This is a genomic window from Pseudoalteromonas sp. OF7H-1 (assembly GCF_022347825.1).
GTDB classification, from domain to species: Bacteria; Pseudomonadota; Gammaproteobacteria; order Enterobacterales; family Alteromonadaceae; genus Pseudoalteromonas; species Pseudoalteromonas maricaloris.
This window is the reverse complement of sequence record NZ_JAKRFX010000015.1, coordinates 57,672-140,753: the sequence shown is the minus strand read 5'-3', so window position 1 is coordinate 140,753 and position 83,082 is coordinate 57,672. Positions and strand designations below refer to the sequence as shown.

General features: G+C 45.2%; 49 protein-coding genes (1 of these 49 cut by a window edge). 30 read left to right on the top strand and 19 right to left on the bottom strand.

Annotation, left to right across the window (positions count from 1 at the left end; all coding sequences use genetic code 11):
* Nucleotides 1–232 precede the first annotated feature (232 nt).
* A complete protein-coding gene (locus MHN30_RS17675; protein WP_239360596.1) occupies nucleotides 233–1,045 on the bottom strand; it encodes a helix-turn-helix transcriptional regulator in 813 nt (270 codons plus the stop codon).
* A gap of 80 nt (nucleotides 1,046–1,125) precedes the next feature.
* On the opposite strand from MHN30_RS17675, the gene MHN30_RS17670 reads away from it, so the two are divergent.
* Nucleotides 1,126–2,298: an MFS transporter gene (locus MHN30_RS17670; protein WP_239360594.1), complete on the top strand. Its 1,173-nt coding sequence runs from the start codon at nucleotides 1,126–1,128 to the stop codon at nucleotides 2,296–2,298.
* A 34-nt stretch (nucleotides 2,299–2,332) separates the two neighbouring features.
* Here MHN30_RS17670 and MHN30_RS17665 read toward each other — a convergent pair whose 3' ends face one another.
* A complete protein-coding gene (locus MHN30_RS17665; RefSeq protein ID WP_010604302.1) occupies nucleotides 2,333–2,986 on the bottom strand; it encodes a S24 family peptidase in 654 nt (217 codons plus the stop codon).
* 282 nt (nucleotides 2,987–3,268) lie between these two features.
* Between MHN30_RS17665 and MHN30_RS17660 the strand changes: the two genes are divergently transcribed.
* A complete protein-coding gene (locus MHN30_RS17660; protein WP_239360592.1) occupies nucleotides 3,269–4,681 on the top strand; it encodes a glycosyl hydrolase family 18 protein in 1,413 nt (470 codons plus the stop codon).
* A gap of 325 nt (nucleotides 4,682–5,006) precedes the next feature.
* On the opposite strand, the gene MHN30_RS17655 is transcribed toward MHN30_RS17660, so the two are convergent.
* Nucleotides 5,007–5,207 carry a hypothetical protein gene (locus MHN30_RS17655; RefSeq protein ID WP_010604304.1) on the bottom strand — a complete coding sequence of 67 codons (201 nt, stop codon included), beginning with the start codon at nucleotides 5,205–5,207 and terminating at the stop codon, nucleotides 5,007–5,009.
* Nucleotides 5,208–5,322: 115 nt separating this feature from the next.
* Entirely contained in the window at nucleotides 5,323–7,356 is a 2,034-nt protein-coding gene (locus MHN30_RS17650) for a glycoside hydrolase family 97 protein (RefSeq protein ID WP_239360600.1), read from the bottom strand.
* A 201-nt stretch (nucleotides 7,357–7,557) separates the two neighbouring features.
* Between MHN30_RS17650 and MHN30_RS17645 the strand changes: the two genes are divergently transcribed.
* Together MHN30_RS17645 and MHN30_RS17640 are read left to right on the top strand one after the other, a co-directional pair.
* Complete coding sequence (locus MHN30_RS17645) at nucleotides 7,558–8,205, top strand: methylamine utilization protein (protein WP_239360590.1); 648 nt, start codon at nucleotides 7,558–7,560, stop codon at nucleotides 8,203–8,205.
* Complete coding sequence (locus tag MHN30_RS17640; protein ID WP_239360588.1) at nucleotides 8,186–9,427, top strand: hypothetical protein; 1,242 nt, start codon at nucleotides 8,186–8,188, stop codon at nucleotides 9,425–9,427. The genes MHN30_RS17645 and MHN30_RS17640 overlap by 20 nt, the downstream gene beginning before the upstream one ends.
* 50 nt (nucleotides 9,428–9,477) lie before the next feature.
* Here MHN30_RS17640 and sthA read toward each other — a convergent pair whose 3' ends face one another.
* Complete coding sequence (gene sthA / locus MHN30_RS17635) at nucleotides 9,478–10,914, bottom strand: Si-specific NAD(P)(+) transhydrogenase (protein ID WP_102055852.1); 1,437 nt, start codon at nucleotides 10,912–10,914, stop codon at nucleotides 9,478–9,480.
* A 35-nt stretch (nucleotides 10,915–10,949) separates the two neighbouring features.
* A complete protein-coding gene (locus tag MHN30_RS17630) occupies nucleotides 10,950–12,077 on the bottom strand; it encodes a fatty acid desaturase (RefSeq protein WP_010374369.1) in 1,128 nt (375 codons plus the stop codon).
* Nucleotides 12,078–12,202: 125 nt separating this feature from the next.
* Here MHN30_RS17630 and fabR point away from each other — a divergent pair, with 125 nt between their 5' ends.
* From fabR to MHN30_RS17600, 6 genes are all read left to right on the top strand, one after another.
* On the top strand, nucleotides 12,203–12,826 hold the full coding sequence (fabR, locus tag MHN30_RS17625; protein ID WP_010374371.1) for an HTH-type transcriptional repressor FabR: 624 nt from the start codon (nucleotides 12,203–12,205) through the stop codon (nucleotides 12,824–12,826).
* Nucleotides 12,827–13,202: 376 nt separating this feature from the next.
* Complete coding sequence (gene leuA, locus MHN30_RS17620) at nucleotides 13,203–14,750, top strand: 2-isopropylmalate synthase (protein WP_239360586.1); 1,548 nt, start codon at nucleotides 13,203–13,205, stop codon at nucleotides 14,748–14,750.
* Entirely contained in the window at nucleotides 14,747–15,823 is a 1,077-nt protein-coding gene (gene leuB / locus MHN30_RS17615; protein WP_239360583.1) for a 3-isopropylmalate dehydrogenase, read from the top strand. Before leuA ends, leuB begins: the two co-directional genes overlap by 4 nt.
* A gap of 15 nt (nucleotides 15,824–15,838) precedes the next feature.
* A complete protein-coding gene (gene leuC, locus MHN30_RS17610; RefSeq protein WP_239360580.1) occupies nucleotides 15,839–17,242 on the top strand; it encodes a 3-isopropylmalate dehydratase large subunit in 1,404 nt (467 codons plus the stop codon).
* On the top strand, nucleotides 17,239–17,838 hold the full coding sequence (gene leuD / locus MHN30_RS17605) for a 3-isopropylmalate dehydratase small subunit (RefSeq protein WP_239360577.1): 600 nt from the start codon (nucleotides 17,239–17,241) through the stop codon (nucleotides 17,836–17,838). The genes leuC and leuD overlap by 4 nt, the downstream gene beginning before the upstream one ends.
* Nucleotides 17,839–17,925: 87 nt before the next feature.
* The gene (locus MHN30_RS17600; RefSeq protein ID WP_239360574.1) at nucleotides 17,926–18,519 is read left to right on the top strand and encodes a hypothetical protein; all 594 of its coding nucleotides are present in this window, start codon (nucleotides 17,926–17,928) and stop codon (nucleotides 18,517–18,519) included.
* Nucleotides 18,520–18,730: 211 nt separating this feature from the next.
* On the opposite strand, the gene MHN30_RS17595 is transcribed toward MHN30_RS17600, so the two are convergent.
* Nucleotides 18,731–19,105 (bottom strand): hypothetical protein, encoded by a 375-nt coding sequence (locus MHN30_RS17595; RefSeq protein ID WP_039494777.1) that lies wholly within the window; start codon nucleotides 19,103–19,105, stop codon nucleotides 18,731–18,733.
* A 54-nt stretch (nucleotides 19,106–19,159) separates the two neighbouring features.
* Between MHN30_RS17595 and MHN30_RS17590 the strand changes: the two genes are divergently transcribed.
* Nucleotides 19,160–19,600, top strand: a complete 441-nt coding sequence (locus MHN30_RS17590; RefSeq protein ID WP_239360572.1) for a TerB family tellurite resistance protein — start codon at nucleotides 19,160–19,162, stop codon at nucleotides 19,598–19,600.
* A gap of 29 nt (nucleotides 19,601–19,629) precedes the next feature.
* Here the strand turns inward: MHN30_RS17590 and MHN30_RS17585 are convergent, their stop codons facing one another.
* Complete coding sequence (locus MHN30_RS17585; protein WP_099031307.1) at nucleotides 19,630–20,142, bottom strand: sigma-70 family RNA polymerase sigma factor; 513 nt, start codon at nucleotides 20,140–20,142, stop codon at nucleotides 19,630–19,632.
* A 284-nt stretch (nucleotides 20,143–20,426) separates the two neighbouring features.
* On the opposite strand from MHN30_RS17585, the gene MHN30_RS17580 reads away from it, so the two are divergent.
* The 4 genes from MHN30_RS17580 (at nucleotide 20,427) to MHN30_RS17565 (ending at nucleotide 32,944) form a co-directional block, all read left to right on the top strand.
* Entirely contained in the window at nucleotides 20,427–20,630 is a 204-nt protein-coding gene (locus MHN30_RS17580) for an MbtH family protein (protein WP_099031308.1), read from the top strand.
* 148 nt (nucleotides 20,631–20,778) lie between these two features.
* Entirely contained in the window at nucleotides 20,779–26,004 is a 5,226-nt protein-coding gene (locus MHN30_RS17575) for a non-ribosomal peptide synthetase (RefSeq protein ID WP_239360568.1), read from the top strand.
* Nucleotides 26,005–26,007: 3 nt separating this feature from the next.
* Nucleotides 26,008–30,399, top strand: coding sequence for a type I polyketide synthase (locus tag MHN30_RS17570; RefSeq protein WP_239360566.1), 4,392 nt, complete (start codon nucleotides 26,008–26,010; stop codon nucleotides 30,397–30,399).
* Between the two features lie 124 nt (nucleotides 30,400–30,523).
* On the top strand, nucleotides 30,524–32,944 hold the full coding sequence (locus tag MHN30_RS17565) for a penicillin acylase family protein (protein WP_130163284.1): 2,421 nt from the start codon (nucleotides 30,524–30,526) through the stop codon (nucleotides 32,942–32,944).
* Nucleotides 32,945–33,009: 65 nt separating this feature from the next.
* Here MHN30_RS17565 and MHN30_RS17560 read toward each other — a convergent pair whose 3' ends face one another.
* Entirely contained in the window at nucleotides 33,010–35,175 is a 2,166-nt protein-coding gene (locus MHN30_RS17560) for a TonB-dependent siderophore receptor (protein WP_130163285.1), read from the bottom strand.
* Nucleotides 35,176–35,369: 194 nt separating this feature from the next.
* On the opposite strand from MHN30_RS17560, the gene MHN30_RS17555 reads away from it, so the two are divergent.
* The 7 genes from MHN30_RS17555 (at nucleotide 35,370) to MHN30_RS17525 (ending at nucleotide 61,214) form a co-directional block, all read left to right on the top strand.
* On the top strand, nucleotides 35,370–39,986 hold the full coding sequence (locus MHN30_RS17555) for a non-ribosomal peptide synthetase (RefSeq protein ID WP_239360564.1): 4,617 nt from the start codon (nucleotides 35,370–35,372) through the stop codon (nucleotides 39,984–39,986).
* Between the two features lie 143 nt (nucleotides 39,987–40,129).
* The gene (locus MHN30_RS17550; protein ID WP_239360562.1) at nucleotides 40,130–49,210 is read left to right on the top strand and encodes a non-ribosomal peptide synthetase; all 9,081 of its coding nucleotides are present in this window, start codon (nucleotides 40,130–40,132) and stop codon (nucleotides 49,208–49,210) included.
* Between the two features lie 226 nt (nucleotides 49,211–49,436).
* A complete protein-coding gene (locus MHN30_RS17545; protein ID WP_222242047.1) occupies nucleotides 49,437–50,498 on the top strand; it encodes a TauD/TfdA family dioxygenase in 1,062 nt (353 codons plus the stop codon).
* Between the two features lie 15 nt (nucleotides 50,499–50,513).
* Entirely contained in the window at nucleotides 50,514–53,624 is a 3,111-nt protein-coding gene (locus MHN30_RS17540) for an amino acid adenylation domain-containing protein (protein ID WP_239360560.1), read from the top strand.
* Nucleotides 53,625–53,712: 88 nt separating this feature from the next.
* The gene (locus tag MHN30_RS17535; RefSeq protein WP_239360558.1) at nucleotides 53,713–57,669 is read left to right on the top strand and encodes an amino acid adenylation domain-containing protein; all 3,957 of its coding nucleotides are present in this window, start codon (nucleotides 53,713–53,715) and stop codon (nucleotides 57,667–57,669) included.
* 81 nt (nucleotides 57,670–57,750) lie between these two features.
* Nucleotides 57,751–59,832 (top strand): TonB-dependent receptor, encoded by a 2,082-nt coding sequence (locus tag MHN30_RS17530; protein ID WP_130163291.1) that lies wholly within the window; start codon nucleotides 57,751–57,753, stop codon nucleotides 59,830–59,832.
* 53 nt (nucleotides 59,833–59,885) lie between these two features.
* Nucleotides 59,886–61,214, top strand: coding sequence for a PepSY-associated TM helix domain-containing protein (locus tag MHN30_RS17525; RefSeq protein WP_130163292.1), 1,329 nt, complete (start codon nucleotides 59,886–59,888; stop codon nucleotides 61,212–61,214).
* Nucleotides 61,215–61,403: 189 nt separating this feature from the next.
* Here the strand turns inward: MHN30_RS17525 and dhbA are convergent, their stop codons facing one another.
* The 6 genes from dhbA to MHN30_RS17495 all read right to left on the bottom strand — a co-directional run bounded on the left by dhbA (nucleotide 61,404) and on the right by MHN30_RS17495 (nucleotide 67,990).
* A complete protein-coding gene (gene dhbA, locus MHN30_RS17520) occupies nucleotides 61,404–62,168 on the bottom strand; it encodes a 2,3-dihydro-2,3-dihydroxybenzoate dehydrogenase (protein ID WP_239360556.1) in 765 nt (254 codons plus the stop codon).
* Nucleotides 62,155–63,462: a condensation domain-containing protein gene (locus tag MHN30_RS17515; RefSeq protein ID WP_130163294.1), complete on the bottom strand. Its 1,308-nt coding sequence runs from the start codon at nucleotides 63,460–63,462 to the stop codon at nucleotides 62,155–62,157. Before MHN30_RS17515 ends, dhbA begins: the two co-directional genes overlap by 14 nt.
* A complete protein-coding gene (locus tag MHN30_RS17510) occupies nucleotides 63,462–64,328 on the bottom strand; it encodes an isochorismatase family protein (RefSeq protein WP_239360554.1) in 867 nt (288 codons plus the stop codon). Before MHN30_RS17510 ends, MHN30_RS17515 begins: the two co-directional genes overlap by 1 nt.
* A 9-nt stretch (nucleotides 64,329–64,337) precedes the next feature.
* Nucleotides 64,338–65,954, bottom strand: a complete 1,617-nt coding sequence (locus MHN30_RS17505; protein ID WP_130163296.1) for a (2,3-dihydroxybenzoyl)adenylate synthase — start codon at nucleotides 65,952–65,954, stop codon at nucleotides 64,338–64,340.
* Nucleotides 65,941–67,155, bottom strand: a complete 1,215-nt coding sequence (locus MHN30_RS17500) for an isochorismate synthase (RefSeq protein ID WP_130163297.1) — start codon at nucleotides 67,153–67,155, stop codon at nucleotides 65,941–65,943. Before MHN30_RS17500 ends, MHN30_RS17505 begins: the two co-directional genes overlap by 14 nt.
* Nucleotides 67,156–67,234: 79 nt before the next feature.
* Nucleotides 67,235–67,990, bottom strand: a complete 756-nt coding sequence (locus MHN30_RS17495; RefSeq protein ID WP_130163298.1) for a (2Fe-2S)-binding protein — start codon at nucleotides 67,988–67,990, stop codon at nucleotides 67,235–67,237.
* A 99-nt stretch (nucleotides 67,991–68,089) separates the two neighbouring features.
* Here MHN30_RS17495 and MHN30_RS17490 point away from each other — a divergent pair, with 99 nt between their 5' ends.
* From MHN30_RS17490 to MHN30_RS17455, 8 genes are all read left to right on the top strand, one after another.
* Nucleotides 68,090–69,724: a cyclic peptide export ABC transporter gene (locus MHN30_RS17490; protein WP_130163299.1), complete on the top strand. Its 1,635-nt coding sequence runs from the start codon at nucleotides 68,090–68,092 to the stop codon at nucleotides 69,722–69,724.
* A 212-nt stretch (nucleotides 69,725–69,936) separates the two neighbouring features.
* On the top strand, nucleotides 69,937–70,617 hold the full coding sequence (locus MHN30_RS17485) for a DNA-3-methyladenine glycosylase I (RefSeq protein WP_130163300.1): 681 nt from the start codon (nucleotides 69,937–69,939) through the stop codon (nucleotides 70,615–70,617).
* Nucleotides 70,618–70,633: 16 nt separating this feature from the next.
* Nucleotides 70,634–72,055, top strand: a complete 1,422-nt coding sequence (locus MHN30_RS17480) for a YdiU family protein (RefSeq protein WP_239360552.1) — start codon at nucleotides 70,634–70,636, stop codon at nucleotides 72,053–72,055.
* Nucleotides 72,056–73,834, top strand: a complete 1,779-nt coding sequence (locus tag MHN30_RS17475) for an ABC transporter ATP-binding protein (protein WP_119230620.1) — start codon at nucleotides 72,056–72,058, stop codon at nucleotides 73,832–73,834.
* A gap of 151 nt (nucleotides 73,835–73,985) precedes the next feature.
* Nucleotides 73,986–75,035 carry an OmpA family protein gene (locus MHN30_RS17470; protein ID WP_010604320.1) on the top strand — a complete coding sequence of 350 codons (1,050 nt, stop codon included), beginning with the start codon at nucleotides 73,986–73,988 and terminating at the stop codon, nucleotides 75,033–75,035.
* A gap of 311 nt (nucleotides 75,036–75,346) precedes the next feature.
* Nucleotides 75,347–77,944: a bifunctional aconitate hydratase 2/2-methylisocitrate dehydratase gene (gene acnB, locus MHN30_RS17465; RefSeq protein ID WP_010374439.1), complete on the top strand. Its 2,598-nt coding sequence runs from the start codon at nucleotides 75,347–75,349 to the stop codon at nucleotides 77,942–77,944.
* A gap of 245 nt (nucleotides 77,945–78,189) precedes the next feature.
* The gene (locus MHN30_RS17460; protein ID WP_010374441.1) at nucleotides 78,190–78,822 is read left to right on the top strand and encodes a 2OG-Fe dioxygenase family protein; all 633 of its coding nucleotides are present in this window, start codon (nucleotides 78,190–78,192) and stop codon (nucleotides 78,820–78,822) included.
* A 9-nt stretch (nucleotides 78,823–78,831) separates the two neighbouring features.
* Nucleotides 78,832–80,067 carry a cysteine desulfurase-like protein gene (locus MHN30_RS17455; RefSeq protein ID WP_239360549.1) on the top strand — a complete coding sequence of 412 codons (1,236 nt, stop codon included), beginning with the start codon at nucleotides 78,832–78,834 and terminating at the stop codon, nucleotides 80,065–80,067.
* Between the two features lie 33 nt (nucleotides 80,068–80,100).
* On the opposite strand, the gene MHN30_RS17450 is transcribed toward MHN30_RS17455, so the two are convergent.
* The 4 genes from MHN30_RS17450 to glnL all read right to left on the bottom strand — a co-directional run.
* Nucleotides 80,101–80,562: a cyclic nucleotide-binding domain-containing protein gene (locus MHN30_RS17450; protein WP_010374445.1), complete on the bottom strand. Its 462-nt coding sequence runs from the start codon at nucleotides 80,560–80,562 to the stop codon at nucleotides 80,101–80,103.
* Nucleotides 80,563–80,722: 160 nt separating this feature from the next.
* A complete protein-coding gene (locus MHN30_RS17445) occupies nucleotides 80,723–80,899 on the bottom strand; it encodes a hypothetical protein (protein ID WP_157757218.1) in 177 nt (58 codons plus the stop codon).
* Between the two features lie 153 nt (nucleotides 80,900–81,052).
* Nucleotides 81,053–82,450, bottom strand: coding sequence for a nitrogen regulation protein NR(I) (gene ntrC, locus MHN30_RS17440; RefSeq protein ID WP_045989408.1), 1,398 nt, complete (start codon nucleotides 82,448–82,450; stop codon nucleotides 81,053–81,055).
* Nucleotides 82,447–83,082, bottom strand: the 3' portion of a protein-coding gene (gene glnL, locus MHN30_RS17435; RefSeq protein WP_039494750.1) for a nitrogen regulation protein NR(II). Its footprint extends 447 nt past the window's final position; the window shows 636 of its 1,083 coding nt (coding positions 448–1,083); its start codon lies beyond the right edge, outside the window; its stop codon occupies nucleotides 82,447–82,449. Before glnL ends, ntrC begins: the two co-directional genes overlap by 4 nt.

The following is an 83,082-nucleotide window of genomic DNA, read 5'->3' as shown; positions in this document are numbered from 1 at the left end:
TTTGCCAAGTCGATAGCAATTAAATTAGACTGTGTCATGTATGGACTCCTTATTTGGTAAAAGTGTTTTGCAATATCTTTATACCGTACTCTCCCGTTAAGGGGGAGGAGTCCATACATCTCCCACTCCCACCACAGTATAAGCACAGTGCAACATGCTGGGAGGCGGTTCACCCGCCGATTTGTGCATTTATAATATTTAGTGGGAAAGTATTTATTGATCCCAAATTACCTTACTTTTTAATGTACTGTCCCGGTGGTTTGCCAAAGACTTTTTTAAACGCATTGCTAAATGCGGCGGTAGATTCAAAACCCAAATATTCAGCTGCTTGTTGCTGAGAATATCCATCTTTCAACAGCTCAATTGCTTTGATAGCTCTTAATTTCTGGCGCCAATCACTGAACCCCATCATAAAGCATTTGTGGAATAAGCGGTTGAGTGTCCGGGTTGATGCACCGACTTGATCACTCCAGGCCTCCAAGCTTATTTTGCATCCTGGATTTGTATGTAGCTCGGTCACAATGGGTAAGATCCGAGCATCCTGTGCACTTGGAATAAAAAAGTGGCACGTTGTAGCCGACGTTAGCCTATCAATAAAGACCGTAATAAATCGCTCTGTTTTTTCATCTAAGTGGTATTCTTCCGGCCAAGTACAGATCTCCAGTATAAATTGCTTCAGTAGTTCATCTACCGCAATTAGCTTCGCTTTATTCCCTAGCAACTCGGTGTATTTATTGTCGATATAGACACTACGAAAATCTCCACCGTAGCGACAGTACGTCTCATGCGGAAGGCCCGGAGGTAGCCACAAAGCTTGGTCGGGAGGGATCACGAATGTGCCTTCAGGAGTTACAATTGTGATGACTCCATTGCTTGTATATGCAAGCTGCCCCCACTCATGTTGGTGCCGTTGAACATGCTCCCACTCCGCTTTTTTTACCGCTCTTGGCAGAATTGGTCGGCCAAGGGCTGGCTTTAAGAAGCGCTTATATTTGGGCTGAATACGCCAAGGAGAAGTTGTCTGTTTTGATAAAGAACTTGGCATAATTATGTATATCAGAAATTAACGTGTGGCCATATTATAGCCATAACTTTTTAATAGTTGTGCTTTATGTGGAGATAATCATGAAGAATGCTTCTCAAGGATGGCAAAGTCCTTTTAATTTCTTAGTGCTCGCTACCGTAGTTATGGCCGTTACGTTTGCAGGCTGGATGGCCATGCTCAATAACTTTGCGATCGAAGCCGCAAGCTTCAATGGCGCTAATATGGGAATGTTGCAATCCCTGCGTGAGATCCCCGGGTTTTTAGCGTTTACAGCGGTATTTGTTTTATTGGTGTTAAAGGAGCAAACCTTCGCACTGATCAGTTTATGTTTGCTGTCGCTTGGCGTCGCCATTACCGGCTTGTTACCTACTATTTATGGTTTGTATGCAACTACAGTGTTAATGTCGATAGGTTTTCACTATTTCGAGACGCTGAATCAATCTCTCAGTTTACAATGGTTCAATAAAGATGAGGCACCGGCCAAACTAGGTATCTTGCTCTCTATTAAATCCATCGCTTCTCTGATCACCTATGCGGTAATATGGCTGGGTTTTAGCTACTTCTCCGCAGACTATCAGTGGATGTATCTGCTTATTGGAGGGGTTGGCTTTATCATTGCGCTATTTATGTTTATCGGCTTTCCAACCTTTGAAATGCATACTACGCAGCATAAAAAGCTCATTTTGAGAAAAGAGTACAGCCTATATTACGCCTTGATTTTCTTCTCGGGCGCGAGAAGACAAATATTTATGGTGTTTGCGGGTTTCTTAATGGTGGAAAAATTTGGTTTTGATGTTGCACAGATCACCGCGCTTTATATGTTGAATCATTTGATAAACATATTTATCGCCCCCAAAATTGGTCAAATGATTGGGCATATTGGTGAGCGTAAAACACTGACAATCGAATATGTGGGACTCATTTTTGTATTTATTGGTTATGCATTGGTAGAGTCAGCAAGCTTTGCAGCAGCGCTTTATGTCATCGACCATCTGTTTTTTGCGATGGCCATTGCACTCAAAACTTATTTTCAAAAAATTGCTCGGCCAGAAGATATCGCAGCAACAGCTGGGGTTAGCTTTACTATTAACCATATTGCAGCAGTAGTGATCCCAGCAAGCTTTGGCTTAGTATGGTTATACGATCAATCCTTAGTGTTTTACTTTGGTGCTGCACTTGCGGTGTGCTCATTGGTGTTGAGTCAATTTGTGAATACAGCCAATGTGCAGGAAAAGCTGGCTAAATCCGTGTGATGCTCCAGCATCACACGAATAGTGACATTGCAGTTTAGATACTGCGACCACACCAAACAACACGCCCTGCAATGCCGTGACTGTCGGCATTATCAGCGGTGATCTCCCAGCTCGGGTAATCAGGGTTATCACTGATCACTTTGAGCTGAGAGTGCTTTTGTTGCACTCGCTTAGCCATGAGACCCTCTTCTGTTTGAATGATATAAACCGCATCTTTACTGGGTTGATTCTGTGAAAGGTCAACGAGTACCATGTCGCCGTCTAGCAACGTGGGCTGCATACTATCACCACGGATAGAGACAAAGGCGAGCTTCTCTGAATACACGCCAAGATGGGAGTTTAGCCAACGACGGTTGAGTGCAAACTGCTCGGTAACTTCTTCATGACCAATTACACTGCCCATACCTGCACTGGCCTCAATATCAAGTTTAGGTATGAGGGTAAGTTCATCTTTAAGCTGACCTTGTGGTTTATCTAAGGGTTGTTCACCGGTGAGTAACCAGTTCAGATCAACGGCAAATAGGCTATAAAGGTGCTCAAGATATATCATTGAAGGGCGACTTAAGCCGCGACAAATACGGTAAATATGGGAAGGGGATTTACCTGTTAACTGGGCAAATTGGCGCTTATTGCCGCCTGCAAATTGCTCGACTAAGGTTACAAATCGTCTTGAAAATGCCGTACTCATCTCTTAATTATTCTCTTTATAGCGCCTAAACCCGCAAGCATACTGAGCTAAGCCTTATCTGTACAGTCTCGCTGCACTAGTTGGACATTTTATAAACGAGCATAATCACGGATGAATAAATGACGTAAAGAGGAGAAGTATTTTCTATTTTCATTAGACTAAGGTCGTAGTGAGTTGCGTTGTACGAAATTTGTCCATGCTGGTAGGCTAAGAATCGCAAGTTAACATTTATTTAAACTCGGCACGACTTGCTTTAGCCGACATACAACATGGAAAAAGGTAATGAAATATACAAATTTATTAATTGCACTTCCGCTCTTGGGCGCGATGGAAGTTGCACTGGCGGTAGACTGTAGTAACTTAACGCAATGGCAATCACAGCAGGTATATACAGGTGGCGACGCAGTCACCTATCAGTCAGCTAAATACACCGCGAAATGGTGGACACAAAACCAAAACCCAGCGCAAAATTCCAATACTTATGATGTCTGGGAAGCCAATGGCAGTTGTGATCCTGTAACGCCATTGCCCCAAGTTTCGGTTACTTCCCCAAGCAGTAACGCTCGAGTGTTAGTGGGCTCATCAGTTAGCCTAGCGGCGGCGGTAAGCCATCCGCAAAACACAGCAATCGACAGTGTTGAATTCTATCTCGATGGCACGCTGGTCGCCTCTGACAACAGTGCACCTTATGAGGTGATGTGGCAAGCGCAGGGGCTAGGTAATCGCACATTAACTGTTTTTGCAACTGATGTGTCTGGGGCACGAGGTGAATCGAGTGCGGTGAACTTCAGTGTCGTGTCTGACGAGGTTCCTCCTGGCGATCCTAATTTTAAAATTGTCGGCTATTTCCCAAGTTGGCAAGGTGCAGTGAATGATATTCAGTTTGATAAACTCACCCATATCAATTACTCATTTATACTACCCAATGCAGATGGCACACTGAGACCGCTTGAAAATTTAAGCAAAATGACAGCGCTAGTAAATTCGGCTCACGCCAACAATGTAAAAGTGGGGATTGCCATTGGTGGCTGGAACGGGGGCGACGATAGTGCATTTGAGACATTCGCTAGTTCACAGCAAGGCAGAGCCCGTTTCGTGCAAGAGGTCATTGCGTTTGTAGAGCAGCATAATCTAGATGGCGTTGATATGGATTGGGAATATCCAGATCCCGGTGCTTCGGCAAATAACTATGCATTACTGATGAAGGAACTAAGCGTTGAGTTACGCGCCAGAGGTAAATTCTTGACGGCAGCTGTGGTGGCGCTTGGCTATACCGGTGGTGGCGTGTTGGAATCTGTATTCCAAGATATCGACTTTTTAAATTTGATGGCGTACGACGCGAACAATACTGATCATGCTTCTATGCAATACGCCAAAGACTCAATAGCTTACTGGCAAGGTCGTGGGCTCAGTAAAGAAAAAACCGTATTAGGCGTACCATTTTATGCAAGACCTACTTGGAAAGCGTATCGCACCTTACTACAAGAGAACCCTGCCAATGCCTGTCGCGATAGTGATGGTAGCAGCTACTACAATGGTATCCCGACGATCCGCGCAAAAACGCAGTACGCTAAGCTCAATGCCGGTGGCATTATGAATTGGGAGCTATCCCATGACAGTAATGGCCCTGCGTCGCTATTAACGGCGAAATGGGAAGTTGCTAATGGTGTAACACCAAGCTATCAATGTCAGTAAATTATTACTTAACCTGAGGTTTGGATAAGGAATGTTCCAACTCATTGTTGCTAAAGCACAACTTAGTTTTCTCCTTGTCTAGCCAGAGAGTTTTAGGGAAAACAAGGCGAATTTACGCACCAATAGCTGGCTATTGGAAGTGAATTCAACGCAGTTAGCGCTAAAACTGGCTGCTAGAAAGGCATTAATTATCCGCAGCTCAGGTTACTTATAACTCAGCTCGGCGGCGAGTGAAAGCTGGCTGTTGAGCATATAGAGAGTTCGACTGAGAAATAGGCTAACTACATATTTTTATAATATCTAGCCTATATATGGTGGGAAATGCTTATAAACAGCGCTCCATTACGCTGCAGGTAACAGCCGGTGAACTTGGACGTTGACACCAGTAATCGTTATTAGTCGTTTCGCACATAACGCCAGTTTCTGGTCCTCTGCCACCGGCTGCTTGCGGTGTGAGCTTTGCGGCTAGTTGACTTTGTTGATAGTCTAATTGTTTTAGTTTTTTCTTTGCTAGGGTAAGTTTCATATTATTTTCCTTTGAATTAAGAATGTCTTAATAGACTATTTCACCCTACTGCATAGTTTATTAAATGTACAGATCAAAGCGGTGACTATCCAGCTGTTGGGTAGTCACCTGATGTTTAAAGCGCTTTAAAACGAATAGCAACGCCGCCGCCGGCAGCCAGTTTTAATGTCAGCTTGTCGGCACTTGTTACCTTTTTACGGTAAATATTCATTTCATACGGGTTTTGTTTCCATTCGGCTTTATTACCGTCCGCGTAGATTTGCGCTTCAAAGGTTTTACCTGACTCAAGGAAATCTAAAGTAATAGGAATTTCTCTCGCTTCCTCATCAGTTACTGCGCCTAAGAACCAATCGTTACCACTATATTGTTTATGCTTGCGCTCCTTTCTGGCAAAGACAACATAATCACCCACTTCTCCTGCAAGTGCGATACTGTGTTCCCAGTCGGTTGGTACGTCTTTAATAAACTGAAAAGCATCTGGCTTTGCTAAGTAATTTTCTGGCAAATCGGCCGCCATTTGAATTGGACTATAAAGCACAACATAAAGCGCTAATTGTTTGGCGAGGGTGGTTTGTGGGCGGTTGGTTTTATCGCCAAGGCCGTTGAAGCCCATGTCAAAAATACCCGGAGTAAAGTCCATTGGGCCTGCTAACATGCGGGTAAAGGCAAGCATTGGCACATGCTCTGGTGGGTTTGGTGGCGTGCCCCATGCGTTGAACTCTTGTCCTCTAGCCCCTTCTCTCGCAATCCAGTTTGGATAGGTACGACGCAGGCCGGTATCTTTGATTGGTTCATGCGTGTTAATACTGATCTTGTGTTTAGCCGCGAGTTTGACGTTGTCTAAGTACTCATTTGCCATAAATTGACCGTCGTGCCATTCGAATCTGGCATTGCCCTTGGCATCAATGCGTTTGATGTTGCCGCCATCGGCTACGTAACCGGTTTTAACTTGGCGAACGCCTGCTTTTTCGTAGAGTGCGAAGGCCGCCTCCATTTGATTGCGATAGTTGCTGACGTTACCAGACGTCTCGTGATGACCAATTAGGCGTGCACCTACTTTTTCTCCGTGCTTTGCTATTTCGTCAATATTAAAGTCAGCATAGGCGTCGGTAAAGCTAAAGACATCACCGTTGAAGAACCAGTCGCCATCCCAGCCGATGTTCCAACCTTCAACCAACACGCCATCAAAGCCGTTGTCAGCGGCAAAGCTCAAATATTCTTTAGTGCGCGCCGTAGTGGCTCCATGTTTATCGCCGCTGCCCCAAGTATTTTTGTTGATGTGCATGCCCCACCAAATGCCGATGTATTTACCCGGCTCAACCCAAGATACATCACCGAGCTTATTTGGCTCGTTGAGGTTTAAAATAAGGTGAGAGTTCAACAAGTCGGTGGCTTCATCGCCTATTTGCAGGGTGCGCCAAGGTGTATTGAACTTACCATTGGTTTTTACTGCAACGCCATCTGACCAAGGTGTTAGATCAGCAACAAATGTTCCCGGGCGACGCTGGTTTAAGGTCATGCCCGCATAGTCAATTAGGGCCGCTTCATGCACACTGATATGAACCCCGTCTTGATTCTTTAAAGTAAATGGGGTGTGCACATGTGGGGCATCGTGCAGTGGTGTGGTGTTGTATACATATTCATAGCGATTCCAGCCACGAGCAGGGATCCACCACGCGGTACTTTTATCACTTTGTGCAAAGGCGAATTCGGTTAATTCTCTGGTGATATAAAGCGCTTGATTTTGAGCAACCTCATAGCGAAAGCCGACACCGTCATCAAATACTTTTACACGCACAGTATATTGCGGCGATTTGTCTGTCTGCTTAGCAAAGGTGACAGCAAGCTCATTGTGCTTATCTTGGATCACTCGGGCTTCTCCCCAAGGCTGTTGCCAACTGCTATCGACGCTATTACGCTGATGTGTGGTGATACTTAAGCCATCGCGCATCGATGCAGCTGTTGCGAAATCAAAACCAAGTTTAGACGGTTGAATAATGGTTTTGTCGTTAAAGCTGACTTGGTAGGTCGGCTGGCTATTATCATCACTCAAGGTAAAAGTGATTTTGCCATCTGGCGAACTCACAGCTAAAGATGCGGCAAAGCTCGTAGTCGTAAACAAGCTTAATCCGATCAGGGAAAGTGACATGGGGCGCATAGTTTTTCCTTCTTGTTGTCGGCACGAAAATTCGTGTTCTTTTGCACATCAGCTAAGCTTACTGTTGTATGCTAACGTTCACGTAAAAGTTGCATACGTATTCATGCTGTAAATGCGATGAATGTAATAATTATTCCGCTCGGTCTAGTGTAGACAAGCTAAGAAAAATAATAAGGATAGGTTGAACTGCTTATGCTAAACCTAACAATTTTTGGGCGTATTGCTGTTGTGATGGCAATGCTACAAGCCGGTCTAGTCAATGCCCTTGAAGTGCAAATAGTCGATGCTGATAAACAGCCACTCGCGAATGCCGCGGTGTGGTTGCAAGGAGCTGGCTTTGATAACAAAAGAACGACGCTAGATTATAAAATGGAGCAAAAGGACAAAGCGTTTGTGCCACATATTTTGATGGTGCAAGCAGGCACCCAAGTCTCGTTTCCAAATTTAGATCCCATTCTCCATCACGTCTATTCGTTCTCTGCTGCAAAGCCATTCGAGCTTAAGCTGTATCGCGATGACCCGAAACAAGTATTATTTGATCAAACCGGTGTGGTTGAGCTTGGCTGCAATATTCACGATTGGATGCTGGGTTATATCGTGGTTGTAGATAGCCCATTATTTGCGGTAACGGATAGCAGCGGCAAAGTATCAATCGACCTAGGTGCTCAGCAAGCCAGCGCACTAAAGCTGAATGTATGGCATGAAAGATTTGAAAATATAGACAAAATAGAACAGCATCCGCTCTCTGCTGTGAACAACACTCAAGCAATTACCTATCAAATTAAGCAAACGTTGGTTGCTCCACTTCAGGATTTCTCCGATGGCTTCGATGATTACTAAGCTAAGCGCCGCTTTGGCATTATTCGCCATAGGGCAAGCAGGTGCCGTTGAGATTTCTGGACAAGGGCAACTGCAAACGACCTGGCAGCATGATGATAATCGTAAAGCTTGGTATCAGCCTGGGTGGGGCGTTACGCGTTTTGGGAAAGGGGAGTCAGACATTACGCTTAGTCGAGGAGCTATTGATTGGCGCGTAGATTTTGCTAGCGCTTGGTCTTTGCACGGGGTAACACAGTATGTGCCAGACCCAGATGACAAGCTTGGTTTTACAGAACTGTATTTGCAATATCGAACACTACCCAAAAATGGTCGCCGTTTTATTATGCGAGCTGGTGGCTTTTATCCGAAGTTTTCTATTGAGAACCCAGATATTGGTTGGTCGTCACCCTATACATACCAGTATTCGGCTATCAACGCTTGGATAGGTGAGGAAGTGCGGGTATTTGGCAGTGAAGTCGCGATTGAGCAGCCGCAAACGCGTCGTAGCCGAGGTCAGGGATTCAAAGGTGTGTTTGGTGTTTTTAAGGGGAATGATCCGGCTGGCACTTTACTCGCATGGCGAGGCTTTACCGTGCATGATAGGCAGTCGGTGTTTAACGAAAGTCTCCCCTTTGCTGCGGTAGAGTCGTTGAGCACACCGCAGTTACAACATCAAGCACAGCATGTTGAACCGTTTTCTGAAGTAGATGGCCGATTTGGTTATTATGTTGGGTATCATCGCGACTTTTCAAACCGTAGTGAGATCAATGTCTATTGGTACGATAATAATGGCGATCCAAGTAAGATCAATTACCGAACTGGGCAGTATGCGTGGGACACTAAATTTATTAGTGCAGCTTGGCGTTACAAGTTAACACCGCAGACCCATATACTCGCACAAGGCATGCTGGGTAATACCGCCATGGGTGTCAATCGCGGCGTTGATAATGACTTTAATAGTTGGTTTTTGCTACTCACACATCAGCGCGATGAGTGGCGCTTTTCCATGCGGGGGGAACAGTTCAAAGTCATCGATAAAGATGATTGGCAGTTCGACCCAAACCAAAGTGATGGTCATGCACTGACCGCTACAGTGAAGTATCAAATTAATAGCAATTGGCTGGTGGGCGGTGAGTTTTTGAGTCTGACAACCACAGTTGCAAATCGCGAGGCCTTTAACGGCAAGCCTAAGCAAAGCGATAATGTGTGGCGACTCAGCGCGGAGTATCGTTTTAATTTATAACAATAAGCGTGACGCCCAAGGTGTCACGCTTATTCATGCCATACGATGTGCTAATCCAGCAGACGATTAATGCCGTTTAATGCTGCAACGCGATAGGCTTCGGCCATTGTTGGGTAGTTAAAGGTCGTATTGATAAAGTACTCGATATTATTACCCGTTCCTTTTTGTTCCATAATGGCTTGGCCGATATGAATGATCTCGGATGCACGTTCACCAAAGCAGTGAATACCTAATATCTCTTTGGTTTCTGCATGGAATAAAATTTTCAAGCTACCGACTTCAGTGCCGGTGATCTGTGCACGAGCCAAATGTTTAAACTGGGCGCGGCCCACCTCATAGGGAATGCGCGCAGCGGTAAGCTCTTGCTCAGTTTTACCAACAGAGCTCATTTCTGGAATGGTGTAAATGCCGGTTGGGATATCGGTTATCAAACGATCATCACAGGCACCATGCACAATTGCATTGGCCGCAATACGCCCTTGATCGAACGCTGCACTGGCTAGGCTTGGATAGCCAATCACATCTCCTACTGCGAAAATATTATCTACTTCAGTTTGGTAGTGTTCGTTGACTTTAAGCTGGCCGCGGCTATCAGCCTTTAGACCTACGCTTGCAAGGTTGAGTGTTTCGGTATTACCGGAGCGGCCATTGGCCCATAAAATGCAGTCAGCACGTACTTTTTTGCCAGACTGTAGATGCACAATAACCCCTTTGTCATGGGTCTCTACTTTCGCAAACTCTTCGTTATGGCGAATAACAATACCATTATTCCAAAAATGGTAACTGAGTGCGTCAGAGATCTCGGCATCCATAAAGGCCAATAAGCGGTCGCGGGTGTTGATGAGGTCTACCTTTGCGCCCAGTCCTTTAAAGATTGAGGCATATTCACAGCCTATGACCCCCGCGCCGTATATCAATACGCGCTGAGGATTATGCTCAAGGCTTAAAATAGTGTCGCTGTCGTAGACGCGAGGGTGGTTAAAATCAACGCCTGGTGGGCGGTATGGGCGCGAGCCTGTGGCTATTACAATGGTTTTAGCGGTGAGTAACTCTTGCGAACCATCTTGGTGAATGACTTGTACTGTATGCGCGTCAACAAAGCTGGCATCGCCTTGAAATAAGTGAATGCGGTTACGACCATAAAAGCTAGAACGCAATGTTGACTGTTTTGAGATCACATCACTGGCATGGTGCAAAATATCTTGAAAGGTATGGCGCTGCGGGCGCTCAGTAAAACGATAAAGTGGATTCGCTTTATACTCAATTAAACGACTGACAGAATGGCGAAGCGCTTTTGAGGGAATGGTGCCCCAGTGAACGCAGCCACCGCCAACCGCATGTTGGCGTTCGATAACCGCGACTTTTTTACCACTTTTAGAGAGGTTCATGGCGGCGCCTTCGCCGCCAGGTCCGGTGCCTATAATAATGGCATCGTATTGATAGGATTGTGGAACAGTTTCGGTTTTTTCTGCAGCTTTTTTGCTCACGGCCTCACCCCTTTAGTTATTGAGGCCGCTGAACATTATGCCGTTTTCAGTAGCCTCGAATTTAGTGCAATCCAAGCTTGTTTTTGGCTTTCCCAAGCTTGTTCTAGCTCTTTATATTGTTGCATCAGTGCGGAATGTTCGCACTGTGCAAGTACTGCTTCTTTCTTCGCTTCGAGTACCTGTTTTTGCACAGTACAGTAGTTTTGAAGCTTTTTAAGAAGTAAATCATACTCTTGTTGTAACAATGTAAGCTTATCTTGCGCCAAAGGCAATTTTGCGAGACTGACTTTAGTCTTATTCAACAAGGTCTCCGCCTTGGCTTTTTCAATGCGTTCAACCGGAGTGCGTTTTAGCTTACTGGCAAGGCCTAGTGCTGCAAAAGTACGGATCAGCCATTTAGTTGGGTCATAGTGATACCAGCGAATGCCATTACGGTAGTCGCTGGCAAAAATATGATGAAAGTTATGGTAGCCTTCACCATAAGTGAATAAAGCTAGCAAACCATTGTCTCGCGCGGTATTTTTTTCGGTATAAGGACGACTACCCCAAATGTGCGCCAGTGAATTGATAAAGAAAGTAAAATGTTGACTGAGTACGAGTCTGAGTACACCCGCAAGTAACAACATGCCAAACACATTACCGAGTAATAAACCTAGCACTAACGGGATGCCGATATTCGTAAGTAACACCAATTTCATATAGTGCTTGTGTTGCCACATCACAATAGGGTTACGTTGTAAGTCTCTGGCGTTATTATAATCACCGTAAGTCTCGCCTTGATAATCTCTCAGCATCCAACCGATATGGCTATACCAGAAGCCTCGTGTTGCGGCGTACGGATCTTTTACTGGGTCGTCGACTTGGCCGTGGTGCACACGGTGATCGCTACTCCAATGTAATATACTGTTTTGTAACGCGAATGCGCCACCCAACGCAAAAATAACTTGAATCACAGGATGGGCGTCATAGGCTTTATGCGCCCATAAGCGGTGATACCCAGCGGTGATCGACAGACCGGCGTAAAACATACAGGCAACAAAAGCTACCCAATGGCTGGTGGTATAGCCGTATTCAAAGCCATACCAAGGCACCAAAGTGATCGCAGCTAAAAACGATAAGCTAAAGAACAGCACATTGGTCCATAAAATGGGTGGTTTTTTCATCAATTAATCTCAAAATTTAATTTCAGCGTACAACTGTACGCTAAAATAGTATTTCATTCTTGCTGCGTCAAGGTTTAGACTGCGGTTTATTGTTCTTATTTTTCGAAGCGAATTGGGGAAAGTCCATGGCTGGTGTACGCGCCCAACAAAAACAGAAGACCCGTCAAGCGCTTATCGAAGCGGCATTTAATCAACTAAGTGCTGAGCATAGTTTCTCGAATTTAAGCCTGCGTGAAGTCGCACGAGAGGCGGGTATCGCACCTACTTCGTTTTATCGTCATTTTAAGGATATGAACGAGCTCGGGCTGACTATGGTAGATGAAGCGGGTTTAACCTTGCGACAATTAATGCGCCAAGCAAGACGTCGCATCGCTAAAGGTGGTAGCGTGATTAATACTTCTGTGCACACCTTCATGGAATTTATTGAGCAGTCGAGCAACCAGTTTCGTTTATTACTGCGTGAACGTTCGGGTACGTCACCTGCGTTTCGTGCCGCCGTGGCTAGAGAAATCAAACATTTTATCTTAGAGCTTGCTCATTACCTTGAAACAGAAACGGGAGTAGATACCCATCACGCCCACATGCAAGCTGAAGCAATGGTCACCTTGGTATTTAGCTCTGGTGCTGAGGCTTTGGATCAAGACCCCCCTCAACGCGCTGAACTGACCGAGCGTTTGAAGTGGCAGTTGCGGTATATCGCAAAAGGTGCCTCTGGTTATGCAAAACATCCAGAACCAATAAAAAAATAGCCTAAATTGGCTATTTTTTTATTGGTAATTAAAATTCAAAATTACCCTGCTCACTTCATATCCTATCTGTGCTCACTCCTATTCTTGAAATATATTTTCTAAAGTTGGCATTTTTTTAATTTAAATTACCAATAAATTGAGGTTTAAACTCTATTTTTGGGATAATTTATGCTTGATTGTCACTTTTGAAGCATGTTAAAACATAACCAATTCATCAACAGGAACACTTAGCTCAATGAAAATGACTGCGCGTATTTCACTCCTTCTTAACCTCCTACTGGTAAACCAGAGGGGTGGGGTGTAATTGCGCGAATTGAGCGACATTTACTGTAGACACCCCGCACTTGCGGGGTTTTTTTTGGCTGAGGATAAGGGTATGCAAGATAAAGTCTGGATTTTTGATACAACATTAAGGGACGGTGAGCAGGCGTTAAAAGCCAGCTTAACAGAAGAAGATAAAATACAACTGGCGCATACCATTAGTCGTCTCAATGTGGATGTTATGGAAGTGGGTTTTCCAGTATCAAGTCCGGCTGATTTTCGTGCGGTACAACGCATTGCTGCTGAGGTAAAAGGTCCAGCGATTTGTGGCCTTGCGCGTGCGGTTAGTAAAGATATCGACGCGTGTGGTGAAGCCCTTAAAGGCGCTGAACAGCGCCGCATTCACACCTTTATCGCAACCAGCCCTCTGCACCTAGAACATAAGTTAAGAATGAGTCTAGATGATGCGACTAACATGGCGATTAAGGCCATTACTCAAGCCAGAAAGTACACTGATGATGTTGAGTTTTCATGTGAAGACGCCGGCCGTACGCCTCACTCTGATCTGTGTCGTATTGTTGAAGCGGCGATTAATGCCGGTGCATCTACGATTAACTTGCCTGATACCGTAGGTTACGTCACACCAGACGAGTATGCAGCGATGATTTATCATATTCGAAATAATGTACCTAACATCGACAAAGCCAGACTAAGTGTCCATTGTCACAATGATTTAGGACTTGCGGTGGCAAATTCAATCGCGGCGGTACAAGCCGGTGCAAGACAAGTCGAATGTACCATCAATGGTATTGGTGAGCGCGCTGGTAACTGCTCACTAGAAGAAGTGGCGATGATCATGAAGATGCGCCAAGACCACCTAAAAGTGCACACCGATATTCGTAGCGAAGAGATTTATCGCGCGTCGCGCCAAGTTGCTAAAATCTGCAATATGCCGGTGCAGCCAAACAAGGCAATTGTAGGTGAAAATGCCTTTGCACATAGCTCGGGTATTCACCAAGACGGCGTCTTAAAAGCACAAAACACCTATGAAATCATGGCACCAGAAACCGTGGGTGTGCCGAGTAACCAGTTAAATATGACTTCACGCTCTGGTCGACATGTTATCGAGCATCGTCTTACCGAGCTTGGCTATCAGAAATCGGATTATGATATGGATAGCCTGTATGAAAGCTTCTTGGCGTTAGCCGATCAAAAGGGAACGGTTTACGACTATGACCTTGAAGCGATGATTTATTTCAACCAAATCAAAGATAAAGACGAGCGCTACCAATTACAGTTCGTCAATGCATCTTCTAACTCTCAATCCATCGCGAGCGCGACCGTGGGGATTGCCTTGAATGGTGAGCTTAAGCAAGAAGCGGCAACCGGCAACGGTCCTGTAGAAGCTGCGTTTTTAGCTATCGAGCGTATTACTGGCATGGCGGTGGAAGTGGTGGAATATAACCTTGATGCGACGGGTAAGGGGGCAAGCTCACTGGGCCAAGTCGATATTATTGCCAAATTTGATGGTAAGCAATATCACGGTGTGGGACTTGCAGCCGACATTGTTGAAGCGTCAGTGAGAGCCATGATCCGAGTATATAACCTAATTGATAGAGCACAAAAAGTGTCTAGCCTAAAACAACAAAGGAAAGCAGGATGAGTCAAGTAAACTACAAAATCGCAGTACTAGCTGGAGATGGAATTGGTCCAGAAGTGATGCAAGCCGCTGAGCTGGTATTAGATAAAGTGGCGACTAAGTTCAACTTTGCTTTAGAAAAATCACCACAAGCGATTGGTGGTGCGGCCATAGATCAATTTGGCGAAGCCTTACCCGCAGCGACATTGGCCGCGTGTGAGGCCGCTGATGCGATTCTGTTTGGCTCTGTGGGTGGGCCTAAGTGGGAGCACTTACCACCAAATGAGCAACCAGAGCGGGCATCCTTATTACCGCTTAGAAAGCACTTTCAGCTATTTTGTAATCTGCGTCCTGCGCAGCTATTGCCCGCATTGAGCGCCGCCTCTCCACTACGCAGTGACATTAGCCAGCAAGGTTTTGATATTTTATGCGTCCGTGAGCTTACTGGCGGGATTTATTTTGGCGAGAAAGGTCGCCAAGGTGAGGGCGAAAGCGAGTCGGCGTTTGATACGCAAACCTATTCGCGTAAAGAAATCGAACGCATCGCCCGTTTTGCTTTTGATGCGGCGAGACTTAGAAGCAATCATGTGACGTCTGTAGATAAAGCCAACGTGCTGGCAACCAGTGTACTGTGGCGTGAAGTGGTCAATGAAGTCGCAAAAGAATACCCAGATGTGACGCTTGATCACATCTATATCGACAACGCTGCGATGCAGTTGGTAAAGCAACCAAGCCAGTTTGATGTGCTACTGTGCGACAACCTGTTCGGTGACATCCTTTCTGATGAATGTGCAATGATCACGGGTTCCATGGGGTTATTACCATCGGCAAGTCTAAACCAATCGGGCTTTGGCTTATATGAGCCAGCGGGCGGCTCAGCACCAGATATCGCCGGTAAAGGGGTGGCAAACCCAATCGCACAAATCTTAAGTGCCGCGCTGATGCTACGTTATTCATTGGGGCAGGATGAAGCGGCACGCGCAATTGAAAAGGCAGTAGCAGAGGCGGTGAAAGATGGTGTAGGTACACCGGATATCTATCCTCAAGCAGGATTTACTACTATGGATGTCGCGCAAGCGATCGTCGACAGGGTTTAATAAAGGTAAGAGCAAGTGGCAAAAACATTATACGATAAAATTTGGCAATCCCATGTGGTTGCTAAATTAAACGAGCAAACCGATCTCTTGTACATTGACCGTCATCTAGTACACGAAGTCACTTCACCGCAGGCATTTGCGGGCTTAAGAGAGCAGAATCGTCCGGTAAGATGTCCAGAAAAAACCTTTGCGACAATGGATCATAATGTCTCGACCAAGAGCCGTTCGATTGATGCTGCCAGTGAGGTGAGCAAAAACCAGCTACAAGCGTTGGCACAAAACTGTGAAGAGTTCGGCATTGTACTTTACGATTTGAATTCGATTAACCAAGGTATAGTGCACGTAATGGGACCTGAGCAAGGGATCACTTTGCCAGGTACAACGATTGTATGTGGCGATAGCCATACCTCAACGCATGGTGCATTTGGTGCGCTGGCTCACGGTATTGGTACATCAGAGGTTGAACATGTGCTGGCCACGCAAACATTGCAGCAGAAAAAAGCCAAATCGTTAAAAATTCAGGTGAATGGCATCTTGCGTCCGACCGTGACTGCAAAAGACTTGATCCTCGCTGTGATTGGGCAATTAGGCACAGCTGGTGGCACTGGCTATGTGGCTGAGTTTTGTGGGACGGGGATCGAAGCGCTGTCGATGGAAGCGCGGATGACGCTCTGTAATATGAGTATTGAAATGGGGGCGAAAGCTGGCTTGATCGCACCTGACGAGAAAACCTTTGCGTATTTACGTGGTCGCCCATTTGCACCTCAAGGCGAAGACTTTGATGCTGCGGTGCGCTATTGGCAAACCTTGCATAGCGACCCGGATGCTGAATTTGATCGTGTCGTGAAGCTGGATGCTGATAGTGTGCAACCTCAAGTAACCTGGGGGACAAGTCCAGAGCAAGTCATTGGTATTAATGACTTAGTACCTAACCCTGACGATGAACCTAATTTAGTCAAAGCAGATGCGATGCGCGGCGCGCTGAAATATATGGGCCTCACAGCAGGGCAAAGGCTAAGTGATGCCAAAGTTGACACCGTATTTATTGGCTCTTGCACTAATAGCCGTATTGAAGATTTGCGTGCCGCGGCACAAGTGGTGGTGGGCAAGCACGTAGCGGCAGGCGTTGAAGCGCTAATCGTCCCGGGATCTGGATTAGTAAAACAGCAAGCCGAACAAGAAGGCTTAGCCGATATTTTCAAAGCTGCGGGATTTGAGTGGCGTGAACCGGGCTGCTCTATGTGCTTGGCGATGAACGATGATCGTCTTGGCGCAGAAAAACGCTGTGCATCGACCTCAAATCGGAACTTTGAAGGGCGCCAAGGGCGAGGTGGTCGTACGCATTTGGTGAGTCCCGCAATGGCAGCGGCGGCAGCAATTGCAGGTCACTTTACTGATATTCGAGGAGAGGCGTCATGAGCGTGTTTCATCAAGGCCTAGTTGCGCCATTAGACAAAAACAATGTTGATACAGACCAAATTATTCCCAAGCAGTTTTTAACTTCAACCAGCCGCGATGGGTTTGATAAAGCGCTGTTTTATGATTGGCGTTATCTTGAAGATGGCCAGCCAGATCCGAACTTTGTGCTTAATTATCGACAATATCAGGGCGCGTCAATCTTGTTAACGCGTGACAACTTTGGTTGTGGTTCGTCTCGTGAGCATGCTCCTTGGGCGTTAAAACAATATGGTTTTACCGTGATCTTGGCCGAGAGCTTTGCCGATATCTTTTTTAACAATTGTGGTAATAACCAAATGCTTTGCATTGCGTTGCCAGCCAGCACGTTAGATACGCTTTTCGACGCATGTGAGCAACAACCACAAGTGCATTTGAGTATTGACCTAGAAGCACAGCAGATAAGCGGATCGGGTATTACGCCAATTGACTTTGAGGTGCGAGAAGACATCAAAGCACGCCTCTTGAGTGGCCTTGATTTTATCGGTGAGACCGAATTATTAAATGCCCAAATTGATGCTTTTGAGCAGCAGCTTGCTACGATAAGACCTTGGCAATAATAGCGGTTTACTCAATTTGGTCGAATAATTTTGCCACAAAGCCAGAAGCTGATTAAGCTCTGGCTTTATTTGTTTTAGGTGTCTCCAATGAAAAAATTAACTTTCGCGCTACTTACAACGTTGAGCTGCGCAGCCCTCGCGCGTCCTGCCCCGCTGGTTTCCATCCCAAGCCATGATGCATTTTTTGACGCTATTAAAGCGCATTGTGGTAAAGCCTACGAAGGTAAAGTAACGGTGGATAATCAAGGTCCAAGCAGTTTTAGCGATGCGCGTCTTGTGATGCACGTTCGTAAATGTGGTGACGCTGAGCTTCAAGTCCCATTTCATGTAGGAAAAGATGCTTCAAGAACTTGGATCATCACCAAAACAGGGAGTGGTTTGAGCTTAAAGCATGATCACCGTCATGAAGATGGCAGCGACGATGTTTCTACTATGTATGGTGGTCATACCCTAGATGCGGGATTTAATACCGTGCAGTCGTTCCCGGCTGATGAATACTCAAAACAGTTATTTGTCCAGCAAGGGATCCCACAATCAGTCGGAAATACATGGCAGATGTATATCTATCCAGAGCAGTTTACCTATCGTTTAGTGCGTGAAGGGCGAGAGTTCCGAGTGGACTTTGATTTAACAAAACCGGTAACCGCACCAGCAGCACCTTGGGGATACGATACCAATTGAATTAATTCTCTAATCAATTTGAAGGGTGAAATAGCATATTAGCTTCGTTAAAAATTTCTCATTTAGAATAACTAAATAGCAAAATTTTTGCCTAGCTACTAAAACTATTTCCCCGCTTCAAAATAGATCATTTACTTAATACAACTGGTATAAAGACTAAACCCCGAGCGGGTAACGAAAACAAATTTGTAGCGCTAATAAAAATGTGTGGCTATTTGGCCACACATTTTACGTCTACTGTTAAGTCATTTTGGTAAGGTCTTGGCTCTAATGGCATCTTATCAAAGCCTTGGACGCCTCCGAGTAATGTCAATTGTGGGTTACTGCCTTGGCATAAGCGTTTGGCATGGCGCAGCAAAAATACGCTTTGTTGCCTAAAATGCGCATAACTATCTGGCTTAATTGCCAGTCGAAAGTGGTCATCGTTATACGTGGTTTGCTCATAATGTACTTTGTGGTCAAAGTCATAGAGCTTTTCAGGTTCGCCTCGTGGAACCGGTGTATATTGGCATGCCGAGAGCAGTGTTGCACCTACGACTAGGGAACTTAGCTTTAATGAATTTAGTCTCAATGATAACTTACGCATAACTGTCCTTTTAGTCTGCTACATTTACAGTATATCACATGGGAGATTAGTCACTTGCTTAACCAACTTAAAAAACTATTTCAAAGCTTGAAGGAGTCGTCACCGAAACAAGAAATCGACTTTAATACCGCGCTTGCTGCGTTGCTGGTTGAAGTGATGCGAGCGGACGGCAAACTACAACAGTCGGAGTTCGATAAAATTGCGGAGCTACTCAAAACTCGTTGTGAATTGCCTGAACCACAAGTGAGTGCACTGATAACGCAAGCACAGCAATTGGTGGAACAGGCGGTAGATATGTATTCTTTTGCCAAGCAAGTGAATAATCACACTAGCGACATTGAGCGCATTGAGGTCATTGAACTACTGTGGCACGTTGCTTATGCAGATGACGAACTCGACAGCCACGAGGACTACATCATTCGGAAAATAGCCGGGCTGTTTTATGTTGCCCATGCCGATTTTATCGCAGCAAAGCTTCGCGCACAGCCAGAGTGATCGGTGCGCTGTTTTATACTAATCAATCGCTAATGGCTAACTAACTCCGTTTGGCAGCTACTGATAGCTTCTTTGATCATAAAGTTGACTAAGGTAGGAGAGATTTTATAAAGGTTGGCTATTTCTTTCTGTTTAAGTCTCCCATGACGATAAAAAGAAAGAATGTTTTGATGGCGGCGAGATAGCTTTCCAATTGTATCGTTGATCTTTCCACTCAGCTGCTCACTCTCATATTTAGATTCAACATCTATTTGGTGGTCAGTCAGTTGTTCAAAATGACTGGCCTCAATATCAACTAAATTTTCACGATTGAACTTTCTCAACATATCGATAGCGATATTTCGTGCAACTTGATAGCAAAAACTAGTTGCATTTTTGACGGCTTCATTCTGGCTTGTGGACATGCCAGCTAACCGAATATAGGTATCTTGCAAGGCATCTTCAGCTAAATACGGACAGCGTAAAATACTGGATAGGTATACAAGTAATTTTGACTCGTTTTCAGAAATAACACGCGACCACTTAACCGCAAATTGAGACACAGCTACTTACTCCTTAAGCATTTCAAAAATAACAACAACGCAAATGATAATAATTATCAGTTATTCTATTTTTTATAAAGGAGGGCTGTCAAGTGCAAAGTTTACTTTTTGTGTTTTATTTTTTTCTTATGATTAACAAAAGTGTTGGTTTTGGGGATTTAACCATCAACGAAACTGCAATGCTGAGCGTCTGGATTTAATTTTGAGTGAAATAAAACTAAATAATTTTGCAGTTGAGGCGTCATTGCTAGCAACTTCGTTTATTTACAGTCTGGGTAAAAGTTATGAGCTTTGATAATGAAAATAGCACATTTAAAGTATTGATTAATCATGAAGAACAATACTCTCTTTGGCCAAGTTATAAATCAATTCCTGGGGGATGGCGTGAAGTAGGCTGTGAAGGAGACAAGCAGACTTGTCTTGATTATATCAATCAACATTGGACTGATATGAGACCACTGAGCTTACGTCAAGCTTTAACAAGCTGATTGCCCTAATTACCTGTTATCCATTTAGTATCGATGATTTTGTAATTTTTATGTTGCAATAGATCGGCCTATTTATCCGATTTTTCGTTAGCAGGCGTTAGAACGTGGCTGGATACCATTCAAACGTCGGTGATTTACGGAGTAAACTATGTCCGCCATTACAATAACTGACCATCTTATACATCATGCTGAAACCCAGCCGAATCAACTTGCGCTGGTCTGTGTTGAACGCAAATTGACTACGCAGTGGACTTATCAAACGCTACTTGAAAAAGTGATGCTTGTTGCCAGTCATTTTCAACAGTATGCAAAATCAGGAGATAGAGCCCTGATTTTGATGGAAACTGGTATTGAGTACGTTGCCAGCTTTTTAGCCTGTCAGTATTGTGGGATCACTGCTATTCCTAGCTTTCCTCCTGAATCGACGAAGCCACAACATCTCGCGAGAACCATAGGGATCGCCAAAGACGCCAGTGCGACTTTAATTCTTACCACTGCCCGTTTCAGTGAGACGGTGCAAGCTCTGACCGAACAAACTTCTGGTGCGTCGATGTTAAGTGTTGATGAGTTGCAGGAGATAAATATACCAGCTCAACGTGCCAATACAGCGCCAAATGACATTGCATTTTTGCAGTACACATCAGGTTCAACAGCAACACCTAAAGGGGTGATGGTCAGTCATGAGAACCTAATTGCGAATGAGCGAGCGATTAGTGAGCGGATGGAGACGAAGAGCAGCGATGTCATGGTTAGCTGGTTGCCGCTATTTCATGATATGGGGTTAATTGGAGGCTTACTACAACCATTATTTATGGGGTTTCCTCTGGTATTGACTTCTCCTCGTTACTTTATGGAAAGGCCTGTAAGGTGGTTGCAACTACTAAGTCAGTACAAGGGGACTATCTCTGGAGGCCCTGACTTTTCATTTCGATTGTGTTTGGAGAGAGTAAAGGAAAAAGTGCTAGAAGAGCTCGATCTGAGTCATTGGCGAGTTGCATACTCTGGGGCTGAACCCATCAGACACGATACACTCATTGACTTTGCTGAGCGCTTCTCCGCTTGTGGTTTAAACAAGCAGGCTATTTACCCATGCTACGGCCTCGCTGAAGGAACATTGATGGTGACTGGCAGTCACGCCAATCAAGGCGCGTATGTGACGGCATTTGATAGCGCTAAATTAGCCGAAGGTATTGCAAAGTCGGTTCCAAGTCAGGACTGGAGAAATACAGAACATTACCGCCATCAGGTCGGCTGCGGTATCGTCGCCAGTGAGCATTTCTTACGTATTAGCGATCCACAAACTCATCAGCAACTTGCAGATGGTTTGATTGGAGAAATATGGACTGCAGGTCCCAGTATTGCAGTAGGATATTGGCAAAACGAAGAAGCGACACGAGCCACCTTTATCGAGCGAGATGGCAAGCGTTGGTTAAGAACAGGTGATGTAGGCTACATCTTTGATGGTCAACTCTTTATCTCAGGAAGAGAAAAAGATTTGATCATCATGAATGGCCACAATGTTTATCCCCAAGACATCGAAAGAGTGATTGAAGCGGAATTGAGCTTTGTGCGTAAAGGTCGAGTGTCAGCATTTCCAGTTCCAAGCGCGGAAACTGGAGAAGGGATTGGTCTTGCTATCGAGACCACGAACAGCTATCGAAACACTGTTGCGGCGGAGCTCACTGCTGAAGTAGTAAGAAATTTTATCAGCACGCAATTCGGCCACAGTCCCGAACTCGTACTACTGCTTGATCAGGGCACCTTGCCGAAAACATCTAGCGGAAAATTGCAGCGTAGTGCCTGTCTTAAACTATATCAAAGAGCACAGTTGGTGCCATACGGTGCTTTTGATAGCGAAGCGTTGCGCAATCTTGGGCAAGTAGAATGTACGGTAGAGGCATGGTCTGATTTTGAACAAGCGATCGCTAAGTCGTGGCAGCAGGTACTCAACTATCCAGTGACAAATAACCGAGCTAACTTTTTTTCTTTAGGCGGGAATTCACTCAAAGCGGTACGTTTAATTGCGTTGGTTCAAACACAGTTTGATTGTCAGCTGGAGACGACTTGTTTATTTAATGCCCCTGAATTTGGTGATTTTTGCGAGCTTATTAAACACAGTAAGGCGCAAAATACGAACAGGCTTCAGTTACTCCCAACGCATCAAATAGATCATCCTTTGAGCGCCCAACAGCAAAGGCAACTGTTTTTATGGCAACTGCAGCCTGAAAGCAACGCCTATCATATTGGGGCAAAAACCACTTTATTAGGCTCAGTGTCAATTGAGCATGTAGAGCAGGCTTGCCGTGTGGTGTTTGCCCGCCACCCAATCTTGAGACAGCAATTTATGAAAAGTGGAAGTGGGCAATGGCGACAGACTGCGTCATCTCGTCCATTAAACTGGTGTGTTGAAGATATGTCACATTTATCTCAGGAGCACCAATCCAGTTGGATTGCTAAATGGTATCAAACTCCCTTTGCCCTTATGGAGGGAGACTGTTTCAGGGTTGCACTGGTGGAGGTTGCGCCGCGACAGTTTACTTTATTGGTAGCGATGCATCACATTGTGGGGGATGCATGGTCCTTCGAGCTGTTGATAAAGCAAATAGCTGATATATATCATGCGCTTGAAAAAGGTACTGAAGTAAATATTGAGCAGAGTTTACTGCAGTACGGTGACTTTGCTCAATGGCAGCAAGATTGGCTCGAGAGTGCGGATGCAAAGCAGCAACAGACTTACTGGCTAGCACAGCTATCAGGTGATGGGGATGAGGAACTTATCACTACGCAGCGTGAAAATACGCAGCAAGGGTTACAGTCTAGATTGTTATGTGAGCAATTAGATTATCGCCAAGTTCAGCAACTCCAAGCCTTTTCACATCAGCAAAGTGCAAGTTTGTACATGTTGTTGTTAGCATCTTTGCAGGTCACGTTTTATCGTTTATATGGTAAGTCAAAGCCACGAGTTGGCGTTCCGGTTGCAAATAGACGCAGTGCCTCGACTCAAGAAATGTTAGGCTTTTTTGTTAATACGCAAGTGCTTACTGCAGATATTAACCCTGCCATGACGTTCGGGGACGTGATAGCTCAGGTAAAACAGCGCGCGCTAGAGGCGCAACAGTATCAAGATTACCCTTTCGAAAAACTAGTCGAGCTGTTAAACCCAGATCGCAAGCTTGGGCACAATCCGTTATTCCAATTCATGTTTAACCATGTTGAGTACCAAGCAAACCCTTGGCGTGAAAGTGCATCTGTGCAAGCAAGTACTGTGGAAGCGCTCAATCAAGAAGTACAGTTTGACTTTAGCTTAGATTCTAGATTGTTTAATGAAGGCCATCTTGATTTAGAACTTCAGTATAACGGTACTCTGTTCTCAAAAGCGCAGATGCAAAACTTTATGCAAAGCTGGCTCACCCTGCTACAACAGGCCGTTCGACACCCTAATAAAGCGATTGCGGAGTTAGTGATGGTGGCACAAGAGGGCGCATTATTAGCGCTTGGGAAGGGCAAAGCGAGCGCTGAAGAAAAAATCGACTGGCTTTCGCAAATCGCGCAGCATGCGAATGTAAGCGCTGAAGCAACTGCCATAATTTATCGCAATGAAGATTATAGTTATAGCTGGCTGTGGCAACGCGCATCTCGTGTTGCACAGAAACTTTCCGCTGCGGGCGTTGGAGCGGAAAGCGTGGTGGGGATCTTGTTACCTCGAACGCCAGAGATGCTGGCCTGTACCCTAGGATGCCTACTTGCTGGTGCGGGTTATTTACCATTGGATGCCAATTTCCCTGAAGCCAAATTAGCATTCATGCTAGAAGATGCCAACTGTTGCAAACTTATTAGTGAAGGTGTCTCAACTAACTCGGTATGGCAGGGCGATGTTTTTACACCTGCGGAGTTATTCGACACCTCAGGACTGGCGGATAAAATAAAGGATATTGGTGATATTAATCATCTTGCTGTGGCGTATCTAAACTATACCTCTGGCTCGACTGGAACACCTAAAGGAATAGCGATAGAGCATGGGGCGTTGGCAAAATACATTACGTCAGCTATCGACTTTATGGCGCTAACTGCAAAGGATGTGGTGTTGCAATTTGCGACTGCAAACTTTGATGCTTTCGTGGAGCAAGTGTTCCCAACTTGGACTGTGGGTGCGACCTTAGTACTTCGAGAAGATGCATTATGGGATGCGCAAACGCTTTATGCTCAGGCGCAACGACATCGAATTACCGTTATGGATTTAAGTGCGGCTTACTGGCGTACGATCGCCGCTTCGTGGGCGCAACACGCTAAACATCATGGTGCGCTGGCGCTTCCTTATCTTCGTCAGGTGCATTCAGGTGGTGAAGCGATGTCGACAACTGGCGTCGCGGATTGGCGAGCTGCAGGGTTAGGTCATGTCAAATTGCTGAATACCTATGGGCCTACAGAGATTGTTGTAGAAGCAAGTGTATTTGATTGCACCGTACTTGAACCATTTGCCAATGTACCGATTGGTAATGCTATCCAAGGGCGACAGCTTTATGTGTTAGATAGTGCATTGCAGTTAGTGCCACAAGGTGAAGTAGGTGAGTTGTACGTTGGTGGTGATATTTTAGCGAGAGGTTATTGGCAGCAACGAGGATTGACAGCGTGTAAGTTTATCGCTGATCCATTTAGCCAAGATGGCGCTCGTATGTACGCTACTGGCGACTTGGTGCGTTGGCAGGGAGAGCAGCTGGAATACATAGGTCGTCAAGACCACCAGGTGAAAATAAGAGGATTTAGAGTTGAATTATCAGAAGTTGAAGCACAACTTTGCAACCTACCTACAGTTAAACATGCGGTGGTACAGCTGAGGGATACGCAAAACTCAGTAAGTTTAGTCGCTTATGTTGAGGCTGATGGTGTAACCGAAGTTGAATTGAAACAGGCGTTACAGCTGCAATTACCTCATTATATGATCCCTGATGCGATTTTGGTGTTAGATAAACTGCCTCTTTCTGAAAGTGGCAAATTAGAGCGTCATAAGCTGCCGGATATCAAAGTGATGCAGAGCAGTGAAACGCCGAAAACAAGCGCAAGTGAGTTAGAACAGCAGTTAATCAAAGTATTTGCTCGCCACCTACAACGAGACTCCATTGCTATAGAACAAAACTTTTTCGACTTAGGTGGTCACTCCCTGTTACTGATGGCGATATACGATGAGCTCAAGCCTGATCATCCATCATTATCATTAACGGATCTATTCCAGTACCCAAGTATTGCCAGCTTAGCGAGTTATTTGACGACAACTGTCAGTGCGCAAACCACATCACTGCCAACGTCAAATAATAAAAAACAAAAGCAAGCTATGAGTACCTTTGCTGCCAAGAAGCGTAAATCAAGAGAAGTGTAACTAATGACAGAGCAAACATTTAATCCTTTAGATATTGCAGTGGTGGGAATGGCTGGGCGCTTTCCTGACGCCGATAACGTTGAAGCATTGTGGCAAAACGTTCGCAATGGTCATTGCGCTATTGAGACTTTGACAGAAGAACAGCTAACGGCTGCGGGGGTCAGTGAAGCACAGCGCAGCCACCCTGATTATGTCAACGCGTCCATCCCATTTGCAAACAAAGCTCAGTTCGATGCGGAGTTTTTTGGCTATACGCCAAAAGAAGCTACACAATTAGATCCTCAACAGCGCCTATTTCTGCAAACGTGTTGGCACGCTTTGGAGCATGCAGGCTTACCAGCGAGTGGCCAGTTTACAGGCGTATTTGCCGGTTGTGGTGTGCCAGCATACTTACTTAAACATTTATTGCCGCAGCAGCAAGACAATGACATCACCAGCCTCTTAGCGCTCACCAATGGCAATGAGAAAGACGCGCTGGCTACTCGCATTAGTTACGAACTTGATTTAACTGGGCCCGCGGTAACGGTGCAAACGGCTTGCTCAACCTCTTTAGTCGCCGTACACATGGCCTGTCGAGCATTGCAAAACTATGAGTGTGATGCAGCCCTTGCAGGTGGTGTGTGGCTCAATTTACTCGACGAACAAGGATATCTTGCCCCCGCTGGTGGTAGCTTATCAACCAGTGGTAAGTTGAGTGCATTTAGCGAACACGCCGATGGCATCTTAATTGGCAGTGGCACTGCTGCTGTGGTATTAAAGCGTGTGGAAGAAGCGATAGAAGATGGCGATCACATCTTAGCGGTGATTAAGGGATCTGCGATTAATAATGATGGCAGAGACAAGGTTGGCTATACCGCGCCGAGCGTCACTGGACAGGCTAATGCGATACGTGCCGCTTTGGAGTTTGCAGATCTCGAGCCGCGCTCCATCGGCTACATTGAGAGCCATGGTACCGGCACAAAACTTGGCGACCCAATTGAAGTCGCAGCACTATCACAAGTTTATCAGCACACTGAAAAACAATATTGTGCCCTTGGCTCAATTAAAGCAAATATTGGTCATTTAGACTCCGCGGCTGGGGTGACTGGTTTAATTAAAGCTATTCAAGCTTTGCGCCACAAAGAGATCCCGCCGAGCATTCATAGCTCGCCTCAAAATAGTAAAATTGATTTCGAAAACAGTCCGTTTTATTTACCGAAGCACGCGCAAACATGGGATTGTGATGGTCCTCGCCGTGCTGCGGTCAGCTCGCTGGGAATGGGGGGGACCAATGCACACGTTATTTTGGAGGAGTACTTACCTGTACCTGAAAAGGTTGAAAGCGCCCCCACGGCATGGCACATTTTACCGATTTCAGCGGCTAATACAGCCAGTTTAGCTAAGCAGCGTCAACAACTTGCAAAAGCCATAATGCAGAACCCACAGCAATTGACACTTATAGCTGCACAGCTGCAGCATAAAAAGCGTAGGCTGCCTGCAAATCAGGCCATTGTCGCAAAAGATGAAGCGCAGGCAATCGAGTTGTTAAATCGTGAATATGCCGATGAGATAGTGAAAAAAGCAGAGCAGATAGGCTTGTTGTTTTCAGGGCAGGGTTCACAGTATGTGACGATGGCACAGCCTTTATATCGTCATGTTACAGAATTTAAGACTCACTTCGATGACGTACTAGCACGCTTCCCAAGCAAATTACGTGCAGAACTAGAAGCGGTATTTTTCCCCTCCGATGAGCAAATATTGGCGGCCAATCAACTCTTAAATCAAACTAGGGTAACGCAACCTGCATTGTTTGTTGTGGCTTATGCTATGGCTAAATGCTATCAAGCGCATGGAGTACAAGTCCATGCGATGTTAGGTCACAGTATCGGTGAATATGTTGCGGCTTGTTTAGCGGAGGTAATGTCTGTAGATGATGCCATTCATCTCGTTGTTGCAAGAGGGGAAACGTTACAGCAAATGGCAGAAGGCGCGATGCTTTCTGTTATGGCAGACGCCAATACTATTGCACCTTTCCTCAATGCTGAACTGGATATTGCAGCCTATAACAGCCCGCAAAATACGGTGGTGGCAGGAACCAAAGCGGCGATTAAAATGCTGCAAGGTGAATTAAAAGAGAGGCAAGTCAGTTGTACCCGTTTACACGTCTCACACGCATTCCATAGTCATCTAACTGAACCTGTATTAGCAGTTTTTGCACAGGCGTTTGCAAAGATTGAGCTAAAAGCGCCGAAAATTCCTTTTGTTTCTAATATCACCGGGGAATGGATCACAGATAGCCAAGCAACCTCAGTACAATATTGGCTTGATCATATCCGTCAGCCAGTTGATTTTGCTAAAGGAATTCAAACACTGGCGCAAACATGTCAAGTATTAATCGAAGCAGGCCCCGGCGATACCTTACAAAAACTGAGTAGTCAAAACCTCGGTGAGAAAGCACTAGTCCTACACTCAATTGCCCATGTAAGAGACCTAAAGTCCAGCGTGCCCCCGTTTGCGAAAACCCTTGCTACATTGTGGCAGTGCGGTCAGCGTGTTGATTGGCACAAAGTTACGAAATACCCCCATGGTCAAAAGATGCTTGCACCAGAGTATGCATTTGCAAACACAAGTTTCTGGCAAGCGGCACAAGGTAATCATGATGCTGTGACTGACGCGCAGGTCTCAGAGCCAGAACTATTAGCTCCAGTGTGGCAACAGGCGATGCAAAACCTTGCGCCAAGCGCACCTTTGAGTGGTCAGCGCTGGCTAGTCGTCTGTGATGATAGCCCATTATGTGAAGCCTTAATGGAGGCGTTGAATGTAGAACAAGTTTCCGTACTACAGCTTTGGCATGGTAATTATTTTGCTCAGCAACAAGAGCAGGTTTATCGCGGTAATACTCAACAAATAGAAACGTTTGAGACCATTATGTCGCAATCTGGTGATATCGTTCGAGTCGTTGATTTAAGATTACTTGGGGCTGATAACCTGGCGTTTACTAGCCACTTGGCGCTATTGCAATGGGCTTCTGAACATAAAATAGGGGTAAGTTTAGTTGCTACTGGACTTTTCTCTGTGTTAGGCAATGAAGCGGTATCACCATCAAAAGCGACGATTTTAGGTGCAACTCGAGCCTTGTGTCATGAAGTCCCTGAGTTGTTGGTACAGGTGGTTGAAGTCGCAGAGGTAGAGTCATCAACAAACAGTAAAACCTTGGTTTCAACAATACTAAAAAACTTAGCACAGAAAAGCAGCTTAGAGATTGCTGTGCGTGGTAGAAGTGCTTTTAGCTTGTCACAGCAAATAGTACCTGAGGTGGTGACAACAGCATCGGGAGCGGATAATCCAGTTACCTTTATTACGGGGGGATTAGGAGGTGTAGCGCTTATTCTCGCGAATAAACTGGCGCAGCAAGGACATAAAATTGCGCTGTTGAGCCGCCGAGCCATACCCACTGCGCAGCAATGGCCTGAACTCGCTATTAATAACGAAAACTCAAAAGAGCAGGCATTATTTACTCAGTTGAATGAGTTAAAAGCACTCGCCCCAGATCTGATGGTGTTGCAAGGGGACGTAACGGACTTGGCAGCATTAACTTGTGCCATAGCCCAAGCCGAAGCGCAGCTCGGTCATATCAGTCACGTTGTTCATGCAGCCGGCGTAGCCGGAGGTGGTGTGTTATCTCAGTTAAGCCCGCAGCAAGTATCTGAAACCTTAGCTGCGAAAGTATCTGGTGCCAATAATCTATTGCAGGCATTCGCGCATCATCAACTAGCGAAAATGATATTTTGCTCGTCGCTTGCCTCTGTGCTTGGCGCCTTTGGGCAAGGTGACTATTGTGCTGCAAATGCGTATCTAGATGCGCTGCCTTATCAATCTTTACCATTCCCGGTATGCACAATCAACTGGGATGGATGGGATAACATAGGTATGGCTGCTGGGCAACAAGTGGCGAGTGGCTTAGGGCTCAATCGTGAACAAGGTGCAGCACTGTTTATGCAAGCCATCTCTGCCGACTTGCCACATCTCTACGCTGCAGCCATGAACTGGGCACAACGAGAAGCTAAGTTGCAAGAGTTACTCACTGCAGCAGCGATTGCCAATCCTAGCACTAACAGCGTGCAACAAGGAAAATCTCGTCCTGTTATGGATGTTGAATTTGAAGCGCCAGAAAGTGAGCTTGAACAACGTCTTGCAACACTATGGAGTGAGTCACTTGGCTATAGTGAAGTGGGTATTTTTGACAGCTTCTTTACACTAGGTGGTGATTCGCTTATTGCAATACAAATGATAGCGAAGGCTAAACAGGCTTTCGCTGTTGAGATAGCTCCAGCTGCATTTTTTGAAGACCCAACTATCGATAACCTAGCGTTTCTTATTGAAGAAGCGCTGCTCGCAGAGATAGAAAATCAATAACTAAAACGGGTGGCTATCACCCGTTTTTTGTATTTGCTTCACCTCTTACTTAAGTCCGCCTTACTTACCCTATTCGTCAATGAATGATTTGATTTTTAAACAGCACTTATTAAAAAGGACAATTATGAATTCCAATATACTGCTCATCCCTTTGCTATTACTCGGCCCATTGGCCTGTCAGGCTGATCATTCGGCAGCGCAAAGTAATATAAAACACGCTTCGAAACTAAAAGCCAAAATCACCCGAACCGAATTTGGTATTGCCCATGTTAAAGCTAGCAACTTACGTTCATTAGCTTTTGGTTCTGGGTATGCTCAAGCGCAAGATCATGGCTGTGTGCTTGCCGATAGCTATCTAAGGGTTCGAGGAGAGCGTGCTAAGTATTTTGGAGCTGATCACTATCAAGCTGGTGATAACCGCCATGTAATGTCTGATTACCTATATAAAATTGCTGATATTTATGGGCAGGCTAAGCTCGCTTTTCCGACGTTATCCAAAGATACTCAAGCTGCTGCAGAAGGGTTTGCTGCTGGTTTTAATTTGTATCTCACCGAGGTGCAACAAGGTAAGGCAAGGTTAGAACCAACTTGCCAAGGTGAAAGCTGGGTACAGCCCATAACGGCCGTTGATGTACTTGCTAACATTGCCGCTGCGGGAAGCGGCGCGAGCCTTGGTCAGTTTGCTACCGCAATTTTACAAGCACACCCAGAGCAAGGTAATGCTTGGCTGCCCAGTGCATCAGAACCTATGAAGCTAACCTCGCCGTTAGCTGCAGTCCCTGACGGCGACAAGCTTATGACACAAGGCTCAAATGCCTGGGCTATCGGTGCCGATTTTAGTGATGATGGTAAAGGGATATTAATGGCAAATCCGCATTTTCCCATGACAGGGCAGATGCGTTTTTGGGCCTATCACGCCAATATCCCTGGCGAACTAGATGTGATGGGAGCATCATTGCTGGGCTTTCCGGCGGTAGTGAATATTGGCTTCAATCATAATGTTGCATGGAGCCATACTTACTCAGCATCGACACAAAGTGTGATTTACCGTTTAACATTGGATAGCGCAACCCCACTTGGCTATGTGCTAGATGGTGAATCTAAACGGATTGTGGAAAAGGACATCGTTGTTGAGGTATTGAGTGCATCGGGTGAGATGCAATCTTTACATAAGCCCGTATATAAGGCTGAGGGCGGGATGCTGATTGAAATCCCAGGTGTATTAGATTGGACAGAACAGCACGCGTATATTTTAAAAAATACGAATTTAGATAATTTTGCTGCAATCGATCATTGGCTTGCGATAAATAAAGCGCAAACTTTGCAGGAATTTCAACAAAGTTTTAAAGATCATAATGGTTTAATGTTCAATAACGCGATTTATACAGATAAAGATGGTCACGCATTTTATATTGATGCTGCCAATGTACCGCATTTATCATCAACAGCGCTTCGTTATTTAAATGAGGATGCGTTGGCAAAACAGTATTTTGAAAAGTTTAGAGTACCAGTGCTTCCCGGTGATGATTCCGCTTATTATTATCAGCAAAGTGTACCATACGCAGAAAAGCCTAAGCTTGAACGTAAGGACTATGTGCAAAATGCCAATGATTCATATTGGCTTGCAAATGCTAGTGCCCCTATTGCTGAAGTTTCTCCTCTTTATGGTCAACACAGTGTTTTACAAAGTCGTAGAACGAGATATTCTTTGGCGCAAATAAGTCATCCAATTGGTGACGAGCAAAAATTTGATGCTGATGAAGTCACCGCAATTCTGTTAGCCAATACCGCACAAATCACCCCGATTATTGATACTGTCATCGCAGCGTGCGAGCAAAGCTGGCAAGCCAAAGAGGTTACAGTCAATGGTCAAATTTTTGCATTAGCCCCGACATGCCAAGCTCTTAAAAAGTGGGACGGGCGTTTTGAGCAGTCTTCATTGGCTGCACACTTGGTGAGAGAGTTTGTCGCAAGAGTCAATGACCGAGAAGATTTCGAGGTTAGCTTCAGCCCACAGGATCCAGTAAATACCCCACGAAATATCCGCATCAATGAAGCGCTTTTCAAAGAACTAGCCATTGCTGGAGAAATTGTTCGCCATGCAGGCTTTGCACTGGATGCGCCGCTTGGTGATATACAGTTTTTTGAACAGCACGGGAAGCGCTTTGCTTGGCAGGGAAATATGAATGTTGAAGGTGGACTTAACGTGTTTGCTACGCAAAATCGCCTCGATCAAACGACATTTGCTCCGATTGCAACGCCTTCAGTGATGACGCCGTACAACGATAGACCGCTGTGGAGTGGGTTATCGCAACGAGGCTATGAGTTGCACTTTGGTTCAAGTTGGATGATGGTTGTTGACTTTGATGAGTCAGGGGTGAAGGCGAAAGGCTTGTTAACTTACTCTCAATCACAGCATCCAAACTCGCTCAATGCGAATGATCAAACACAATACTATAGTGAGCAAAATAAACTGGTAGCCCTACCTTTTCGCAAAGCTGAAGTTGCGGCAAAACACGTTTCTACGCAAATCATAAAGCAGTGATAATACGCTGATCATAAAAAGGGGCTTTGCAGCCCCTTTTTATGTTTCAATATATAGCAGTTATATTAGAAGCGATACTTCATGCTTAAGTTATACGCACGAGGTTCACTATACTTTTTAGGAACGAATCCATACGTATCGTAAAACGTTTCATCCGTGAGGTTGCTGACACTCAATTTAAAGCTTAACTGTTTTGAATGATCGTACTTGATATGAGCATTTACTAGCGTTTGACTGTCTTGCTCTGCGCGTACTGCCCCGCGACGACCACCTGCTGGGAGGCCAAGATCAACACCTGGCACACTTAAAATATCTACTTTTCGGTCTGTATCCCATGTTGCATTTAAGCCGAAACTCCACGCTTCATAGGTATATTTAGTGCTAACATTAAGCGTTTGTCTTGGTGCGTATAAGTTGATGTCTTCACCATTTTCATCAACTACATCAAAGTCACTGTAGCCAACATTGACCTGCCAATCTTCTGTAATGTTGGCATCCAATTCGATTTCAAAGCCATCCGCTTCGGCACCATCTACCGGGCGGTATCTTGCAGGTCGCTGATCGGCATATTCTGGAATAACAACGCCAAAGTCTTCCTTCAAGCTGTCAAAGTAAGCCATGTTTAAGCGTAAGCGGTTATCAATTAAGTTGGCTTTAAACCCGACTTCGACATTGCGCGCAGTAATAGGAGTGAGTTGCTTTAAGTTGACGTCGACTTTGTCTAGCTGAGGCTCATACGCATCGGTATAGCTCACATACGTACTGACCTGCTCATTGATGTCATAGACGAGGCCTAGGTATAAGCTTTCCCCAGTTTCGTCACCCTTATCGCTAGAGAATCCACTCCAAGCGAAATCTCGCTCATTGGTGCGCTCGTAATCGAAAAACTTGATACCCGCAATGGCATGTAAATCATCGGTTAGCACGAGCTTACTACTAATCGCTAAGCTTTGCTCTTTAGTTGTCTTATCCCAATAACCAATAAACTGCTTGTCCGTAGCGGTTAAATGTGATGCTGGATGAAGGGTATTATTGATTGATTGCAGCGGATAGAAGATAGTTCTGGCATTTTCATCTAACTCTTCATAACGGTCATCAGTAGACTCAAAGTCAGCGTTTAGATAAGTTACATTCACTTGATGGGCACGGTCAAATAGCTCAAATCGGCCAACCAAGCCTAAAATAAAGTTGGTACCATCAACGGTTTCAATCCAGCGGCGATCACCACCTTGCAAACCAAGTCCGGTTTCTTTATCTGGGTTACCACTGAAATAGGTCATAGTAATGTCAGCTTCCGTTTTGCTGTACTGTGCACCAAAGTTCAGTTCCCAGTCTAAGTTGATTTGATGAGAAAGCTTGAAGTGATAACTTTGATGGGTATTACCATTGTAACTATCCGGAGAAGAGAGGTTGGTTTTTTTATCTACCTCAACAGAAGAACCATCAGAATAAAAAATTGGCAGTCCCCATGGTGATAGTTTTAGCTCATTATCTTGATAGTGCACGGTAAATGACGCTTCGGTATCTTCAGAAAAGTAATGGTGTAGCTGAGTGTAAGCAACGATTTTATTGCTGTTCTCTTTGTCTACGTAACTATCTTTGTCTTCATACGCGAGAATAATACGGCCTGCGAGCGCTTTATCATCGCTAAGAGCGCCTGTGGCGTCAACGTGTGTGCGAACTTTATTCCAAGAACCAAATTCCGCGCCGACTTCAACGAAGCCATCGCGATCGGGTTGTTTGGTAATAACATTCAATGTCGCTGAGGGTTGTCCTGCACCCGCCATTAAGCCAGCCGCACCTCTGAGCACTTCAACACGATCATAGACTATGGTATCTAGACGACTTTCCTGAGGGCCTGCGATAGAAGTCGGTAGGCCGTCTTTAACAAGTGCATTAATTAGATAACCGCGCGAAGTAAACTCGGTATTGTCACCGGCTCCAAACTTATAACGAGAGATACCCGTTGTTTGAACCAGCACATCTTCCAAATCGTCTAGTTCAAAGTCATCCATGTACTGGTGACTTAGCACAGTAACCGATTGAGGTGTTTCCTTGATACTAAGATCTAGGCCAGTAGGGCCTGAATTGCGTTTAATGGGCTGGCCCACAACATCGATCCGCTCAATGTTGTTACTATTTTTTTCAGTGTTGGCCTGAACGTTTGGAGAGAAGTATACCAGTGACAGCATGAGCGTTAATGCTGTTGATTGATGAGCTTTGCTTCGCATGGGTTTTTCCATTCCTGATTTTGTTATTTTGGCAATAATTGAGCGCACTGAGTGCGCTCCCCCAAGGACGAAAAGTCGAAACAAAAATTTAGTAAAAGGAATCATTTTTATTTGCGACTGTTTTTTTCATTTTTTCACTCGTCTACTTGCCAAGTAAAAGTGGCAGTTGCATTGTCCTAAATTGGAGACCGAAAGTGGAAGCACCAACGAGAAAACGCCAACGAAAATCTAGGCTACACTCGACATCAACCCAACAGCTAAATGACTTGATAAAACAAAGGGCAAATACAACTCAAATAAGTTTACCGAGCCGCTCTGAATTGCAGGCTAAAGCGCCGTTAACAGCCGCGCAGCAAAGGCTTTGGTATGCTTGGAAAATTGCACCGAATGATAAAGCTTATAATTTGGCGGGCTCTTTGTATTTCGATGGACAGTTAGATGCTGAGCTGGTGAAGCAAAGCTTTACGGTACTACAGGCTCGCCATGGTGCACTACAAATCCAATTTACTGAAACACTTGAAGGTGTTTTTCAGCAGCAAAATCCTCAGCTGACGTTTGAATTTGTTGCGCTGTCGCAAGCGCAATCTAACCAAGACTTGATCACTGAGGCGCATACGCAAGCAATGCGGCCATTCGACTTGTTGTCGGACCCGTTACTACGTGTGGTATTGAGCACACAAGATAGGCGTTGCGAACTGTTAATTGTAATGCACCATATCATTACCGACGGTACTTCAATGCAAATCTTGTTTGATGAGTTTATAGATGTGTATCAATTGATTGCCCTTAACAAGGAGCCGTCTACTGAGAAAAAAGTCGACTATATTGACTATGCTTTGTGGCAATCCAAGCAAGAAAATAGCGCGAAACTCGAGCAGCAAAAACATAACTGGGTAACACGGTTACCAAAGGGGATAGAAGCAGTCACCTTACCGGCAACGGAGTCAGCAAGGCGGTTAGACACCTATACAATGGCGACGCATAGTAGCACTTTATCACAAAGCGTGGCTGAGACGGTTAGCACAGCAGCAGAGCGCTTTGGTACGACGCCTTATCTGGTGATGCTTACAGTCTTCCAAATGACATTACAACGTTATAGTGGTCAACAGGATGTGTTAGTCGGCGTACCCGTTGCAAACCGACATTTAGCCGAAACGTTGGGTGTAATCGGTTTTTTTGTCAATACTCAAGTCAGCGCGCTACGAATTCAAGATAGCGATAGCTTTGCGACACTGATAGCGCAAGCAAAAGATCATCATCACTTCGCGCAATCTAATCAAGATTTACCATTTGAACAGCTTATCGACGCGCTAGCTGTCGAGCGAGTCAATGGCACACATCCGCTCTTTCAGGTGATGTTTAATTATTTACGTCGTGATAAACAAAGTGCCAAAAAGCTAAATAATATCGCGTTAACCCATACCCAAGCGCATCGTTTTACTATGCCGTTTGATTTGCATTTAGACATTATTGATATTCAAGGTGAGGGCGTTCAGTGCCACTTTTATTACGCTAAGGAGCTATATCAAGCGTGTTTTATCGCGCAATTGCAAACTGCATTTTTGTCTGCGCTTATTCACCTTAATGCATTAGCTGCGGTGCCCGTGACACAGGCAAGTTTATGGCAAGGTGATGTTGTGAGTCGATTGCCAAGTGGTCCGCGTGCTCAAGCGCCTGATGATTTACTTATTCAGTTACAGCGATATGGTCATCGGCAGCCAGAAATGATAGCGGTTTCAGGTGCATCAGGGGCGCTCACCTACAAAGAACTGGTGCAGCATAGTGATAAAGTTGCTGCAATACTGCAAGCGCAAGGCCTCAAGCCACAAAGCTTAGTGGGGCTGAGAATGTCCCGTGATATCGCATCATTAGTGTGTATTTTTGGTATCTTAAAAGCAGGAATGGCGTACGTCCCCATTGATGCTTCATTGCCTATATCACGACAGCAGTATCTTGTTGAGAATAGTCAACTTGCATTGGTGGTGAGCGACGTTGAAGCCATACCAGAGATAAGCTGTGAGCAATTGAGCTATCGGCAACTAATGACTAAATCGATCACAGAACGGGTGTGGCCATCACGTGATGGTAAACAACTTGCTTACGTGCTCTATACATCGGGCTCTACGGGGTTACCAAAAGGAGTAGCTGTCACCTTAGCAGGACTAAACAACTACTTAGCGGACGCAAGCTCGCGTTATATGCATGACTGTCAGCGTGCAGTAGTGAGCTCGACCCTGTCTTTTGATGCAACGATCACGAGCTTACTGGTGCCTATCTACGCGGGTAAAAGCGTACAGATGATAAATCAAGATGACGCACTGCTAAATCATGTTGCAGATAGTATTCAACAAGCAACTGAAGATACCTTATTTAAACTCACACCTGCGCACCTTGATGGGCTATTAAGCCTTGGCCGTGACATCATTTCTTCGTGCCATCATTGTTTTGTTATAGGTGGTGATAAGTTGATGTCTGGTACTGTGAGTAAGCTTCGCCGACAGCTAGTCAATAGCCGATTCATTAATGAGTATGGCCCGACAGAAACGGTGGTAGGATGCTCTGCATATACGGTGACGCCCAAGTCGTGTACAGATTATACCGTTCAGCCTATCTCTAATGCGTTAAACAATACCATGCTATTTGTGCTGGATAAGTATCTAAATCATTGTCCCGCCAACGCGGTTGGGGAGCTTTACATTGCTGGGGCAGGGCTTGCTCAAGGTTATGTTGGACGTGCTGATTTGACCGCTGAACGCTTTATTGCGAACCCATTTAGTGATGATGGTAGCCGTTTATATCGCACAGGAGATATTGTCCGCTACGAAGCGGATGGGACTTTGTTATATCTTGGACGCAGTGATAATCAGGTTAAAATTCGTGGTTATCGTATAGAGCTTGCGGAAATAGAAGCGCAGCTTTGCGCGTTGCAAAACATTGATGAAGCAACCGTGATAGTTGATGAAACCGCAAATTCCTCACGCATTATCGGGTATGTTGTGGCCAATGTAATTGACGAGCAGGCAGTGCTTTCTCAATTAGCAAAGCAGCTACCTCAATACATGTTGCCATCCACCATTATCGCTTTAGAGCACTTACCACTTACGGTGAATGGCAAAGTAGATAAAGCGGCACTACCTAAAGTGAATATTCAGGCTGACATCAACTTTGTTGCACCACAAGGAGCAGTGGAGCAATTGGTTGCTGGGTTATGGCAAGCCCAGCTTGGTCTTGATCAAGTGAGTCGACACGATAGCTTTTTTAAACTAGGTGGAGATTCCATTATTGCACTACGCTTTATCGCTGCGCTCAATCAAGCGCTTGGCTACAGCATAGCGCTTAAAACGCTGTTGCTCAGCCCTGTACTGTCGCAGTTTGCAGAGGCGATTGAGTTGGAACAAGGGACTATTACAGCACTCGAAAAAAGGCCAAAGGATCTCCCTGTTGTGGTGTCGCCAGGGCAAAGAAGTTTATGGGTTGCGCATCAGCTTGCAGCAAACAAGGGCCAAGCCATGAGTTACAACATGTTTGGCGGTGTTGATTTACGCGGCCACTTGGATATAGACAAATTACAATACGCTTTAGATAAGTTGGTTGAGCAACAATCTGCGCTGCGGACGCGGTTTGAAGAAATAGAAGGTGAAATTAGGCTAGTGACCGTCGCTCACAATCATATTGTGATTGAACAACAGGATTTAATTGCATTGACTGAGAGTGCAAAAAACCATGCGCTCGCAGAACAACAACAGCAACTGTTCGCGCACCAATTCGACCTTGCAGCACTTCCCCTTATTAAAGTTAAGGCTGTTTGGCTTGCGCCAGACCATCTACGTTTGCTGGTGAATATGCATCATATTATTTCTGATGGTTGGTCCATTGCGATTTTTATTGAGTCGTTGAGTCAATTTTATGGTGATATTGATCAAGTGAAAGGGGCTGAAATTCCCTATGACTATGCTGATTTTGCGTATTGGCAACAGCAGCGTTTACTAAGTGAAGAAGCAACAAAACAACAAAGCTACTGGCGCAATACATTACGTGATGCACCTGCGCTTTCGTTATTTCCTGCGCATAAGCCTTTATCTGAGCAGGCTAGCGATCTGGGAGAAGAAGTACGATTGGTGTTATCTGTTGAGCAAAGTGAGCAGCTTAGGGCGTTTGCCAAAGCACAGAATGTTTCTCTAAACTCGGTAATGATGACCGCGTACTTATTGTTCTTACAATTTGTGACCAAACAACAAGACTTAGTGATCGGGACTGATCTCGCTGGCAGAGAAGTACCGGAGTTGGAAGCTATCATAGGTTATTTTGTGAAAGTCCTCCCTGTTAGAACCCAGCTATCTTCAGCCGCCACTATGGAAGAAGTACTGAAAGAAGTGCACCATGCGTTAGCTGTGACGGTGGAACATCAATTGATGAGCTTAGATGAAATAATTAAGCAAGTGAATCCACCCAGAAACCAGTTCAATGCACCGATCCTACAGCAACTATTTGTAATGCAAAATGCGCCAAAGCCAAGTTGGCAAGTAAAGGGTGTTTCATTTTCCCCCGCTGATATTGATTTGCCTAAGTACAGCAAGTTTGCCAATGCGTTATTTGTTACCCCTAATGACGAAATTGAATGTACTTGGTTATATCGAAAAGCGCTTTATGATCAACCTGCTATGGCGGCTTGGCTGGAGCAATGGAGTCAGCTTTTATTATCTCTCACAGCAAAACCAAATACGGTGATTAGCGAGCTCTATCGTTCTATATCATCTGCTACAAACAATAGGCCAAAGCTCAACAAGTTTGCCAAATTTAAATCGCGGTAAGTGATTACTGAGCGATAACGATAAAAGCCAAGTGAGTAGACTTGGCTTTTAAAATGAAAAGTAAATTTCAATAGCGCTATACCGTCTTACTGATACTTTGGCCGCCTCGCGGTGTCAACTTTGAAGATAGGCATGGTGTAAATATGCAAGATGATTTTTTAGCGGATATTGATAGCGATATATTGAGTTTACTGTTAGAGCAAGATGCCAGCGAAGGGATCCCTCACCTATCCGGTCATACCGCACCCTTATCATATTTACAGCAACAGCTTTGGACGCTGCAAGCATTAGATGAGTCGAATACAAGTTATCTTATGCCTGTCGTTTTTGAAGTTCATGGCCAAGTCGATGCCGTCAAGTTAGAGTTGGCGTTACAATCTGTGATTGCCAATCACGGTGTATTTAGAACGCAATTTATCGCAAATGGTAATGAGCCAACACAAGTTGAGCTGGACAGTGCTGTTTTTTCGTTAGAGCAAGTTCATAGTGATAAATGTAGAGCAAATTATCTGGCGAGCGAAGAATTAAACACTTGGTTAATGACAGCTAATGATTTAACACAAGTGCCGCAACTCAAAGCTCAACTCATCAGTTGCGCCGATCAGTTGCAAATTCTTGCATTAAGTTATCATCACCTCGTTTCTGATGGTTGGTCTAATAACCTGATTTTGGCCGATTTAAAACGCGCCTATCAGGGACTTTCCCTGTCTAAGCCTGCACTACGCTATCTTGATTTTGCACATTGGCAGCGCAGTGAACTGTCCGACGCGCATCCTGCTGTCGGTTTTTGGCAGCATTATTTAAGTGCCCCGCGACAACCAGTGCGATTACACCAGCAGCGTATCACGTCTAATAAGTTAAGCTCAGCAGGCGCGCGTCAGCAATTTATGCTCAATGTGCCGTTAGGTGTGGAGCTTAATGATTTTTGTAAACGAAATCAGGTCACGCCTTTTGCATCCTTGCTGGCGGTATGGCAGTTATTGTTATCTCGCCACCATGGGAATGATCAATTTGTTGTTGGTGTCCCCAACGCGGGTCGCTCGCAAGAGCAAGTGCAAGACATCGTTGGCTGCTTTATTACCACGCAAGCCTATCGCTGTGAGGCCCATGCTGCCCGATCTTTTATTGATGTTGTGAAACGAATACAAGGACATGCACTTACTTGCACGCAATACAGTGATGTACCGTTTGAATATGTGTTGTCGGTGTTACCAGAGCATCGCGCTGAGCAGTATCAAGGTAGTTTTTTTCAAGTGGGGTTTGATTGTCAACCGCAGTTACAAGGACAACTCAACTTCGCTGATTTCTCGCTAGAACCTGTCGTGGGTGGCAGTACCCAGAGCAAGTTTGCTATTGCACTATCGGTGCAAACTAGCGAGGCCAATATAGCGTGTGAAATTGAGTACGATCTCGCGCAGTTTGATCTCCAATACATACAGACATTACAACGAGAGTTCTGTTTGCTGCTTACCTTAGCACTCGGACATGAAAATGAGACCATTGGTAATTGGATTGATGTGGCCTACGAAAACCAGCGCCCGTATTTGCCTGAAAGTAACGCGAGTAAGGGTAAAACCTTGGCTCACGTTGAAAAGTTAACCCACACCTTGATTCGCCAACAGGCACTTGCCACGCCAACGAATACCGCAATGATTTTTCAAGATCATCACTTTGATTATCAATGGTTAGAAGCACATGCCAACTATATTGCTTCGCAACTTCAAAATGTTGGTGTAAAGGCTGGGGAGGTTGTGGGTATTGCATTGCCAAGGTCGCCTTATTTGGTGGCAAGCTTGCTCGCATGTTTTAAGTCTGGAGTGACCTATTTACCACTGGACGCTAAGCTGCCCGAAGATAAGCTAACTCACATGATAGAAGATAGCGGCTGTGTTTTGATATTGGGCGAGCAATTGCACTTAACATCGCTTCCTTTGATGGCAGAAGACGCATTAGTTTGCTCGGATACATCAGGTTGGTTTGCACAAGACTTAGCTATTGACGTCCATCCTGAGCATATTGCTTATCTTAACTACACCTCTGGCTCGACGGGTCAAGCGAAAGGGGTGGCGGTAGCACATGGGGCGCTTAGCCGTTATATATTTACGGCGGCTGATTTTATTAATCTTTCGCAACAAGATGTGGTTTTACAGTTTGCGACGGCGAACTTTGATGCCTTTGTTGAGCAGGTCTTTCCAACCTTAGTGGTTGGCGCTGCACTGGTTATTCGAGACGATAGCTTGTGGGATGCACAACAATTATTTGAGCAGGCCAGTAAACATCGCATCAGTGTTATGGACCTAAGTGCCGCTTATTGGCGCCAAGTAGCTGAAGATTGGTGTTATTTAATGCCCAAGCACAATTGGCGCTTACCGGCTTTACGACAGGTGCATTCCGGTGGCGAAGCCATGTCAAAACAAGCTATTAGCGCTTGGCGACAAGCTGGCTTGGCAGACGTAAAATTGGTCAATACCTATGGACCCACCGAAATTGTGGTGGAGGCCGCAATCTTTGATTGTACTAAGCTCGATGTTGCGCATATCGACTCTGTTCCTATTGGGACTGCTATTGCAGAGCGTAAACTCTATGTACTAGATGCAGAGCAGAACTTGGTACCACAAGGGCAAGCGGGTGAGCTCTATATTGGAGGCGATATTCTGGCTCAGGGTTACGTTGGCCGAGCTGGCCAAACTGCTGCAAGCTTTGTGGCCGACCCATTTAGTGATTCAGGTAAGCGTTTATATCGCACTGGAGATTTGGTGAGATGGAACGAACACGCGCAACTTGAGTTTATTGGTCGAGTCGATAACCAAGTCAAAATCCGTGGTTTCCGGGTCGAAATTGAAGAAGTAGAGCTTAAATTACGTGCGATGGCAGGCGTAAGTGATGTGGCTGTTGTTGCTCAGCAGCATGCAGGAACAACTAGGTTACTCGCTTATCTCTGCTCACATAGAACGGCACAAGACATTCAAGCCGATACCAGAGCGGCGCTACCCGAATACATGGTTCCTGCAGTATTTACACTAATGGATAGCCTGCCGCTGAACGCCAATGGCAAAGTGGATCGTTCAGCTTTACCAGCACCCAAGCACCAAGAGCAAACGCAAATCACGGCCTGTGTTGGTGAGGCTGAACAATCGATCGCTGCAATCTGGTGCAAATTATTTAATCTGGAGCAAATAGGCCGAGATGATAACTTTTTTGCCCTCGGAGGCGACTCGATAATTTGCCTACAAATGGTGTCTTTGTGTCGTCAAGCTGGCTGGGAAGTATCACCTGGAGATGTGTTTGAAGCGCAAACCATAGCGGGTGTTGCGGCGCTTGCCGTCCAGTTAGCTGAGCCAAATCCGAGCGACGTGGAAGAAGTTAAAGGGCAGGCGCCTCTTTTGCCTATTCAGCAGGCCTTTTTTGAGCAGCGAGAGCATGCACCACATCACTACAACCAAGCGGTTATGTTACGCTTGGAGCAAGCGTTGGATTGGCGTGTACTCCAGCAAGTGATAGGTCGACTCATTCAGCATCATGACGCCCTAAGGCTAACATTTAGCAAGGACGGTCGAGGTGATTGGCAACAATCTTTTGGTGATTATCATGAGTCGATGCTGGCGCAGGTTTTTACAATGCATCAAGTGGAGTGTGAGCAGATCACTACGCTGGCAGAGGAAATACAAGCAAGCTTGAATATTCAAGATGGGCCTTTGATGCGTGCGGCTGTGATGACAGTAGCCGACGGCAGCTATCGTGTTTTGCTGGTGGTTCATCACTTGGTGATTGATGGCGTGTCTTGGCGCATTGTGTTGGATGATTTAGCAACTGGCTATGAGCAGTTGCTGAATTCTGCAGATTGGCAGCTACCAGCCAAGTCGAGCAGTGTGAAAAAGTGGGCGGAAGCGCTACAGCACTATGCTGAAGCGTTTGCTGATGAAGCTAATTTTTGGCATATGCAAACCGCATCTCCTTTACCTCTCCCTTATCAGGATGCGGACGCAAGTGCAGTTGAAGCTAGCGTAGCAACCGCAGAACATCAATGTTCTGTCGAGCTCACAACACAGTTACTGACCCAAGCAAGTCGGCCATATCGCACCCAAGTTAATGACTTATTATTAAGCGCGCTGAGCGAAGCGGTGTATCGCTGGTTAGGAAAAGATGAATATGTGCTTCACTTGGAAGGACATGGTCGAGAGCCTTGGCAATCAGAGATTGATTTGAGTCGTACGGTGGGTTGGTTTACCGCTATGTTCCCGCTGAAACTATCGCGCCGCGGTAACTGGCTCGACACGATCACTGGCACAAAAGAGGCTCTGCGTAGGATCCCAAATAAAGGAATTGGCTATGGCGCACTTAAGTATGGCAATTCCGCCACACCTACACACTCGCCAGAAATTGCGGATATAGAATTTAACTATTTAGGTCAGTTAGACAATAACTTTACCAGTGATGGTATATGGCAACCCGCCCTTGAATCTACAGGGGCAAGCCATAATGGCTTAGCAAAGGTGACGAGTGAGCTGGCGATACAAGCACAGGTTTTAGGAGGGCAGCTCCAGATCCGCGCAAGTTTTGTTGAGGCTAGACTGAGCGCAGGCGCAGTGAATGATTTTATGAGATTGTTCCAGCAATGCTTGGAGGAGTTGGTAAGCCACTGCGAAACAGCCACCGCAAAACTAAGTCGGTCTGATGTGCCACTAGCACAACTCTCGGACGACACATTACGGCAGTTAGATGCTGAGAAAATCAGCAAAGTTTATCCTCTTTCAGCGATGCAAGAAGGCATGCTTTTCCACGCTTTGTACAGTGACAATAGTGCTTACATAAATCAAATGCAGTTCGCTGTAACCGGTTTAGATATAGACGCATTTAGCGCAGCTTGGCAACGAGTAACAGATCGCCATGATGCGTTAAGAACGGGCTTGCTCACTCAGGTCACGCCGCCACATCAATATGTTGTTACATCACATCAGGCTGATATCACGGTACTTGACTGGTCTATGAAAAACCGAGATGTACAGGCTGAACTTGGTCAGCTGGCAAAGCGACAAGTGGCATCAGGCTTTAATTTAGAAAAAGACATTGGCTTTAACCGTGTGGTTATCGTTCGGCTCAATGCCACGCAATACAGAGTTATTTGGACCAATCACCATTTATTCACTGACGGCTGGAGTGCTTCTCGAATGATGGGCGAACTACTGAGTGCCTATCAAGGACAAGCTCTGACGGCTGTAACTGGTCAGTACGACAGTTATATTGCGTTTTTGCAAGCACAAGACCAAGTGCAGAATAGCCGTTATTGGCAACAGCAGTTACAACTATTGAGTGAGCCTTGCTCGCTGTTCAATCAAGCGGAAAAATCGCATATAGCAGAAAATCAAGCCGGTCAAACAAGCAGGATTATTGACTCCACACAGACCGAAACCCTCCTGTCTTTTTGTCGTCGCCAGCAGATCACGGTAAACACGTTGATCCAAGCCGCATGGTCATTGGTATTGAAAACCGCTCTCGGACGCAATGCCGTATGTTTTGGCTCGGTGACCTCAGGGCGACCACCGCAGCTTCCCCAAAGTGATAGCATGCTCGGTTTGTTTATCAATACGTTGCCGACCATAGTAACGCTGGAGCCAGAATTGCCCGTTGGACAATGGTTGCAGCAGCTACAACGCCAAAGCATGGCTGCACGTGAGCATGAATATACTCCCTTAAGTGATGTTCAAAAATGGGCAAGAGAAGGTGGATTGGACTGCCCAAGTGGATTATTCGATACATTGGTTGTCTTTGAAAACTACCCGATAGCGGAGGCACTTCAGCAAGCTGATAAGGAATCCACGCAATTCGAGCTTGTGGCTAGCCGCGAAGAGACGGATTACCCACTGACGGTATCGATTTCACAGCAAGAGACCATCGACATTGCTTTTCACTACCAACTCGCAGCATTAAATAATGTTGAGGCAAAGCACTTACTTGAGCGCTTTGTGCTTATTATTTCGCAGCTGGCGCAAGGGGTGAAGCAGCCGCTTGGCAATATAACCGCATTGAGTGCGGAGCAGGAAAAGGCATTACTTGAACTTGGTGATCCCCGAAGCAGGCAGGAAACACAAAAAGTCGATATTATTGAGTACTTATACCAGCAAGCTGAGCTGCATCAGCATAGTGCACGGATCCACTTTGAAGACCAGTCACTAAGTTATCAGGCTCTGTTGGCACATAGCGAAAAGATAGCCGATGGTCTCCAACGCCAAGGGATCCGCCGTGAAGATCGCGTTGCATTATTAATGAGGACAGGACTCGATACGCTCGCAAGTATCTTAGCCATTTGGCAGCTTGGTGCAATATACGTCCCTCTTGATTCCGACTCTCCAGATTCCCGTCTGCATGATATCCTTGCAGTGAGTGAACCGCGACTGGTGCTATATCAAGGGAAAGGGCTTGAGCACTGTGCTGTTGAGCAAATTTCTCTCAGCAGTATCATAAATCTAGCGAGCCACGCTAAGCGAGAAGTATCTATACAGCATCCACAGCAATTGGCATATCTGGTGTTTACCTCAGGCTCTACTGGCAAACCAAAAGGGGTTGCGGTCACACGAGCAGCACTATTGAGCCATTGTTTGGCAATAGCCGATGCTTATCAATACAAGGCCGCCGATCATGCTTTAGCATTTGCTTCATTGGGCTTTGATGCTGGGCTTGAGCAGGTTTTTGTGCCGTTGTTAATGGGTGCCCAACTCACTATGGTGAATGGTAAAACGCTATTACCAGAGCAGTGTAGCGAACTCATCACAGCCAAGCAGATCAATATCGTTGACTTACCACGCGGCTATTTACAGCACTTGCCGCATCTTGATGCGGTTCGCTTGTGCATTGTGGGTGGCGAGGCTTGGCCTGTGCAAGAGCTACTTCAATGGCGTCAGCGTGCACCTAACACACAATTTATCAATGCTTATGGGCCAACAGAAACAGTGATCACGCCGACCATTTGGCAAGACGATAACACTTCATTGCTCGACAGTGTTTATGTGCCGATTGGTTCAGTCGTTGGCGAGCGTCATGCCTACGTGTTGAGTGAAGAGCTTAACCTTACGCCGCAAGGTGGAATTGGTGAGTTGTACATTGCAGGTACGTTGGCACAAGGTTATTTTGCTAGAGCGGATTTAACTGCAGAGCGCTTTATCGCAAACCCATTTAGCGATAAAGGCGAGCGTTTATATCGTACAGGTGATCTGGTGCGTTGGGGCAAGCAAGGCGAACTTGTTTATCACGGGCGTGCGGATCAACAAGTTAAAGTACGCGGTTATCGAATTGAATTGGCTGAAATCGAAAAGCAAATCACGGCAATGCCTAGCGTAAATAGTGCACTGGTCCGTCTGCAAGAAACTCAGCAAGGGGCACAGCTAGTTGCTTATGTGATAGGAGAGGATCTGGATCTCAATGCGCTGCAAACACAAGCTCAGCAGAGGTTACCTGATTATATGCAACCGGCTCATTGGTTTGCATTGGCCCAATTTCCGTTGACTATAAACGGAAAAATAGATGTAAAAGCGTTACCTCAGCCCTCACGGCAAGCAAGCCAGACTGAAAGCCATGCAATGAACACTCACGAAAAGCAACTGGCGGCGATTTGGCAGGCGTTATTAGGCGTTGAAGCATCATCCCATAGCCAGTTTTTCCATGCGGGTGGGGATTCTATTCTAGCTATGAGGTTGACCTCGCAAATCAATCAAACATTTGGGTTGAATCTAGGGGTCAGGGAAATCTTTGAACATAGTGAATTTACTGCGTTGGCACAATATATCACTGAGCAGCATCAAGCGAATAGGGAGGCTGAAGCGATTGCACTACAAGCACTGCCTTTCGAGCAGCAAGTGCCCGTATCGGCGGAGCAGCGTAGTCTCTGGATCACGGACAAATTAAGTGAAGAAAAAGATAAAGCGGCTTATAACATCACTACGAGTGTGAATCTCTTTGGTGAGCTTGACGTGGTAAGCCTGCAGCAAGCATTTACTCAGTTACTGGCATGGCATCGTACGTTCAGTTATCGCTTTATTGAGCAAGAAGGAGATGTGGTTGCGCTTTACAGTGAGGAAAATGAACTGAATTGGCAGTTCGTGAAACTGACTGATAGTTTAGAGCAAAATACGCAAGCGGCGACCGAGTTGCGTCAACACTTCGAGCGTACACCGTTTGATTTAGCACAAGATGTTTTACTACGAGTGTTGCTGGTCGAAATTGCGGATAAACACTATCAGTTAACCATTAACATGCATCACATCGTCAGTGATGGGTGGTCTATGGGTAACCTGGTGCAGCAGGTTGGTGAGTTTTATTTGGCACAGGTTGAGAAACGCGAAACTGTTTTACCTGCGCTACAAGTTCAATATAGTGATTATGCTAAGTGGCAGCAGCTGCGCTTGGCAAGTGATGAGGCGCGCGAGGTCGCTCAGTATTGGCGCACTCAATTGGCCGATGCACCTGTGCAAACCCTGATCCCTCTACATTCACCGCGTCCTGAAAATAGTGATACAAAAGGTGAAGTCATCGACTTTACCATCGTGGCTGAGGTGCGCCAAGCCATCGAGCAGTTAGCGCAACATCAGCAGTGTTCTGTCTTTAGTGTACTACTGGCAAGTTATGCTGCATGGTTATATGAAATGACTGGGCAGCAAGATTTAGTGCTAGGCACTGATCTGTCGGGACGAGAACATGCCGATCTAGAACCTTTGATCGGATATTTTATTAGGGTACTTCCATTGCGTATCCGCCTTACTGGCGCTATGGGCTTTGCTGAGCTGTGTGCGCATGTTCAACACACCTTACTCGATGTACAAAGCAATCAGTTGTTTACCTTAGATGGCGTGATTAATGAGGTAGGCGTACAAAGAACTGCGGGGTTGTCGCCATTATTCCAACAGCTTTTTGTAATGCAAAATACGCCAAAGCCGGATTGGCCAATTGAAGGGCTCAATATGGAAGGGCTCTCCTCTACAGATACATCGAGCAAGTTTGACTCAGCAATCTTTATTGATGCTCAAAAGAGCGCTTATCAAGGTCGTTGTTATTACAAGAGCGGACTATATCGACGAGATAAAATGCAAGTTGCACTGGATAGATGGCTAGCGTTGCTTGGGCAGTTAGTGCAACAGCCTGCACTAAGCTTAGCGACGTTCAGACCGCAAATTAGCAAACAAGCGAGTCAGAATAAGTTTAAATCAACGAAGTTTGCAAAGTTAAAGAAGTAGCGAACTCCAGATCATAACCAGTTTAACTATCTGTATAAAAATGAGGTGCGAGATGCACCTCATTTTTGATTCAAATCAAGTAAATCTTCTACTTTGTAGTAAAGAAAATAATTTGTCTTACGTCATATCGCTAAGCAGACCAACTCAAGGTAGCAGGGCGATGTTCTATTGGAGGTCCGATAGTTCATTACCGCGGATTGGTATGAGTCTATGACAGGAGAAAACGATGACGTCCACTGTGCGAAAAGGTAAATTTTCATCACTTAAAAAAGGGGTAAAACCCGCAGCTAGCGCTACTCAGGCTGCAACTTCTACGACATTTTTCCCAGGAGCCGAAGGGTTTCCTGCGGTGATCCAACCAACCAGTAAAGATTTAGACCCGTACATTTGGGCTGAAGCAAATCGAGATTTTATAGAAACTAACTTGCTGAAATATGCAGGGTTGGTCTTCCGTGGTTTTGGCCTAAAAACACCGCAGGACTTTGAGCAATTTGCCAGTGCGATCCAACCTGGGCTTTATGGTAACTATGGTGATCTGCCCAAAAAAGAGGGCGGCAAGAAGACGTATAAATCGACTCCCTACCCTGAAAACAAAATGATCCTTTATCACAACGAGAGCTCTCACTTAGAGCAGTGGCCTCGTAAACAGTGGTTTTTTTGTGAACTACCTTCACCTGTTGGCGGTACAACCCCGATTGTCGATTGTCGTCGCATGTTATCTGTGTTGCCAAGTGAGTTGGTTAAGAAAATTGAAGAAAAAGGCCTGCTCTATCTTCGCAATTTCCACAAAAGTGTGGATGTAAGTTGGCAACACTTCTATAAGACCGATAGCAAAATTGAGGTGGAAGAGCGACTCCGCGCAGCAGGTATTGAATACAGCTGGTTAGAAAACGATGGCTTACAAACCAAAACTAAAACTCATGGTGTAATAGTCCATCCGCTTACGAAAGAAAGGTCGTTCTTTAACCAAGTTCAATTACATCATATCGCCTGTTTGGAGCCAGAGGTTAAAGAAAGTCTAATTGAACTGGTGGGTGAGCAAAGATTACCTAGGCATGTCTACTTTGGCGATGGAAGCGCGATTAGTGAGGAAGAAATGGCGATTATTGGTGCCGCATACGAAACCTGTGCCGTTCGCTTTGACTGGCAGCAAGGAGATGTCGTGATGCTAGATAATATGCTTGCTGCACACGCAAGAGATCCATTCGAGGGTCCACGAAAAATCGTTGTTGCGATGGGGGACATCTATACGCAACAAGAGTTACAACACGCAAATAACGTACAGTAAAAGGTAGTGTATCTTATGATCCAAGAATATATCTCTGCTTATCCACAAGGTATTTCACTGAGTGCGCAGCAGCAAAACCAAGGTAATTCATTAGAGCCACTGGCTTTTAATAGTACGCTCTTACGGCTGGATTTTCAGTATAGCGCTGAGCAGCTACAGGCAAGATTAAACGAAGTAATCGATGACAATATTGTACTAAGTTTTGCATTTGCTGAAGTTCCGGGCTTTCGTGGGTTAAGGCAGTTACCTCAAGAGGTCGCCAAACCAGTGGTTGAGTCAGTGACGCTAGAATCGAGCACCAGCATCAACTTAGCAACATTAGATAGTTTATATCCGCTGTCGTTAAACCCGGCATCGGGTCAGAATCTACAAGTAATAAGAGTCGCTCATCAAGACGAGGTTTACCTTTTGGTGCGCACGCATGCGCTATGTGTTGATCTTGCGAGTACTGAAAACATTGCGCAACGATTGCTAGCGCAGAACGTTGAGCGTGAGGAAAGTGTTCAATATCCAGATTTTCTCGCTTGGCTTGAAGAGCTGACCAGCAGTGAAGAATCACTTCAGGGTAAAGCCTATTGGCAGCAATATATTAGTCAACTTAGCACGGCAAAAGATCACTTCGCGTTGCCTTATCATAAGGCCCCTGAGCAAGGTACATTACAACGCTTGCAATGCGTTGATGATGACTTACCACAAGCGGTTGCTGACGGCATTACAGCGCTGGCACAACAGTTAGAAGTCGAAGCCGAAAGTGTGTATTTGTCGCTTTGGTGGTTGTTATTAGCACGTATTTCGGGGCAAAGCTTTATAACTAATATTGGCTATGATCCTCGCAGAATGAGTGAAGACCTAGCTGATGCGCTTGGAGTTTATACCCAAGCACTACCTGTTCAAGTACCTGTGGCTGCGATGCAAGTATTGAAGGAATGGATAGGTCAGTTTGCTTTCACGCTAGAGCAACATAATGAGTGGGCTGAATGTTTTGAAAGCCCTGAGGGCTTAGCAACAAGTAGCGTGATGACTCAGTTTGCTTCTACACTTGCGAGTGTTGAAGCCACAGCAGTGACGGCTGATAACGCCGAATTGAGTTTAACCATTGCTGATGACCGCGTTAGGTTGCAATTTAATAGTGCTGCGTATTCTCATCAAGCTGCTACCTTGTTACTGGAGCAATTTGTGTATTTACTCGCTCAGGCACCGCAAAAGTTGGCGACTCCAGTGAGTGAAATTTCATTAGTTACGCCATTGGAGCAGCAGCGTTTTGTTGAATTGAATGCCGATAAAGGGGTAACAGCCTCTCATATCTTTGAACAGCTCGATTATTTTGCTGATGCTAAAAGTGAGCATGTGGCTTTGGTCGATGGCGCGCATGCTCTGAGCTATAACCAGCTAGTGACTTTAGTTAATAAATTGGCTCAATCATTACAAGCTCAAGGTATAAAGCAGGGTGATATTGTGCTGTTATCACTGCCCAGAGGTTGGCAGCAGGTTGTTACGCTGTTGGCCGTGATGCGAGCTGGTGCAGCATATTGCCCTATCGACCCGAGCTGGCCAGAAGCGCGTAAGCAGCGTGTAATGGAGGCTGCTAGTGCCACACTTCATATCAATGAGCAAAATATTGAGCAGTTACTACTTGATGCACAACAACTTGAGCTTGATGCGGGTGTCTTACCTGAAATAAGCTTGGATAACACCGCCTATGTGCTATTTACGTCGGGTTCGACGGGGGTACCAAAAGGCGTGGCGATTGCACATCGACAACTGGCGCAGTACTGTGCGGCCTCATCCCATGCTTTAGGCTTACAAGAGAATCAACGCTTTGGCTTAACGTCGACCGTAGCGGCTGATATTGGCAATACAACATTGTTTAATGCGTTTTACAACGGTGCAAGTTTAGTTGTAGCGAATGAGCAAGAAATGCTTGATGGTGAGGCATTTGGTCGCTTTGTGGCAGATCAAGACGTTGATTGCGTAAAAATAGTACCTTCTCACTTGCAAGCGTTACTAGAAGTCGTACCGGCGCGTCTTCCAAGTAAATTGATCCTTGGTGGGGAAGCGGCAAAACCTGCGTTGATCCAAAAAGTGCATAAACTTGCCCCACAGGCACAGGTATTTAATCACTACGGCCCAACTGAAACGACGGTCGGTGTAATGTCACACCAATACGAAAATAATGCGCGCTTTGATGCTGCGGTACCTAGATTAAGTCATGTTTTCTCTGGCACTCAAATTTTTATCTTAGACTCCCAAGATGCACTGTGTGCTACTGGTGAGCAGGGTGAACTTTGTATCGCTGGTCAGCAATTGTCTCCCGGCTACATCAACGTGGGGTCCGATGATGCGTTTGTAAATAACAGTCAGTGGGCTGAGCGACTCTATCGAACTGGGGATCTTGCTCGTTATCTACCGGATGGATCCATTAGCTTGTCTGGTCGTAAAGATGACCAAGTTCAGATCCGTGGATTCAGGGTGGAACCTAATGAGGTGGCACAGTCAATTTCTCAGCACTTGGAAAGTATCGATTGCTTTGTTGCTGTACAACATTATGGTAATGAGGCTGTATTGGTTGCCTTTCTTACTCAGTATCTGGACAAACAAACTACCCCAGCTGAGCTGCTTACAGGACAAGACAATTTAGCGCTGCAAACGCAGCTACGTGACGTGTTGCCTGATGCAATGGTACCGGCATTCTTTGTCAGCATAGCTGAGCTGCCTTTATTGGCTAACGGTAAAGTGGACCGCCAAGGTCTACCTAAGATTGCCGATCTTACACTGTCTACCTATGTAGCCCCGAATAGTCAGTTGGAAACCTTGCTGGCGTCAACACTGGCGAAGATTTTAGAAGTGGAACGAGTCAGCTGTGATGCGAGCTTCTTTGATTTGGGTGGTCATTCGCTATCAGCCATCAAATTTGCGACGCGGATTAAGAAATTACTATTACTCAACGTTGAGCCTGGTGTGGTCTTTGACAATCCAAGTATTCAATCTTTGGCGCAAGCACTAAATAACTTAAGTGGCGATCCGTCTAGATTGGAGAAATTAGCATTGACGCAAATCAAACTGGCAACGCTGACCCCTGAGCAGCAAGCGGCATTGCGTGAAAAAATGGGTCTGAAAGCCACATAGATATCAAAGTGAAAGCGTAGCTTTCGATTATCTTTAGACTATGAAGTGGGAGCCAGCGGCTCCCACTTTTATTTTTATGAGTATGTGTATGTCAAATAATGAGTTAGCGGATGAATTGGTAGATGGACTTGATTTGGACCTGTTGGCGCAGTTATGGAATGAACCTGAGGTAGAGGATGAAGTGACAGGGGTTGTTGCAACAGAGAGGGTTTCGGGTGTACTTTCATTGCAACAAAAACGTTTATGGCTGCTCCAGCAAATAGACCCACAAAGTAATGCTTACGACGTATTACGTACATATCATGCGCCTATTGCATTAGATCTTACTCGGTTGCAATCAGCATTGGACGCACTAGTCGAATGCCATGAGATCTTTCGTACCTTTTATCAGTTCGATGGCACTGCAACTCAGGTCGTTGCCTCTGCATGTAAGGTGCCGCTCACCATCATTGATATAGACTCGATATTAGATAGCCAATCACTCCTTGAGCAAGCTGCTGTGAAGTCATGGTGTAATGTGCCGTTTAATTTAAGTCAGGTACCACTTTTAAAAGCCGCTTGGGTGAATACTGCACAGGGTGGGTATTTGTTACTACGGAATCACCATATTGTAAGTGATGCTTGGTCAAAAACACTGATATTAAAAGATTTATTAGCCGCATATCAGGGAAACGCATTGGTCAAACCAAGTTGCCGCTACTTAGATTATGCAATGTGGCAAAGTGAATACCTTGCTCATGATAGTGCCAATGAAACGCTGACTTATTGGCGGGAGTATATTAAACAGCAGCCTCAGCCGCTCACCTTGCCGAGCAAGGAGTCAACGACAACGCTTTCCTCTTTCCCTGTAATGCTCAGTCACCGGCTATCTGAGCAGCAAGTCCAGCAGGTTAACGCTTTTTGTCAGCGTCATGGCTGTACTTCAGCGGCCGTTTTTATGACTTTATTGCAAGCAACATTAAGCCGTTTTAGCAGCACGCAAGACTTTTTGATTGGTTCGCCAACCGCTGCTCGAAATCTGCCTGAACTCGCTGATGTAGTGGGTTGTTTTATGAATACGCAGCTCTATAAAAACGAAGTGCGTGAGGGAGTGACATTCACAGAGGCCGTCAACCAAAACCAGCGCCATACCCTAAGGCTGATAAATGAAGATCAAGTTCCATTTGAGTGGCTTGCAGAACAATTAAATTGGCCTGTATTAGCGGATAGGCATCCGCACTTTCAAGTTCTGTTTAATTACTTACAAAGCGACACCGTTCCAAGCGATGACATGGCGCTGGCACTACGCCCAATAAATGTTGAGAGTCAGGTTGCTAAGTTTGAATTATCATTGGACGTGAGCGTGCAAGATGGGAATATCGAGCTTTACTTCGAAGCTGATGGTGCTATGTATCGCGCGGCTTTATTAGATCAGCTCTTAACCTGTTACCTGAACTTACTGGATGCATTGATCAGCAAGCCTGAAACGGCCATTAATAACATAGTTGTCTATCAACCAGACGCTACATTGTGTGCATCACGACAAACTAACGAAGTGGCTACAGTCGTCGAATTGATTAAACAGCAACAGATCCCCTTGGCTGCAATTGCATTGCAAGATGACAGCGGTGCCAAGCTGAATTACGAAACGTTACTGCAACTGAGTGACAATTTTGCAAACTTCCTTATCGAACAAGGCGTGCAATCCGAGGATAGAGTGGTGGTGGTCGTTTCGCGCCAGGTAGATATGATTGTTGCACTGCTCGGATGTATGCAGGCAGGTGTGGTCTATGTCCCCGTTGATCCCAATATGCCTCATCAGCGGCAACAATTAATCTTTGCATCGAGTGCTGCAAGGGCTATCGTGACCAACTTAGAAGATATATTTAACCCAAGTGGATTACCGGTTTGGTCGATTGCAAAAGTGAATCGAACACGATATCAAGACCATAAGACGTCACTGCAGGTTTGTGCCCAGCAGCTTGCTTATATTTTATACACCTCAGGCTCCACAGGACAGCCTAAGGGGGTCGCAATTACCCACGGCAATCTGGTTAATTTTATCTTAGCAATGAAATCCCAATTTTCGCTCACTCAAGATTCAAAATGGTTGGCTTTAACTGCGCTTGGTTTTGATATTTCGGGCTTAGAGTTATATCTGCCATTGGTTTGCGGTGCGCAAGTTAGGATTGCAGATTCTGTATTCAGTTTGAAAGCATGTGACTTGGAGGGAGTTAGTCATATTCAAGCCACTCCTGCGGGATGGCAGGGGCTACTGGCTAAATCACTGCTTTCACATCCTATCGTTGGGTTATGCGGTGGAGAAGCATTACCTCCTGTGTTGGCTCAAGCATTAAAAGCCAAGCAAGTTGTGCTTTATAACATGTATGGCCCTACTGAAACCACGGTGTGGTCTTCATGCCATCGGGTACAGGATAATATTCATCTTGGTTTCCCAATTCGTAATACACAGTTATATGTTTTAGATAGCTATCTGAATATGTGCCCAACGGGAGTTGCCGGAGAGCTTTACATTGGTGGTGCAGGGTTAGCGCGAGGTTACATGGAGCAACCGGCGTTGACTGCACAGCGATTTATTGCGAATCCTTTTTCCAGTGTAGGCGAGCGACTCTATCGCACGGGAGATTTGGTTGAGCGTAACGAACACAACGAGCTGCGCTTTCTTGGGCGGACAGATCATCAAGTGAAGATCCGTGGGCACCGTATAGAAACGGGGGAAATAGAAAGCCAGTTGTTAAGGGTGGAAGGAGTCAATCAAGCGGTAGTGGTAGCGCATGGTGATGATAATGATAAACGACTTGTTGCTTATGTTTGCACGCAGACGTTAAGTCGCGGCCAAATAACAGCAGCTGTCAGTGATTTGTTACCCAGTTATATGGTGCCAGAACAAATCATCTTGTTAGAAGCGTTACCGCTTAATCACAGTGGCAAGGTGGATAGAAAAGCATTACCTAAACCGTTGCAGGAAAGCCGTCAGGGAACGCAACCTCAAGGTCATCTTGAACAAGCGCTAGCTAGAGTATGGCAGCAAGTGCTGCAGGTTAACCAAGTATATCGAGAAGATAACTTCTTTGCGTTGGGTGGAAACTCCATTCATGCGTTACGTATGGTGCATCAATGGCAAAAATTAGCTCGACCAGAGCCCTTACTCGCACAAGCTATTTGGCAAGCAGATAACTTGCGTGATTTGGCTCAGCAAATTGCGCTTTCTAAACAATCTAATATTTGTGACATTTTACCTGAATCTGCATCATCGAAGTCATATAGCGATTTGCTGATATGTCTTCATGACGGTCGCGGTTTTACTATGTCATATAGACCCCTTGCTATGGCATTGCCTGAATATATGCGCTGTATTGGTATTACCCCTGATCTTGAGTTATCACAACAGGATGATTTTAGTACTTTGGCGCATCGCTATGCGGATCAGCTCGGAGATCTTAGCCAGTATCAGAATATTTATGTACTTGGCTGGTCTTTGGGGGGAGCGATAGCATTGCAATTGGTTGAAGCGCTAACGGGAAGAAATACACGCGTAAACAGTGTGCTTTTAATTGATAGCTGGGACCCGTTCGAACCAACCAATACCCAACCAGAAAGTTGGCGTGATTATATTCTAACAAGACTCTCAGAGAGCATTGCTGCTCCAAACTCTGAAGCTGAGTTTTATCAAGCGGTTGCTCAGTTTCCTTGGTCTGATGGAGGTTCAGTGGCAGAAAGAGCTGACGATATCACGCGTTTTCTTCTAGAGCATATTGATGTGCTTGAAGAAAGTGTTGCAGCTATGCCTACCACCGAAATAGTGCAAACCTTAGAGCAGACTTACTTATTGCGCTGTGCTGGTCGTCATGCTCTTAACTATCGGCAAGGTGATGGTGTTGACTATTACACTGTGTGGAGTAACGAGCGTGATGTGGAAGTTGCAAAACGATTTTGTCAGCGTTTGGATATTCAGCACTCGGATTATGTTGATGTTGATCATATGCAGATTATCTCGCACCCTAGTGTCATTGAAGCTGTACAAGAAGTAATAAGCGTTGAATAAAATCAAATTGTAAATGATAACTGTTTTCGTTACTATTGCAGGTAATTAACCCGTGGTTAATATAAAAGGGAGATTATTACCATGCAATTTGTAGGTAAGCGAGTGCTTATACTAGTCAGTTGTATCGCAGCACCAGCTTGGTCTGCTGAGCAATCAGTGGCAAATGAAGACATTGAAGTGATCGAAGTGTTGGGACGGGATTCGGAAAAAAACTTTGCCACTTACACGTATTCAGCGACAAAGACGGCAGCTGATGTTTTAGACCTTCCACAGTCAATTAGCGCCGTGACAAAAGAACTAATCAAGCAACAAGGATTGATGCGGCTAAACGACGTGACGCCTTTTGTCAGCGGGGCGAGCGAATTTTCAGTGTATAACGACATCACCATCCGAGGCTTTCGCAGTCAAGATGATCGCCGCCTCAATGGTATGCGAACTTATAATGATTTTTGGTCACAAACCGCCATTGCGCATGTTGAGCGAGTAGAGGTGGTTAAAGGCCCTGCCTCAGCTATTTTTGGTGACGCCAGCCCAGGTGGTGTAATCAATACTGTAACCAAAAAGCCGTTAGCGACTAGTCGTCATGAATTGAGTGCTCGAGTTGGGAGTTACCAAGAGAAGTATGTTGCTCTTGACACCACAGGTGCAATCAATGCATCGGAGTCGGTGCTGTATCGACTCAATGTGGGTTATGAAGACTCAGACTCTTTTAGAAACCAAGCATTTAATAAAGGGCTATTAGTGTCACCTAGTGTCACTTTTATTCCCAGTGACACGCTTAAGCTTAACCTCGAACTGGTGTATTCAGACAGTGAAGGGATCTTAGAACGAGGGCAGCCGAATATCCGTGGTAGCCAGCGTTTGGGCACGATCCCGATTGAAGTTTCGGCAACACAGCCAGGGGATAAGCTAGATACAGAAAGCTTGATCAGCAGCTTAGCAGTTGACTATCGTTTTAGCGATGCTTGGTGGTTAGCTGTGCAGTATATGCATCAGAATAGTGATCAAGACTTAGTCGAGCACGGTATTGGAAATTATGCTGATAATTCAGACTCTATCGTCAATTTGCGCTACATTGAGCGTGCTTCAGAAGCACAATCAGACTCCTTTTCCAGTTATCTAAATGGCAACTTTTACCTCGGTGATATCGAACACAATGTGGTGATTGGCTATGACTATATTGATAGATTTAGAGAATCCAGCCAGCGAGTAGCTAACGATGCGATGCAGTTCGATATTCTAAATCCTGAATACAAGCGCCGCGATACTGATAGCTACAATGCAACTCAGCGACCTGTGTTTGGTGGTAACCTACAAAGTGAAGGGATCTATATTCAAGACCGTATGGTATTTGGTCAATGGTCGGTACTGGCGAGCTTACGTGAAGAAAGTTTTGATCTAGATAATACCGGCGGTGGCTCCTCGAAAGATAGCCAACTGCTACCGCGATTGGGAGCTGTGTATAAGCTATCAGATACTCAGAGCCTTTATGCGAGTTGGATGCAGGGCTTTGAGCCTCCTCCTCTATACTCAAATAATCCTGAACAAGGTGGCCCATTTAAACCGCAAGATAGCGAATTATATGAGGTCGGCTTTAAAGCGCGTTTATTTAGCGATGATTTACAATTAACCACAGCTATCTATCAAATAACCCGTGAAAATGTCGTGCTATATGACGCTGAAGCATCAGCCAAAATCGATTTTGCTCGATATATGTATCGTCAGCGTGGTGCCGAGCAAGCGCGTGGATTTGAGTTCGATCTTAATGGTCAAATCACGGAACAACTTTCCGTAATTGCCAATTATGCTTATAACTCAGCGAAAGTAACCAAAGATTTGAATGATAGTGAAGTGGGCAAACGCAAAGAGGGCGCAGCTAAACATATGGCCACTGTATGGTCACGTTACCAGTTAGATGATAATTGGGCATTTGGGATCGGGGCAAGCTATGTGGGGGAGCGAGCAACCTCCTCTACAGGGTTAATATTGCCTAGCTATCTGATCTACAACGCAGGTGTGTACTATCAGGTGGACAGTTGGAAGACCTCCTTGGTGATTGACAATGTGTTCGACAAAGTACATTGGACCGGTGGCTATAGTTATAGTCAGTTGTTTCCAGGCGATCCACGTAGTGCGAGCTTAACGGTCGACTATCGATTTTAAACAGGGAGAGAAGAGTTGGCTTTTTAGCCAACTGCTCTTTTTAGGAGAAAAGCATGACAGCAAAACAATGGTTCAGTTGGCATAGTTTAAGCGGTGTTTGGTTCGGCTTGCTATTGTTCGTGATCTGTTGGACAGGGGCATTTGCGACCATTTCTTACGAATTAGATTGGCTATTCGATGACACCGTGAGAGCGGCAGAAAGTAGTCCACAAGTCAGTTTAGCGAGTGCTTACGAAAAGGTTCAAGAAACCTATCCAGACGCACGAATAGGGATCGCTTTTGCAGGTCCACAAGCGCATTTTGCTCACGATTTTGTGGTTCGCTTGCCAGATAATCCATGGCAGCATATTTACGTTGATCCATACACTGGAAATATACAAGGGAAAACGAGCTTTTTGAATATTCAGCGGTTTTTCCGAGATTTTCATATGCATTTTTTTGGTGTGTTCGACAGCATTGTGTCTTATTACTTGGTTTTGCTATTTGCCATTCCGCTATGCGTATCCACGATTAGTGCTTTGTATTTGTATCGAGGCTGGTGGAAAAAGTTATTTACACTAAAACTTAGCGGCGATACTCGCGCTAAGGTCGCAAGCTCACACAAATTAGCTGGAGTATGGAGTTTGTGGTTAGCAGTGGTGATTGCGATAACCAGTATGTGGTACTTGTTTGAGTTTGTCAGAATGGACTTGGCTGATGGTAAAACTGCGTTTACTGATGTTGGTGATTTTGCTGTGAACCCCTTACCTGAATTGCAACCACAAGATAAGCCTCAGCTCTCTGTTGTGGCGCTTGCTGCAAAAGTCAGAGAAGCGAGACCAGATCTGGAAATTAGAGCGATTAGATATTCCGGAGGGTATTTTTATGTTGAAGGCCAATCCAGTGACGTATTGGTTAGGGACAGAGCAAATAAGGTGTATGTGGATCCCTATACTGGGGAAGTCGTATATAGCCAAACTGCGTCTAGTCAGGGAATATATTGGCGTTTATCTGATACCGCGGATCCTTTGCATTTTGGTAATTTTGCCGGCATATGGGTAAAAATATTGTGGTGCATCTTTGGGGTTGCACTTTCATTTTTGGTGCTTAGCGGCACTTATATGTATGTTAAACGCCAGCTCAAGCTGCGCCGAAAAGAAGATCTACGCGGCGTGAAAGCTTCTTTGGTTTTTAGTTTAAGCCTTTTGGTATGCATTGCTTACTACGCCTATCATACGCTTATGAACTATGGAGTCGCAGGCCAGTTTCCTGTGCTACCAACGGGGTCGGCGCTGTTTTTGTCGATTTGGACGTTAGTCACTTGCTTTATCATTGTTGTATGGGGAGGCGCGTTACTTAACTTATGTCGCGAAGCAACGCTTATTAACCTGAGGTTTGGATAAGGAATGAGCTAACTCACTGTTTTTTTAATCACCTTAAACTATCTTCTTATCTAGCCAGAGAGTTTTGGGGATAACTAGGCGAATTTAAGCACCAATAGCTGGCTATTGGAAGTGAATTCAACGCAGTTAGCGCTAAAACTGGCTGCTAGAAAGGCATTAATTATCCACAGCTCAGGTTTATTAGTAAACCTAAAGTGTCGCACCACCATCTATAGTGACCACTTGCATGGTGGTATGTGAGCTTAGGGATGAGGCATAAAATAGCACCGAGTGGGCGATTTCTTCAGGTGTTGCAAGTTTTTGCAGTGGGATCCCAAGTTTATATTGACTCGGGAACCCTTTGATCACTTGCTCTGCACCTGAGCTATCTCGCCACATACCCGTTTGCATTGGCGTTAACGTGGAGCCCGGAGCAATTACATTAGCGCGTATGCCATATTCAGCCAATTCTAACCCTGCTGTAAGGGTTAATTGGGTTGAGGCTGATTTCGAGGCGCAATAGGCTGCCATGTTTTGGCGGGGCGTATGGCTCGCATTGGAGCTAACCGTCACTATGCTGCCACTACGTTGCTGTTTGAAATGAGCTGCACAAGACTTCAGGAAAACAAATACGGCGCCAGCGTTAACGTGCTGACAGTGTTGCCACTGCTCAAGTGATAATGTCTCTAGCGCGCCAAGTTCGAGTACGCCCGCAACATTAATTAAGCTATATGGAGCGAGATCTTGTCGCACTAATGTTGTTAGCGTATGCTCCAATGTTGCGAGGTCTGCTAGATCACAGTGTATGGCTTTAAATAGCGGTTCTGTAGTTGCAAACTGCTTATCGAAACCCACGACACGAGTGCCAAGCCGCGCAAACTGCTTTGCGACACTTAGTCCTATGCCTTGTCCTGCACCAGTCACCCAAACCGTTTTGTTGTGATACTCTTGCTTAAGGCTGTCATCGAAGCACATTGTTCATTTCCTCTATGACGGAGAGATAAGGCAAAGACGGCGCGTTCGACCAGAGATTAGCTGCTTCCTGCATTGCTTCTGCAATAGATACAACCAGCTCAGGAGAATACCTTGCTGGATTGTAATCAATATCAAACTGCACGGGATCATCACCATTTAAATAGATTTGCAGCATAAAGTCGTCCGTCGTTCCAGCACTAAGAATATGGCTGCGACTTTTGACTTCGCCATAGCGTGGGTGGCTAGTAAAGGGCAAAATATTTACTGTCGGGCCGCTAACTTCAATCGCTTTGCCTTGTTGTTTGCGGTCTCGTTTCAAATGCTCAACACGATAGCATTGTAATGGCTTCACGCGTTTTATCTGCCTATTGATGTACTTGGCCACATCTGCCAATCCTCCTGACGTTGGCAAAGTTAGCGGCAGTGGTAACACATTGCTTTGTACGGTGGGGCATGAAAACTCCACTGGATCTTGGCGATTCATCATCACCAATCCTAATGTCACTTTAGGGCTGTTGCATTTAGCCGCTAACACTATGGCAACTACACTTAGCAATATTTCACTGGGGGTGGCTTGAACTAGGTTTGCTGCCGATTGTAACGTTTGCCACTGAGTTCGAGCTAACGCGAAATGGTAGCGTTGGTTTGGTTCAGTAATCGCAGCTTTGCTGCCACTAAAGCTTTGTGCCACCGGGTATTCATCAAGCCATTCGTTAAGAGAGCTTGCAGCCTCAGATAGTTGCTTTTGGTAGCGCTCACTACCATGCAGATCTAGCAGTTGTTGCTGTGAAGCAAAATGGCAATTTGGCAGAGGTTTCCCTGTGTTTAAAGCCTGATAACTGCGACTTAACGCTTGATGAAATAAACCAAAGCCAAAGCCATCAAGGACAATGTGATGGGCAACAATAAAGCAATAATCTTGGCTAGGGGTGCGCACCAATTTAAATCGCATCAAGCAACCAGAGCTTAAGTCAAAAGATTTGGCCAGCTCATGCGCTACTTGTTGTGGCATAAACTCAGCTAGAGAAGCAATATCATGATCAAGATATTCGGTGATCAGCAGAGGTAGCGATTGTCCAACTACTATACTTGGAATAAAATCGTCATTATGGATAAAGTTACTGCGCAGCAAATCACTTTGCCCAAAGACATGGTGGAGTGCGATGGAAAATTGCTCGGCATCTATTTTACCTTGAAACTCCAAGCACTCAGCGACATTAAATAAGTTGCCTTGGCCACTGATCGTGTGTAGTAGCCACATCGCGTGTTGAGAAGCGGTTAATGGCAATGCCATTATTCTGCCATCCGAGATTCAATCAGCTCTACCCAAGCCGCGAGAGTAGGCATTTGTGCTAGCTCAATAAAGTTAGTTTCAATACCTTGTTGTTGCCATAATGAAATCAAGTTCATCACTTGCACTGAATCTAGACCGTAATCAATCAAGCTTTCATGTTCATCAAACTCATCTGGCTCACAGTCGATCAAAGGTAAAATGAATGCTTTAAGTCCCGCGAGCGTAGTCAGGTTAATACTTGCTTCGCCAATCACTTCTGCTGTCGTGATCACTTTTCCTGCACGTTGACCTATGATGTGTAGGGCCATCATATGCTCGTCTTTGGTGAAGTCTGCAATTGCATCAGCGACAACGAAAGGCTGTATGTCACGCATAAATGCATCAATAGCTGTGGTCATCACACCAATATGGCCGTAAATACCGACAATCAAAAGTTGGTCTCGTTGCTGTGCTTTTAGCTGCGCTTCGAAATCGCATTTTTGAAAAGCGCTATATCGCCACTTTGTCAGGACAATATCCTGTTTGGTAGGCGCTAATGCATCAACTATGGGTTGTTGACTCGGATCTTGTAGTCCAGCTCCCCACATATCTAGCAGTAACCCTCGTTCATTGCGACCTTGTTTGATCGGCTGGGCGGTATAATAGACCGGAATATCATGTTGGTAACAATACGCTTTAATTCGCTGAATGTTTTCTATCATGGTTTGTACTAGTGGATTGTCTGTACCATAAAAAGAGACAAAGTAATGTTGCACATCATGGATAAGTAACGCAGTACGTTGCGGGTCAAGTTGCCAATCCACTCGATTTGGCGCAAGTTCAGCTGCGCGAGGTAAAGAATAGTGATTTAATTTAGGTATAGTCATTTTACTTCTCTAAAGTTGAATGGATTTTTGCAATGCTTCAGTTTCGCTACGGAGCTGTTTTTTATCGACTTTACCCACGGGAGTCAGTGGTAAGCTATCTATAAACTTAAACTTATCCGGTACCTTGTAATCTGCAATTCCCTGTTCACGTAGGTATTTGCGAATGGCTAATGGTTTCAGCGGTATACCGATCAGGAAAGCGAAACTTTTTTCTCCCAAGGTTGGGTCAGGCATTGCAACAATGGCGGCTTGTTGAATATTTGGGTGGCTGAGTAATAGGTTTTCAACTTCTTCCGCAGCTATTTTTTCCCCGCCTCGATTGATTTGATCTTTGACGCGACCTGTAACGATTAAATGTCCAGATGGCAGACGTTTTACCAAATCTCCAGAACTATAAAATCCCTGCTCATCAAATGCAGTTTGGTTGTGCTCAGGCGAGCGATAATATCCTCGAATCGTATAGGGTCCTCGTGTCAACAATCGCCCCTCTTCACCATCTGGCACGGGGTTGCCGTATTCATCCACGACTCTGATTTCATCATCTTCACTAATTGGACACCCTTGAGTATTGAGAATGTGCCATAGGTCATCATTGTAACGTGTGTAGTTAACTAGCCCCTCAGCCATGCCAAAAACTTGTTGTAGTTGGCAGCCAAGAACAGGTTTGACTTGTTGTGCTATCGTTAAACTTAATTTAGCGCCACCCACTTGAATGACATCAAGGCTGTCTAGGCGATATTGGCTTTTGGGGGCATGTTGTAACCATAGCTGCAAAGCTGGAGGAACCAATGCAGTGTGTGTTACTTGATATTTTTCAATCAAACTAAAGCAGCTGCTGGGGCTTGGATCTGGGGCTAAGACAACGGTGCCACCCGCAGCAAAAAAACCCAAGGCGCCCGGAGAGCTAAGCGGGAAGTTATGTGGGGCTGGCAGAGCACAAAGATAAACATGTTGCTCCGTCAATTCACAAATGTCTTTACTTGCCACCACGGAATATAAGTAGTCATTGTGAGTTCTTGGGATCAACTTTGGTGTGCCAGTACTTCCACCTGATAGCTGGAAAAATGCTACCTGAGTCGGGTCTAAGTCTGGCACTGAAAATGGTCGTGATTGCAAGTAAGCTTGTTTAAGCTGACTATTACCTTTTGGGTGATCTATCAGTGTTGTCCGTATGCTAGGGTAGTCTTTTTGTAACGATAATATGAATTGCTCATCTCGGTACAATTCATGTGCTGAAGAAACGATTAACACCTTAGGTGCTAGCTGTTCACAGTAACTTCTAATTTCAGTCTGTTTATGGCTGAATAGTGCGCACACAGGGGCTGCGCCAAGCTTGAGAAGTGCGAATAAGCTGATATAGAATTCGACTTGATTAGCCAACTGGATAAGCGCTGTGTCTCCTTGTTGAACCCCTTGCGCTGAGAGATAAGCAGCTAAGTGATTGCTATATTGATCAAGCTGCAAATAAGTTAAGCTCCGATGTTCGTCAATGACAGCTGGCTTGTTTGCATGTTGTATTAATTGATCGCTAATTACACAAGTTAGCGGTAGGTCTTGCCAATAACCCTTTTCGCGGTAGCGCTCGGCTAATTCAGCTGGCCAAGGAGTAAAATCAATTTGCTTCATGGAATGTATTTCTCATTGCGTAATATGCTTGCTTGGTTTCGAGTGCGTTTAGCATGGTATTGAGTTTGGCTTCTGTTTCTAGCCATTCAGAGCGCGGGTCTGATGCAGCAACAATACCTGCTCCCGCAAATAACTTTGCGGTCTTATCGCGTAATTCTGCGCAGCGGATCACCACTACCCATTCGCCATTGCCGTGCTTATCAAACCAGCCAATGATCCCCGAAAACAATCCTCTGCTTTGCTGCTCTAGTTCTGCTATTTTGGGATAAGCATCAGCAGTTGGCTTACCGCAGAGTGCGGGGGTTGGATGTAATTGGTTTGCAATTGCTAAGCTATGGGTTGCTGATTCTTTTAAGACCCCTGAAATGACTGTAGATAAATGCCACATAGTGGCTGTGCTCAATAGCTCAGGTTGAGCTGGAATATGAAGTGCACTGCAAAGAGGCGTCAATACTTGCTGAATGTCTTCAATGACAACGGCATGCTCATATCTATCTTTTTTAGAGGCAAACAATACACTGCGGCGGTGCGCTTCTTCCTTTGGGCAAGTATCCCTTGGAATTGAACCTGCCAGCGGGTTAGTGGTTAATTTCTCAGCTTGCTTGCGCAGTAATAGCTCGGGACTGACACCCATTAAAATTGCGTTGTCAGTTGTAGGGAATGAAAAGTGGTAGCCAGATTGGCTTTGTTGTAGCAAATTCCGCAGTACGGCTTGGGAATTAATTTGCTCTGCAAAGCGCAGTTGAGTCTGCTTACTCAAAACAATTTTATTTAGTAGCCCGGCATCAAATAGCAGTTTGGCTTGAGAAACTGCGTTTTCAAATTGAGCCTGAGGCTGTAAATCGGTAATTTCTAATAGCGAGTTTGGTACGCCTTGGCATGACGCTAACTCAGCGTCAAACCAAGCACTGAATGCCGCTTTTTCCCAACGAGAAACTTGCTCTGGAATAATAATTTGCGCGTGCTCTGTTTTGCAAAATGGCAAAGCGGCAAAGGCGATAGTGTTGTCTGGCTCATTATGCATGTGAGAGTCAATTGCAGCGACTAAATCCTTTGTATCACCAATGGGTAAAGTGACGCGTTTCTTGATCCCTTGACTAACTAAGCAATGCGTACCCGTTGTAAACAGGCAGTTGTTCTGCGGGTTAAATTGCGTGGCTTTTGCATATTGTTCGAGTTGAATAACTTGGCTAAAGTCCATAAGCACACCTTGCTGATATCACAGCAGTGAAAACGAATTAATTGAAATCAAGACGAAGGTAAACAATAAAGATTTAGATTTATATCGAGTTTGTTAAAACAGCCCTGCGCAAAGTTCGCTGTTGTTGATGGGCGTCAAAGTGATGAGGGTGCTTTGGGCAGTCGCGACAAAGCTTGCCATCGCTTGTTTTATGTAACAGGCAGCATGACTCCCTCAGTTGATAGGGACCACGCTCGTCACAGAGTTGCAGCTCTGGGGTATAGAAAGGGTTTACATGTTCCCCGATCTTCACTGCCTGAGACAAAGTGTGATAGTCATCGTTTACCTTAGGGCGTTCGCCGACATAATGAATGATGGTTGGAAAAAACTGCCTCAAACGAAAAGCGCAATTACTCGATAAAACATGCTCAGCAACCCCAAATTGCTGATTTAAAAAGGCATGTAACGGAGCTAAATGCGCGTCAATAAACTCGGCATAGTGCGTAGCTGTATCGTGATACTCCACGGCTCTCCCTTGATTGGGCAGCTGTAGTTGCCAGCTCTCCATGTCGATCACGACTTTATCTAAAGCCAATGGGAGTACACGGCCTAACACACTGTGCGTAAATAAAATTGAGGGCATGATACGCAGTGTGTAGTGCATGTGCCAAACTGAGGCCTGCGCCTTTTTATTTGTCACTCCCTTTGTTGAACTAAAGCGAGAGATCGCGTCACTTAAGGTGGTTATATTTTTGATTTGCTGAGCAAAAGAGGTTTTATCACCAGAAATAAGTGCAACACCTCTAGCATAGTTATCAAGCGGTGGTGGCAGGTAAGGTTTAAGAATTGGCAACATAGTCAAGGTTGTTGAGTTTTTAATATAAGACGCGATCCAAGTGAATTTTTTTAGTTCAAAGTCGTCCTGTAAGGGATTTGATCATCCTTGGGAGAAATCGTGTTAGTTTTTCTGATAAAAAAGACTTGGCAACGCTTTGTGGCCACTGCGCTGAGCAGCGTTGTATTCGGCATTATTAGTGTTTCACTGGTGGCACTTATTAACGAAATCATAAATGCCAAAGGCGAGCGTCAGACTGAGTTCTTTTGGGTTTTTGCGGCGCTGGCAATATCAGGGGTCGTGGTACAGCTAATTTCTAAATTAGTTGCTGAACAGTTGAGTGAGCATAGCCAAGCCGAGTTAAGAAAACTGGTTGCTGATAAAACGATAGAAGCAAAAATTAGTCACATAGAGTTACAGGGAGACGCGAAGATCAAATCTTGCTTAACAGAGCATAGTTTAAAGGTGGCAGGGTTTTTCATGAGTATGCCGGGTATATTGACGAATGCCATGATAGTGCTTGGTGCTTTCGTATATATGGCTTGGTTAGACTGGTTAATATTTCTTTTCGCATTACTGACCTTGGTTTTAGGTTCGGTGAGCTATAGTTTTGCAAACAATGTTGCGTTTAAAAAAATAGCGAACGCTGCAGCGATGCAAGACAGCCTTTTTCAACAGTTTGATGCGATCACTGACGGTATCAAAGAGCTTAAACTGAATCGCAGTAAGCGAGCATTCTTCAAGTTAGAAGTATTGCATCCGGCGATAGATGCTTTAAGAAAAGAACGTATTGAGGGGGTTTCTATTCTGCATATGGCCTCCTCTTGGGGTGGCTTTTTGATTTTTACCTTCATTGGTGGGGCGTTATATTTTTTATCTCAGCAAACTGGTGAAGAGAGTCAGCGCATTATGTCTGGCTTCGCACTGTTATTTCTCTATATGCTAACGCCATTAGAAACCTTACTGGCAAATATACCCAGAGCTTTTGCCGCGCAAGCCTCAGCGAATACCATCAAAACATTAACCGATGAGTTGATGAGTGATGATGGAAATAGTGTGCAAGTTTTCAAACAGTTTAACAGTATCCAATTACACGCACTGTGTCACCGTTACTATCACGAGCAAAGCGACGATATATTTTCACTGAAACCAATAGATCTTGAGTTTAAGCAAGGCGAACTCATTTATCTTGTTGGGGGCAATGGTAGTGGCAAAACAACTTTCGCTAAAGTACTGTGCGGTTTGTATGAAGCAGACGAAGGAGAGATCGTCGTAGATAACCAGTCGATTAGCGGCGCTGGATTAGATGCTTATCGCCAACTTTTTAGTACGGTGTTTGGTGATTACTACTTATTCGATCGTTTGTTAAATGTGCCTTGCGATCAGCTGGAGCGAAAAGGAAATGAGCTAATTCGCAAGCTTAATTTACACCATAAAGTGAGTATTGAATCGGGCCGCTTCACAACACAACGTTTATCACAAGGCCAGCGAAAACGTCTTGCTTTAGTTGTTGCCTACCTTGAGGATAGGCCATTTTATCTCTTTGATGAGTGGGCAGCGGACCAAGACCCGGTCTTTAAAGATGTATTTTATCGAGAGCTTCTGCCTGAATTAAGAAACAAAGGAAAAACGATTTTGGTGATCACGCACGATGATAAATACTTCTCATTGGCTGACAGGTTATTAAAAATGGAAAATGGTTGCCTAACCGAAGTCTCCCAACTCCCTGTAACTCAAACTCCTGCATTAGCCTAATTAGATTTTTTTATACATGAAACATCAACCTAGCCGCAGTCAGTAACGCGGCTAGGCCTAGCCCTTCATTAAGATTTCATCAAAACCTCTCACATAAATGGCTGGCTCAGGTCGCCGTAAGGAAAAACTACCGTTAGTGAACAGGTTGTTATTCCGAGCTTAGGCGAGATAAGTTACTCTGTATACAATACCAAGCAAACTCGGTCATGAGCATGAAAGTATTCGAAAAAATTTATCATAGAGCTGCCGAGCGTAAAGGCTCTGAGGCGGCGCTAAAAGCTAAGCTTAGTCAGCCATTGAGCACCAAATCGCTATTGGCATTAAGTGATGATCAATGGCTAGAAGAATTTACGCGCAAGATATTCCAAAGCGGGTTTTATTGGGCGGTGGTTGATAATAAATGGGACGGCTTTAGAGAAGTGTTTTGGCAATTCTCAATCGAGAAGTTGTTAATGATGTCTCCTGAAATGTACGAGCAACGTAGTCAGGATGAACGGATCATTCGTAATGCTAAAAAGGTAAAAAGTATCGCTGATAATTGCCATATGATTTTTGAAGTGCAACAACAGCATGGCCGCTTTAGTGAATTCGTCGCAAACTGGCCGGAAGACAATATTGTTGGTTTGTGGCTGTACTTGAAAAAGCATGGCTCGAGACTTGGAGGGAATACTGGCCCTTACGCGCTTCGTGTGTTAGGTAAAGATACGTTTTTACTGAGTAAAGATGTCGAAACGGTACTACGTGCCGAGGAGATCATCGATGGTGGCTTGCAAAGTCAGAAGTCACTGCAAGCGGCGCAGCAATTTTTCAATGAAATGCGTCAATATAGCGGGCTTAGCTTACAAGAGTTAAGCCAAATTGTGTCAATGAGTGTTGGTGACAATATTCGCTAAAAATGGAGATGACTGCATGGTATTTTTTCAGCCTTATCAAGGCTCTGCTCTACTCTTTAAGGAGCAACCAGCAAGATTTAATCAGCCCACATTACTATTATCCAATACGCAGTTGCTAGTTAAGCTTGAGCTAGAGAAATACGACACCACTGCGCTTGCTGAGCTGTTAAGTGGTCAGCGCCCTTTAGACAATATTGAGCCTACGAGCTTAGCCTACAGTGGTCATCAGTTTGGGCAATTTAACCCATTACTTGGTGATGGCCGAGCGCATTTGATTGGTGGGGTGAAACTTGATGACGGACGTCAATACGACCTGCACTTGAAAGGCTCTGGAGCGACGCGATTTTCTCGAGGCGGTGATGGTTTTTGTGCGCTAGGGCCTGCGGTACGTGAGTTCATCATGAGCCAAGCTATGGTTGGCTTGGGTGTTCCAACTACCGAATGCCTTGGTGTTGTAACTACTGGACACCATGTTTATCGTCAAGGTGAAGTACCTGGCGCGGTTGTATGTCGTGTGGCAAAAAGTCATATCCGCATCGGTACCTTACAATATCTGGCTACTCAGCAAAATAAAGATGAGCTATGGAGCCTACTTAACTTGCTGGGCGAGCAATTATTTGAGGGGTTTACAGTTGAGACCGAACAGGATGTGCTCGAATTGTTCCGTGAAGTGTGTGAGCAGTTGGTTGACTTAGTTGTCGAGTGGATGCGGGTTGGCTTTATTCATGGCGTGATGAATACCGACAATATTTTGCTCAGTGGCGAAACGATAGACTTCGGCCCTTGTGCAATGATGGAAAAGTTTGATTTTAACGCCGTGTTCAGCTCTATTGACCGCCAAGGCCGCTATGCGTTTGGTAATCAGCCAAACATCATGAATTGGAACTGTGCTCGACTTGCCGAGGCCTTATTGGTGTTATGGCAAGATGAGCAAGCAGGAATTGAAGCATTTAGTCAAATTTTGGCGGAGTTTTCTGAATCGTTTAATCGCAAGTATAAAGATATGTGGGCGGCTAAGCTTGGTATTGATGAATGGAGCGACGCAGACGACATTCTCCTTAGTGACTTACTCAAGTTGATGACGGAGCATGAACTAGACTTTACCAATACCTTTGCGGCACTCACCAATAGCTTGCTTGGTCATCCAAACAAAGCTTTATCCGTGCCAACGGAGTTGGAGAGCTGGCAGCGACAATGGGTGCAAAAGCGTGCTGCCGATGACGTTGCGGCTAACTTGATGAGTCAAGCTAACCCGATACTTATCCCACGTAATGCGTTGGTGGAGGCTGAGATTGCACTATTTAATCGCCAAGGCATGAGTCAAACGCTAGAGGATTGGCTAACTGCGTTGACGTCGCCCTACGATTACAAAGACTATCCTGAATCGTGGACCAGCGCGTCTACACCGGCCCACTATCAAACTTTTTGTGGAACCTAAATGGCAGAACAGCAGCTTTCTTGGCAAGAAATTAAACGTAAAGTCCTTGAGCACAAACGGCCGCTTATTAAGGCGCATATCATCGCCTTGTTTGCCGCGTTGGTGAGTGTCCCTATCCCTTTGATGATGCCGTTGCTGGTCGATGAAGTCTTACTAGACACACCTGGCAGAGCAGTGGCTTGGATGAACTCAGTATTGCCCGAGCAATGGCATGGCCCCAGTGGCTATATTGTGGTTATTTTGTTGGCTGTAATAACCATGCGCTTGGCCAGTTTAGTGTTAGGGGTGATGCAGTCACGCCAGTTTACTATTATTGGCAAGGACATTAGTTATCAAATCCGTGAGCGCTTACTTACGCATTTACCTAAAGTTCAACTGAAGGAGTACGAAAGCCAAGGTGGTGCAGCAATTAGCTCTCGCTGTATTACCGATGTAGAAACCTTGGATAAATTTATCAGCCAAACCTTGTCACGCTTTTTAATCGGTTTACTCACAATCATTGGCACAGCGGCGATTTTGCTTTGGATTGATTGGATGTTGGGGCTGGTGATCCTGTTGCTAAATCCGGCGGTCATTTATTTTTCTCGGCAGTTTGGCAAACATGTTAAAGAGCTGAAAAAGGAAGAGAATGCTGCATTTGAGGCACTGCAAACTTCACTAGTCGAGACGCTAGATGCTATTTCTCAGCTAAAAGCCGTTCGTCGAGAGGGTAACTACTTTGCACAAGTTAAAGTAGCCGCCAAAGATCTCAAACATTACGCGGTGCAGTCACAATGGAAAACGGATGCGGTTAACCGCTTAAGTTTTACCGTGTTTTTGGTGGGGTTTGAGTTTTTCCGTGCTGTCGCTATGTTTATGGTGGTGTTTTCTGATTTAACGGTCGGCCAGATATTTGCGGTATTTGGTTACCTTTGGTTCATGATGGGGCCTGTGCAGGAAATTCTTGGTATTCAATATGCGTACTATGGTGCCTCGGCAGCGCTTAGCAGGTTAAATCAGGTTTTTAATTTTGCGACGGAAGCACAATATCCCGCTACGAAAACCGTCTTTGATTCATCTCAGGTTGATATCAAATTTGCCAATATAGACTTCGCTTACGTTGCAGAGCAACCCGTGCTCAAACAGGTATCTTTGCATATTCCAGCAGGGAAGAAGGTAGCGTTAGTAGCGGTGTCTGGGGGTGGTAAATCTACTTTGGTGCAATTGCTTTTGGGATTGTATGAAAAACAAAGTGGCGAGATCCACATAAATGACACGCCAGTAGAGCAAATTGGTTACGAAGCAGTGCGAGATAATATTGTGACCGTGCTGCAGCAGCCGATACTCTTTAATACCAGCATCCGTGAAAATCTAGCAATGGGACGAGAGGTATCTGACCAAATACTGTGGCAGGCACTCCGCGTTGCAGAGCTAGCTGACACCGTACTTGCTCTGGCCGATAAGTTAGATGCGCAAGTTGGTCGCAACGGGATTAAATTGTCCGGAGGACAGAAGCAAAGGTTAGCTATTGCAAGAATGGTTGTTGCCGACCCTAAAGTGGTGGTGCTGGATGAAGCAACCTCAGCACTTGATATTGAGACTGAGGCAAAAATTCATCGCAATTTGCAAGCGTTTTTGGCTGACAGAACGACTTTGATTATTGCACATCGACTGAGCGCAATAAAACAAGCCGACTTAATTTATGTTTTAGATGATGGTGAAGTGTCCCAATACGGAGAACATAAGGATTTGTTAAAGGAACAAGGTCTGTATCAAATCCTATTTGGCCATCAAAATTAATTCATAAATAGCAAAAATTCCTTATGTAACGTTAAGTAAACATTAATGGACGAGCTAATATTATCTATGCAACGTAATCAGTAGACGCATTTTCTGGTAGACTATCCGAGTCAATACTCAATGCGTTAACTAACAGAGATGGGAAGGAATGATGAAAATTAAAACTTTGAGCTTACTAGTTGCGATGGCAGTAACAGCCAATGCAAATGCAAACACCACTGAACCTACAGAAGGTGTATATCTGGGTGTATTCGGTGATTACTATGATGCTGACTGGCAAAATCACCGCGATATGGCTGGCTTAGACGTAGAAGAGTCTACTGGTTGGGGTGCTGAAATCGGCTACCGTTTTGATAAATATTGGAGTGGTCGTCTTGAGTATGCAGACATGGATTTTGATCTTGGTGGGATCAGCAATGGTTCACTAGACGCAGAGCGTTATGGTATCGATGGTTTATATCACTTTGATGGTGGCCCATTCTATGGTCTAGTGGGTATCAAAAAGATGAATCTGGACGTCATTTCAGATAACACTTTTGCTAACGTAGGTGCTGGTGTTCGTCACTATTTCACCGACCACTTATTCGTGAATGCAGAAGCGGCAGTTTACCAAGGCCTTGAAGCTGGTTTTACAGATGTAGGTGGTAAAATTGGTCTTAACTACTCATTCGGTAGCGCTGGTAAATCGGAAGAAGTTGCACCTGCTCCGGCACCTGTAGTTGCAGAAGCACCACAAGACAGTGATAAAGACGGTGTAGTGGACAGCGAAGATAAATGTGCTAACACACCAATGACGGATGCTGTTGATGCGTCAGGTTGTACTCTATATGAAACGAATGAAGACAAAGTAAACCTACTTGTTCGTTTCCCGCATGACGATGCTTCTTTCTCACAACAATATGTTGATGATATCAACGCGGTTGCTAAGTTCTTGAAAGAACATAAAAATGCAGATGTAGTGATTGAAGGTCACGCGTCAGCTGTGGGTGATGCGGATTACAACCAAAAGCTTTCTGAGCGCCGCGCGAAAAACGTTGCTGAAAAACTTGTAGATATGGGTATTGATTCAATGCGTATTACTACGGTTGGTTACGGTGAAGAGCGTTTGAAAAACCCAGCTAATACGCTTGAAGCGCATGCTGAAAACCGTCGCGTAGAAGCGCACGTTTCTTCTAAAGAGAAAGTAAAAGTTAAGCGTTAATTTTTTACTTAACTTATGCAAAAAGGCTCCTTCAGGAGCCTTTTTTGATCCCACCAAGCATAGCTTTTCGCAAAATTAAAATGATTCTCGTTTGACTAATATTCATCAAAATATACTTGTTTCGGTATGCTTATTCATTGTATTTATAGTGACTATAAGGCGAGGTATCGCATGCAAGATTTTCATCTATACTCAAAGACCTTATAATTGTTCATTATATTTTATGGTCAAGGGAATGGTTCAGCCGATTGCATCAATAATCGCAGCCAGATCATTTACTTGTCTGTCCACGTCACCAAGAGGGCAATATTGTGCTTCAAGAATATCGTAAACACGTAGAAGAGCGTGCCGCGCAAGGTATCGTGCCTAAGCCGTTAGACGCGCAGCAAACTGCTGACCTTATCGAATTACTAAAAACTCCACCAGCAGGTGAAGAAGAGTTCATCGTTGATCTATTTATCAACCGTGTACCGCCTGGTGTAGATGATGCCGCATACGTAAAAGCAGGCTTTTTGGCTGCAGTAGCGAAAGGCGAAGCGGAATCACCGCTCATTTCAAGAGAGTATGCAGCTGAACTACTTGGCACTATGCTTGGTGGTTACAACATCGCGCCTATGATAGACCTTCTAGACGATGCTGCTATCGCGCCAATCGTTGCTAAAGGTTTGTCTCACACGCTACTGATGTTTGACGCATTCTACGATGTAGAAGAAAAAGCAAAAGCAGGCAATGAGTTTGCTAAGCAAGTAATTGAGTCATGGGCAAATGCAGAATGGTTCCTTGAGAAGCCAGCCGTTGCAGACAAGATTTCAGTGACTGTATTTAAAGTAACTGGCGAAACAAATACAGACGACTTGTCTCCTGCACCAGATGCTTGGTCTCGTCCTGATATCCCATTACACGCGTTGGCTATGCTTAAAAACGAGCGTGATGGTATCAACCCTGATAAGCCAGGTGAAGTAGGTCCAATTGCACAACTTGAAGCGCTTAATGGTAAAGGTTTACCGCTAGCGTACGTAGGTGACGTTGTTGGTACGGGTTCATCTCGTAAATCTGCAACTAACTCTGTACTTTGGTTCATGGGTGATGACATTCCATTCGTACCAAACAAGCGCGTTGGTGGTGTGTGTCTAGGTGGCAAGATTGCGCCTATCTTCTTCAACACTATGGAAGATTCTGGTGCACTACCAATTGAGCTTCCGGTTGACGAACTAAACATGGGCGACCAAATCGACATCTTCCCTTACGAAGGTGTGGTTAAGCGTCACGGTACTGACGAAGTTATCTCAACGTTCTCACTGAAATCAGACGTAATTCTTGATGAAGTGCGTGCAGGCGGCCGTATTCCTCTGATCATCGGTCGTGGTCTTACGGACAAAGCTCGTACATCTCTTGGTCTTGAAGCTGAAGATATCTTCCGTAAGCCTAAGTTAGTGGCTGATTCTGGTAAGGGCTTTACGCTTGCACAGAAGATGGTTGGTAAAGCATGTAACATGACAGGCGTACGCCCAGGTCAATACTGTGAGCCAACAATGACAACGGTAGGTTCGCAGGATACTACGGGTCCAATGACGCGTGATGAGCTTAAAGACCTTGCTTGTCTTGGCTTCTCTGCTGATCTTACGATGCAGTCATTCTGTCATACCTCAGCTTATCCTAAGCCTATCGATGTAAACACACACCACACACTTCCTGATTTCATCATGAACCGTGGCGGTGTATCGCTACGCCCTGGTGACGGTGTTATCCACTCATGGCTAAACCGTATGCTACTGCCTGATACGGTAGGTACAGGTGGTGACTCGCATACTCGTTTCCCTCTAGGTATTTCATTCCCAGCAGGTTCAGGTGCGGTAGCATTCGCAGCTGCAACGGGTGTAATGCCGTTGGATATGCCTGAGTCAATCCTTGTTCGTTTTAAAGGTGAAATGCAGCCGGGTATCACATTACGTGATCTAGTACACGCTATCCCTTACTATGCAATCCAGCAAGGTCTATTGACGGTTGAGAAAAAAGGTAAGATCAACGAATTCTCTGGTCGTATCCTTGAAATCGAAGGTGTTGAGCACCTAACGGTTGAGCAAGCGTTCGAACTATCTGACGCATCTGCAGAGCGTAGTGCGGCAGGTTGTACCGTTAAGCTTTCACAAGCGTCCATCGAAGAGTACCTAAACTCTAATATCGTGATGCTTAAGTGGATGATCTCTGAAGGCTATGGTGATGTACGTACTATTGAGCGTCGTATCACTAAGATGGAAGAGTGGCTAGCAAACCCTGAGCTAATGACTGCTGACGCGGATGCAGAATACGCGCACACCATTGAGATTGATCTTGCTGATATCAAAGAGCCAATCCTTTGTGCACCGAATGACCCTGATGACGCACGTCTACTTTCAGCGGTAACAGGTGAAAAGATCGATGAAGTATTCATTGGTTCTTGTATGACTAACATCGGTCACTTCCGTGCAGCGGGTAAACTACTGGATAACTTCGGTGGTCGTCTACCAACGCAACTATGGGTTGCTCCACCAACGAAGATGGACCGCGATCAGTTAACCGACGAAGGTTACTACGGTATTTACGGTCGTGTAGGTGCACGTATCGAAACTCCAGGATGTTCACTATGTATGGGTAACCAGGCACGTGTTGCTGATAAAGCAACGGTTGTTTCTACCTCGACTCGTAACTTCCCTAACCGTTTAGGTACAGGTGCAAACGTATTCCTTGCATCAGCAGAGCTTGCAGCGGTAGCTGCTATTCTTGGTAAACTACCAACACCTGCTGAATATCAAGAGTATGCAGAGAAGATCAATGCAACGGCTGCGGACACTTACCGTTACTTGAACTTCCATAAGATGCCTCAGTACACTAAAAAGGCAGACTCAGTGATCATTCAACAAGCGGTTTAATTACTCGCTCTAGAATACATTGAAAGAAAAAAGCCAGCGCATGCTGGCTTTTTTTATGCACATAAAACGCTCATCTTAAATGGTGTTATCAAGCATTATTTTAAATCTAGATAAGTAATCCATTAAAGTGGTTATAAATGGGTTTTTATTGCGTTTTGCTTGTTAAAATCCCGTTTTTTTAAACAGTAATTTTCTCTGGTTTTATTAGAATTGTCGGCAAATTCTCATCAATGGGCGAGAGGATCATGACAACAGTAAACAACCAGAATTTATTACAACTACGCTTTTTACCGCAGTCACATATCGACGCAGTTAAGCCTTTTTTCAATCAACTTCCAGATAACCCTTATGCCGACGGTGCATTCAGAAAGCGCCGTTATTCTGTGGTTAAATTCACTGGCGGCGAAGTGACATTGCAGCCGACTAAGGCTTTCGTTCAAGACGATTCAATTAATACTTTCCAAGGTAATATTGAGCGTGTTTACGAAAACCTTGAGCTGGACATGTTAAACACCGATGGCTTTAAGCATATGCTTGCTGAATTCAAAGCCATGACAGGAATTGCAGACGATACCAGCATAGAAGTGCATCAGTTTCGCATGTTAGCGATTGAAAGTGATACCCCTCCCGCGCCAGAAGGTGTGCACCAAGATGGTTTTGACCATGTCTGTGTCTGTGGTGTTTCTCACGAAAATATCGCCGGTGGTGAGCTATTGGTTTATGAGCACAAAGAAGCCGAACCTTGCTTCAAAATGGAAATCAAAGATGGTTTATTTGCACTCGTGAATGACCGTGAAGTGTGGCATAACGCAACACCGATGAACAAGCTAGATGCCGAGCAAGTCGGTTACCTAGACTGCTTCGTATTTACAGCCTAAGAGGGTAGTATGGATTTAAATCAAGTGCGTCGTCAGTTCCCTGCGCTTATGCAAAGTATTGGCGGAACCGCGCCAATTTTCCTTGATGGTCCGGGTGGCTCTCAAGTACCGCAATCCGTGTTGAGCGCGATGTCTGCTTACCTTGGTTATTTTAACTCTAACTTAGGTGGGGCATTTTTCTCGAGCGATAAGACCGTCAGTTTGATGAGTGAAGCGCGCCAAGCGGTTGCGGACTTACTCAATGCGCCAAGTGCAGATCAAATTGTATTTGGTGCCAACATGACCAGCTTAACCTTTAGCTTTAGCCGTGCACTCTCTCGCGAATGGCAAGCGGGTGATGAAGTCATTGTGACTAATGCCGATCACTATTCAAACGTTTCTTCATGGCGTCAAGCCGCCGAAGATAAAGGTGCGACGGTGCATGCGGTGCGTATTAATGAAACCGATTGCACGCTTGATCTTGCGCATTTTGAATCACTACTAAATGCCAAGACTAAGTTAGTTGCGGTGACGTATGCATCGAATACAACGGGCTCAATCAACGATATCAAACGCATTGTGGAGCTTGCGCACCAAGTTGGTGCATTGGTATATGTTGATGCTGTGCATTATGCACCTCATGAGCTAATCGATGTACAAGGTTTGGATTGCGACTTCCTTGCGTGCTCTGCTTATAAGTTCTTTGGTCCGCATGTGGGCATTGTTTATGGTAAGCGTGAGCATTTAGAAGGTTTTACTCCGTATAAGGTGGAGCCGGCAAAAGACATTATCCCAGGCCGCTGGGAAACTGGTACGCAGAGTTTCGAAGGACTAGCGGGTGTTGTTGCGGCGATTGACTACATTGCTTCACTAAGCGAGATGAGTGCCGATACACGACGCCGTGAGAAACTGGTTGCGGCGTTTGCACGCACAAAAGCGCATGAGATGCAGCTTAGCCAGCACTTCTTAACGCGTTTAGCCGAATTTAAAAAGATTAAACTTTTTGGTATCGAGTCACGTGAGCGACTCGCTGAGCGTACACCAACGTTTGCTTTGATATTTGATGGCATCGAGCCACGTACCGTGTCGGAATTCTTAGGTAAGAAGCACATGTGCGTATGGGATGGTAATTTCTACGCCCAAGGGCTTTGCGAGCAGCTAGGGGTGATGGATAAAGGTGGGGTTGTTCGCATCGGTTGTATGCATTACAACACCATAGAAGAACTAGATAGCTTGTTTGATGCATTCAGTGAGTTGTTAGCATAATACAAAGTGGGAGCTACGGCTCCCACTGCTCATTTAGGTTTCTTGCCCTTCAATAAATGCATTGAGCTTTGCAATACGATGGCTCATGCCTTCAATAAGCTTGTCTTTGATTTTTTCCCGGATCACATTGGGCAAGCGTGTTAGTGCATCTGGGGTTATTGCCAAGATGATGCTGTCTTTTAACGCTTGTGCGCTAGTACTGCGTTCTCGGTTAGTGATAAATGCGCCTTCACCTAAAAATTCACCAGGACCAACCTTACCTAAATCATGGGCCGCATCTTGTTTAAAAATCAAAAACTCACCGCTTAATACAATATACAGGCGATTGTCTTTTTCAAAGCGTTTGAAAGCATGACGCTCTTGTTGCACCAGATATAAGTGACCAAAAGACTCAAGCAACACCTGGCGCTCGGCAAGCGTAAACTCTTTAAAAAACGCTAAGCGATTGATGATCTCTAGTTGTTTAAACAGTGGGACATTTTCAAGCAGTTTCACAGGCTTACATAAGTTAGTACATTGTCTTTATTAAATAGTGGCGACTTTTTTTGATTAGAGCAATGATTTTTTATTGTCGCTTACACCAATCTACTTGATTATGTCGCCAACTATTTATGTGGATTGGTATATAACGATAAGCGACATGAGTTAAATCATTCTAGCAAGCGGGATCGTACGGCGAAGTAGGGCATGTCATCCCCTGATAGCTGATACAGCCTTTATTGTGTGGTGAGGTAACATCATAACCACCAGCAGCTTGCGGTGTAAGCTCATTTGCTAGCTTCTTGCTGTTAGATAAATGTTTTAGTGGTTTTTTATTCAATGTAATTTTCATCGTGATTCCTTTACAAAATGTAAGTTATGCCGAGTAACAAGATACGGCATAGTCCAAGCTACTGGTTGTTTGTGTGATTTTCAATCAGATATTATTCATTTTGGGAACTGGAGTAGTGGGGAAAAAGCTGAGTCATAATACTCAGCTTGTTGTCTAATCTTGAATATTTCTCTCTTTTAGCTTTCTGGTCAATGTATTGCGTCCCCAACCTATCTTTAACGCCGCATCTTGCTTATGACCATGACAGGCATTGAGTGCGGATTTGATTAGTCGTGTTTCTAATTGTGCCTGTACATCGGGCCAAATATGGTCTTTGCCTTTACGTAACTCTGAGTCTAACCAAGTTTGGAATGCGTCCAGCCAATTGCCATGCTCTAAGGCGTCAATCTGTTGTGGCTTTTCTAGCTCTTCGGGCAGATCCGCTGGGGTGACAAGTTCACCCGGGGCCATTACCGTTAACCAGCGGCAGGTGTTTTCCAATTGCCTAACGTTGCCTGGCCAATGATACGCCTGCATTTTTTGCAGAGCATGTTTGGAGATGATTTTTGGCTCGGCTTTTAGTTCCTTTGCGCTTTTTGCAAGAAAGTGATCGCACAGGGCGGCGATATCTTCAGGGCGTTCACGTAAGGCTGGTAGTTTTAACCTGACGACATTTAGACGGTGAAACAAGTCTTCACGGAATTTACCTTGCTTGACCAGTGTCTCTAAGTCTTGATGGGTAGCCGCGACGATACGGACATCGACTTTTACACTGTTGTGGCCACCAACCCGATAAAACTCACCATCGGCGAGTACGCGCAATAGCCGAGTTTGTACGTCCAGTGGCATATCGCCGATTTCATCTAAAAATAAGGTGCCACCGTCGGCTTGTTCAAAGCGACCACGGCGCATGCTGTCAGCACCGGTAAAAGCGCCTTTTTCATGGCCGAACAACTCAGACTCGACGAGATCTTTGGGGATGGCGGCCATATTGAGCGCGATAAAAGAAGCCTCTTTGCGCGGGCTGTGATTGTGCAGCGCGCCTGCCACAAGCTCTTTACCCGTGCCTGATTCGCCGTTAATCAATACACTCATGCTTGAAGCGGAAAGTTTACCGATGGCGCGGAACACTTCCTGCATCGCTGGGGCTTCACCAATAATGTCGGGGCTATTGGCTTTTTCACTGTGGCGTTTTTGCTTTTTAGTTTGCTGGCCTGCGCGAAATGCACGTTGCACAAGGGAAACGGCCTCATTTAAGTCGAAAGGTTTGGCGAGGTATTCAAACGCTCCCTTTTTAAATGCGTTGACCGCAGAGTCTAAGTCCGAGTGCGCGGTCATAATGATCACCGGCAGGTTTGGGTAGAGCCCTGCAATTTTATCTAACAAGGCCATGCCATCGATACCTGGCATACGTACATCTGAGATCAGCACCGCAGGTTGCTCATATTCAAGCGCGGTCAATACATCTTGACCGCTGGCGAAGCTCTCGGTTTCAAACTCAGCTCGCTTTAACGCCTTTTCTAAAACAAATCGGATTGAAGCGTCATCATCGACTAACCAAACTGATTTCATTGCACGTTTCCTGTTTCGGTGTTGTCAAAGGGAAGGTAGATACTGAACTCAGTGTGTCCTGGCCAACTATCGCATTCGATAAATCCTTGGTGTTGCTCGACCAAAGTTTGCGCGATAGAGAGCCCAAGTCCAGAGCCTCCTTCTTTATTCGTGATCATCGGAAAGAACAATGTCTCTTTTACCTCATCGGCGATCCCTGGACCGTTGTCGCTGATACGGATGAGTAATGCTTTTTTCAATAGTCGCTCACCATGATGCAGACGGTGTTTAATGCGCGTTGTTATGGTGATCGTACCGTCATGCTGTAGTGCTTGTTGAGCATTGCGCAGCATATTCAGCAGAACTTGCTGAATTTTGGCTTGATCTATCACGATAGCCGGAATACTGGGATCATAATCTTTTACCAAGGTGATATCGGCATCGCGCTCCAAGGTGGTTAACTTAATCACCGATTCTAACGCCTGATGGATATTACACGGCTCTTTTTGTGGTAACTGATTGGGTCCAAGCAATCTATCTACCAACTCGCGCAATCTATCTGCTTGCTCAATAATGAGTGTGGCACATTCTTCCCGTTCTTGTTGATCAGTTTCGTACTGCAATAATTGCGCCGCACCGCGGATCCCACCAAG

Bases quoted from the DNA above. Each gene is read 5' to 3' on its own strand.
- MHN30_RS17560 (WP_130163285.1), bottom strand. From the start codon at position 35,175: ATGCGAAGCAAAGCTCATCAATCAACAGCATTAACGCTCATGCTGTCA.
- MHN30_RS17550 (WP_239360562.1), top strand. From the start codon at position 40,130: ATGCAAGATGATTTTTTAGCGGATATTGATAGCGATATATTGAGTTTA.
- MHN30_RS17660 (WP_239360592.1), top strand. From the start codon at position 3,269: ATGAAATATACAAATTTATTAATTGCACTTCCGCTCTTGGGCGCGATG.
- MHN30_RS17580 (WP_099031308.1), top strand. From the start codon at position 20,427: ATGAGCTTTGATAATGAAAATAGCACATTTAAAGTATTGATTAATCAT.
- MHN30_RS17480 (WP_239360552.1), top strand. From the start codon at position 70,634: ATGGTATTTTTTCAGCCTTATCAAGGCTCTGCTCTACTCTTTAAGGAG.
- MHN30_RS17530 (WP_130163291.1), top strand. From the start codon at position 57,751: ATGCAATTTGTAGGTAAGCGAGTGCTTATACTAGTCAGTTGTATCGCA.
- MHN30_RS17595 (WP_039494777.1), bottom strand. From the start codon at position 19,105: ATGCGTAAGTTATCATTGAGACTAAATTCATTAAAGCTAAGTTCCCTA.
- MHN30_RS17575 (WP_239360568.1), top strand. From the start codon at position 20,779: ATGTCCGCCATTACAATAACTGACCATCTTATACATCATGCTGAAACC.
- MHN30_RS17455 (WP_239360549.1), top strand. From the start codon at position 78,832: ATGGATTTAAATCAAGTGCGTCGTCAGTTCCCTGCGCTTATGCAAAGT.
- MHN30_RS17565 (WP_130163284.1), top strand. From the start codon at position 30,524: ATGAATTCCAATATACTGCTCATCCCTTTGCTATTACTCGGCCCATTG.
- MHN30_RS17665 (WP_010604302.1), bottom strand. From the start codon at position 2,986: ATGAGTACGGCATTTTCAAGACGATTTGTAACCTTAGTCGAGCAATTT.
- MHN30_RS17570 (WP_239360566.1), top strand. From the start codon at position 26,008: ATGACAGAGCAAACATTTAATCCTTTAGATATTGCAGTGGTGGGAATG.
- MHN30_RS17670 (WP_239360594.1), top strand. From the start codon at position 1,126: ATGAAGAATGCTTCTCAAGGATGGCAAAGTCCTTTTAATTTCTTAGTG.
- MHN30_RS17655 (WP_010604304.1), bottom strand. From the start codon at position 5,207: ATGAAACTTACCCTAGCAAAGAAAAAACTAAAACAATTAGACTATCAA.
- MHN30_RS17675 (WP_239360596.1), bottom strand. From the start codon at position 1,045: ATGCCAAGTTCTTTATCAAAACAGACAACTTCTCCTTGGCGTATTCAG.
- MHN30_RS17630 (WP_010374369.1), bottom strand. From the start codon at position 12,077: ATGAAAAAACCACCCATTTTATGGACCAATGTGCTGTTCTTTAGCTTA.
- MHN30_RS17645 (WP_239360590.1), top strand. From the start codon at position 7,558: ATGCTAAACCTAACAATTTTTGGGCGTATTGCTGTTGTGATGGCAATG.
- MHN30_RS17600 (WP_239360574.1), top strand. From the start codon at position 17,926: ATGAAAAAATTAACTTTCGCGCTACTTACAACGTTGAGCTGCGCAGCC.
- MHN30_RS17540 (WP_239360560.1), top strand. From the start codon at position 50,514: ATGATCCAAGAATATATCTCTGCTTATCCACAAGGTATTTCACTGAGT.
- MHN30_RS17445 (WP_157757218.1), bottom strand. From the start codon at position 80,899: ATGAAAATTACATTGAATAAAAAACCACTAAAACATTTATCTAACAGC.
- leuB (WP_239360583.1), top strand. From the start codon at position 14,747: ATGAGTCAAGTAAACTACAAAATCGCAGTACTAGCTGGAGATGGAATT.
- MHN30_RS17485 (WP_130163300.1), top strand. From the start codon at position 69,937: ATGAAAGTATTCGAAAAAATTTATCATAGAGCTGCCGAGCGTAAAGGC.
- ntrC (WP_045989408.1), bottom strand. From the start codon at position 82,450: ATGAAATCAGTTTGGTTAGTCGATGATGACGCTTCAATCCGATTTGTT.
- dhbA (WP_239360556.1), bottom strand. From the start codon at position 62,168: ATGTGCTTCGATGACAGCCTTAAGCAAGAGTATCACAACAAAACGGTT.
- MHN30_RS17505 (WP_130163296.1), bottom strand. From the start codon at position 65,954: ATGAAGCAAATTGATTTTACTCCTTGGCCAGCTGAATTAGCCGAGCGC.
- MHN30_RS17510 (WP_239360554.1), bottom strand. From the start codon at position 64,328: ATGACTATACCTAAATTAAATCACTATTCTTTACCTCGCGCAGCTGAA.
- fabR (WP_010374371.1), top strand. From the start codon at position 12,203: ATGGCTGGTGTACGCGCCCAACAAAAACAGAAGACCCGTCAAGCGCTT.
- MHN30_RS17535 (WP_239360558.1), top strand. From the start codon at position 53,713: ATGTCAAATAATGAGTTAGCGGATGAATTGGTAGATGGACTTGATTTG.
- MHN30_RS17460 (WP_010374441.1), top strand. From the start codon at position 78,190: ATGACAACAGTAAACAACCAGAATTTATTACAACTACGCTTTTTACCG.
- MHN30_RS17525 (WP_130163292.1), top strand. From the start codon at position 59,886: ATGACAGCAAAACAATGGTTCAGTTGGCATAGTTTAAGCGGTGTTTGG.
- MHN30_RS17640 (WP_239360588.1), top strand. From the start codon at position 8,186: ATGGCTTCGATGATTACTAAGCTAAGCGCCGCTTTGGCATTATTCGCC.
- MHN30_RS17475 (WP_119230620.1), top strand. From the start codon at position 72,056: ATGGCAGAACAGCAGCTTTCTTGGCAAGAAATTAAACGTAAAGTCCTT.
- MHN30_RS17650 (WP_239360600.1), bottom strand. From the start codon at position 7,356: ATGTCACTTTCCCTGATCGGATTAAGCTTGTTTACGACTACGAGCTTT.
- MHN30_RS17495 (WP_130163298.1), bottom strand. From the start codon at position 67,990: ATGTTGCCAATTCTTAAACCTTACCTGCCACCACCGCTTGATAACTAT.
- MHN30_RS17515 (WP_130163294.1), bottom strand. From the start codon at position 63,462: ATGGCATTGCCATTAACCGCTTCTCAACACGCGATGTGGCTACTACAC.
- MHN30_RS17470 (WP_010604320.1), top strand. From the start codon at position 73,986: ATGAAAATTAAAACTTTGAGCTTACTAGTTGCGATGGCAGTAACAGCC.
- leuD (WP_239360577.1), top strand. From the start codon at position 17,239: ATGAGCGTGTTTCATCAAGGCCTAGTTGCGCCATTAGACAAAAACAAT.
- leuA (WP_239360586.1), top strand. From the start codon at position 13,203: ATGCAAGATAAAGTCTGGATTTTTGATACAACATTAAGGGACGGTGAG.
- MHN30_RS17545 (WP_222242047.1), top strand. From the start codon at position 49,437: ATGACGTCCACTGTGCGAAAAGGTAAATTTTCATCACTTAAAAAAGGG.
- MHN30_RS17500 (WP_130163297.1), bottom strand. From the start codon at position 67,155: ATGGACTTTAGCCAAGTTATTCAACTCGAACAATATGCAAAAGCCACG.